This is a genomic window from Gaetbulibacter sp. S0825, assembly GCF_011777505.1.
In the GTDB taxonomy this organism is placed as follows: domain Bacteria; phylum Bacteroidota; class Bacteroidia; order Flavobacteriales; family Flavobacteriaceae; genus Pontimicrobium.
On record NZ_JAATJT010000001.1, the window covers coordinates 1,326,446 to 1,441,788 of the forward strand.

General features: G+C 32.7%; 113 protein-coding genes, 2 tRNA genes and 1 other RNA gene (2 of these 116 running past the window's edge). 50 read left to right on the forward strand and 66 right to left on the reverse strand.

All coding sequences use genetic code 11. The features are described 5' to 3' along the window. The 4 genes from gyrB to HB672_RS06065 all read left to right on the forward strand — a co-directional run. Positions 1 to 850, forward strand: the 3' portion of a protein-coding gene (gene gyrB / locus HB672_RS06050) for a DNA topoisomerase (ATP-hydrolyzing) subunit B (protein WP_167609306.1). Its footprint begins 1,100 nt before the window's first position; only the last 850 of its 1,950 coding nucleotides appear in the window; its start codon lies beyond the left edge, outside the window; the stop codon is at positions 848 to 850. A 153-nt stretch (positions 851 to 1,003) separates the two neighbouring features. Then, the gene (locus tag HB672_RS06055; protein WP_167609309.1) at positions 1,004 to 2,050 is read left to right on the forward strand and encodes a DUF6588 family protein; all 1,047 of its coding nucleotides are present in this window, start codon (positions 1,004 to 1,006) and stop codon (positions 2,048 to 2,050) included. A gap of 130 nt (positions 2,051 to 2,180) precedes the next feature. Next, positions 2,181 to 3,107 (forward strand): malate dehydrogenase, encoded by a 927-nt coding sequence (gene mdh, locus HB672_RS06060; RefSeq protein ID WP_167609312.1) that lies wholly within the window; start codon positions 2,181 to 2,183, stop codon positions 3,105 to 3,107. Positions 3,108 to 3,124: 17 nt separating this feature from the next. Then, positions 3,125 to 3,793, forward strand: a complete 669-nt coding sequence (locus tag HB672_RS06065; RefSeq protein WP_167609315.1) for a hypothetical protein — start codon at positions 3,125 to 3,127, stop codon at positions 3,791 to 3,793. 72 nt (positions 3,794 to 3,865) lie between these two features. Here the strand turns inward: HB672_RS06065 and HB672_RS06070 are convergent, their stop codons facing one another. Beyond that, complete coding sequence (locus HB672_RS06070; protein WP_167609318.1) at positions 3,866 to 5,542, reverse strand: formate--tetrahydrofolate ligase; 1,677 nt, start codon at positions 5,540 to 5,542, stop codon at positions 3,866 to 3,868. 285 nt (positions 5,543 to 5,827) lie between these two features. Between HB672_RS06070 and secDF the strand changes: the two genes are divergently transcribed. Continuing rightward, on the forward strand, positions 5,828 to 8,848 hold the full coding sequence (gene secDF / locus HB672_RS06075) for a protein translocase subunit SecDF (protein ID WP_167609321.1): 3,021 nt from the start codon (positions 5,828 to 5,830) through the stop codon (positions 8,846 to 8,848). Positions 8,849 to 8,939: 91 nt separating this feature from the next. Here the strand turns inward: secDF and HB672_RS06080 are convergent, their stop codons facing one another. The 5 genes from HB672_RS06080 to folE form a co-directional block, all read right to left on the reverse strand. Beyond that, entirely contained in the window at positions 8,940 to 9,446 is a 507-nt protein-coding gene (locus HB672_RS06080; protein WP_167609324.1) for a DUF192 domain-containing protein, read from the reverse strand. Positions 9,447 to 9,448: 2 nt separating this feature from the next. Further along, positions 9,449 to 10,279 carry a prolipoprotein diacylglyceryl transferase gene (lgt, locus tag HB672_RS06085; protein ID WP_167609327.1) on the reverse strand — a complete coding sequence of 277 codons (831 nt, stop codon included), beginning with the start codon at positions 10,277 to 10,279 and terminating at the stop codon, positions 9,449 to 9,451. Positions 10,280 to 10,473: 194 nt separating this feature from the next. Continuing rightward, positions 10,474 to 10,713: a membrane protein insertion efficiency factor YidD gene (yidD, locus tag HB672_RS06090; protein WP_167609331.1), complete on the reverse strand. Its 240-nt coding sequence runs from the start codon at positions 10,711 to 10,713 to the stop codon at positions 10,474 to 10,476. 2 nt (positions 10,714 to 10,715) lie between these two features. Next, a complete protein-coding gene (cysS, locus tag HB672_RS06095; RefSeq protein ID WP_167609334.1) occupies positions 10,716 to 12,203 on the reverse strand; it encodes a cysteine--tRNA ligase in 1,488 nt (495 codons plus the stop codon). Positions 12,204 to 12,238: 35 nt separating this feature from the next. Beyond that, the gene (gene folE / locus HB672_RS06100) at positions 12,239 to 12,916 is read right to left on the reverse strand and encodes a GTP cyclohydrolase I FolE (protein ID WP_167609337.1); all 678 of its coding nucleotides are present in this window, start codon (positions 12,914 to 12,916) and stop codon (positions 12,239 to 12,241) included. Between the two features lie 176 nt (positions 12,917 to 13,092). On the opposite strand from folE, the gene HB672_RS06105 reads away from it, so the two are divergent. The 3 genes from HB672_RS06105 to HB672_RS06115 all read left to right on the forward strand — a co-directional run bounded on the left by HB672_RS06105 (position 13,093) and on the right by HB672_RS06115 (position 21,139). Beyond that, a complete protein-coding gene (locus HB672_RS06105) occupies positions 13,093 to 13,557 on the forward strand; it encodes a hypothetical protein (RefSeq protein ID WP_167609340.1) in 465 nt (154 codons plus the stop codon). A gap of 69 nt (positions 13,558 to 13,626) precedes the next feature. Then, positions 13,627 to 17,043 carry a T9SS type B sorting domain-containing protein gene (locus tag HB672_RS06110; protein ID WP_167609343.1) on the forward strand — a complete coding sequence of 1,139 codons (3,417 nt, stop codon included), beginning with the start codon at positions 13,627 to 13,629 and terminating at the stop codon, positions 17,041 to 17,043. 61 nt (positions 17,044 to 17,104) lie between these two features. Continuing rightward, positions 17,105 to 21,139: a T9SS type B sorting domain-containing protein gene (locus HB672_RS06115; protein ID WP_167609346.1), complete on the forward strand. Its 4,035-nt coding sequence runs from the start codon at positions 17,105 to 17,107 to the stop codon at positions 21,137 to 21,139. A 55-nt stretch (positions 21,140 to 21,194) separates the two neighbouring features. Here HB672_RS06115 and HB672_RS06120 read toward each other — a convergent pair whose 3' ends face one another. Next, on the reverse strand, positions 21,195 to 22,706 hold the full coding sequence (locus HB672_RS06120; RefSeq protein WP_167609349.1) for a transporter: 1,512 nt from the start codon (positions 22,704 to 22,706) through the stop codon (positions 21,195 to 21,197). A gap of 29 nt (positions 22,707 to 22,735) precedes the next feature. Further along, positions 22,736 to 23,755 carry a hypothetical protein gene (locus HB672_RS06125; RefSeq protein WP_167609352.1) on the reverse strand — a complete coding sequence of 340 codons (1,020 nt, stop codon included), beginning with the start codon at positions 23,753 to 23,755 and terminating at the stop codon, positions 22,736 to 22,738. A gap of 101 nt (positions 23,756 to 23,856) precedes the next feature. Here HB672_RS06125 and proS point away from each other — a divergent pair, with 101 nt between their 5' ends. The 3 genes from proS (at position 23,857) to rpsT (ending at position 25,829) form a co-directional block, all read left to right on the forward strand. Beyond that, positions 23,857 to 25,335 carry a proline--tRNA ligase gene (gene proS, locus HB672_RS06130; protein WP_167609355.1) on the forward strand — a complete coding sequence of 493 codons (1,479 nt, stop codon included), beginning with the start codon at positions 23,857 to 23,859 and terminating at the stop codon, positions 25,333 to 25,335. Positions 25,336 to 25,484: 149 nt separating this feature from the next. Next, a tRNA-Glu gene (locus HB672_RS06135) sits at positions 25,485 to 25,556 on the forward strand. 21 nt (positions 25,557 to 25,577) lie between these two features. Beyond that, positions 25,578 to 25,829 (forward strand): 30S ribosomal protein S20, encoded by a 252-nt coding sequence (gene rpsT, locus HB672_RS06140; RefSeq protein ID WP_167609358.1) that lies wholly within the window; start codon positions 25,578 to 25,580, stop codon positions 25,827 to 25,829. 129 nt (positions 25,830 to 25,958) lie between these two features. Here the strand turns inward: rpsT and rho are convergent, their stop codons facing one another. Further along, complete coding sequence (gene rho, locus HB672_RS06145; protein ID WP_167609361.1) at positions 25,959 to 27,590, reverse strand: transcription termination factor Rho; 1,632 nt, start codon at positions 27,588 to 27,590, stop codon at positions 25,959 to 25,961. A 218-nt stretch (positions 27,591 to 27,808) separates the two neighbouring features. On the opposite strand from rho, the gene HB672_RS06150 reads away from it, so the two are divergent. After that, complete coding sequence (locus HB672_RS06150; protein ID WP_167609364.1) at positions 27,809 to 28,219, forward strand: DUF4293 domain-containing protein; 411 nt, start codon at positions 27,809 to 27,811, stop codon at positions 28,217 to 28,219. Positions 28,220 to 28,283: 64 nt separating this feature from the next. Here HB672_RS06150 and HB672_RS06155 read toward each other — a convergent pair whose 3' ends face one another. After that, on the reverse strand, positions 28,284 to 28,775 hold the full coding sequence (locus HB672_RS06155; RefSeq protein ID WP_167609367.1) for a metallophosphoesterase family protein: 492 nt from the start codon (positions 28,773 to 28,775) through the stop codon (positions 28,284 to 28,286). A gap of 108 nt (positions 28,776 to 28,883) precedes the next feature. On the opposite strand from HB672_RS06155, the gene truA reads away from it, so the two are divergent. Then, positions 28,884 to 29,636, forward strand: a complete 753-nt coding sequence (truA, locus tag HB672_RS06160; RefSeq protein ID WP_167609370.1) for a tRNA pseudouridine(38-40) synthase TruA — start codon at positions 28,884 to 28,886, stop codon at positions 29,634 to 29,636. Next, positions 29,629 to 31,395, forward strand: a complete 1,767-nt coding sequence (locus HB672_RS06165) for an ABC transporter ATP-binding protein (protein ID WP_167609373.1) — start codon at positions 29,629 to 29,631, stop codon at positions 31,393 to 31,395. Before truA ends, HB672_RS06165 begins: the two co-directional genes overlap by 8 nt. Here HB672_RS06165 and HB672_RS06170 read toward each other — a convergent pair. Genes HB672_RS06170 through folP form a run of 4 tightly spaced genes read right to left on the reverse strand, consistent with a single transcriptional unit; the run spans position 31,392 to position 34,522 of the window. Next, entirely contained in the window at positions 31,392 to 32,183 is a 792-nt protein-coding gene (locus HB672_RS06170; protein WP_167609376.1) for a DUF3667 domain-containing protein, read from the reverse strand. The two genes, HB672_RS06165 and HB672_RS06170, sit on opposite strands and share 4 nt — an antisense overlap. Continuing rightward, on the reverse strand, positions 32,183 to 32,968 hold the full coding sequence (locus HB672_RS06175; protein WP_167609379.1) for a diadenylate cyclase: 786 nt from the start codon (positions 32,966 to 32,968) through the stop codon (positions 32,183 to 32,185). Before HB672_RS06175 ends, HB672_RS06170 begins: the two co-directional genes overlap by 1 nt. Positions 32,969 to 33,002: 34 nt before the next feature. Continuing rightward, positions 33,003 to 33,701, reverse strand: a complete 699-nt coding sequence (locus HB672_RS06180; RefSeq protein ID WP_167609382.1) for a hypothetical protein — start codon at positions 33,699 to 33,701, stop codon at positions 33,003 to 33,005. Next, on the reverse strand, positions 33,701 to 34,522 hold the full coding sequence (gene folP, locus HB672_RS06185) for a dihydropteroate synthase (RefSeq protein WP_167609386.1): 822 nt from the start codon (positions 34,520 to 34,522) through the stop codon (positions 33,701 to 33,703). Before folP ends, HB672_RS06180 begins: the two co-directional genes overlap by 1 nt. 95 nt (positions 34,523 to 34,617) lie before the next feature. Between folP and HB672_RS06190 the strand changes: the two genes are divergently transcribed. From HB672_RS06190 to HB672_RS06215, 6 genes are read left to right on the forward strand one after another with little or no spacing between them, the layout of a single operon-like run. Next, entirely contained in the window at positions 34,618 to 35,160 is a 543-nt protein-coding gene (locus HB672_RS06190; RefSeq protein WP_167609389.1) for a DUF1599 domain-containing protein, read from the forward strand. A 26-nt stretch (positions 35,161 to 35,186) separates the two neighbouring features. Continuing rightward, positions 35,187 to 36,281, forward strand: a complete 1,095-nt coding sequence (locus tag HB672_RS06195) for a BT_3928 family protein (protein WP_167609392.1) — start codon at positions 35,187 to 35,189, stop codon at positions 36,279 to 36,281. 3 nt (positions 36,282 to 36,284) lie between these two features. Continuing rightward, the gene (locus HB672_RS06200; protein WP_167609396.1) at positions 36,285 to 37,361 is read left to right on the forward strand and encodes an ABC transporter permease; all 1,077 of its coding nucleotides are present in this window, start codon (positions 36,285 to 36,287) and stop codon (positions 37,359 to 37,361) included. Between the two features lie 15 nt (positions 37,362 to 37,376). Beyond that, complete coding sequence (gene tpiA / locus HB672_RS06205) at positions 37,377 to 38,126, forward strand: triose-phosphate isomerase (protein ID WP_167609399.1); 750 nt, start codon at positions 37,377 to 37,379, stop codon at positions 38,124 to 38,126. Positions 38,127 to 38,130: 4 nt separating this feature from the next. Further along, positions 38,131 to 38,967, forward strand: a complete 837-nt coding sequence (prmA, locus tag HB672_RS06210; RefSeq protein ID WP_167609403.1) for a 50S ribosomal protein L11 methyltransferase — start codon at positions 38,131 to 38,133, stop codon at positions 38,965 to 38,967. A gap of 14 nt (positions 38,968 to 38,981) precedes the next feature. Then, positions 38,982 to 39,257 (forward strand): ATP-dependent Clp protease adaptor ClpS, encoded by a 276-nt coding sequence (locus HB672_RS06215; RefSeq protein WP_167609407.1) that lies wholly within the window; start codon positions 38,982 to 38,984, stop codon positions 39,255 to 39,257. Here HB672_RS06215 and HB672_RS06220 read toward each other — a convergent pair. Next, positions 39,254 to 39,523, reverse strand: a complete 270-nt coding sequence (locus HB672_RS06220) for a heavy metal-associated domain-containing protein (RefSeq protein WP_167609410.1) — start codon at positions 39,521 to 39,523, stop codon at positions 39,254 to 39,256. The genes HB672_RS06215 and HB672_RS06220 overlap by 4 nt on opposite strands. After that, on the reverse strand, positions 39,523 to 39,726 hold the full coding sequence (locus HB672_RS06225) for a DUF2892 domain-containing protein (protein WP_167609413.1): 204 nt from the start codon (positions 39,724 to 39,726) through the stop codon (positions 39,523 to 39,525). The genes HB672_RS06220 and HB672_RS06225 overlap by 1 nt, the downstream gene beginning before the upstream one ends. A 97-nt stretch (positions 39,727 to 39,823) precedes the next feature. Here HB672_RS06225 and HB672_RS06230 point away from each other — a divergent pair, with 97 nt between their 5' ends. Both HB672_RS06230 and HB672_RS06235 read left to right on the forward strand, forming a co-directional pair. After that, the gene (locus tag HB672_RS06230) at positions 39,824 to 40,357 is read left to right on the forward strand and encodes a Crp/Fnr family transcriptional regulator (protein ID WP_167609416.1); all 534 of its coding nucleotides are present in this window, start codon (positions 39,824 to 39,826) and stop codon (positions 40,355 to 40,357) included. A 68-nt stretch (positions 40,358 to 40,425) separates the two neighbouring features. Beyond that, positions 40,426 to 41,079, forward strand: a complete 654-nt coding sequence (locus tag HB672_RS06235) for a head GIN domain-containing protein (RefSeq protein WP_167609419.1) — start codon at positions 40,426 to 40,428, stop codon at positions 41,077 to 41,079. Between the two features lie 96 nt (positions 41,080 to 41,175). On the opposite strand, the gene HB672_RS06240 is transcribed toward HB672_RS06235, so the two are convergent. Continuing rightward, positions 41,176 to 42,288, reverse strand: coding sequence for a formylglycine-generating enzyme family protein (locus HB672_RS06240; RefSeq protein WP_167609422.1), 1,113 nt, complete (start codon positions 42,286 to 42,288; stop codon positions 41,176 to 41,178). Between the two features lie 150 nt (positions 42,289 to 42,438). On the opposite strand from HB672_RS06240, the gene HB672_RS06245 reads away from it, so the two are divergent. After that, on the forward strand, positions 42,439 to 44,097 hold the full coding sequence (locus HB672_RS06245) for a solute:sodium symporter family transporter (protein ID WP_167609425.1): 1,659 nt from the start codon (positions 42,439 to 42,441) through the stop codon (positions 44,095 to 44,097). A 26-nt stretch (positions 44,098 to 44,123) separates the two neighbouring features. On the opposite strand, the gene HB672_RS06250 is transcribed toward HB672_RS06245, so the two are convergent. Continuing rightward, complete coding sequence (locus HB672_RS06250) at positions 44,124 to 44,579, reverse strand: RidA family protein (protein WP_167609428.1); 456 nt, start codon at positions 44,577 to 44,579, stop codon at positions 44,124 to 44,126. Between the two features lie 313 nt (positions 44,580 to 44,892). Then, positions 44,893 to 44,966: transfer RNA gene (locus tag HB672_RS06255), tRNA-Arg, on the reverse strand. Between the two features lie 74 nt (positions 44,967 to 45,040). Here HB672_RS06255 and HB672_RS06260 point away from each other — a divergent pair. After that, complete coding sequence (locus tag HB672_RS06260; protein WP_167609431.1) at positions 45,041 to 45,556, forward strand: adenine phosphoribosyltransferase; 516 nt, start codon at positions 45,041 to 45,043, stop codon at positions 45,554 to 45,556. Here the strand turns inward: HB672_RS06260 and HB672_RS06265 are convergent. The 4 genes from HB672_RS06265 to HB672_RS06280 form a co-directional block, all read right to left on the reverse strand. Next, on the reverse strand, positions 45,553 to 45,705 hold the full coding sequence (locus HB672_RS06265) for an SsrA-binding protein (RefSeq protein ID WP_167609434.1): 153 nt from the start codon (positions 45,703 to 45,705) through the stop codon (positions 45,553 to 45,555). The two genes, HB672_RS06260 and HB672_RS06265, sit on opposite strands and share 4 nt — an antisense overlap. 504 nt (positions 45,706 to 46,209) lie before the next feature. Then, entirely contained in the window at positions 46,210 to 48,495 is a 2,286-nt protein-coding gene (locus tag HB672_RS06270; protein WP_167609437.1) for a M56 family metallopeptidase, read from the reverse strand. 2 nt (positions 48,496 to 48,497) lie between these two features. Further along, positions 48,498 to 48,857 (reverse strand): BlaI/MecI/CopY family transcriptional regulator, encoded by a 360-nt coding sequence (locus HB672_RS06275; protein WP_167609440.1) that lies wholly within the window; start codon positions 48,855 to 48,857, stop codon positions 48,498 to 48,500. Positions 48,858 to 48,859: 2 nt separating this feature from the next. Beyond that, positions 48,860 to 50,287, reverse strand: a complete 1,428-nt coding sequence (locus HB672_RS06280) for a serine hydrolase (RefSeq protein WP_167609443.1) — start codon at positions 50,285 to 50,287, stop codon at positions 48,860 to 48,862. Positions 50,288 to 50,460: 173 nt separating this feature from the next. On the opposite strand from HB672_RS06280, the gene HB672_RS06285 reads away from it, so the two are divergent. From HB672_RS06285 to HB672_RS06315, 7 genes are all read left to right on the forward strand, one after another. Further along, positions 50,461 to 51,402: a calcium/sodium antiporter gene (locus HB672_RS06285; protein ID WP_167609447.1), complete on the forward strand. Its 942-nt coding sequence runs from the start codon at positions 50,461 to 50,463 to the stop codon at positions 51,400 to 51,402. Between the two features lie 128 nt (positions 51,403 to 51,530). Continuing rightward, positions 51,531 to 53,717, forward strand: coding sequence for a glutamine synthetase III (locus HB672_RS06290; RefSeq protein WP_167609450.1), 2,187 nt, complete (start codon positions 51,531 to 51,533; stop codon positions 53,715 to 53,717). A gap of 251 nt (positions 53,718 to 53,968) precedes the next feature. Then, positions 53,969 to 54,109 (forward strand): hypothetical protein, encoded by a 141-nt coding sequence (locus HB672_RS06295; protein ID WP_167609453.1) that lies wholly within the window; start codon positions 53,969 to 53,971, stop codon positions 54,107 to 54,109. Positions 54,110 to 54,332: 223 nt separating this feature from the next. Next, positions 54,333 to 54,965: a Curli production assembly/transport component CsgG gene (locus tag HB672_RS06300; RefSeq protein WP_208864183.1), complete on the forward strand. Its 633-nt coding sequence runs from the start codon at positions 54,333 to 54,335 to the stop codon at positions 54,963 to 54,965. A gap of 43 nt (positions 54,966 to 55,008) precedes the next feature. Further along, positions 55,009 to 56,190, forward strand: a complete 1,182-nt coding sequence (locus tag HB672_RS06305; RefSeq protein WP_167609456.1) for an AIR synthase related protein — start codon at positions 55,009 to 55,011, stop codon at positions 56,188 to 56,190. 15 nt (positions 56,191 to 56,205) lie between these two features. Continuing rightward, a complete protein-coding gene (locus tag HB672_RS06310) occupies positions 56,206 to 57,180 on the forward strand; it encodes a DUF3078 domain-containing protein (protein WP_167609459.1) in 975 nt (324 codons plus the stop codon). 184 nt (positions 57,181 to 57,364) lie between these two features. Further along, entirely contained in the window at positions 57,365 to 59,920 is a 2,556-nt protein-coding gene (locus tag HB672_RS06315) for an adenosylcobalamin-dependent ribonucleoside-diphosphate reductase (protein ID WP_167609463.1), read from the forward strand. Here HB672_RS06315 and HB672_RS06320 read toward each other — a convergent pair. Continuing rightward, positions 59,917 to 61,404 (reverse strand): DASS family sodium-coupled anion symporter, encoded by a 1,488-nt coding sequence (locus tag HB672_RS06320; protein WP_167609466.1) that lies wholly within the window; start codon positions 61,402 to 61,404, stop codon positions 59,917 to 59,919. The two genes, HB672_RS06315 and HB672_RS06320, sit on opposite strands and share 4 nt — an antisense overlap. 44 nt (positions 61,405 to 61,448) lie before the next feature. After that, complete coding sequence (locus HB672_RS06325) at positions 61,449 to 62,108, reverse strand: ATP-binding cassette domain-containing protein (RefSeq protein WP_167609468.1); 660 nt, start codon at positions 62,106 to 62,108, stop codon at positions 61,449 to 61,451. Between the two features lie 396 nt (positions 62,109 to 62,504). Here HB672_RS06325 and prfA point away from each other — a divergent pair, with 396 nt between their 5' ends. The 3 genes from prfA to pyrF are packed head-to-tail and all read left to right on the forward strand — an operon-like array spanning position 62,505 to position 65,110. Further along, the gene (gene prfA / locus HB672_RS06330; protein WP_167609471.1) at positions 62,505 to 63,581 is read left to right on the forward strand and encodes a peptide chain release factor 1; all 1,077 of its coding nucleotides are present in this window, start codon (positions 62,505 to 62,507) and stop codon (positions 63,579 to 63,581) included. A 30-nt stretch (positions 63,582 to 63,611) separates the two neighbouring features. Next, on the forward strand, positions 63,612 to 64,289 hold the full coding sequence (gene lepB / locus HB672_RS06335; RefSeq protein ID WP_167609474.1) for a signal peptidase I: 678 nt from the start codon (positions 63,612 to 63,614) through the stop codon (positions 64,287 to 64,289). After that, positions 64,289 to 65,110: an orotidine-5'-phosphate decarboxylase gene (gene pyrF, locus HB672_RS06340; protein ID WP_167609477.1), complete on the forward strand. Its 822-nt coding sequence runs from the start codon at positions 64,289 to 64,291 to the stop codon at positions 65,108 to 65,110. The genes lepB and pyrF overlap by 1 nt, the downstream gene beginning before the upstream one ends. A 12-nt stretch (positions 65,111 to 65,122) precedes the next feature. Here pyrF and HB672_RS06345 read toward each other — a convergent pair whose 3' ends face one another. Together HB672_RS06345 and HB672_RS06350 are read right to left on the reverse strand one after the other, a co-directional pair. After that, complete coding sequence (locus HB672_RS06345) at positions 65,123 to 65,269, reverse strand: hypothetical protein (RefSeq protein ID WP_167609480.1); 147 nt, start codon at positions 65,267 to 65,269, stop codon at positions 65,123 to 65,125. 71 nt (positions 65,270 to 65,340) lie between these two features. After that, positions 65,341 to 65,538: a Lacal_2735 family protein gene (locus tag HB672_RS06350; protein WP_167609483.1), complete on the reverse strand. Its 198-nt coding sequence runs from the start codon at positions 65,536 to 65,538 to the stop codon at positions 65,341 to 65,343. A gap of 254 nt (positions 65,539 to 65,792) precedes the next feature. Between HB672_RS06350 and HB672_RS06355 the strand changes: the two genes are divergently transcribed. Next, entirely contained in the window at positions 65,793 to 66,269 is a 477-nt protein-coding gene (locus tag HB672_RS06355; RefSeq protein WP_244306578.1) for a hypothetical protein, read from the forward strand. Positions 66,270 to 66,321: 52 nt separating this feature from the next. Here HB672_RS06355 and HB672_RS06360 read toward each other — a convergent pair whose 3' ends face one another. Together HB672_RS06360 and HB672_RS06365 are read right to left on the reverse strand one after the other, a co-directional pair. Continuing rightward, positions 66,322 to 66,921: a hypothetical protein gene (locus HB672_RS06360; protein ID WP_167609489.1), complete on the reverse strand. Its 600-nt coding sequence runs from the start codon at positions 66,919 to 66,921 to the stop codon at positions 66,322 to 66,324. A 63-nt stretch (positions 66,922 to 66,984) separates the two neighbouring features. Continuing rightward, on the reverse strand, positions 66,985 to 67,686 hold the full coding sequence (locus HB672_RS06365) for a DUF4197 domain-containing protein (RefSeq protein ID WP_167609492.1): 702 nt from the start codon (positions 67,684 to 67,686) through the stop codon (positions 66,985 to 66,987). 41 nt (positions 67,687 to 67,727) lie between these two features. Between HB672_RS06365 and HB672_RS06370 the strand changes: the two genes are divergently transcribed. The 3 genes from HB672_RS06370 to HB672_RS06380 all read left to right on the forward strand — a co-directional run bounded on the left by HB672_RS06370 (position 67,728) and on the right by HB672_RS06380 (position 73,157). Beyond that, complete coding sequence (locus HB672_RS06370) at positions 67,728 to 68,696, forward strand: MBL fold metallo-hydrolase (protein WP_167609495.1); 969 nt, start codon at positions 67,728 to 67,730, stop codon at positions 68,694 to 68,696. A gap of 82 nt (positions 68,697 to 68,778) precedes the next feature. Continuing rightward, on the forward strand, positions 68,779 to 72,195 hold the full coding sequence (locus HB672_RS06375; protein ID WP_167609498.1) for a methylmalonyl-CoA mutase family protein: 3,417 nt from the start codon (positions 68,779 to 68,781) through the stop codon (positions 72,193 to 72,195). A 422-nt stretch (positions 72,196 to 72,617) separates the two neighbouring features. Then, a complete protein-coding gene (locus tag HB672_RS06380; protein ID WP_167609501.1) occupies positions 72,618 to 73,157 on the forward strand; it encodes a sigma-70 family RNA polymerase sigma factor in 540 nt (179 codons plus the stop codon). On the opposite strand, the gene HB672_RS06385 is transcribed toward HB672_RS06380, so the two are convergent. Next, positions 73,158 to 73,550, reverse strand: coding sequence for a hypothetical protein (locus tag HB672_RS06385; protein ID WP_167609504.1), 393 nt, complete (start codon positions 73,548 to 73,550; stop codon positions 73,158 to 73,160). A gap of 118 nt (positions 73,551 to 73,668) precedes the next feature. On the opposite strand from HB672_RS06385, the gene HB672_RS06390 reads away from it, so the two are divergent. Then, positions 73,669 to 74,112, forward strand: a complete 444-nt coding sequence (locus tag HB672_RS06390; RefSeq protein WP_167609507.1) for an Lrp/AsnC family transcriptional regulator — start codon at positions 73,669 to 73,671, stop codon at positions 74,110 to 74,112. On the opposite strand, the gene HB672_RS06395 is transcribed toward HB672_RS06390, so the two are convergent. The 5 genes from HB672_RS06395 to HB672_RS06415 all read right to left on the reverse strand — a co-directional run bounded on the left by HB672_RS06395 (position 74,109) and on the right by HB672_RS06415 (position 80,682). Continuing rightward, positions 74,109 to 75,662 (reverse strand): amidohydrolase family protein, encoded by a 1,554-nt coding sequence (locus tag HB672_RS06395; RefSeq protein ID WP_167609512.1) that lies wholly within the window; start codon positions 75,660 to 75,662, stop codon positions 74,109 to 74,111. The genes HB672_RS06390 and HB672_RS06395 overlap by 4 nt on opposite strands. Before the next feature lie 14 nt (positions 75,663 to 75,676). Continuing rightward, entirely contained in the window at positions 75,677 to 78,226 is a 2,550-nt protein-coding gene (locus tag HB672_RS06400; RefSeq protein WP_167609515.1) for a M14 family zinc carboxypeptidase, read from the reverse strand. An 85-nt stretch (positions 78,227 to 78,311) separates the two neighbouring features. Further along, positions 78,312 to 79,055, reverse strand: a complete 744-nt coding sequence (locus tag HB672_RS06405) for a DJ-1/PfpI family protein (RefSeq protein ID WP_167609520.1) — start codon at positions 79,053 to 79,055, stop codon at positions 78,312 to 78,314. A 44-nt stretch (positions 79,056 to 79,099) separates the two neighbouring features. Continuing rightward, positions 79,100 to 79,477: a VOC family protein gene (locus HB672_RS06410; protein WP_167609524.1), complete on the reverse strand. Its 378-nt coding sequence runs from the start codon at positions 79,475 to 79,477 to the stop codon at positions 79,100 to 79,102. Beyond that, positions 79,474 to 80,682, reverse strand: a complete 1,209-nt coding sequence (locus HB672_RS06415; protein ID WP_167609527.1) for an MFS transporter — start codon at positions 80,680 to 80,682, stop codon at positions 79,474 to 79,476. The genes HB672_RS06410 and HB672_RS06415 overlap by 4 nt, the downstream gene beginning before the upstream one ends. 228 nt (positions 80,683 to 80,910) lie before the next feature. Here HB672_RS06415 and HB672_RS06420 point away from each other — a divergent pair, with 228 nt between their 5' ends. Continuing rightward, positions 80,911 to 81,513, forward strand: coding sequence for a DUF1684 domain-containing protein (locus tag HB672_RS06420; protein WP_167609530.1), 603 nt, complete (start codon positions 80,911 to 80,913; stop codon positions 81,511 to 81,513). On the opposite strand, the gene crcB is transcribed toward HB672_RS06420, so the two are convergent. After that, positions 81,510 to 81,881 carry a fluoride efflux transporter CrcB gene (crcB, locus tag HB672_RS06425; protein WP_167609533.1) on the reverse strand — a complete coding sequence of 124 codons (372 nt, stop codon included), beginning with the start codon at positions 81,879 to 81,881 and terminating at the stop codon, positions 81,510 to 81,512. The genes HB672_RS06420 and crcB overlap by 4 nt on opposite strands. Beyond that, positions 81,882 to 82,901 carry an SRPBCC family protein gene (locus HB672_RS06430; protein ID WP_167609536.1) on the reverse strand — a complete coding sequence of 340 codons (1,020 nt, stop codon included), beginning with the start codon at positions 82,899 to 82,901 and terminating at the stop codon, positions 81,882 to 81,884. Between the two features lie 299 nt (positions 82,902 to 83,200). Here HB672_RS06430 and HB672_RS06435 point away from each other — a divergent pair, with 299 nt between their 5' ends. Continuing rightward, complete coding sequence (locus HB672_RS06435) at positions 83,201 to 83,587, forward strand: nucleoside triphosphate pyrophosphohydrolase family protein (RefSeq protein ID WP_167609539.1); 387 nt, start codon at positions 83,201 to 83,203, stop codon at positions 83,585 to 83,587. A gap of 32 nt (positions 83,588 to 83,619) precedes the next feature. On the opposite strand, the gene HB672_RS06440 is transcribed toward HB672_RS06435, so the two are convergent. Beyond that, on the reverse strand, positions 83,620 to 84,687 hold the full coding sequence (locus HB672_RS06440) for a branched-chain amino acid aminotransferase (protein ID WP_167609542.1): 1,068 nt from the start codon (positions 84,685 to 84,687) through the stop codon (positions 83,620 to 83,622). Between the two features lie 116 nt (positions 84,688 to 84,803). Between HB672_RS06440 and HB672_RS06445 the strand changes: the two genes are divergently transcribed. From HB672_RS06445 to HB672_RS06460, 4 genes are all read left to right on the forward strand, one after another. Further along, the gene (locus HB672_RS06445; protein ID WP_167609546.1) at positions 84,804 to 85,301 is read left to right on the forward strand and encodes a DUF4920 domain-containing protein; all 498 of its coding nucleotides are present in this window, start codon (positions 84,804 to 84,806) and stop codon (positions 85,299 to 85,301) included. A 2-nt stretch (positions 85,302 to 85,303) separates the two neighbouring features. Further along, the gene (locus tag HB672_RS06450; RefSeq protein WP_167609549.1) at positions 85,304 to 85,729 is read left to right on the forward strand and encodes a hypothetical protein; all 426 of its coding nucleotides are present in this window, start codon (positions 85,304 to 85,306) and stop codon (positions 85,727 to 85,729) included. A 1-nt stretch (position 85,730) separates the two neighbouring features. Beyond that, the gene (gene mnmD / locus HB672_RS06455) at positions 85,731 to 86,441 is read left to right on the forward strand and encodes a tRNA (5-methylaminomethyl-2-thiouridine)(34)-methyltransferase MnmD (protein ID WP_167609553.1); all 711 of its coding nucleotides are present in this window, start codon (positions 85,731 to 85,733) and stop codon (positions 86,439 to 86,441) included. An 80-nt stretch (positions 86,442 to 86,521) separates the two neighbouring features. Further along, positions 86,522 to 87,427 carry a TIGR01777 family oxidoreductase gene (locus tag HB672_RS06460; RefSeq protein ID WP_167609557.1) on the forward strand — a complete coding sequence of 302 codons (906 nt, stop codon included), beginning with the start codon at positions 86,522 to 86,524 and terminating at the stop codon, positions 87,425 to 87,427. 118 nt (positions 87,428 to 87,545) lie between these two features. Here the strand turns inward: HB672_RS06460 and HB672_RS06465 are convergent, their stop codons facing one another. From HB672_RS06465 to HB672_RS06530, 14 genes are all read right to left on the reverse strand, one after another. Beyond that, complete coding sequence (locus HB672_RS06465) at positions 87,546 to 88,004, reverse strand: tRNA (cytidine(34)-2'-O)-methyltransferase (protein WP_167609560.1); 459 nt, start codon at positions 88,002 to 88,004, stop codon at positions 87,546 to 87,548. Continuing rightward, positions 88,004 to 88,219, reverse strand: a complete 216-nt coding sequence (locus HB672_RS06470; protein WP_167609563.1) for a hypothetical protein — start codon at positions 88,217 to 88,219, stop codon at positions 88,004 to 88,006. The genes HB672_RS06465 and HB672_RS06470 overlap by 1 nt, the downstream gene beginning before the upstream one ends. Beyond that, positions 88,216 to 89,514, reverse strand: a complete 1,299-nt coding sequence (locus tag HB672_RS06475) for an aminotransferase class V-fold PLP-dependent enzyme (protein WP_167609566.1) — start codon at positions 89,512 to 89,514, stop codon at positions 88,216 to 88,218. The genes HB672_RS06470 and HB672_RS06475 overlap by 4 nt, the downstream gene beginning before the upstream one ends. Before the next feature lie 55 nt (positions 89,515 to 89,569). Further along, positions 89,570 to 90,226, reverse strand: coding sequence for a type II CAAX endopeptidase family protein (locus HB672_RS06480; RefSeq protein ID WP_167609569.1), 657 nt, complete (start codon positions 90,224 to 90,226; stop codon positions 89,570 to 89,572). A gap of 22 nt (positions 90,227 to 90,248) precedes the next feature. Beyond that, positions 90,249 to 91,013 (reverse strand): tryptophan synthase subunit alpha, encoded by a 765-nt coding sequence (trpA, locus tag HB672_RS06485; protein ID WP_167609572.1) that lies wholly within the window; start codon positions 91,011 to 91,013, stop codon positions 90,249 to 90,251. Further along, the gene (locus HB672_RS06490) at positions 91,006 to 92,094 is read right to left on the reverse strand and encodes a family 10 glycosylhydrolase (protein ID WP_167609575.1); all 1,089 of its coding nucleotides are present in this window, start codon (positions 92,092 to 92,094) and stop codon (positions 91,006 to 91,008) included. Before HB672_RS06490 ends, trpA begins: the two co-directional genes overlap by 8 nt. Continuing rightward, the gene (locus HB672_RS06495; protein WP_167609578.1) at positions 92,091 to 93,179 is read right to left on the reverse strand and encodes a carbohydrate-binding family 9-like protein; all 1,089 of its coding nucleotides are present in this window, start codon (positions 93,177 to 93,179) and stop codon (positions 92,091 to 92,093) included. The genes HB672_RS06490 and HB672_RS06495 overlap by 4 nt, the downstream gene beginning before the upstream one ends. Continuing rightward, complete coding sequence (gene trpB / locus HB672_RS06500; protein ID WP_167609581.1) at positions 93,180 to 94,361, reverse strand: tryptophan synthase subunit beta; 1,182 nt, start codon at positions 94,359 to 94,361, stop codon at positions 93,180 to 93,182. 92 nt (positions 94,362 to 94,453) lie between these two features. After that, the gene (locus HB672_RS06505) at positions 94,454 to 95,023 is read right to left on the reverse strand and encodes a hypothetical protein (protein ID WP_167609584.1); all 570 of its coding nucleotides are present in this window, start codon (positions 95,021 to 95,023) and stop codon (positions 94,454 to 94,456) included. Then, positions 95,020 to 95,634: a phosphoribosylanthranilate isomerase gene (locus HB672_RS06510; RefSeq protein ID WP_167609587.1), complete on the reverse strand. Its 615-nt coding sequence runs from the start codon at positions 95,632 to 95,634 to the stop codon at positions 95,020 to 95,022. The genes HB672_RS06505 and HB672_RS06510 overlap by 4 nt, the downstream gene beginning before the upstream one ends. Next, positions 95,631 to 96,416: an indole-3-glycerol phosphate synthase TrpC gene (trpC, locus tag HB672_RS06515; RefSeq protein ID WP_167609590.1), complete on the reverse strand. Its 786-nt coding sequence runs from the start codon at positions 96,414 to 96,416 to the stop codon at positions 95,631 to 95,633. The genes HB672_RS06510 and trpC overlap by 4 nt, the downstream gene beginning before the upstream one ends. Before the next feature lies 1 nt (position 96,417). Next, positions 96,418 to 97,410: an anthranilate phosphoribosyltransferase gene (gene trpD, locus HB672_RS06520; RefSeq protein WP_167609593.1), complete on the reverse strand. Its 993-nt coding sequence runs from the start codon at positions 97,408 to 97,410 to the stop codon at positions 96,418 to 96,420. Between the two features lie 3 nt (positions 97,411 to 97,413). Next, a complete protein-coding gene (locus HB672_RS06525) occupies positions 97,414 to 97,977 on the reverse strand; it encodes an aminodeoxychorismate/anthranilate synthase component II (RefSeq protein WP_167609596.1) in 564 nt (187 codons plus the stop codon). Next, positions 97,974 to 99,374, reverse strand: coding sequence for an anthranilate synthase component I family protein (locus HB672_RS06530; RefSeq protein WP_167609599.1), 1,401 nt, complete (start codon positions 99,372 to 99,374; stop codon positions 97,974 to 97,976). The genes HB672_RS06525 and HB672_RS06530 overlap by 4 nt, the downstream gene beginning before the upstream one ends. A gap of 285 nt (positions 99,375 to 99,659) precedes the next feature. On the opposite strand from HB672_RS06530, the gene HB672_RS06535 reads away from it, so the two are divergent. The 4 genes from HB672_RS06535 to HB672_RS06550 all read left to right on the forward strand — a co-directional run bounded on the left by HB672_RS06535 (position 99,660) and on the right by HB672_RS06550 (position 101,629). Beyond that, positions 99,660 to 100,193 (forward strand): TlpA disulfide reductase family protein, encoded by a 534-nt coding sequence (locus HB672_RS06535; protein ID WP_167609602.1) that lies wholly within the window; start codon positions 99,660 to 99,662, stop codon positions 100,191 to 100,193. A gap of 5 nt (positions 100,194 to 100,198) precedes the next feature. Beyond that, complete coding sequence (locus HB672_RS06540; RefSeq protein WP_167609605.1) at positions 100,199 to 100,825, forward strand: thioredoxin family protein; 627 nt, start codon at positions 100,199 to 100,201, stop codon at positions 100,823 to 100,825. A gap of 75 nt (positions 100,826 to 100,900) precedes the next feature. Continuing rightward, a complete protein-coding gene (locus HB672_RS06545; RefSeq protein WP_167609608.1) occupies positions 100,901 to 101,215 on the forward strand; it encodes a rhodanese-like domain-containing protein in 315 nt (104 codons plus the stop codon). Between the two features lie 12 nt (positions 101,216 to 101,227). Beyond that, positions 101,228 to 101,629, forward strand: coding sequence for a rhodanese-like domain-containing protein (locus HB672_RS06550; RefSeq protein ID WP_167609611.1), 402 nt, complete (start codon positions 101,228 to 101,230; stop codon positions 101,627 to 101,629). 55 nt (positions 101,630 to 101,684) lie between these two features. On the opposite strand, the gene HB672_RS06555 is transcribed toward HB672_RS06550, so the two are convergent. The 5 genes from HB672_RS06555 to ssrA all read right to left on the reverse strand — a co-directional run bounded on the left by HB672_RS06555 (position 101,685) and on the right by ssrA (position 105,148). Next, positions 101,685 to 102,731, reverse strand: a complete 1,047-nt coding sequence (locus HB672_RS06555) for an aminoglycoside phosphotransferase family protein (protein WP_167609614.1) — start codon at positions 102,729 to 102,731, stop codon at positions 101,685 to 101,687. 6 nt (positions 102,732 to 102,737) lie between these two features. Next, positions 102,738 to 103,625: a sugar phosphate nucleotidyltransferase gene (locus HB672_RS06560; RefSeq protein WP_244306580.1), complete on the reverse strand. Its 888-nt coding sequence runs from the start codon at positions 103,623 to 103,625 to the stop codon at positions 102,738 to 102,740. A gap of 91 nt (positions 103,626 to 103,716) precedes the next feature. Next, a complete protein-coding gene (locus HB672_RS06565; RefSeq protein ID WP_167609617.1) occupies positions 103,717 to 104,445 on the reverse strand; it encodes a nitroreductase family protein in 729 nt (242 codons plus the stop codon). 23 nt (positions 104,446 to 104,468) lie between these two features. Further along, complete coding sequence (locus tag HB672_RS06570; protein WP_167609620.1) at positions 104,469 to 104,708, reverse strand: hypothetical protein; 240 nt, start codon at positions 104,706 to 104,708, stop codon at positions 104,469 to 104,471. A gap of 46 nt (positions 104,709 to 104,754) precedes the next feature. Further along, positions 104,755 to 105,148: a transfer-messenger RNA gene (gene ssrA / locus HB672_RS06575) on the reverse strand. Between the two features lie 108 nt (positions 105,149 to 105,256). Here ssrA and HB672_RS06580 point away from each other — a divergent pair. Then, complete coding sequence (locus HB672_RS06580; protein WP_167609623.1) at positions 105,257 to 106,462, forward strand: NAD(P)-dependent oxidoreductase; 1,206 nt, start codon at positions 105,257 to 105,259, stop codon at positions 106,460 to 106,462. On the opposite strand, the gene HB672_RS06585 is transcribed toward HB672_RS06580, so the two are convergent. From HB672_RS06585 to HB672_RS06625, 9 genes are all read right to left on the reverse strand, one after another. Further along, entirely contained in the window at positions 106,463 to 106,828 is a 366-nt protein-coding gene (locus tag HB672_RS06585) for a VOC family protein (protein WP_167609626.1), read from the reverse strand. A gap of 83 nt (positions 106,829 to 106,911) precedes the next feature. Next, positions 106,912 to 107,103, reverse strand: coding sequence for a cold shock domain-containing protein (locus HB672_RS06590; RefSeq protein WP_167609629.1), 192 nt, complete (start codon positions 107,101 to 107,103; stop codon positions 106,912 to 106,914). A 119-nt stretch (positions 107,104 to 107,222) separates the two neighbouring features. Continuing rightward, entirely contained in the window at positions 107,223 to 107,918 is a 696-nt protein-coding gene (locus HB672_RS06595; protein ID WP_167605657.1) for a hypothetical protein, read from the reverse strand. 25 nt (positions 107,919 to 107,943) lie between these two features. Further along, positions 107,944 to 108,099, reverse strand: coding sequence for a hypothetical protein (locus HB672_RS06600; protein WP_167609632.1), 156 nt, complete (start codon positions 108,097 to 108,099; stop codon positions 107,944 to 107,946). A gap of 60 nt (positions 108,100 to 108,159) precedes the next feature. After that, positions 108,160 to 108,837, reverse strand: a complete 678-nt coding sequence (locus tag HB672_RS06605) for a DUF6090 family protein (protein WP_167609635.1) — start codon at positions 108,835 to 108,837, stop codon at positions 108,160 to 108,162. Positions 108,838 to 108,875: 38 nt separating this feature from the next. After that, positions 108,876 to 110,291, reverse strand: a complete 1,416-nt coding sequence (locus HB672_RS06610; RefSeq protein ID WP_167609638.1) for an MBOAT family protein — start codon at positions 110,289 to 110,291, stop codon at positions 108,876 to 108,878. Between the two features lie 2 nt (positions 110,292 to 110,293). Further along, positions 110,294 to 111,337 (reverse strand): hypothetical protein, encoded by a 1,044-nt coding sequence (locus HB672_RS06615; RefSeq protein WP_167609641.1) that lies wholly within the window; start codon positions 111,335 to 111,337, stop codon positions 110,294 to 110,296. A gap of 65 nt (positions 111,338 to 111,402) precedes the next feature. Continuing rightward, positions 111,403 to 114,102 carry a prolyl oligopeptidase family serine peptidase gene (locus HB672_RS06620; protein WP_167609644.1) on the reverse strand — a complete coding sequence of 900 codons (2,700 nt, stop codon included), beginning with the start codon at positions 114,100 to 114,102 and terminating at the stop codon, positions 111,403 to 111,405. Between the two features lie 18 nt (positions 114,103 to 114,120). Then, positions 114,121 to 115,343 carry the end of a S41 family peptidase gene (locus tag HB672_RS06625; protein ID WP_167609647.1) on the reverse strand. 2,011 nt of this gene lie beyond the right edge of the window, so the window shows 1,223 of its 3,234 coding nt (coding positions 2,012-3,234); its start codon lies beyond the right edge, outside the window — the gene reads right to left on this strand; it ends in the stop codon at positions 114,121 to 114,123.

Here is a 115,343-nt window from a genome sequence, read left to right on the forward strand (position 1 = left end):
TGAAATGCTGACAGATTATTTAGAAGAACATCCAGATGATGCTAAAATAATAGTCCAAAAGGTTATTCTCGCAGCACAAGCACGTCATGCAGCACAAAAAGCTAGAGAAATGGTTCAGCGTAAAACTGTAATGAGTATTGGTGGTTTGCCAGGAAAATTAAGTGATTGCTCTGAGCAAGACCCAGCAAAATGCGAAGTGTTCCTAGTTGAGGGAGATTCGGCAGGAGGAACTGCAAAAGCTGGACGTGATAGAAACTTTCAGGCTATTTTACCATTAAGAGGTAAAATATTGAATGTCGAAAAAGCGATGACGCATAAAGTTTTTGAAAATGAAGAAATAAAAAACATATTTACTGCTCTCGGTGTAACCATTGGTACAGAGGAAGATAGTAAGGCGCTAAACTTATCAAAATTAAGATACCATAAAGTAGTGATTATGTGTGATGCCGATATTGATGGTAGTCACATTGCCACCTTAATCTTAACGTTCTTTTTTAGGTATATGAAAGAACTTATTGAAAACGGTCATATATATATTGCAACACCTCCTTTATACTTAGTGAAAAGAGGTGCGAAAAGCAGATATGCATGGAGTGATAAAGAACGTGATGAAATTGTTGCAGAGTTTGGTGATGGCGCAAAGATACAACGATATAAGGGTCTTGGTGAGATGAATGCAATTCAACTTTGGGATACTACTATGAACCCTGAGAATAGAACCATGCGCTTAGTTCAAATAGACAATGGAATTGAAGCAGATCGCATTTTTTCTATGCTAATGGGAGACGATGTGCCACCACGTAGAGAGTTTATTGAGAAAAATGCTATCTATGCTAATATTGATGCATAGTTAAGATACGTGTTAAAAAAAAAAGCATCCAATTTGGATGCTTTTTTTATGTCTAAACTTCTTAGATTAATCGATAAAGTGTTAATTATTAACGATAAATGGTTATTCTTTGAAATCTTTTTTTTATGTTTGCTTAACCAAATTTATTGTAACATGAAAAAGTTAACCTTATTGTTTACGCTATTTATAGCGATGCATACATCACATTCCCAAGAATTAGAAAGTTTATTGTTGGCATCAGAAGATGCTAGTAAATTAACCGAAGGCTATATTAATCCAGTTATGAAAGGATTAATGTATAGTATGAATGGTGGTTGGGCAACAACCGGAAAAGTACATAAAACCTTAGGTTTTGATTTAACCATAAGTGCAAACGCTTCGTATGTACCTGATGCAGATAAATTATTTGCATTCATACCAAGTGATTATAACTATTTAACACTACCAAACGGTGAAACGACTATACCGACTGTAATGAGTGATAATGATTATGAAACGACAGTAGATGTGGAAATTGATAATGGAGATGGAACATATAATGTAGCTAGTTTTGAAATGCCAGGAGGAATTACCAAAGATTTGCCAATAAATGCTGTTCCTGCACCTATGGTACAACTTGGTGTTGGACTGCCTTTTAAAACAGATATTAAACTACGCTATGTGCCAAAGCTTAACTTTGATGATTCAGTTGAAGCTAATCTAATAGGTTTAGGATTGCAACATGACTTAACACAGTATCTTGGTCCAATAGATAAACTTCCTTTAAGTGTTTCTATTCTCGGAGCTTTTACTAATATGGATGTAACTTATAACATTGAAGACGATGATCCATCAGACGAGGTTACAGTCACTAATGGTGAGGCTGCTTTCGAGATGAAAACATGGACAGTCCAAGCTATTGGTTCACTAGATTTTAAAATTATTACGCTTTATGGAAGTGTTGGATATAATGGCGGAAAATCATCAATAAAAATTAATGGAACTTACGATTTAGAATACGATATAGAAGATGGTGGTGGAATAGTTATTGGTACTGCAAGTGACTCAGTAACCGATCCTATTGATTTAAATTTTGAATCTACAGGAGTTAGAGGAACATTAGGAGCAAGATTAAACTTGGCTTTTTTTAAGATTTTTGCAGATTATACCCTACAAGAATATAATACTTTATCAGCAGGTATCGCATTTAGTTTTAGATAATTAAATTAGTTAGTTAAAATGAGAAAGCATCAGATATTTATCTGATGCTTTTTTTATTTACGCCATATTTATTCGTAATTTTGCAGTCTTAAAAAACAACACAATACAAACCTTAAATTAGAAAAAACAAATGAAAGTAACAGTAGTAGGAGCAGGAGCTGTAGGAGCAAGTTGTGCAGAGTATATTGCATTTAAAAATTTTGCTTCAGAAGTCGTTTTATTAGATATTAAAGAAGGGTATGCCGAAGGAAAAGCAATGGATTTAATGCAATGTGCTTCGTTAAATGGATTCGACACAAAAATAACTGGTACAACTGGAGATTACTCAAAAACAGCAAATAGTGATATTTGTGTTATTACTTCTGGTATTCCACGTAAACCAGGAATGACAAGAGAAGAATTAATTGGTATTAACGCTGGTATAGTTAAAGCAGTAGCTTCTAGCTTGATTGAGCATTCTCCAAACACTATTCTTATTGTTGTTAGCAATCCTATGGATACCATGACGTATCTAGCTCATAAAGCAACTGGGTTACCAAAAAATAGAATTATTGGAATGGGAGGCGCATTAGACTCTGCTCGTTTCAAGTATAGACTAGCTGAAGCTTTAGGTGCGCCTATTAGTGATGTAGATGGCATGGTAATTGGAGGTCATAGTGATAAAGGAATGGTTCCGTTAACAAGTCATGCAACAAGAAACAGTATAAAAGTTACTGAATTTTTAACAGCTGAACGTTTAGATCAGGTAAAAGAAGATACTAAGGTTGGAGGAGCAACATTGACTAAGTTATTAGGAACTTCAGCTTGGTATGCACCAGGAGCGGCAGTTTCTGGTTTAGTGCAAGCAATAGCATGTGATCAACAAAAAATGTTTCCATGTTCAACATTGTTAGAAGGTGAATATGGTTTAAACGATTTATGTATTGGTGTTCCAGTAATCTTAGGAAAAAATGGCATCGAAAAAATCGTTGAAATAAAATTAAGCGATGCAGAAAAAGCGCACATGCAAGAAAGTGCTGAAGGCGTTAAAAAAACTAACGGTTTGTTAGAATTATAAATTTATAAACAAAAAACATGAAAAAATTATTAGTATTAGTTGTTGCTTTAACATTGAGTTTTGTAGGGTACTCTCAAAATAAAATAAATGAAGGTAAATTAATAGTTACTCAAAAAATGTCAAGCGATAATGAGCAAGCAAATGCTCAAATTGCATCTATGGGTAACACAGTTACTACAACTTATTTTAAGGGTAAAAAATCTAGAACTGAAGCTTCTAGCCCAATGACAGGTGATATGATTGTAATAGCTGATGGAGCAACCAATCAAATGATTACTTATATGAATAACCCAATGCTTGGAAAAAAATATGTAAAAGGCTCTATGGACGATTCTCAAGTAGATTCTAGTAAGGTTACAGTAAAGAAGGGAGATAAGACCAAAACCATCTTGGGTTATGAATGTCAACAATATTTTTTAACGGCTGAAGTACAAGGACAAACTATGGAAATGGAATTGTATACTACTGAAGCAATTAATGCTTACTCACAACAAACAACTGCATTAGGTGCTGATATTGGAGGCTTTCCATTATATTCAACAATCAATGTGTCACAAATGGGAATGAATATAACAATTACAAGTGAAGTAACAGAAATTAATGAAGAATCTGTTTCTGACGACAAGTTTAGCATGACCATACTTGAAGGTTATGAAGAAATGGCACAGCCAGAAATTAAAAACTAAAAGAGATTTAGAACTCTATAAATAAAAAAAACCAGCCAATCGGCTGGTTTTTTTATTTGATTATTTAAGTCTTTAAGATAATCCTGAAATCACACCATCCTTATCAATAGACATGCCTTCCGACGCTGGAACAGCAGGAAGTCCAGGCATTCGCATCATTTTTCCTAAAATAGGAATAATAAATTGAGCGCCAGCTGCAATTTCAATTTCACGAACGGTTACTTTAAAACCAGTTGGTCTCCCAATAAGTTTATCGTCATCCGAGAATGATTTTTGTGTTTTTGCCATACATATAGCAAAATCATTAAAACCAAGGCTGTTAATTCGCCTTAGATTTAATTCTGCTTTTTTATCATAAATCACACCATCGGCACCATAAATTTCTCTAGCAATAGTTTCAATTTTTTCTTTAACTGGGCTTTTCCAATCATAAAGTGGCTTGTATTGAGTTGCCTTGTTTTCAACTACATTAACAACTGCATTTGCTAGGTCTTTTGTGCCTTCGCCTCCTTTTGCCCAACCTTCCGATAAAACAGCTTGAACACCTAAGTTTTCACAAGCAGTTTTTATAAAATTAATTTCTTCTTCAGAATCAGAAACAAACGCATTGATAGCTACAACAGGCTCAATATTGTATTTTCTAATGTTTTCAATATGCTTTTCTAGGTTTTTAAATCCATCTTTTACAGCATCTAAATTAGGTGTATTGTAATCTTCTTTTTGAACAGCTCCATGATGACGTAATGCTCTAACAGTAGCAACTAATACCACACATTTTGGATTCAATCCAGCATAAGCCGATTTAATATTCAAGAATTTTTCAGCACCTAAATCTGCACCAAAACCAGCTTCGGTAACTACATAGTTTGATAAAGATAATCCCATTTTTGTAGCGATAATGGTGTTTGTTCCTTGAGCAATATTTGCAAAAGGACCACCATGTATAATAGCAGGATTTTCTTCTAAGGTTTGTACTAAGTTAGGTTTAACAGCATCTTTTAATAAAATAGCCATTGCATCTTCAGCCTTCAAATCTCTTGCGAAAATGGGTTTCCTATCAAAAGTGAAACCTATAAATATGTCACCAAGACGTTTCTTCAAATCTTCAAAATCTGTCGCCATACATAAAATTGCCATTACTTCGGAAGCTGGAGTAATATTAAAACCATCTTCACGAGGAACACCGTTAGCTGTACCACCAAGGCCAATGGTTATTTGGCGTAATGCACGATCGTTCATATCGATAACGCGTTTCCATAAAATAGTACGAGGGTCGATATTTAAGTTTCGCGTTTTACTTTGTATGTTATTATCAATTAATGCCGATAATAAATTATTCGCTTTTTCAACAGCATTAAAGTCTCCAGTAAAGTGTAGGTTAATATCTTCCATTGGCACTACTTGTGAGTAGCCACCACCAGCAGCTCCACCTTTAATTCCAAAAACGGGACCAAGTGAAGGTTCACGCAAAACTACTGTCGCTTGCTTTCCTACTTTATTAAGTCCTTCGGTTAGTCCAATAGAAACTGTTGTTTTTCCTTCTCCAGCAGGAGTTGGTGTAATTGCTGTTACAAGTACTAAATTATTATCCTTTATCTTGTTTTCGTCAATAAGATTTAAGGGTAGTTTAGCTTTGTATTTACCATATAATTCTAAATCATCTTCAGAAATATGTAATTTTTTCGCAATGTTTTTAATGTGGGTAATGTCGTTTGCTTGAGCGATTTCAATATCTGTTAAATGCGCCATAGGTTGTTGGTTTAATTTTTAAGAGGTTCAATGTAATTAATTTATAGCTAATAATCATTAGTAAGCTCAGATTTTACTGGGTAAAAACTAAGTGACCATAAAAATAGTTAAAATGATAAATAATTTCGGTTAGATTAATAGAATTTTAATTTCGTCGAACATATATTTCTTTCCGTCGGTAACATTCTATTTTTTTGTATAAATATGTCAATTCTATTGCCAAATCTTTAGGTAAATCATATATTTGCTCGTTTTTAAAATAAGAATAGATTAAATTAATATATAATGCAGAATAAAGGATTAGTAAAGTTGTTTGCACTGTTATTTGGATTGGTAAGTATTTACCAGTTGTCTTTTACATTTAAAGCAAATCAAATTGAAAGCAATGCAAAGGAAGCAGCAATAGCTAAAATTGCTGAGACAGAGATAGATTATGTTGATAAGCGAAGTGCAGAAGAAGCTCGTTATTTAGATTCTCTTTTGACATATAAAGTTGCAACAGACAAAGTTGATGCTAATGGTCAAATTTTAAGCGAGAATATTAAAGTATTTAATATTGGTATTGCAGATTATGACTATACCGAGGTTAAAGAGAAATCTATGAATCTTGGTCTTGACCTTAAAGGAGGTATTAGTGTTATTCTTCAAATTCAAGTTGATGATATCTTAAAAGGATTAGCAAATAATAGTAATGACCCTGTTTTCAATAAGGCTTTAGCTGATGCTGAAGAGTTACAAAAAGATAGCCAGAACACATATTTAGAAGATTTCTTCGTAGCATTTGATGCTATTAAAGGTGATACAAAATTAGCATCTCCTGATATTTTTGCTAATCGTGATTTAAGTGACGAAATCACTTTTAACATGACTGATGATGAGGTGAAGCCAATTTTAAGAACTAAGGTTGATGAATCAATCGTTTCTGCATTTGAAGTATTACGTAAGCGTATTGACCAATTTGGAGTTACTCAACCAAACATTCAGCGTTTAGGAAATTCTGGTCGTATATTGGTAGAATTACCTGGTGTTAAAGATAAAGAACGTGCTACAGAGTTAATAACTACAACAGCGCAATTAGAATTTTGGGATGTTTATAAAGCCGAAGAATTAGGAGCTTTTTTAAATCAGGCTAATGAAGTTTTAAAAGGATTGGTTGATACAAAACCTGAAGTTGATGAAACTGAACCACAAGATGAACAAGATAGCACAATTGACGATTTACTAGGTGACACTTCAACTGACTCTACTGATGTGGCTACTTTAGGGCCACTATTTGATTTGATTAGAGTACCTGGGCAAACAGGACAACCTATGTTGGCTATGTTTGAATCAAAAGACAAAGAAACAGTCTTGGGTTATTTAAACAGACCTGAGATAAGAAGTTTATTGCCAGCAGAACAACGTTATGCTGAATTTGTTTGGGGAAAACAAACAAAAGATAATCCACTTGTTGAGCTTTACGCGTTAAAAGGAAATAGAGAAAACACACCAGAATTAAGTGGAGGAGTTGTAGTTGATGCACGTAATCAATTTGGACCTACTGGAGAATCAGAAGTATCTATGCAGATGAATGCTAGAGGAGCTAAAATTTGGGAGGAAATGACAGGAAGAGCCTATGCACAACAAAGTCAAATAGCCATTGTTTTAGATGATATTGTATATTCTGCACCAGGAGTTACAACTGGGCCTATAGCTGGAGGAAATTCATCTATCTCTGGTAACTTCACACTAAACGAAGCAATAGATTTAGCAAACGTATTAAGAGCAGGTAAATTACCAGCTTCTGCTGAGATTGTACAAGCAGAAGTAGTTGGGCCATCATTAGGTCAAGAAGCTATTGATAGTGGAATGAAGTCTTTTATGATTGCACTATCATTAGTATTAGTATGGATGATTTTTTACTATGGTAAATCAGGTATATTCTCAGATATTGCCTTATTATTAAATATTGTATTAATCTTTGGTATTTTAGCAGGTTTAGGAGCTGTATTAACACTTCCAGGAATCGCAGGTATTGTATTAACAATTGGTATCGCGGTAGATGCAAACGTACTTATTTATGAACGTGTCCGTGAAGAGATAGCTAAAGGTAAAGGTCAAAAAGAGGCAATTAAAGATGGATTTAGCAATGCATTGTCTTCTATTTTAGATGCCAACATTACTACAGGCTTAACAGCCTTAATCTTATTTATATTTGGTACAGGCCCAATTAAAGGGTTTGCAACTACGTTATTAATAGGTATTGTAACGTCGTTATTTACTGCTATATTTATTACAAGATTGCTTATAGATTGGTATGTAAATAGAGGAGGGAAACTAGATTTCTCTACGTCACTCACTAAAGGGTTATTCAGAAATATTAATGTTGGATGGTTAAAAAAGCGCAAGATTGCTTATGCTTTTTCAGCAGTTATCATACTTGGAGGTTTAGCCTCATTATTTACTACAGGATTAGATGAAGGTATTGATTTTGTTGGTGGAAGAACATATACCGTTCGTTTTGCACAAGATGTAAATGTTGAAGAAGTGAAGGGAGCTGTAGTAGCTACTTTTGGTAGTGCTGAGGTTAAAACTATTGGTAGTGCTAATCAATTAAAGATATCTACTAAATACAAAATTAATGAAAACTCAACAGAGGTAGATGAAGAAGTTCAAAGTAAGCTTTACCAATCGTTAGGAACATTCTTACCTAGCGGATTAAGTTATGACGAATTTAATGATAGTGATAATACTGTTGGTGTCATGTATTCTGGCAAAGTAAGCCCAACAATTGCCGATGATATTAAAAAATCATCTATTTGGGCAATTTTAGGATCGTTAATAGTAGTATTCTTGTATATCTTATTACGATTCAAAAAATGGCAATTCTCATTAGGTGCTGTTGCTGCGGTTTTCCATGATGTATTAATTGTATTGGGTGTATTCTCTATTACATGGAGGTTTATGCCATTTAGCATGGAAATTGACCAAGCATTTATAGCAGCAATCTTAACAGTAATTGGTTACTCACTTAATGATACGGTGGTAGTGTTTGATAGAATTAGAGAATTCTTAAATGAACATACAAGTTGGGAATTTGATAAAACAGTGAATACTGCTTTAAACAGTACATTAAGTAGAACATTAAATACCTCTTTAACAACCTTGGTGGTGTTATTGGCGATGTTTATTTTTGGAGCTGATTCACTTAGAGGATTATTATTCGCCTTAATTGTTGGTGTAATTGTAGGTACTTATTCATCGGTGTTTATTGCAACGCCAGTAATGAGAGATACAATAAATAAATTGGATAAAAAGAAGAAGTAGGTTCTTCAAGTTATATAATAAAAAAAGCCTTTCTTTTTAGAAAGGCTTTTTTTATTATTAGTTGCATCCTTTTTTAAAATATGCAATGAGTTTAATTAGACTTTGTAAAGCTCATTTTATCACCAACCTCAATCTTTAATTGCTGAGATAAACCTCCATTTATTTCAAGTACGTATTGCGCAGGAGAACCAGACGGTAAAGAAGCTTCGTCTAATGGTTTTGCGTTTTCTTGAATGCTTACAATGGAATTGTTATTGTCTAAATAGATAATATCTAATGGTATAAGCGTGTTTTTCATGTAAAAAGATCGAAGTTGCATATCGGGAAAAATAAAAAGCATCGCATTAGTATCTTTCATTGATTTACGATCCATTAAACCAGTTTGCGTCTCGTACTCATTATCGGCAATTTCGATATCAAATTTTGCAATAAGTGAATCGGTTTCTGCTTTAAATAAACTTAATTCACCTTCTTTTTTAAAAGTAATTTCTGTAAGTTTTATAACCTTTTTCTCTTCTTTGCAAGATGAACTCAGCAAAACTAACAATGAGCTTATAGCTAATAGAATTAATGATTTTGTAAAGTTATTAAGTTTCATTGCTAAACTGATTTAGGCTTGTAGAAGAACATAAAGTATATTCCAATAAGCACAAATGGAATACTTAGTACTTGTCCAGTATTTAAGGTAAATAGCCAATCTTCTCTTCCATCAACTTGTGCAATTTTAAAGTTTTCTACAATTAATCGAACTACCATAAGTAGCACTAAAAACAATCCAAATAAAAATCCCGATTGCTCACTTTTCTTGGATTTCCAGTATAAAAACCAAAGAATCAAAAACACAAACACATACCCAAATGCTTCATAGAGTTGTCCTGGATGTCTCGGGATATTGTCAAAATCCTTAAAAATAATTGCCCAAGGAAGCGATTCATCTGCTGGTTTACCAATCATCTCAGAATTAAAAAAGTTTCCTATTCTAACAAAAATTGCGCCTAGTGCTACGGGAACTACCACACGGTCTAAAATCCAAATAACAGACTTTTTAAGTACTTTTTTATTGTATAAATACATGGATATAATCATACCAATAGCAGCACCATGACTTGCTAGCCCACGGAATCCTGTAAACTCAAATCCACCTGTAAACTTAAATGGTAAAAAGATACTCAAAGGATCTTCGAGTATAAGTTCTGATTGATAAAATACGACATGACCAACTCGAGCACCAATCATAATCCCTAATACAGAATAAATAAATAGAGAATCTAATTTATCTTCGGTTTGATTTTCATGTTTGTATATTTTTTTCATGATGTACCAACCTATAATAAAGGCTGCCATCCACATCATGCTGTAATAATGAATGGTAAACCCAAAAATCTCTAACCCTTCTGAGGTTGGATCCCAGACAATTTGTAAAGCGTGCATATTTAATCAAAGTTTGATACGTAAATATATATAAATCAATCGGATTATTTAACGCTTAATAAATGGAGATATTATTTTTTATCAACTTTCTCAGGAACATGGTCATAACCACTTCCTCCCAAAGACGACGGAGCGAAAAAGAAAATGTACGGTGTACATTTTGGCGAACGTGTGAGTTGGCATGAGGGCAATTTTTAGTTGTCATCCTTTTCTGGAACAGGGTCGTAACCGCTGCCTCCCCAAGGATGACAACTAAAAATACGTTTCAAAGCCAATTTACCTCCATATATCAATCCATGTTTTTTTAAGGCCTCAACGGTGTAATGTGAGCATGTAGGTTGATATCTACAAGTAGCAGGAGTTAATGGAGATATTACTGTTTGATATATCCTTACTAAAAAAACGAAAGGTGCAATGAGTATTTTTTTAAGCATGATTAGTTAGTCGAAAACGTCGTTCCGTCTTTACCGTCTTTAAGTTGAATTCCAATCTCTGCTAATTCATCCCTAATCTTGTCTGATAAAGCAAAATCTTTATTGATTCTAGCTTCAGCTCTCATTTTAATAAGTAATTCAACGGTTTCAGATAATTTGTTTGATCCATTAGCATTGTTTTCTGAAACGTTTTGTAATCCAAGAATATCAAGCACAAAAACATCTAAAGTAGTTTTTAAGGTGTTAAAATCTTCCTTAGATATTGTTGCTTTTCCATCTTTAATTTGATTGATAAACTTGACAGCACTAAACAATTCAGCAATTAAAATGGGTGTGTTAAAATCATCATTCATCGCATCATAACAACTTTGTTTCCATGTTGTCAAGTCAAAGTTTGAAGTGTTATTTGAAACTTCAAGTTTTGGAAGCGAGTTCATGGCTTCAATAAGCTTTTTAAAAGCTTTTTCGGCAGCCAAAAGCCCATCATCGGTTAAATCAAGAATACTCCTGTAAGAGGATTGCATCATAAAAAAACGAATCACACTTGGACTGTATGCTTTACTTAAAATATCGTTATTTCCAGAAAGTAATTCATCTGGATTAATAGAGTTTCCTGTACTTTTAGACATTTTTTGTCCGTTCATTTTTAGCATATTAGCATGCATCCAAACGTTTACGGGACTTTGGTTATTACAAGCTTCAGCTTGAGCAATTTCACATTCGTGATGTGGAAATTTCAAATCCATACCACCTCCATGAATATCAAATTGTTCGCCTAAATATTTAGTGCTCATGGCAGTACATTCAAGATGCCAACCAGGGAAACCATCGCTCCAAGGTGAAGGCCAACGCATAATGTGTTGTGGTTCTGCTTTTTTCCAAAGTGCAAAATCTTGAGGGTTCTTCTTATCAGATTGTCCATCTAATGCTCTACTATTGTGTACTAAATCTTCAAGGTTACGACCGCTTAATTTTCCGTAGTTATGGTTCTCATTAAATTTATGTACATCGAAATATACAGAACCATTGATTTGGTAAGCAAAACCTTTGTCAAGAATTTCTTTTATAATTTCAATTTGCTCAATAATATGTCCTGTAGCGGTTGGTTCAATACTAGGAGGTAGGAAATTAAACTTATTAAGTATGTTGTGGAAATCAACAGTGTACAGTTGTACTACTTCCATTGGTTCAATTTGCTCTAAACGTGCTTTTTTTGCAATTTTATCTTCTCCATCATCAGCATCATCAGTAAGGTGACCTGCATCTGTAATATTTCGCACATAGCGAACTTTAAATCCTAAATGCTTTAAATAACGGAATATCATATCAAACGACATGAATGTACGAACATTACCTAAATGTACATTGCTGTATACGGTAGGTCCGCAAACATACATTCCTACATATCCTTCGTTTATAGGTTTAAAAACTTCTTTTTGACTCGTAAGCGAATTATATATTTTTAATTCTTGTTCTTTATAAAGTTGCATGCCGATTAAATAGATTTTGGTTGATTTTGAGCACTTTAAAACTGCGTATCTAATTTAATATAATCTAAGAATTCTCTTCTAGTTTTTTTGCTTTTAAATTTCCCGCCAAATTCACTGGTTACTGTACTACTTTCAGTATCTCTAATGCCTCTAGAATTTACGCATAAGTGTTTAGCGTCTATAACACAAGCGACATCTTTGGTATTTAAGACTTTTTGTAGTTCTTCCACTATTTGTATGGTTAAACGTTCTTGTACCTGAGGTCTTTTTGAAAAATAATCTACAATTCGATTCATTTTAGATAGGCCTACAACGGTACCATTAGAAATGTAGGCAACATGTGCTTTTCCTACAATTGGTAGTAAATGATGCTCGCAAGTTGAGTAAACAGTAATGTTCTTTTCAACAAGCATTTCACCGTATTTATATTTATTTTCAAAAGTGGATGCGCTAGGTTTATTCTCAGGGTCTAAGCCACCAAAAATTTCTTTAACAAACATTTTTGCAACACGATTTGGCGTTCCTTGTAAGCTATCGTCTGTAAGATCTAGACCAAGGGTTTCCATAATGTGTCTAACATCATCTTTAATGATATCAATTTTTTCTTCTTTTGTCAATTTAAAAGCATCAGCTCTTAATGGTGTTTCTGAAGAGGTTCCAACATGATTTTCTCCTAAAGAATCAAAATCTTCAATTTCTCTTTCTATTTTCATATATACTGTTATCTATAACTAATTAAACAGGGCACAAAGGTAAGCATTTCCTAAATTTTAACTATTGAATTAACAAAGTATTAATTTTGAACGATATATGTAATAATTTCAACGGTTATAACGTTTTATTTATCAAATATTGCTTACTTTTTACCGCTATTACAATTGACGAAAAAATGCGTAAAACATTACTTTTTATTAGTATTATATTTTTATCATGCAATGTAGGAACAGCTAATGCACAATCTGTTTCTAACGGTTATGGTTCAAAAACGATAGTTTTTAACCCTAATGTAAAAGCCCCATTAAATGGAGCAGAGAAAGGAATGCTAACAGAAGTTTATGGAGAAACGCTCCAAAAAAATGTATTAGACAATCCAGAACGCTTAAGGAGTATAAAGAATATTCTTAGAAATAGAGTAGAAATACTTAAAATGTCACACTACCCTAAAGATTATAAATTACTATCTCAAATACCTTTGTTTAATAAATACAATTCATCATTAAAGAGAGAAGTATTTAGTAAGTCAACATTTAATTCATTAAAATATAATTTCGACTTTTATGCGAAACAAACACAAGTGTTTAGAGTAGATAATACGAACTATTATATAGTAATTAAGTCCCAACACCAAAATTAAGCCTCACTCATGATGAAAAAGTTGCTTTTTCTACTTTCTTTTTTTTGTTCGTTATCAATGTTTGCACAAATGATATACATGACAGATGGAACTAGAAGTAATACCTGTTCAGGAACATTTTATGATTCGGGAGGTGTTGGTAATTATAGAAATAACGAAACAATCACACATACTTTATGTCCAAATATTCTAGGAAGTCAAATTCAATTAGATTTTACTTCTTTTGACTTAGAGGCGAACGCTGATTTTATTACTATTTATAATGGACCAGACACAACCTATGATGTTATAGGCACTTTTAGCGCAACTAGTCCAGGATTGGTTACCGCTGCTTTAGCATCGGCACAACCTAACCCACTTGGATGCCTCACAATTGCTCAAAGTACTGATAGTGTTAATACATTTTCAGGCTGGGAAGCGACCATATCTTGTTTTCAACCTTGCCAAAATATTGTAGCAAGTTTAGACTCTACGCTACCAGCTGCTGATCCAGATGGCATTGTAAGAATATGCCAAGGAGACCAAATTACATTCAATGGTAGTGGTGCTTTTTCGGTAAGTGGAGTTGGTGCTTCTTACGAATTATTTATGGGAGATGGGACATCGCTCACAGGAGCTTTAATAAATGACACGTTTTCTGCTGATTATACTTTTAACAATGAAGGTATTTATGAAGTGAGCCTTGAGATAACTGATGCAAATTCACAAAAATGTACAAGCACAAACAAAGAATCTATTTTTATATATGTGTCCTCTACACCAGATTTTACTGGAACAGAAGCTGATGATGGTTCTTTATGTTTAGGCGAATCTACAACTATAGAAGGCGTAGTGACTCCAGTTACTCAAATTGCAAACTGTGCTAATGGAGGTGAAGAAACTGCTCTTGGAGATGTTCAGGGAGTGACTTTTACTTCAACGTTAGATTTAGACTGTTTTCAGTCGCAAAACTTAACCAATATTGCTCAATTGGAGAGTATATGTATAGTTATGGAGCATACTTATATTGGTGATTTAGAGATTACAGCCATAAGTCCAAATGGACAAAGAGTAACTCTACATAATAGAACAGGAACTTCGTTACAACTTGGAAACCCCATTGTAACAGACGGTACAGGGTCAGGGCAAGGTTGGGAATATTGTTTCTCAATGTCAGCTACTAACTTATTGCCAGATGGCAACTTAGTTCAATCTGGAACACCAACAACAAGTCTTACGGTCGAGGCTGGAACATATTTGCCTGTAGGAAATTTTAATAATTTTGTTGGAACGCCAATAGATGGTCAATGGACTTTAGAAATTATTGATTATTTAGCACAAGATGATGGTACTATTTTTAGCTGGTCATTAAATTTTGATGAGTCGTTATTTGCTTCTAATTACACATTTACACCAACTTACCCTACCCAAGGTTGGGATGCCGATTTATCAATTACAAATACTGTTGGAAATACTATAACGGTACAACCTACAACATCTGGAACACATTGTTATACTTATAGAGTGATTGATGATTTTGGTTGCGAATATACAGAACAAGTATGTGTTGAAGTATTACCTGAAGTAATCCCATTATTGCCAACTCCAATTGATTTATGTGATGACACCACTAATGACGGATTTACAGTTTTTGACCTCACTGTAAAAGATGCAGAAATTATAGGAGGAAACCCCAATTGGTCTGTACAGTATTTTGAAACAAATGTTGATGCCACAAGTAATTTAAATCCAATAAACTTAGTAACAACTTATACAAACACATTAGCTAATTCACAAACAATTTATGTACGTGTTACTGATAGTGTTACAGGCTGTTTTGGTTTTACAACTCTAGATTTAAATGTGCTGCCAAATCCAGTATCATTGGACAATGCGCCAGATATCGAACTGTGTGACTATAATAATACAGGAGATAATCAAGAAATATTTGACTTAACTCTTAACGAGGCTTATATTCTAAACGGAGAAGTTGGAGTCACTGCGACCTATTACGAAACTAATACAGACGCTCTAAATGCAGTTAATGCCATTGGAACGCCTACAACGTATGTAAATACATCATCACAGCAAACTATTTATGTGAGAGTCACCAACGATGTCACGTCATGCTTTGTCGTCGTTGATTTTGATATTCTTGTTAATGAGTTACCAAATGCTACCACTGTGACCGATTATTTTATATGTGAAGTTAATGCAGATGGCGTTGCTCAGTTTAATTTAGAATCTAAAACAACGGAAATTTTAAATGGACAAAATCCAACAGATTTTGCAGTAACATATCATATTTCACCAGCTGATGCTAATACAGGAGCAAACCCGTTGGTAAGTCCTTATACTAATATTTCTAACCCTCAAACCATTTATGTAAACATTAGAAATATTAATACAAATTGTGATGATACCTCAATGAGTTTTAATATTGAAGAACTTAATACACCTTCGGCAAATGCAGATTTAGTTCCTATTGAATATACATTATGTGATAATTTTAATGCCAATGATGGGGTAGCTCAATTTGATTTAACTACCCAAGATGCTTTTGTGTTGGATGGACAAGATCCAATGGTTAATATAGTTAGCTATTATGTATCGCAAGCAGATGCTGATGTTGGAATTAATGCATTAACATCGCCTTATGAAAACACGTCTAATCCACAAATTATCTATGCACGAGTTGATGATATTTCTGCGATAAATACGGCGTGTTATGCTACTACCGAGTTGGCTTTAAATGTAAACTTATTACCGGTTTTTGCCCTAGATGATAACTATGTAATTTGTGTAAATACTAATGGTACTGAAATTATTGGACCTCCATTAATAGATACTGGGTTGTCTGTCTTAGATTATACATTTGAATGGCGTCTAGATAATACAGTAATCACAGGAGCAACAAATTCAAGTTATTTAGCTACACAATCTGGCGACTATAGTGTAACAGTAACGAATAACATAACTAATTGCCAGCGAGTAGAGAATACTACAGTTAGTGAAAGTGCTCCTCCTGTGATAACTGCAACTGTAACATCTTCAGTCTTTGCTAATAATCATATTATTGAAGTTGAAGCTTTAGGAGGCGGAGATTACGAATTTAGCTTGAACAATGGTCCTTGGCAAGATAGCAACATATTCGAAAATGTGTCTTTAGGTGAGCATATAGTAATAGTTAGAGATAAAAAAGGCTGTGGTTTAGCTAGTACATCGGTTACTGTTATTGATTATCCAAAGTTTTTTACGCCTAATGGCGATGGCTATAACGATACATGGAATATTGCAGGTATAAATGCGCAGCCAAATGCACAAATATTTATTTTTGATAGATATGGCAAGTTATTAAAGCAATTAAGTCCAACAGGAGATGGTTGGAATGGTACATTTAATGGGTACAATCTCCCTTCATCAGATTATTGGTTTACAGTAAAATATATTGAGCCAAATACTGGCGATAAGAAAGAATATAGTGCGCATTTTGCTTTAAAACGATAAAAAGAACTATTCCTTAAAAATTTTCTTATTTTCGAGACTTCAATTTTTTTATTGAGTGTTTATGAATAAGATAAAACATCTTATACTCCTTATTTTTTTAATAAGTGTTTCCGAAGTTTTCGCACAAGAACCTAACGATTGTGGGAATGCAACTGTAATCTGTGGCAGCATTAATTTTACCTACACACCAACTGGTCCAGGAAATGATGATTTTGCAACAAACCCCAATCCTCCTTGTTTACCAACTGGGAATGTTGAGAGCCAAAGTGTGTGGTTGGAAATAACTATAGATAATCCAGGACTTTTAGAATTTGTAATAAAACCTAACAATGGTTTTGATGATTACGATTGGGCTATTTATGGGCCAAATGCAAATTGTAACACCTTAATTAATCCAGTACGTTGTTCTTCAACTCAGTTTTTAGGAGATGGCTCAACTGGTTTAGGAAATGGAACAACCGATACGTCTGAGGGTCCAGGCACAGGTGATGGATTTTTAGCACCATTACCAGTTAATAATGGCGAGCGTTATTTACTTTTTATTAATAATTGGTCTAGTACGTCTTCTGGTTTTGATTTGGAGTTTAGTGGTACAGCAACATTTAACGAACCACCAACAATCGATGTGCCAACAGGTACAGCTTTAGATATCGAACAATGTGATACCGATGGCGTAGATGATGGAATTTCGGAGTTTGATTTAACGGTTAATACACCAATTATCATTGGCACCCAAACAGGAGTGGATGTGAAATATTATATCACAGATAGTGACGCTCAAATAGATATTAATGCTATCCCAAATCCTGCCAATTATAATAATATTACAAGTCCGCAAACTATTTATGCTAGAATCACAGACACAGCTTCAGGTTGTTTTGAAACCACTGAGTTTGATCTTGTAGTACTTGGCGCTTTAAATATTGGTACACCAAATAACCTTTTTATTTGTGATGTTAATAATGATGGCTTTGCTCAATTTGATTTAACACAGAATGATATAGATATTCAAAATGGCGAGTTAAATACTGTAGTGACTTATCATCCAACTGAGAATGATGCTAATTTAGCCACTAATAACCTACCTGGTCTTTATACAAATACTACTGCTTATACTCAAGAAACGATATGGGCAAGATTAGAAAACACAGTTACGGGTTGCTTCAATGTGATGTCATTTACTATTGACGTTTTCGATACACCAATTGTAAACCCAATTCCAGACCAATTAATTTGTGATGATAACAATGATGGTTTTTGGAGTTTCGATTTTTTAGCTTTAAACGCAACAGTTTTAGGAAGTCAATTGCCTACAGGTTTTTCGATGACTTATCATGTGTCTCAAGCCGATGCCGACGCTAACTCTAATTCAATTACAAGTCCTTATACTAATCAAATTGCTTATCAAGACGAAACTATTTTTGTTAGAATAGAAAACAATTTAAATACTAATTGCTATGAGACTGAGAGTTTTATTATTGATGTATTCAATAGCCCAACAGCAGCAGCTACTAATTTTGAGTTGTGTGATAATCTTGATGATGGTAATGATACTAATGACATTGTAACGTTTGATTTGTCATTGAAAGAAGCTGGGATTTACGGAACTCAATCTGTTACAGAATTTGAAATAAAATTTTATTATAGTCAAGTAGCAGCGGATGCAGCTATTGCTGGAACAGAAATCACTGCTCCAATTCAAAACACGAGCAATCCGCAAACAATTTTTGCAAGAATAGAAAATAGAGGCAACACAAATTGTTATGAAACCACAAGTTTCGATTTAATAGTGAATCCGTTGCCAGTAGTTTCTCCAATAGTTATTTTAACGCAGTGTGATGATGATGCTGATGGATTTACACCATTCAATTTAACAGAAGCTAACGTTTTAATATCTAATGATTCAGCTAACGAAGTATTTACGTATTATCTAACACAAGCTGAAGCTGATAATGGTTTGCCTGCTGATCAGATTCCTAATTTCATTAATTACACCAATCCAACAGCCTTAAATAGTTCGGTGTATGCAAGAGTTGTAACAGTTAATGGTTGTTATAGAACAGCTAGAATAGATTTGGTAGTTGGCGCCACACAAATTCCGCCAGCATTTAATCTCACTTATTTTGTGTGTGATGATAAACTAGTAGATAGCGATAATACGAACGGTATTGCATCTTTTGATTTTAGTGATGCCACAGCACAAATAGAAGCATTATTTCCAGTTGGTCAAAACTTAACAATCACCTATTACACTAACGAAGTTGACGCTTTAGCCGAAACGAATCCAATTTTAGATATTAGTAACCATAGAAATGAAACATCAGCATTCACTCAACAAATTTATGTTCGTGTCGATAACGATAATATCAATGCTTGTTTGGGATTAGGGCAGCATATTACTTTAAATGTAGACCCAGTACCTGACAATAATGTTATTGCTAATTATGAATTGTGTAGCGATAACGACCAAGCAGTTTTTGATTTAACAACCAAAGATTCTGAAGTAATTGGAACACAAACAACACCCATTTTAGTCAGTTATCACTTAAGCGAACAGGATGCTATTAATAATATTCCAATTACGAATACCAATAATTATACTAATATCACAAATCCTCAAACTATTTATGTAAGAGCCCAATTTGATGATAATGCAAATGGTGTTGGTGATGCAGGAGAATGTTACAGCACAACAGACATGAGTTTTCAGTTAGTTGTAAATCATAATCCGGATATATTTTTACCTGACAATATTAGAATTTGTAGTGACCAAGTAATAACTGATTATGATTTAACCGTTAGAGAAAACCAAATTACGGGTGGTGATAATTCTATTACCTTAACATATTACGAAACACAATTAGATTTAGATAATAACAACCCTATTACAAATCCTAATGCCTATACCAATTCTCTGTTAAATAGAAATATTTTGGTGTTGGCTACAGGTACAAATTTGTGTACATCTACTACAACTTTATCGTTACAAACAATTCTTTATGATAATATTAATCAGAACCCAACTCCTATAGAAGAATGCGAAACAGATAATAATGGGTTTGACTATTTTGATATTACAAGAAGAGAAGTAGAAATTTTAAATGGTCTAAATACAATAGATTTTAGTTTTACTTATTATGAGTTGGAAGCAGATGCAATTGCTGGAAATAACAATAATATTACTAATCTTGTAAACTTTGAAAACACAGTAGCGGTAACACAAATAATTTACGTGAGAGTGCAACCAATAGCCAATGAATGTTTTATAGTTGTGCCTTTAACACTTATTGTAAACCCTGTTCCTGAAATTGGTATATATGATAAATATGTAATTTGTTTAGATAATACTGATGCAGTTATAAATCCAACACTAACCACATTTTTTCCAAACCCACCAATAGATACGCAATTGAATCCGCTTGAATATACGTTTCAATGGTATAATGGTACTGAAGCGGAGGTGAATAGTAATCCAAATAGTGTTATTATAAATGGAGAAACTGGGCCAATGTATATCCCAACCACAATTGGTTTTTATACAGTAGTAGCAACTAATATAGTTACTGGATGTAGAATTCCTGCAACGACTGAAGTTGTAGGTTCATACCCTCCAGAACAAATAACCGTGAATTTAGTATCTGAAACTTTTTCTGAAAACAATATTATAGAAGTTGAAGTTGTCGGAAATGGAGAATATCATTTTAGATTAGATTTTGGACCATGGCAAAGTGAGCCAAGATTTGAAAACATTGCAGGAGGGGAGCATACAATTTATGTAAGGGATTTATATAATTGTAACGAAATATCTCAAATACAAATCGTAATAGACTATCCACGATATTTTACACCTAATGATGACGGTTATCATGATACATGGAATATAAAAGGCATTTCTTCTCAAGAAAATTCAACCGTTCATATATTTGACCGTTATGGTAAATTATTAAAGCAACTCAATCCTCTAGGTCATGGTTGGGATGGTACTTTTAATGGTGAAAAATTACCATCGAGTGATTATTGGTTTGTTGTGGAGTTTCAAGAACCCAATGATGGGATGGTAAAGCAATTTAGAGCACATTTTACGCTAAAGAGGTAATAAAAAAAGCGCAATGAAATATTTCATTGCGCTTTTATATGTTAAAATAATTGTACTATAGATTCATGCTTAATGACAATGTAAAGTTTGAATTTTCTCTACTAATTCTAGCTGCATTTGTCAATCCTACATTGTATAATTGGTAATTAATATCTCTTTTAGAATTTTCGTAAGCTAAGTCTAATCTTGTTCCTCCAAAATTATAACCTATTCCTAATGAATATCCTTTTAAATCCCCATAAAAAGAAGTGTCATTATAAGGACTTTGTTCTAGTCTGTAACCGCCTCTAAAACTAAAATTGTCTTGTCTTAATTCGCCTCCAATTCTATAAGTATTTGCCACTTTCAAATTGTTTGAAATATCAGTATTCTGCGAAGCAAAATACGAATCAGATTCAGGTTTAAATTTGGTGCTGCCATAATCTTTTCTAGAATAATCAAAGCTAATAAGTCCTTGTTGGTTAAATACTAAGGCAATACTTCCTGTAATTTTAGCAGGTGTTTGTAATTTATAATCTGGATATATGTTTATAACTTGTGGATCTACAATAGCTGTAGTTGGTCCGCCATCATCCCTAACAGATGCTACGTATTGACTGGTTTCTTCAGTTATAGTGTACCAAGTTGGAGAGTCATAAGTAAGCCCAACTCTTACATCATTTGAAAGTTTAGCAATACCTCCTAATTGGAAAGAAAATCCATTACCAATAGTTGAAAGATTGTTTTCAAAATCCACTTCGGTAACTAACGAACCAGCATTTGAGTTTTCTTCAAACAAAAATGTAGAACGGTCGTAATTAATGAAATGCGAATTTAGGTTTAAACCTAAGTATAGATTATCTTCATATTGTGCGGCAAGATTAATTCCAAATTTTCCATTGTAACCAGTTGCAGCATAAGAGTATTGTTGGTTAAAAGTCCCTGGAGCTATGTTAGAAAAGTATAACGTATTGTCATCATCATCGGTGTCAGGCTCTAAAATATAAGCTTCATAACCTAAAAACGCTTGCTGATTTCTATAACCAAATGTAGCTCCTAAATCACTATAAGCATCGTCAATAGATTCTCCTGGAAGCGCAATTATTTCATCTAGTCTTAAACCTTGAGCATTAGCCAAGAAATAACTATCTATAGATGTTGTGCTTGTTCCTGATGCAAAAAAGTCATCATCAAAATTTTGAGTCTGGTCGTAGGCAAAACCTAAAACAAACTTTCTCCAAGGTGAATTATTTCGACTGTTAAATACAAAAGCAGCTCCAGCTTGATTAAAAGCAAAATCGGAATTTGAGTTTGTATTTATACCATTAAAATAGTTTGTCTCATTATCAGAATTATAACTTGAAATCGATAAAGATGTGTGGCTATAATTAAAAATAGCCGAGCCTGCAGGGTTAATACTCATTGCAGAAATATCCCCTCCTAGAGCACCAAACGCACCACTCATAGCTTTAAACCTTGCTGTTCCTTCAACATTATCTGATGAGTATCGTACAGCATCTGTAATGTCTTGAGCATATATAGTAGGCATAGATAGCATGCCTATGAATAGTAATAATAACTTTTTCATACTTTTAATTTTTCTTTTTCAACCTTAATTTAATTGTTTCTTCTAGATGAATTACTTCTGCTACTACTTCTAGTTGAATTATTATTGGATGACGACCTAGTGCTAGAGCTAACATTATTAGATCTAGTTGATGATGATCTAGATGTAGAAGATCTAGTTGAAGACGACCTAGAAGTTGCAGATCTACTTGATCTGGTTGTTGCAGATCTAGACCTAGTGTTAGATGTATTGCCAACACGAGAACTTCTAGTTGGTCTAGATTGATAATTTACTCTAGAGTTGCTAGATCTAGTGGCGTTTACTCTAGAGTTACTACTTCTTGTAGCATTGTTTCTTAAGTTTGAGGTTCTGCCGTTTATTGAACTACGTCTATTAGAACTAGTTATTCCGCTACGTCTACTAGTAATGCCACTAGTGCCATTGTTCGCATATACCGAGCCTCTCCTGCTTGCACTATATGCTAAGTTTCTTCTATATACATTACCATAATAGTAATTGTTATAACCATAGAATGGATAACCATAGCCATAACCGTAGCGCCAAGGTCTGTTCCACCCTACATAAAAAGGAGAATACCAATAGTCGGAAAAACCATAATAGCCATATCCATAACCAAAGTTCCAATTATTGTACCATCCATAACTAGGATACCAAAACGAATCATAAATAGGGGTTCTATTATAGATGTTTACAGTTATATTGTCACTGTAACCCCAACCAGCATAATTTTCTTGACTTAAAGAATCGTTTTCAACGTAATACGAACCTTGATACGAATCAATGTCAGTAAAAATCATATCACCTTCTATATTGTCTAATTCAGTAACCTTTTCTTTAAAGTAATTTTTATAGTAGGTTGAATTTTCAGATTCGTTAGGAGTTTCTTGATATTCAACAGTTTTTACTTCGTAACTTTTATCGGGTTCGCCATAAATACCATCATTATCATAACTGGCATATTGGTAAGATCCACAGGAAGTTAGTCCTAATACAAGGATTAACGCTCCAATTATGGATATTTTCGAATTTAAGTAGTTATATAATTTCATATCTCTTCAAATTAAATTGTTGAACATAACAAAAATAGTTAGTTTTGTCGAACTATTTTTTTATTTAACATAGTCACAATTTTTGTGCCAAATTAAGATATATGAGTAAAAATCTCACTAGTAGGAGCGAAGACTATTCAAAATGGTATAACGAACTGGTTGTAAAGGCTGATATGGCTGAAAACTCGGCAGTTAGAGGCTGTATGGTAATTAAACCTTATGGTTACGCTATTTGGGAAAAAATGCAAGCAGAATTAGATAGAATGTTTAAAGAAACGGGACATCAAAATGCGTATTTTCCATTATTTGTACCTAAAAGTTTGTTTGAGGCTGAAGAGAAAAATGCCGAAGGATTTGCAAAAGAGTGTGCTATTGTAACTCATTATAGATTACAAAATGACCCTGATAATGAAGGAAAATTAAGGGTTGATCCAGAAGCGAAACTTGAAGAAGAGCTGATTGTAAGACCAACAAGTGAAGCTATTATTTGGAATACTTACAAAGGTTGGATTCAATCATACAGAGACTTACCATTGTTAATAAACCAATGGGCAAATGTAGTGCGTTGGGAAATGCGTACACGATTATTTTTACGTACAGCAGAGTTTTTATGGCAAGAAGGACACACAGCTCATGCGACTAAAGAGGAAGCATGGGAAGAAACAAAGTTAATCAATAACATATATGCCAATTTTGCTGAAAACTTTATGGCGATTCCAGTTATACAAGGATTAAAAACTGAGAGCGAACGTTTTGCAGGAGCCGAGGAAACCATGTGTATAGAAGCGCTAATGCAGGATGGAAAAGCGTTACAAGCTGGAACATCACATTTTTTAGGTCAAAATTTTGCTAAAGCTTTTGATGTAAAATTCACAAATAAAGAAGGGAAACAAGACTATGTTTGGGCAACTTCTTGGGGAGTTTCAACACGATTAATGGGAGCTTTAATTATGACTCATAGTGATGATAAAGGCTTGGTTTTGCCTCCAAATTTAGCACCAAACCAAGTAGTAATTGTACCTATTTACAGAAACGATGAGCAATTGGATGAGGTTTCTAAAGTAGCCAATAAAATAACAGCAGACTTAAGAGCAAAAGGTATTTCGGTGAAATTTGATAACAGAACTACTTTTAGACCAGGAGCAAAATTTGCACAACACGAATTGCAAGGTGTGCCGTTACGTATTGCTATTGGACCAAAAGATTTAGAAAATGGAACAGTAGAGTTGGCAAGAAGAGATACATTAACTAAAGAAGTAGTTTCTTTGGATATACTTACTGAAACTGTTGAGAGTTTAATGAAAGAAATTCAAGATGCATTATTTAATAAAGCACTTAATTTTAGAAACACTCATATTACCGAAGTAGATACGTTTGATGAGTTTAAAGAAGTTTTAGAGAATAAAACAGGGTTTGTTTCTGCGCATTGGGATGGTACATCAGAAACTGAAAATAAAATTAAAGAACTAACAAAAGCGACTATTAGATGCATTCCAATCGATAATGAAGTTGAAGAAGGTAAATGTGTGTACTCAGGAAATGCTTCTAAACAGCGAGTTTTATTTGCTAAAGCTTATTAAAAATAAATTTTGCGAAAAAATTCATTAAGAAGTTGCAACATTTAAAAATAGTTGTATTTTTGCATCCGCAATGGAAACATTGTAAGTTATTTGAAAACAATTGGGAGTTTAAAAATTAGCAATTAAAATTTATAAACTCAAAATAAAATGGCCCGTTCGTCTATCGGCTAGGACGCCAGGTTTTCATCCTGGTAAGAGGGGTTCGATTCCCCTACGGGCTACAACGATTTAAAAAAAACAAAATGGCAAATCATAAGTCAGCGTTAAAAAGAATTAGAAGTAACGAAGCTAAACGCTTAAGAAATAAGTATCAGCATAAAACTACTCGTAATGCAATTAAGAAATTGCGTGATATGGAGAAGAAGAAGGATGCTGAAAAGTTATTTCCTACCGTTGTATCTATGATTGATAGATTAGCAAAGAACAATATTATCCATGATAATAAAGCTGCTAATTTAAAATCAGGATTGGCGAAGCACGTAGCTTCTTTATAAAAAGAATACAACAACTTTTATAAGAGTTTAAAAGCTTCTCTTTAATGAGAGGCTTTTTTTATTGACCAAAAATAAGCCTTAGTTAAAAACTAAGGCTTTGTAATTTATAATTGTTTGAGTTTTTTGAACTTAACTATTCATTGAAATTAAAAACTCTTCATTGTTTTTTGTTTGTTTAAAGCGATCATTAATAAATTCCATAGCTTCTACAGGATTCATATCTGCAAGGTATTTACGCATTACCCACATTCTTTGTATTGTAGCTTCGTCTAATAGAATATCATCTCTACGAGTGCTTGAAGAGGTCAAATCAATAGCTGGGAAAATCCTACGATTAGATATTTTTCTATCTAATTGTAATTCCATGTTACCAGTTCCTTTAAATTCTTCAAAAATCACTTCATCCATTTTAGAACCTGTTTCAGTTAATGCTGTGGCAATAATTGTTAAGGATCCTCCATTTTCTATATTACGAGCAGCTCCAAAGAAACGTTTTGGCTTATGTAAAGCGTTAGCATCAACACCACCACTTAATATTTTACCAGAGGCAGGTTGTACAGTATTATATGCTCTTGCTAAACGTGTTATAGAATCTAAAAGAATTACAACATCATAACCACATTCTACGAGCCTTTTAGCTTTTTCCAGTACAATGTTTGCAATTTTCACGTGCTCGTTTGCTTCTTTGTCGAAAGTTGAAGCAATTACTTCACCTCTAACATTACGTTGCATATCTGTTACCTCTTCTGGTCGTTCGTCAATTAATAAAATCATTTGATAAACTTCAGGATGATTTGCAGCAATAGCATTTGCAACATCTTTTAGTAACATTGTTTTACCAGTTTTTGGTTGCGATACAATCATACCACGTTGTCCTTTTCCGATAGGAGAAAACAAATCCATGATTCTAGTAGAAATGGTACTTTGTTTTTCAGCTATATTGAATTTTTCTTGAGGAAAAAGAGGTGTAAGGTGTTCAAAAGACACACGATCTCTCACTACTTGTGGGTCAAGACCATTAATTTTGGTTACTTTAATTAATGGAAAATATTTTTCACCTTCTTTTGGTGGTCTTACATTTCCTAAAACGGTATCTCCCTTTTTTAAACCAAATAATCTTATTTGAGATTGCGATACATAAATATCATCGGGAGATGATAAGTAATTGTAATCTGATGAACGTAAGAAACCATAACCATCTTGCATAACGTCTAGAACGCCTTCGCTTTCTATGATAGCGTCAAATTCAAAATCTGGTTCACGATAACGGTTACGATTGTCCTTGTTTCCGTTATTACCTTGGTTACCTTTGTTTTGTTGGTTGCCTTTATTTTGATTTCTATTCTGAGGTCTATTTTGATCCTTATGGTCTCTGTGAGGGCGCTTTTGAGGCTCTCTTTTTTCAGGATCTTTATTTATAGGTTCAGGTTTTTGAGGAGTATCTGGTTTTTTTTGATGTTCCTTAGGATTATCTGGTTTGTTGTCAGTTTTTTCCTTGAAATCAATAGTTTTTTGAGAAGGAGTATCATCCTTTTTTTGTACACGTTCTCTCTTTTTTCTTTGAGGTCTTTGAGGTTTTGGATGCTCTTTATCAGCTTTTTGTGCAGCAGGAGCAGGAGTTGGGTTTGCAGCTTGATGGTCTAAAATTTGATAAACCAAATCAAGCTTTTTTAAAGAACGATATTTAGATACGTTCAAATTTTTAGCTATTTCCTGTAATTCAGGAAGCTTTTTTTCTTTTAATTGTGAAATTTCAAACATTGTTGAATTAAATAAATTATTTTTTTTGAAATTAAATCGTTCCAAGGCTTTCTAAAAGAAAATCGAGAGAATAATTTGTGTGATTTTTTTTGAAGATTTAATGTTGTGCGGTACAGCATGTTGCACAATACTAATGCAATTATACAACTTTATTTTTAAATAAATAGTATATGTTTTAAAAAGAAACCATTATTTTTGTCCTTCAATTTTTAGAAATAATGCTTCAAAGAATTCAAACTATATATCTTTTGATTACTGCTGGAATTTCAGCAGGATTAATTTTTGTGTTTGATTTGTGGATAACCAACGAAGGCGTTTCTTTTTTTGCTAAAGATGAGATACTATATTTGGGCTTATTTTGTGGTTCAGCATTGTTATCTTTAATTACAATATTTATGTTTAAAAACAGGAAGTCTCAGTTTGTAATGGGACGACTTAACATCATATTAAACTTTATTTTACTAGGATTATTTGTGTATCGATCACTAAATTTATCTGGAGAAACTACGGTTTCTGAGAAAGGTATTGGGATTCTTCTACCTATTTTTTCTATCGTATTTTTGGTTTTAGCCAATAAAGCCATAAAAAAGGATGAAGAGCTTGTAAAATCTGTAGACCGATTAAGATAAACCTATCATCTTAGTAGTATTAGTGCGTGAACCCTGACGAAACAAAGTTTGTCAGGGTTCTTTTTTATCTTTTAAATTCGATAACTTCTAAATTCTGAATTTTTTTATTGTCAATCTCAAATCGTAACATCGTTCTTACATTATGAAAACCATGTTTACCAATGGCGCCAGGATTCATATTTAAAAGATTCAGTTTTTTATCAGGCATCACTTTTAGAATATGTGAGTGACCACATACAAATACATTTGGCGGATTAGTAGCTATCTCATCTTTAATGCTAGGGCTGTATCTTTTAGGATAACCACCAATGTGCGTTATCCAAACATCTAAACCTTCACAATTAAACCTGTTGTGTTCTGGGAATTCTGCTCTAACTTCATAACTATCAATATTGCCATAAACTGCACGTAAGGGCTTTAGTTTTTTTATAGCATCAGTTACTTTTAAATCGCCTATGTCTCCTGCATGCCAAACCTCATCTGCTTTTTTTACATGCTTGAGTATGTCGTCCCCAATATAACTGTGTGTGTCTGATAGTAAAAGTATTTTCTTCATGTATAAGTATTGACTATTGGCTTATTTCATTATAAAATGTTAATCATAAAACTAAAGTCACAAATCTAGTTATCTTTGCTTCTTGTTAACAAAAGTATCAAAAATAGATTGAGGTATTTTATAGAACTTTCATATAACGGAAAATCATATCATGGTTGGCAAAATCAGCCAAATGCTGTGTCAGTTCAAGAGGTTTTAGAAAAAGCTTTGTCAACTTTATTAAGAGAAACTATTGCCATTGTTGGAGCTGGACGTACTGATGCAGGTGTACACGCAAAACAAATGTTTGCGCATTTTGATACCAATGTAGATTTTTCGCAAGAAGATTTAACTTATAAGCTGAATTCTTTTTTACCTAAAGATATTGCTATACATACTATTTTTGAGGTTTCAAAAGATGCTCATGCACGTTTTGATGCTTTAAGTAGAAGTTATATTTATAGAATCTCATTAACTAAAAATGTGTTTGATTATAACTATTCTTATAACTTTAACCTTCCATTAGATGTAGATGCAATGAATAAAGCATGTAAGGTGTTGTTTGAATATAAAAATTTTAAATGCTTTTCAAGAAGTAATACGGATGTTAAAACATACAATTGCGACATTGTAAAGGCTGGGTGGATAAAAGAAAATCAAATGGTTGTTTTTTCGATTACGGCGAATCGTTTTTTACGAAATATGGTAAGAGCTATTGTGGGAACAATGATAGAAGTTGGCTTAGGAAAAATTAGTATAGAACAGTTTCATTATATAATTAAATCTAAAGATAGAGCAAATGCAGGAACATCAGTTCCAGGACATGGCTTATATTTAGTGAATATTGATTACCCAAATCACATTTTAAAAGTAGATGAATAAGAAGAAGGAAAACGTTTTTGATACTAAACTCTTTAGGAGGTTGTTGTTCTACATAAAACCTTACCGTTGGGTATTTGTGCTGTCTTTGATAACTGTTGTTGGGTTGGCTATTTTTGGCGCTTTACGGCCAAAAGTATTGCAATTAGCCATAGATGAAAACATTACTAATCAAGAACTTGAAGGTTTTTTGCCTTATATAATTGCTATGCTAGTGCTTCTTGTTTTAGAAGTTTCTAGTAATTTACTCTTTATATATTATGCAGGTTGGCTTGGTCAATCGGTTGTAAGAGATGTTCGTATTAAACTTTTTAGACACATCTTAAATTTTAAGATGAAGTACTACGACAACTCCTCAGTAGGTGTTTTAATTACTAGAGCAGTTACTGATATGGAGCGTATCGCCGATATTTTTGGACAAGGTCTCTTTATGATTTTTAGTGACATATTAAAAATGCTATTTGTAGGTATCATGATGGCAATGATGAATTGGCGACTAAGTATTATTGTATTTTGTACGTTACCATTTGTATTAATTGCTACTAAGATTTTTCAGAAGTATATGAAAAAAGCTTTTGAAGAAGTACGTAATGAGGTTTCTAATTTAAACTCGTTTGTGCAAGAACGTGTTACAGGAATGAAGATTTTGCAACTTTTTGCTCGTGAGGATATCGAGTATAAAAACTTTAAGGCAATTAACGAACGTCATAAAAAAGGTTGGCTAAAAACGGTTTGGTATAACTCTATTTTCTTTCCAATAGCTGAATTATTATCATCACTTACCCTAGGGTTGGTTGTTTGGTTTGGTGGATTAAATGTTGTGTTACATCAAACAACGACGTTAGGAGATTTAACAGCCTTCATAATGATGATTCCTATGATGTTTCGTCCTCTAAATCAGATAGCTAATAAGTTTAATACATTACAAATGGGAATGGTGGCTGCCGATAGGGTATTTAAAGTGTTGGATACAACGTCTAATATTGACGATTCAGGTGAGGTTATTGCATCGCATTTTAAGGGAGATATAAAATTTAAGAATGTACATTTTTCTTATGTCGAAGACGAAGAAGTGCTAAAAGGAATTTCGTTTGATGTGAAAGCAGGAGATATGGTAGCCATTGTTGGAGCCACAGGAGCTGGAAAGTCGACCATTATTAATTTGTTGAACCGCTTTTATAAAATTGATTCAGGAGAAATTTTAATAGATGACACCAATATCAAAGAGGTGACGTTAAACTCGCTTAGAAGACAGGTAGCTGTAGTATTGCAAGACGTGTTTTTGTTTGCAGATACCATATTAAACAATATTACGCTAAATGACCCAGACATTACAGAAGAAGATGTTATAGAAGCCGCTAAGCAAATAGGTATTCACGATTTTATTATGAGCTTACCAAACGGCTATCATTATAATGTAAAAGAACGCGGAGTTATGTTGTCGTCTGGACAGCGTCAATTAATTTCTTTTCTACGAGCTTATGTAACTAATCCAAGTATTTTGATTTTGGATGAAGCAACCTCGTCTGTCGATTCATATTCCGAACAATTAATGCAAGAAGCTACCGATAAAGTTACCGAAGGTAGAACTTCAATTGTTATAGCACATAGATTAGCAACCGTTAAAAAAGCAAATAATATTATAGTGTTAGATGCTGGTGAAATTGTGGAACAAGGTACGCATGATGAACTCTTAAAAAAGCAAGATGGTTACTATCGAAACTTATACGAAGTACAGTTTTTGCAAGAGGAACCGGTTTAGGTAGCTTGACTTTGCGTAGCAAATTCTTTTAGACCTTCAACTCCTTCAATTAAGTAAATGGTTATTAGAAATAGGATTGTAAATAATACTATAATAATTAGCAATGTAACCAAAAATAGAAGTGTTTTTAGAATGAGTGATTTAAAACTCAATTTAAAAATACGTTTATAGCAGTAAGCGAAGAAAATAATTTGAAGAGGTAAAGATAATAGCCCCATCAACCCAAAATTTATCCCTAAAAAAGAGGTTATTAATACTAAAACAGATGTAATAATTGAAACATGAGCAGCTAAATACATATTTATCACTAGATGCTCTGTGAAATTATACTGCTTATAATTAAAAAACACAATTTTAGACATTAAAGCATATACAGGGACAATTAGCATATAAATAACAGATTGATATTCTTGTCCAAAATTCATGTTCTGTTGGTTTATATCTTCCATTCCATCTTGTGAAAGGAAATCTACATTTACCAACTCAGGAAAAAATTTATTTACAATAAACATCTGAAACCCCGAAAGTGTAAGTGCTATGGCAAAATAACTTATCACATTTACATATCTTTTTCTAGTGCCGTGGATGTAACAATCTGTAACGGTTTCTGGTTTTGTAGTTAGTTGTCTAAAAGTTTTTAAGAATTTATTGTCATAATTCAAAAATTGTTCACTAAAATGAGCAAATAAAGATTTAATTGTTAATCGATTACGTATAACTTTTGCGCCACAAGATGGGCAATAGTTGTGGTGGGTTTGAATTGAAAGTTCACAATTTTTACATTCCATTAAGTCAAGTCTTCCTTAATTTTTTCAACGAGTTCTTCAGAGTTTTTATACATAATAAACTCTCCATTTTTTATATAAGAAATTTGTCCAGTTTCTTCCGAAACAACAACAGCAAGAGCGTCCGTTTTTTCAGTAATACCAATAGCTGCGCGATGCCTTAAGCCAAAACGTTCTGGAATGTTTTTTTCATTATTTACAGGAAGAATTACTCTAGTGGCTTTAATAACATTATTAGCAATGATAATGGCGCCATCATGTAAAGGACTATTTTTAAAAAAGATACTTTCTAAAATGGGTTGTGTGACCTTGATATTCATTTCGTCTCCAGTTGATAGTAAAAAGTCAAGGTTATTATTGCGTTCTAATACAATTAAAGCACCTGTTTTTGAACTTCCCATTTTAACACATGCAGCCACAACTGTTTCAGCTTCGGTTTCATGAATAGCCTGTGTTCGTAAAAAATTAAGGCGCTTGGTTAAACCACTTTTTGACCCAATGTTTGTAGAGCCAATCATTAACAAAAACTTCCTTATTTCTGGTTGAAATACGACGATTAAGGCAATTAATCCTACACTCATAAAGCCACCAAGAATTTTGGTAAGCATTTTCATTTGTAGTGCATCAACCAATAAAAAGATGAGGTAAATAATAACGATACCTACAAAAATATTGATGGCGACAGTCCCTTTAATAAGCTTGTATACATAGTAGAGTAGTAGTGCTACTAAAATAATATCGATAACGTCTAGAACGGTAAATTTTAATAAGTCGTCAAATATTTCCAAGCTTAAGTTGTATTTTAAATTTTAATAAATATAACTAATTATAGATGAATTCATGATTGGATATTAATATGCTATCATTATCTATTTCATTTAATAATGTTTTTAACTTAATATAATCTTGAAACTTGGTATTTTGATATATCCTTAAAATTAATGGGGCACTAATATCTGAGCTATTAATTTTAAAATAATTATTCAATTGACTTAAGCTGATTTCTTCTTCTAATGAACAATCCCCAATAATTGAGTTAGATGAAACAATTAATTCCATGGACGGTTTTAAATCAATTATTTTGTAGATAAAAAAAGTTGAATCTCTTTTTTTTAATTGATTCAGATATCTTTTAAATCCATCTTGCTCTGATTCTTCTTCATAAACCACATCAGTAAACTCAATAAAAGACAGGTTCTTCAAATCTGTATTATTACAGGTAAAGTAGTTGTGAAAACTATGCTTCTCATTACCTTGTCGTTTTTCTTGTAAGTACTGTAAGTGAGGTAAAATTTGTTTTAATGTTAAGCGTTTATCGATATTTACAAGCCAATTGGTAGAGCTAATCATGTTTCTTCGGTTAAACTCTACACTATCTGTTTCTTCATCATAAAACATATATACAGGAGATATGTCTACAACTTCAGTGATGCCTTTATTGGTGGTTTCTGGTAGTTGCACAACACGCTTATTGCAAGACGTTAGCAAGCAAAATGTGAATAAAAATAATAGTTGCTTCATTAATTAAGTTGATTTGTAAGTTTTATACATTCCATGGCTTCGTTTACATCATGAACACGTAATATTTTTGCACCTTTTAACAAAGCAATAGTGTTTAACGATGTGGTGCCATTTAAGGCTTCGTTTGGATTAGTGTCTAATAATTGATAAATCATAGATTTTCTACTCACACCAACAAGCATTGGTTGTTCTAACATGTTTAGTAATTCCAGATGATTTAAAAGAGAATAATTCTGTTCAAGTGTTTTAGAAAACCCAAAGCCAGGGTCTATAATAATATCGTTTATTTTGTGAGATCTAGCTTCGGCCACTCTTTCAGAAAAGTAATAAATAATGTCTTTAATCAAGTCATTATAATCTGTGTGTTGTTGCATAGTCTGAGGTGTTCCTTTCATGTGCATCATCACATAAGGGACTCCCCGTTTACCGACGGTCTCTAGCATTTTTTTATCTAACTTTCCACCAGAAATATCATTTATAATAGCAGCACCTAAATTTATACACTCATTTGCAATATTACTTCTAAAGGTGTCAATAGATAAATTAATACTTGGAAATTGTTTAATAAGTAATTCAACAATTGGTATGATTCGTTTCAATTCTTCAGCTTCACTAACATGATTAGCTCCAGGACGTGAACTATAAGCACCAACATCAATAAACGTAGCACCTTCGCTTAGCATATTTTCAACTTGATTTAAAATGGAAGCATCATTTTTGTAGCGTCCTCCATCGTAAAAAGAATCAGGAGTTATATTTAAAATTCCCATGACCTTTGGTGTAGATAAATCAATAAGTGTTCCTTTACAATTAATGGTCATTCGTCGAGTATTCTGGTTTGTGAATTTGCTGTTTTAAAATAAACTTTGAATAGTTCTAAATTTAAGCGAAATTTACGCAAAATTCAATTGACTTTATGCAAAATACTTCAAAACAATATGACGAGGTGATATCTACTTGTAGAGAGCTGTTTGTGAACAAAATGAGTGATTACGGAAGTGCTTGGAGAATTTTAAGACTCCCTTCATTAACAGATCAAATTTTTATAAAAGCCCAACGCATTAGAGGGTTGCAGCAAAATGAGGTTCAAAAAGTAGATGAGGGCGAAGTAAGTGAGTTTATTGGTATTATTAACTATTGTATTATGGCTTTAATACAATTAGAAAAAGGTGTGGTGGAGCAACCAGACTTATCGGTAGATGAAGCCACCAAGCTTTATGATAAACAGGTAGCAATAACAAAACAACTCATGCAAGATAAAAACCACGATTATGGTGAAGCATGGAGAGATATGCGTGTGAGTTCGCTAACCGATTTAATTTTACAAAAACTATTACGAGTTAAGCAAATAGAAGATAATTCAGGAAAAACCATTGTAAGTGAAGGTATTGACGCCAATTATCAAGACATGATAAATTACGCGGTATTTGCTTTAATTCATATTAAAGAACAAGATTAACTTATAGACCAAAAACCAAATAACCTATGAAAATTTTAGTTGCAATTTCAAGAATACTAGTTGGTGTTTTATTCATCATTTCAGGATTAATAAAATTAAACGATCCATTAGGTTTTTCATATAAATTACAAGAATACTTTGGTTCAGATGTTTTAAACATTGAGTTTTTGATACCTTATGCTTTAGGGATTTCGGTAATTGTAGTGGTATTTGAAGTAGTCTTAGGTGTATTTCTGCTCATTGGTTATAAGCCAAAATTTACAGTTTGGAGTTTGTTAGGGATGATTGTGTTCTTTACGTTCCTTACATTTTATTCAGCATATTTTGACAAAGTAAAAGATTGTGGTTGTTTTGGAGATGCTTTAAAATTGACACCTTGGGAAAGTTTTACTAAAGATGTTATTTTACTAGTTTTTATCCTAGTACTGTTCTATGGCATGAAACATATAAAGCCCATTTTTGCAAAATTACCAACAACCATTATTGCATTAGTGAGTTTTATTTGGTGTTTATGGTTTGGATATCACGTATTAATGCATTTACCTACAGTAGATTTTAGAGCATACAAAATTGGTGATAATCTTATAGAAAATATGAGCACACCAGAAGATGCTCCAAAGGCCATTCAAGAATTTACATGGACGTTTAAAGTAGATGGAGAAGAAAAAGAATTTGTGACCAACGGTTCATATCCAACAGTTGATGGCGAATATGTAGGTGTAGAAACTAAGGTTATAAAAGAAGGTTACCAACCATCAATTTTAGATTTTTCTATTGAAACTGATGAAGGCGATATGACCCAAGAAATTTTAGCAGAAGAGAAGTTGGTAATAATAGTATCATATAGTTTGGATAGCGCTGAAAAAGATGGACTAGCAGCTTTTATGGCTAAAGCTAAAGAAGCAACAGATAAAGGTTATAAGGTTATAGGTTTAACAGCTTCTGGAGCTGAAGCTAAAGAACGTATAAAGGCAGACTATAATTTCGATTTCAAATTTTACTCATGCGATGAAAAAGCTTTAAAAACAGTAGTTCGAGCTAATCCAGGTATTTTGGAATTAAGCAAAGGAACTGTAAAGCAAAAAGTACATTGGAACGATATTAATGACCTTAAACTTTAATATTTGATTAACTACTTTCTAAATAAAGCATTTTACGCATTACTTACATTATTTGGAGTTGTTACAGTTATTTTCTTTTTATTTAATGTGCTTCCTGGAGACCCTGCTCAAATGATGTTGGGTCAAAATGAAGATAGTGAGCAACTAACCATTGTTAAAGCAAAATATGGTTTCGATAAACCAGTTGGAACACAATATTTATATTATTTAAATGATTTGTCGCCAATATCATTTCATTCAAGTTCTGAAGACGATTACACATATTTAAGAGACAACAAATACTCATCTAGTAAATTATTTACTATTGGAAATACCACTACGGTTTTGAAATTTCCGTATTTAAGGGAATCTTTTACAAAGCAAGGAAAAAAAGTAAGTCAAGTATTGGGTGAAACACTACCGAACACATTTGTTTTGGCAGTTTCGGCCATTATAATTGCGATGATATTAGGATTAGTTTTAGGTGTTGTATCTGCACGTTTTAAAGATACTTGGTTAGATAAATTGATACAAATTGTAAGTACGTTAGGTATGAGTGTACCTTCATTTTTTAGTGCGATATTATTTGCATGGTTTTTTGGTTTCTTATTACATGAATATACCAATTTAGAAATGACAGGAAGTTTATATGAACTAGATGATTTTGGAGAAAAAAACACCATACAATGGAAAAATTTAATTCTTCCTGCAATAGTTTTGGGGATTCGTCCCTTGGCAGTGGTTATTCAATTAATGAGAAACTCTTTGCTTGAAGTATTAAATCAAGATTATATTCGTACAGCAAGATCAAAAGGATTGAGCGAATTACAAGTTATTAAAAACCATGCAATAAAAAATGCATTAAATCCTGTTGTGACCGCTATTTCAGGATGGTTTGCATCAATGCTTGCAGGTGCAGTATTTGTGGAGTATATTTTTGGTTGGAATGGTTTAGGGAAAGAAATAGTAAACTCTTTAAATACTTTAGATTTACCAGTAATAATGGGATCGGTGTTAATCATTGCTCTCATGTTTATTATCATAAATATTTTTGTGGATATTATATACACATGGTTAGATCCAAAAGTTAAATTACAATAATAGAAAAACAAGAAAATGAGAAAGCAAATTGTAGCAGGAAACTGGAAAATGAATAATGACTTATCAGAAACGGAATTGCTCATTACTAACTTAAAAAAACAAAATAAAACATCTAAAGCTGAGGTCATGATTGCACCATCTTTTGTAAATCTATATCATGCTTTTGAAGCTTTAAGAACTCATGATATTGAGGTAGTTGCTCAAAACATGCATTTTGCCGAAAGTGGTGCCTTTACAGGTGAAGTAAGTGCAAGCATGCTTAAAAGTGTTGGTGTAAAAACAGTCATTTTAGGTCATAGTGAGCGTCGTGCATATTTTAACGAAACAGATGATGATTTAGCTAAAAAAGTAGATGCTGCTTTAAGTAATAATATGAATGTGATTTTTTGTTTTGGAGAAGAATTAACCGATAGAAAATCAGGTAATCACGAAGCTGTTGTTGGAAATCAAATTAAAAATGCTTTGTTTCATTTGTCAAATGATGCTTGGAGCAATATAGTTTTAGCGTACGAGCCTATTTGGGCCATTGGCACAGGTGAAACTGCTAGCCCAGAACAAGCACAAGATATGCACGCATTTATTAGAAAAACAATATCTGATAAATATGGTGTTACTATCGCGAATGATGTTTCTATTCTTTACGGAGGAAGTGTAAAGCCTAACAATGCCAAAGAGATTTTTTCTAAGCAGGATGTTGATGGAGGTTTAATTGGTGGCGCATCACTTAATGCCGAAGATTTCTTCAACATTGTAAACGCTTTTTAGTAGCATGTCAAATACAATTTATATTGGTTATTATTTTACTGTAGAGCCTTTAGTTCCTGCGGTAGAAATTCTTATTGCAGAACTTGGATATGGAGGATTTGAAAGTTTCGTAGAAACAGAAAATGGCGTCACAGCCTATATTCAAAAAGAAGAATGGAATAGTGATATTTTGGAAGATGTGCAAATTCTAAAATCCGACGAATTTAAAATCAGTTACATATTTAATGAGATAGAGCAAACCAATTGGAATGAAGAGTGGGAAAAGAATTTTCAACTAATAGTTGTTGATGATGTTTGTACAGTGAGAGCGCCTTTTCATGATGTGCCTAAGACGAAATACGACATTATAATCGAGCCAAAAATGAGTTTTGGCACTGGTCATCATGAAACTACACACATGATGATTCAACATATTTTAAATAATGATTTCTTAAACAAATCGGTATTAGATATGGGTTGTGGTACAGGAGTTTTAGCAATTTTAGCCGAAATGAAAGGTGCAGCAAAAATTGATGCAATAGATATTGATAATTGGTGTTATTTAAATAGTTTGGAGAATGTCCAGCGAAATAATTGCAAACATATTTCGGTCTATGAAGGTGATGCAAGTCTTTTAAAGGAAAAAGCGTATGATGTTATTATAGCTAATATTAATAGAAATATTTTGTTAGCTGATATTTCAAAATATGTTACTTGTCTTAAAAAAGAAGGACTGTTATTTTTAAGCGGATTTTATAATAATGACATTCCAATAATTGAAGAAGAATGTTCAAAATATAGATTGAAACTCAAAGAAAGTTTAGAGAAAAATAATTGGGTGTCATTAAAATTTATAAATTAGTAAAAAATTACCCCATGAGTATCAAGGAAAAAATATCAGAAAAAGTTTCTATTAAAGAAGAAGTTGTTAAGCAGCACGAAATTGTGTTGTTTAATGATGATGTTAATACTTTCGATCATGTTATAGATACATTGGTCGATGTTTGTGAACACACTTCAGAACAAGCCGAACAATGTGCGATTTTAGTTCATTACAAAGGTAAATGCACAGTAAAAACAGGTGAATACGACGATTTAGAGCCACGTTGCTCAATGTTGCTTAATGCAGGTTTAAGTGCCGAAATTGTCTAATTGTTCATTCTGCCAACAGCGCAACTTACAAACGATTTTGCTTTTTTTGTTAGCGGATTACTCTCACCAACAATTGGATAACCAAGTTTAGATAATAGGTTTATAGCTTCGCTTAAATTATCATCTTCCTTGTAATTAAAGGTAACCATGTCATTATCATTGTTTACCAATACATTCTCAATATTTTCAAGGGCGCTCAATCTAGTTATAATAGTATTTGCACAACCACCACATTTTAAGTTTTGAATTTCTAAAGTTGTTTTCATTATTTAATCTTACATGTGTTAATCCCAAACACTTTGTATAATGGGCAAAAATTAATTAGGCTAGTTAGTAAAAATATTACAGCCACAGCCATCAAAACATAAGCTAAAGTGCCTTCGATAACATTAAAATAGTAAAGCAAAGCAATAGCAATTGCAGCTATTATTCTTATGCCTTTGTCGGCATTTCCCATGTTTCTTTTCATGATTGATTTTTTTTAAATTTTAACTAAGATACAATATGAAGATCATTTTTAATAATAAAGTATTAAAATTGTAAGTTTAAAGTCAATAATTTAAATCATGAGCTTTGAAATAGAAGATTTATTGCAGTTAGGAAGCAAGATTAGTTATAAGAAGAAGGATTATATTTTAAGACAAGGTCAATTTTCTAATAAGGTATATTTTGTGCTTAATGGATTTGTTAGACATTTTGTTATTGATAAAGACGGTAATGAAAAAACAATAAGACTAACCACAGAAAATGGCTTTTTTTATTCGTCAAACGTTAGTTTTTACCTAGAAGAACCTTCATATATTAATTGCCAGGTTTTGGAAAATACAGAACTTATCTATTGGACTTCGATACAATTGAACGAGCTTAGAAATTCAAATTCAGATTTTTTAGAATTTGAAAATAAACAGCTTATCAACTTTATTATTGAAAAACACAAAAAAGAAATTTCAAGATTAACAAAAACAGCAAAAGATAGATTTGTTGAATTTAACAAAGAAAGAGAAAGTTATTTTAATAGAATTCCTCACCATATAATAGCTTCCTACCTTGATGTGACTCCAGAAACTCTTTCTAGACTAAGAGCAAACATAAAATCTTGATATAGATCAATGTAATATAGTTTCTTTCATTTTAATTTTGCTTCATCAATCAATTAAAAAATTTAAAAATGAAAAAATTATTTTTTATACCAATTATTTTGGTAACAGTATTAATGTCATGTTCAGATGACACAATTTTTGGATCAGGAAATCTAACTTCAGAAATCAGAGAAGTAGATTATTTTACGAAAGTAAGGAGTGAAGGTGTATTTGAAATTAATATAACACAAGGAGCAACACAATCAGTTGAAATAACAGGTGATAACAATATTATGAACGAAATTGAAACAAAAGTTGTCAATAACGAACTAAGATTGTATTTAGATGACGATTACAATTATCGAGATATTACTCTTAGAGTTGATATTGTTGTTAATAGGCTTAATGGAATTAAAAATTCTGGAGTTGGAGATATTTATGCTTATAATATTGACGAAAGTGGAAATTTTAACGTGTTTAATTCAGGGGCTGCTAACATTTTTATAGAAGGAGAGGCGCAAAGCTTGGATATTAAAAACGAAGGTTCAGGGGATTTTATGGGATTCAACTTTGAGGTAAACGATGGAGACTTAGAAAATATTGGGTCAGGTGATATTGAGGTAAATTGTACCGAAGAGTTAGATGTAAAAATTAAAGGAAGCGGAAATGTTTATTATAAAGGAAACCCTACTTTGGATGTGTCTATTTCTGGTTCAGGAAATGTTATTCAAAGTAATAATTAATTACATGTTCTACTTGTTTAAAAAAGGCTTAACTCGTAACTTATGAGTTGAGCTTTTAATTTGTTTAGGGTAATTATCACTTTTATAGGTGCCATGCTATTTAAGCATCTTAGGAGTAGCCACCGTTCTAAACCCTGTGTGATCGGAACCAGAATCTCTACTTAATCCCATTCTAGAAGAAATCCTAAAACTAGCACAATATGAAGCGTGACATAAAAACGAACCACCTTTAATAACATGTTCTTGTTGATATGGATTATCTGGGCTGAAAGCCTTTTTAGCACCTTTTGGGTTTATCAAGACCTTAGACGTATCTAATTCTCGATAATAATTTACATTAAAAAGGTCGCTTGTTAGCTCCCAAACATTACCTAACATATCGTATACACCAATACTGTTAGGCTCGTAAGATTTTACAGGAGCTATAAACTCAAACCCATCGATGCTTTCGTTTTTTACTGGAAATTTACCTTGCCACGTGTTTGCCATGTCATTTAAAGCTGTACTATTATTTCCCCAAGTAAATATATTATCGGTTGATTTGCCTTGAGCAGCTGATTCCCATTCTGCTTCGGTAGGTAGTCTTCTATTTGCCCATTTGCAATAAGCCTGAGCGTCTTCTAATGCAATATGTACAACAGGGAAATCATCTTTGCCATCTATCGTGCTATTTGAACCATCGGGATGTTTCCAATTGGCACCAATTTTCCATGTCCACCATTGGCTATAGTTTGACATGTTAACTACTGCATTTACATTTTTGTTAAATATTAGGCTTCCAGGTTGGAGAATGGAATCATGAGGCTTTGGTGTGCCTTGAGGAAGTTCTTTTTTCATAACTTCCCAATCTATTGGTCGTTCAGCAATAGTAATATAATTTGTAACTTCGACAAAGGCCTTGAATTGCTTGTTGGTCACTTCAGTAATATCTATAAAAAACCCATCAACAGTAACTTGATGAGCTGGTTTTTCTCTCATCATCGCAAATTTATCGCTAACTTTGGCGCCTTGTAAAAACGTCTTACCTTCTACCCAAACCATTCCATCAGGTGTTTTAATATCAGCGGGCTGTTCTTTTAAAACTTTATAAGATTCTGTTTCGGTTATAATTGGTTTAATATTTTTTTCTTTGTTTTCAGTTTTACAATTAAAAAAAACTAAAACAATAATGTATAAAGAGAAACTTTTAAGATTAAGCCTAAATCTCATTTGGTAAAAGAGTTATTCTATGAATTATATTTTAATTACATTTATTGTCAAAACTAAGCAAATTATAAATAGTTAAACTTATACAAGTTGGTAATCAATATTAACTTCGTTCTTAATAATTTCAGATTGACTTTATAACTTCACACCATAATGATTGGACTTATCTCTTTTGTTGGCTTTACAGCTCTAGTAGCTTTTATTTCTTATTACGCAACCCGAAAAACAGATGAGGCTTCTTCCGATGGTTATTTTCTTGGTGGTAGAAGTTTAACAGCAGGTGTTATTGCTGGATCACTATTATTAACCAACCTTTCTACAGAGCAACTTGTTGGTCTTAACGGTTCTGCATATTCCGAAGGTATTTTAGTAATGGCTTGGGAAACTTTGGCAGCCATTGCGATGGTCGCGACTGCTTTGTATTTATTACCTAGATATTTAAAGGGAGGATTGACGACTATCCCTCAATTTTTATCAGAACGTTTTGATGTCACTACAAAAACATTAACCTCAGCACTGTTTTTAACAGGTTATGTCGTGGTATTATTGCCCACAATTTTATATTCTGGATCTCTTGCTATTAGTGCCATGTTTGATGTTCCTGAACTTTTAGGTGTCTCAGAAAAAGTTGCCTTATGGGTATGTATATGGGGAATTGGAGTTGTTGGTTCTATTTATGCTGTTTTTGGAGGTTTAAAAGCGGTTGCAGTATCTGATTCTATTAATGCTATTGGATTACTTGTTGGAGGTATTTTGATACCCATTTTTGGGCTAATGATTGTGGGAGATGGTAATGTGTTTGATGGTATAACTACACTACAGACTGATATTCCGGAAAAATTTAATTCTATTGGAACTAAAACAGCATCTGTACCATTTGTGACGATTTTTACAGGTATGATGCTAGTTCAGTTGTTTTATTGGGGTACTAACCAACAAATTATTCAGCGTGCGTTAGGTGCAAAAAATCTTCAAGAAGGGCAAAAAGGATTACTTCTAGCTTCTTTTATTAAAATACTTGGACCCTTAATTGTAGTACTTCCAGGTATTATTGCATACTATATGGCTCAACAAGGAATATTAGATGTTTCTCAACCAGATCAAGCTTATGGTGAATTGGTAAAGAAAGTGCTTCCTCCAGAATTTATTGGTTTCTTTGCTGCTGTTTTATTTGGCGCTATATTAAGTTCATTTAATAGTGTGCTCAATAGTTCAGTAACTTTATTTGGTATAGATATTTACAAAGAACATATTAATAAAGAGGCTGATGAAAAAACAACCGTAAAGTATGGTAAAATCTTTGGTATCATCTTAGCAATTGGTGCGATGCTAATTGCTCCATTTTTATCAGATTTAGACAGTATATTTAGTTATTTACAACAAGTAAATGGTATTTACAGTATACCAATACTAACAATAATATTTGTTGGGTTTGTTACAAAAAAAGTTCCAGCAATTGCAGCAAAAATAGGGCTGCTATCTGGTTCAATTCTATACATTATTAGTGAATTTGTAATTAGACCTAATAAGGTTTCCAATGCATTGACAACAGCCGAAGCTAACGGAATAACATCTGCAGAAGCTTTAAAAGTAATTGAAGCCGATGCATATCCTCATTTTCTACACGTTATGGCAATTCTATTTTTGCTTAATGTGGCTATCATGCTAATTATAGGTTACTTTAAACCAAGAACAATAGCATACAAGCAGAAATTTACAAATGAGGTGGATATCACACCTTGGAAACATGCAAAATTTGTTGGACTAATAATTGTGATAATTGTTGTTTTAGTTTATTTATATTATTCTTAAAAAAAAATATAGAACATACAAAAACCTTAATCCTTTACTTCAAAAATTGCTTCAACCTCAACAGCCCAGTCAGACGGTAACTGCATCCCAACGGCGGATCTAGCATGCTCACCCTTTTCTTCAAATACTTTATTAAAGAATTCGCTTGCTCCATTAATAATAGAAGAGGTATTATTAAACGTTTCGCTGCAGTTTACCATTCCAAACACCTTTACAACTCTAGAGATAGATTCTATATCGCAAACAGACCCAACAGCTCTTATACAGTTAAATGCACAAATTTCAGCAGCTTTTTTAGCTTCATCGGTATCAATATCGGCACCTACCTTACCTTGTATTTTATGGTCTTCCCAAAAAGGGACTTGTCCAGAAGTAAATACCAAATTTCCAACTCTAACAGCAGAATTAAAAGGAAAGCCTTGTGGTTTTAATGGAGCTGGAGAGTAAGAATATCCTAGCTCTTTTAATTTTTTAATAATCATTTTGTTCTATTTTAAGTTATATACTACTCTGCAAGAAAGCTTTTTTATAATAAAGATAATAGTTGTTTAAGCGAAAATTAATTATTTTTTAAATACTTGTGTTTTTTGATTAATTCATACAAAACTATCCAGAGATTAAATTAACAGTTAGTCAGACTATCAAGTAATGAATTAAACCTAGTCTATTCAGCACTAAAAATTAAGGTTTGCAAAAAGAATATATTTATCTTAAAAATTGATGATTATAAATTGGTCAAATAAGAAAACAAAAAATCCTAAAAAATTGAAAAACAATTAATTAGGATTCTTTTTGTGACCTCGGCAGGATTCAAACCTGCAACCTCTTGAGCCGTAATCAAGTGCACTATTCAGTTATGCTACGAGGCCATTTTTGTGGGTGCAAATATATTTTATTTTGTTACAATGACAAAATTAAGTATAAAATTAATTACATTTCACTTATGAATACAATTGAAGATTATATTAGGGATATTCCTAATTTCCCAAAAGAAGGAATTTTGTTTAAAGACATAGCGCCATTACTACAAAACCCAAAAGGGGTGAGTCTATGTTTGGATGAGTTATTAAAACTAATAGGAAATAAAAAAATTGATAAAGTAATAGGTATTGAATCTCGTGGTTTTTTCTTTGCAACTTTATTAGCTCAAAAACTTAATGCTGGTTTTATTCCTGTTAGAAAACCTGGAAAGTTGCCTTATAAAACACTATCACAATCGTATGCATTAGAATATGGTGAAGATGCTGTTGAAATTCATGTAGATGCTATTGAAAAGGGTGAAAAAGTACTTATTCACGACGATGTATTAGCAACTGGAGGAACAGCTGAGGCTGTCTGTAAACTAGTTGAAAAACTGGGTGGAGACATTGTACAGTGTAATTTTATTATGCAGCTTAACTTCTTAAATGGAAAAGAAAAGTTAAAAGGGTATAACGTAAAATCTGTTTTAGAGTATTAATCTAATGCTCTTAAAGTAACATATGCTCTCCAGCCTATAATTGCGAGTTGCAATTTACTTGCTTTTGCTATGTCTAATTGTTTTTTTGTAAAGCTAGGCAATACTACTTTGTTTACTTTCGCTAATATTTTAAAAAGCTGTTTATTCATTAATAAGTACTATTTAGCAAAAATAGTGAAACTTATTCTATCACTAATCTTTTAGAAGCTGTTAGATTAGTCAGTGGACAATTGCAATGATAATTGCTACTATAAATTTTACTAGTATAATCATATTATTTTTTGTTTAAGTGATTGATGAATTGATTTCTATTCTGTAATTTTTTTGAATATATAAGTTTAGAAATCTTATCGCCAAATGAATTGTACTAAAATGATATAATTAGCTTTATATTAGTAAGTGAAAAAATTGTATAGATTATAATTTTTAAATCCTTTTCTTAAAATATGTTTTAATATATAATCAATAAGCCTAAAAATGTTATTAAATGAAATAATTCAAGAGCCTTTTTCGACATTTTTTGAATTTTCAAGGCGAAAAAAAGCATGAATAACTCTTTTTTTGCTGTTTTCATCTTTTATTGGTTTATAAATAAAAAAAGACTCCTAAATTGATAGAAGTCTTTTTTAACCAACCAAACCTTAATAAAAAGGTCAGTCCTTTTTCTTTTTCAGCGTGATTTCTATAACACCGTCTTTTCCTTTTATACCATATTTTTTTGTTGCCGATTCGCCTTTTAAAACACTAATGGATTCTATGGAGTTAGGGTCAATATCATCGAGTTTTTTGTTTTTCACCTCTTTGCCATCTATTATTATTAAAGGTTTTTGGTTGCTGTCATTTGATAAATGAATAATTGAGGTTGCATCAGTATTATCTTTTGTAATAATTTCTACTACACCATCTTTACCTTTTTCGCCATATTTTTTTGTTGCCGAGGCGCCTTTAACCACACTAATAGATTTTATATTTTCGGTATCAATGTCTTTTACTTTTTTGTTTTTAACCTCTTTGCCATCTACGATGTATACAACGTCTTTGTTGGCTTCACCTTTTACAATGATTTTATTTTCGCCTTTGCTTAATATGTTTACTGTTGATTTGTTATTATCATCTTTATCTATCCAAATATTGCTATTTTTTCCAGTTGATCTAATTTTAAATATCTTACCGTCTTTAGATTTGAACGACAAATTGTTTTTCTGATTGTTAATTTTCTCTTTAAAGATGTTACCATCTTTGTCTTTACGTATAAGTATTGAATTACCGTCTTCATCTTTCTTTATCTCGATATTTTCATCTTCAGAAGTAACAAATAAACCGTTGTTTTCCCCTTTTACAATTACATTTCCTTTTAGTTTGAAAATCTTACCATCCGAATGTATTGAGTCAGCGTGGATAATATCATAAGTTTTACCTTCATCACTGGAAAAAGTAAATACATTGTTGTTTTTGTGCGCCTTTTTTATCTCATGGACTTTATCTCCCTTTTTAATGATGATTTTATCGTCACCTTCTATTATTTCGTGGTCGCCATCATGTTCATCACTACTAAATACAAACACATTACCACTTTTACCAGATTTCTTTCCAATGGTTATTGCTCCATCCTTATGGGTAAACATATAGTCTTTATCGTGAAGTAAACCATTGGTGTTTCCAATAGATATAGCGTTGCTTTTTGCGTTGTACGTTATTTTTATGGTTTTGATTGCTGAATCGTTGCTAATAGAAAAATTAGCATTAGAATTATCAGTTTTCGCATCAATTTTAATAGCTGTTATTTCATTATCGCTATTGCGTTTCACTCCTTTAATCTTTAGCGTAATTCCGTGAGCTTTTAGTTTTGTTGTTACTTCATCCAATTTTGCATCTGTAAAAGAGCTTTCAATAAAATAAGCGACAATATCTTGTTTTAAAACAGTATTTGATTTTGCAATGGTATTGTTTGCAATCGCTTTTTTAGGAGTGATTATAGGTTGGCTTTCTACCTTCGATTTTTTTGTTTCAATACTTGCTGCTACTATTGTTTTAGATTCTTCAGTAATAGCAGATGTTTCTGCTTGACTCGATGTAGCTTCAATGTAAACCTCTTTAATGTTGAAACTCATTAAAAATAAAACCAATACTGGCAGTACTAATAAAAATTTTAATTGATTCCTGTTGCGTGATTTGTTTTTGTGTAACATAACAATTCGTTTTTTAATTGATGAATTATAAAAATTATTTGTAAGTGCCATTTGGTAATTTGGCACACTTGTTTTGAGTAATAAATGCTGATAGCTTTTTTTGCAATTGGTAGTTGCTTGTGCATTTTTATCTGCGATAAACTCCAAATTTTGCCTCAAGTCTCTTTTGTAATACCATACCAACGGATTAAACCAAAGCAGAATACATATTAATTCTGCCAATAAGATATCTATAGAATGTAACTGTTTGGCATGTACTTTCTCGTGAGTAATTATTTGTTCTAACTCGGTATCATTAAACTGGCTTGGGTTAAAAACAATCCAATTAAAAAATGAAAAAGGTGATATTATGTTTTTGGTTATTACATATATAAATGATGAAACACGTTGTTTTGTGCTATTAATAAGAAGCGTAACTAACGAGCCAAATTGCAAAAGAAATCTTCCAATAAAAAATAGAATACCTGCAATATATATATATGTTATAATCGTGGTGAATTCCAAAGGATTTTCCTGAACAATGGTTTGTGATTGTAACAGTGATTCTTCTAGTGTGAAGGTGTTTTTCATAATGTTAGGCTCTACCATTATATGTTTTGATATAGTTATTAATGGTAATATAAAAGCAGTAATTAAGCCTAATAACAAGAATGACCTATTAGATTCAAAGAAAGTTTCACGATTAAGTAGGAATTTGTAGCATAAATAAAATAACACTAAAATGGCGCTAACTTTAATAAGATATTCCATGATTATTTATTGTTTTCAATAAGGTTAATAATCTCTTTTAATTCTTCTACGCTTATTTTTTCTTCTTTTGCAAAGAAAGACACAACGTTCTTATATGAGCTATTGAAATAGTTGTCAATAGCTGTATTGAAAAATCGTTTTCTATAATCTTCTTTTTTAATTATTGGGAAGTATTGATGTGTTTTTCCATATGCTGTATGACTTACGTAACCTTTGTCTTCTAGGTTTCTAACTATAGTTGATAAGGTATTATAATGAGGCTTATCCTCAATAATTTCTGCAAGAATGTCTTTTACAAAGGCTTTTTCTAGCTTCCATAAAATATGCATGATTTCTTCTTCTTTGTTTGTTAGTTTTTGCATGTTTATTTTTTAAGTTTTTTTAATGCGCTTTTTGCTGATTCTAAATTAGGTCTTATTGCTAGTGCTTTTTCATAAGCTTTAATGGCTTCTTTTTTATTGCCTGACTTTACTAGTGCTTCGCCATAACTGTCCCAGCAATTAGCTATTTCAGGAAATATTTCGGTGTTAAGTTTAAATAGTTTAATGGCTTTATCAATATTATCTGCTTCATATAAATAAGCATAACCTAAGTCATTTAAAATAATATCTTTTGGATCTTCAGGGTGGAAGTTTACCGTTAAACTTTCAAAATTAGTTTTTACAAAATCAGCTCCCTTTTTATTAAAAGCTTTTCTAATATTTTGAACCGCTGGTAATTGAGCCTTTTTAGGTGTTTTATCTCTAGATAAAGTTAAAATATCTAAAGCAATATACTCAGCAACTGGTTCGTCCATATTGGCAAAAACAATGATGGACAGGTCGCTGCTTACAACTTGATAAATTGCTGTGTTAAAACCTTCAAAACCACCAGCTGATCCTGTTGCTTTTCCTTCGGGAAGTTCTTTTAAATAATTGAAATACGAATCGTTTGATTTTGCTTCTTTACTCAAAAGTAAATCATCATAAAAATAAGATCTGTAAAATTTCATAATATCTTCAGTGGTAGATAGAAATCCACCATCAGGATTTGGAATATCTTGTGTAGGAGTAGATTCTTCCAATTCACCAAGTGGAGTGTAATAATAACCATGAGCAATTTTGTTTTCTAAACCACCAAAGTCATTTAAGTATGTGTTTTTTAGATTTAAAGGTTTAACGATGCGCTCGTTTACATTGTCAAAGTAAGATTTTCCAGAAACTTCTTCAATAACAGCACCTAGAATCACATAGCCTAAATTTGAGTAATCTTGTTTTGTTCCTGGTTCAAAATTTAATTTATATAATTTTGCTCTCTCAACTATGGCATTAAGTTTTCTATCGTTTAGTGGTAAATTAAAATAATCACGAGTATGATAATCTGCAAAGCCAGATTCGTGATTTAATAAATGATTTATCGTTATCTTATTAGCATTCGGGTCTTTAAACCCAGAAACATATTGTGTTAGTTTGCCATCTAAATTTAGCTTGCCTTCTGCTACTAATTGTTTTACCACAATAGAGGTAAAGGTTTTGTTCATGGATCCAATATCAAATAATGTATTGATGGTATTTGCTGTGTTGGTCTCTCTATTTGCTAAGCCATAAGCTTTGTGAAATAGGATATTTCCTTTTTCAGCAACTAAAATAATACCTGAAAAAATTCCAAGATCTATATAGTCTTTAGCAATAGCTTCAATTTTTTCTGATAATTCTGCTGAGTCTTTATTGTTTGCTAATTCCTGTTTACTTTCTTTGTTTTTGCAACCTGTTAACGTTAATGATAAAAGAAGTATAACTATATTTAATTTCATTATAAAGTATGGTTTCTCTTTGATGATTCAAACATATAACTATTTTTGTAGTTATACAACTGTAAATATAGTTATTTAACGAAAAATTTAGTTTTTATTGTGAATTTTTAAGAAAAAGGGTTGAATATCTTACTAAGAAAGAAATCTTAGTATCTTCGCAAAAAATATTTTTAATGAGCTTTGTTTGGGTAATTCTTGGATTTGTTCTGCTGGTCATAGGAGGTGAGTTTTTGGTTAGGGCATCAGTAGCACTTTCTTTTAAATTAAGTATTTCAAAATTCGTTATTGGTATGACAGTGGTATCCTTTGCAACCTCTGCGCCAGAATTATTGGTAAGTCTTAACGCAGCATTGTCTGGATCTCCAGCTATTGCTATTAATAATGTGGTTGGGTCGAATATTGCGAATATTGGTTTGGTGTTAGGTATTACAGCCGTGGTTGGTAGTATTGCTGTAGACAAAACTTTCTATAAATTAAATTGGCCAGTAATGATGTTGTTTTCAATAGCACTATATTACTTTTTATATAATGATAGCCAATTAATATTTTTAGAAGGTTTGGTATTATTTGGTGGTCTAATAGTGTTTCTATACATATTAATACGACGCGCTAAAAAAGATATTGAAATAGAAGAAGTTGATGAAACTCTAGCTATAGTTTCTTATTTTAAAATTATGTTATGGCTCCTTATTGGAGGTTTAGCTCTATATTTTGGATCAGAGTGGTTGGTTAAAGGAGCAATCGATTTAGCTGCAATTTTAGGAGTAAGTGAAGCTGTAATTTCGGTGTCTGTAATTGCAATAGGAACAAGTGTGCCAGAACTAGCTGCTTCGGTTATTGCAGCAGCAAAGCAAGAAAAGGCTATTTCTTTGGGTAACTTAATTGGCTCTAATATTTTTAATATTGGTTCTGTGTTAGGACTTACCTCAATGATTAAAACCATTCCAGTTACCGAACCACAAATTTTAACTAGAGATATTTTTTGGATGATTGCTTTTTCTGCAATACTAATTCCACTAATCTTAATTCCTAAACAACATCAAATAAGTAGACCAAACGGGTTTGCTCTTATTTTAGGCTATGGAATCTTCATATTTTTAGTCTTCACCCAGTAGATTTGTAGGTTATTAACTGTATTTTATCGAATTGTTTATAATTAACCCTATTTTTTTAAGGGTTAAAAGTTGGTTATTGAGCTTTTTTTATAAATTTGCCCTATAATTTAAATGCTAAAATAATTAAAATGTCAAAGCTAAGATTTCACGCAGTAAAAGAAACCCTTACTCGAAAACCATTAAAAATAGAAGAAAAAGAACGTCGTTCTTCAATTTTTGGTAATAATGTATTTAACGAAGCTACTATGCGACAGTTTTTAACCAAAGAAGCTTATAAAAGCGTCATGGATGCTGTGCAAAACGGTTCAAAAATTGACAGAGGAGTCGCCGATCATATTTCAACGGGAATGAAAGAATGGGCTATCTCTAAGGGAGTTACTCATTATACTCACTGGTTTCAGCCATTAACTGGTGCAACTGCAGAAAAGCATGATGCCTTTTTTGAAACTATTGGAGGAGGTTTAGCTATTGAAAAATTTGGAGGAGGACAACTAGTACAACAAGAACCAGATGCTTCTTCGTTTCCTAACGGAGGGATTAGAAACACCTTTGAAGCTCGCGGATATACTGCTTGGGATCCAACATCTCCAGCCTTTATTTATGAAACGACCTTGTGTATTCCAACGGTTTTTGTTTCTTATACAGGTGAGGCACTTGACTATAAAACACCATTATTAAGAGCACTACAAGCTGTTGATCATGCTGCAGTAGCAGTTGCTAGATATTTTGATAAAAATGTAAAAAAGGTAAATGCTTCTTTAGGTTGGGAACAAGAATACTTTTTAATTGATAGCGCTTTAGTAGCATCAAGACCAGATATTACTTTAACAGGTAGAACCTTGCTTGGACATTCTCCAGCAAAAGGACAACAGTTGGATGACCATTATTTTGGAACTATCCCAAATCGTGCTATGTCTTTTATGCGCGATTTAGAAACAGAGTGTATGTTATTAGGTATTCCTGTTAAAACAAGACATAACGAGGTTGCGCCAAATCAATTTGAACTAGCGCCAATCTATGACGAAGCGAATTTAGCAGTAGACCATAATTCATTGTTAATGGATGTGATGGATAAGATTGCGGGAAGACATAATTTTAAGGTGTTATTTCATGAAAAGCCATTTGCAGGAGTCAATGGTTCTGGAAAACATAATAACTGGAGTTTGAGTACAGATACAGGAATTAACTTATTGGGTCCTGGAAAAACACCAATGAGTAATTTACAATTCTTAACGTTTTTTATAAACTCAATTAAAGCCGTTCATGAATACGAAGAATTACTCAGAGCTTCTATTGCAAGTGCAAGTAACGATCATCGTTTAGGAGCAAACGAAGCACCACCTGCAATTATTTCTGTATTTATTGGCGAGCAATTAACTAATGTACTTCATGAATTGGAAGGAGTTACAAAAGGAAAGTTGTCTCCAGAAGAAAAAACAGATTTAAAGCTTAATGTGGTTGGTAAAATTCCAGAAATTCTATTAGATAATACAGATAGAAATAGAACATCTCCTTTCGCATTTACTGGGAATAAGTTTGAGTTTAGGGCAGTTGGTTCAACAGCTAACTGTGCAAATCCTATGACCGTTTTAAACTCAATTATGGCAAAACAGCTTATAGATTTTAAAGCTGAAGTTGATGCTTTGATTGAAAATAAAGACATGAAAAAGGATGATGCTATTTTTAATGTATTACGTGAATATATTAAAACATCTAAAAACATACTTTTTGAAGGAAACGGTTATGGAGATGAGTGGCAAAAAGAAGCAAAAAAGCGTGGATTGAGTAATAATAAAACAACTCCTGAAGCTTTAAAGGCTAGAATGGCCAAGAAAAACATTAGTTTGTTTGAGGATTTGGGAGTGATGAACCGAGTTGAAATTGAAGCACGTTATGAAATTGAGGTTGAAGAGTATGCTCTAAGGGTTCAAATTGAAGGAAGGGTTTTAGGTGATATTGCAAGAAATCACGTGGTTCCAACAGCTGTGAGGTATCAAAATATTTTAATTGAAAATGTGAGAGGTCTTAAAGATATCTATGGAGATGACTTCAAAAAATACGCTAAAGAGCAAATGGTACTAATTCAAGTTATTTCTGGTCACATCGAAGCTATTAATTCTGGTGTTACTAAAATGACAAAAGAACGTAAAATAGCAAATAACATTCAGGATTCTGAAAAAAGAGCAGAAGCATATTGCAATAAAGTAAAGCCGTTTTTCGATGATATTCGTTATAGCTGCGATAAGCTCGAATTGTTAATAGATGACGAGCTTTGGCCATTGACAAAATACAGAGAAATGTTATTTACTAAGTAGATATGTAATTTAAATAAAAGCCTCATTTTTATGAGGCTTTTTTATTACAATTTACTTAAAATAGAAAGAAAATTATCTACGTACACCTACGTATTTATTTTAAAAATATTGTGTAAAAAAGGGTATTTCAGCTAATTATTTTACAATTTATCGATTTTAACAGAATATTCTTACTTTTTAGCCTTCTAGCTTGAAAATTAGTGACTTATTTTCACTAAATTTGTTTTGCTATTAATCCATTATTATTCAAAATGAAGAAGTTACTACTAAGTGTTGCGGCACTTATGGTCGCAACCCTCTTGTTCTCTCAAGATGATACTGTTGATGCAAAAGAGAAAGTTTCTCAAGATAATTCAGTAGTATTAATTGATGACGGAAACCTGTCATCATAAGTCTTGTTTTTAATTTAAGAGTGTTTAAAAGTTTTAACTAGTGCTAAAAAAGCACTAGTTAAAACTTTTTTGTTTCTAATTGTTTCAATTATTTGATATTTGTAAGCTTTTACTATATTGCAAAACCTTTAAATCTGTCAATGGATGAATCTATTTTATTAATAGGTAGTATCTAGTGATTAATAGAACTAATTTTTATAGCATTTTTTGTGTTATTTTTTCTTTGTTTTTTGTACAAAAAACTTATTCACAAGAAGAAATAAATAGAAGCACCATTGAAACTTTTAACGAAGTTTATGGCTTAGAAGTGCGTGGAAAAAATGCGTTTTCGATAGCGGCTGGTGCTACAATCCCTAATGGAGATTATGCTGATGCGCTTTACGAAGTGTATATGCATATTGGATACAAACGTTTTTTAGGCCCTCATATAAATATCAATGTAGGTTATAATAAATATAATATAGCCTTTAAGGACATTTCTAATCAAGGGTTCATGTCTTTTGACGCTAATTTAGAGGTTGTTCCATTTTCAAAAAGTATTTTTTCACCATTCGTTTATGTAGGAGGAGGGTTAAACGCTTCTAATTATTTTTTGAGAACTGACTCTAAAATTCAGGGAGGCGCAGGTTTTGAGATATTGATTTCGCCTTTGGTTGGTGTAAAGCTATTTGGGGAGTATAACATGTTGTTTACTGATGAATTAGATGGAAGAGTGTATGGAGCATCAGATGATGCCTTTTGGAGAGCAGCTATAGGTTTAAATTTTTACTTTGGAAAAAGAGGTAGAAAAAGAAGTGTTAAAAAAAATGAACCTACAGTAATTAATTCTAATCCAATAATTCACGCAAAAAACTAAATACTTTATTACTTTTGCAGCATCTAAAAAACACCTTTCCATAATGAGTAACGAGGTTAGTAAAAGATATGCACAAAGAGGCGTTTCTGCTTCAAAACAAGACGTGCATAACGCTATTAAAAATATTGATAAAGGACTATTTCCTAAAGCTTTCTGCAAAATTGTACCAGATTATCTAACCAATGATGATAGTTATTGTTTAATCATGCATGCAGATGGAGCGGGAACAAAAAGTTCTTTAGCCTATATGTATTGGAAGGAAACTGGAGATGTTTCGGTTTGGAAAGGCATTGCTCAAGACGCTTTAATAATGAATATAGACGACCTTTTGTGTGTTGGGGCAACCAATAATATCATGTTGTCTTCTACCATAGGAAGAAATAAGAATCTTATTCCAGGCGAAGTTATATCAGCAATAATTAATGGTACAGAAGAGTTGATTGCTGAGTTAAAGGAATTTGGCGTAACTATTCATTCAACTGGAGGGGAGACTGCTGATGTTGGCGATTTGGTAAGAACAATTATTGTTGATTCTACGGTTACAGCTAGAATGAAACGCGAAGATGTTATTGATAATGCAAATATTGAGGTAGGTAATGTTATTGTGGGGTTGGAAAGTTTTGGTCAAGCTACTTATGAGAAATCATATAATGGAGGTATGGGAAGTAATGGGTTAACTTCAGCTAGGCATGATGTGTTTCATAAGTATTTAGCTGAAAAATATCCTGAAAGTTTTGATGCTTCAGTCCCAGATGATTTGGTTTATTCGGGACAAACTAAATTAACAGATAAGGTAAAAGGAGCGCCTATTGATGCTGGGAAATTAGTGTTGTCTCCAACTAGAACTTATGCGCCAATTATTAAATCAATTCTTTCTAAGTTTAATAGTGATAAGGTGCATGGAATGATTCATTGTAGTGGAGGAGCGCAGACAAAAATTCTTCATTTTGTGGATAATCTTCATATTGTAAAAGATAATATGTTTTCTATCCCGCCTTTGTTTAAATTAATTCAAGAACAATCTAAAACCGATTGGAAAGAAATGTATCAAGTATTTAATTGTGGACATCGTATGGAACTATATGTGTCTCCTGAAATTGCCAATGATATTATAGCGATTTCAAAATCTTTTAATGTTGATGCTCAGGTGATTGGAAGAGTGGAGGCAAGCGATTCTAAAAAACTTACAATAAAAAGCGAATTTGGCGTTTTTAAGTATAGCTAATAAACCCTTTATATCATGACTAAAAATTTTAAGTATCAATTATCTTTTGTTACTGCATTTCTAAGCATATTTTTTTTAAAAGCTCAAAACGTGGATTTAACTTTATATCCAGAAGATTTTGTGACTACACATTGGAAAGAAATCAATAGAGCTAGCTTGGATATAAGTGAAGTGGCTTTTGTTAACTGGAATTCTGGAGGATCGAATTCTATTTCGGGATTATTAGGGTTAGAAGTTCAAAGAAATTATAAAAAAGACCATTTGCTTTGGGAGAACAGGGCAGTAATACGTTACGGAGTTAATAAACAGCAAAGCCAGAGTTTAAGAAAGACAGATGATATTTTTGAACTAAAGTCACGTTTTGGTTTTAGAAAGGATAAAAAATCAAATTGGTATTATTCGGCAAATTTTAGTTTTGCAACGCAATTTACTAATGGTTATAATTACTCTAATAGCGACAAAAAGCCAATATCACAATTTATGGCGCCAGCTTATATGTTTTTGGGTGTCGGAACAGTATATGGTGAGCATATTGAAGAGTTTTCGGCATATATGTCACCATTAACTTTAAAATCTACGTTTGTGCTAGATCAAGATTTAGCAGACGCTGGTTCTTTTGGAGTCACACCAGCGACCTATGATGTTCTAGGGAATAAATTAACTGATGGTGAAAATGCTAGACAAGAAGTTGGGGTTTTGCTTACTAGTGCTTACGAAAATGTACTTATGGAAAATATTTCGGTTAGAACATTAGTGAGTTTGTATACGGATTATTTAAATGACTTTGGAAATGTTGATGTAGATTGGGAGTTAAACTTTAAATTTAAAGTTAATGACCATATCCGCGCTTCAATGGGATCACATATTAAATATGATAATGATGTAAAAACGGCAGTTGAAGATGAAGATATGCCAGATGAAACTGTTGAAAAAGGCGCTAAAGTTCAATGGAAACAGCTTCTAGGAATTGGAGTATCAGTTGATTTCTAAAGCAAATACTTATTATTTATTTTTGTTAACTTTTTTTTGTTGATAAATTTTAATTTATTGATTTATAATTGGTTACGAATATTTCTTGTAAACTTTATGATTTAAGACATGTTCCAAGTTTAAATTTTTTACGTTCTTTACAACTTCAAAATAGAATGTAAAATTTTTAAATTAATCCAACAACATGCAAATACAAACCCAACCTATTGTAAAACCTAAAACTTACTCTCAAGAAGACGCTTTTGAAGCCTCTGTTAAATATTTTAATGGCGACGATTTAGCTGCTCGTGTATGGATAAATAAATACGCCTTAAAAGATTCTGAAGGTAATTTATACGAGTTGACTCCAAACGATATGCACCAACGAATTGCCAAAGAAATTGCAAGAGTTGAATCGCGATATCCAAATCCTTTATCTGAAGAAGCAATATTCGATTTAATTAAAGATTTTAAATACATCGTGCCTCAAGGAAGTCCAATGGCAGGAATTGGTAACCCATACCAAATTGCGTCACTTTCTAACTGTTTTGTTATTGGTAACGAAGGTAATTCCGATTCGTATGGAGGTATTATGAAAATCGACCAAGAACAAGTACAACTTATGAAACGTCGTGGTGGTGTTGGTCACGATTTGTCGCACATTCGTCCTAAAGGGTCTCCTGTAAAAAATTCAGCGTTAACGTCAACAGGTATTGTGCCTTTTATGGAGCGTTATTCTAATTCAACAAGAGAAGTTGCACAAGATGGTCGTCGTGGAGCGCTCATGTTATCGGTTTCTATCAATCATCCAGATTCCGAAGATTTTATAGATGCTAAACTAGAGCAAGGAAAAGTAACAGGCGCTAATGTTTCGGTTAGAATTGACGATGAATTTATGAAGGCTGTAAAAACCAGCTCAACATATACACAGAAATATCCAATTTTTAGTAGCAACCCTAAGTTTTCAAAAACCATTGAAGCTAATAAACTTTGGAAAAAAATTGTTCACAACGCATGGAAATCAGCCGAACCAGGTATTTTATTTTGGGATACCATCATCAACGAATCGGTTCCCGATTGTTATGCAGATTTAGGTTATAAAACGGTTTCAACCAACCCTTGTGGCGAAATACCATTATGTCCTTATGATTCTTGCCGTTTATTGGCGATGAATTTATTTTCTTATGTTGAAAATCCTTTTACTGATAAAGCTGAATTTAATTTCGAATTATTTAAAAAACACATACATGTAGCACAACGCATCATGGATGATATTATCGATCTAGAATTAGAAAAAATAGATGCTATTATTGCTAAAATAGATGCTGACCCAGAATTAGACGAAGTAAAAGCAACCGAAAGGAATTTATGGTTAAACATTAAGACCAAAGCATACGAGGGTCGTAGAACAGGAATAGGCATTACTGCCGAAGGTGATATGTTGGCTGCTTTAGGGATTAAATATGGAAGCAAGAAAGGAAATGCGTTTTCAGTTGAAGTACATAAAACTCTAGGAATTGAAGCGTATAGAGCTTCGGTTTATACAGCAAAAGATAGAGGAGTATTTGAAATTTTTGATGCTGAGCGTGAAAAAAACAATCCATTTATTAAGCGTTTAAAAGAAGCGGACGAGAAGTTGTACTACGAAATGTTGGAACATGGACGTAGAAACATTGCTTTATTGACTATTGCTCCAACAGGAACAACAAGTTTAATGACACAAACTTCTTCTGGAATTGAGCCAGTATTTATGCCAGTTTATAAACGTAGAAGAAAAGTAAATCCTAACGATAAAAATGTTCGTGTGGATTTTGTAGATGAAGTAGGAGACTCTTGGGAAGAGTATGTGGTGTTTCATCACAGATTTAAGCAATGGATGGAAGTAAACGGAATTGATTCTGATAAAAATTATTCTCAAGAAGAACTAGATAAAATAGTTGAAAAGTCACCTTATTACAAAGCAACTTCCAATGATGTGGATTGGATGAGTAAAGTTAGTATGCAAGGTGCTGTACAAAAATGGGTGGACCATTCCATAAGTGTTACTATTAATTTACCCAACGATGCTACTGAAGAATTGGTAGGTAAATTGTATTTAGAAGCTTGGGAAGCAGGTTGTAAAGGTGTAACTGTTTATAGAGACGGCTCACGTTCTGGTGTGTTAATTTCGAATGAAGAAAAGAAAGAGGAGGAACAAGAAACCTTAACAGCGTTTCCAACAAAACGACCTCAAGTGTTAGAGGCAGATGTGGTTCGCTTTCAAAATAACAAAGAAAAATGGATTGCCTTTATTGGTTTAATAGATGGAAAACCTTACGAAGTATTTACAGGTTTGGCTGATGATGAAGATGGTATTTTAATACCACGTTGGGCAAATAATGGGCTTATTATAAAAAATAGAAACGAGGATGGAACGTCTCGATACGATTTTCAGTATCAAAACAAAAGAGGCTATAAAACCACTATTGAAGGATTATCTCACAAATTTAACCCTGAATATTGGAACTATGCTAAGTTAATTTCTAGCACACTTCGCCACGGTATGCCAATTGATAAAATTGTTGATTTAATTAATAGTTTGCAATTGGATAGTGAATCAATAAACACATGGAAAAATGGGGTGGTTAGAGCGATTAAGCGTTATGTGGAAGATGGTACGCAAGCAAAAGGACAAACTTGTGCCAATTGTAGTTCAACCAGTTTAATCTACCAAGAAGGCTGTTTAACTTGTAAGGATTGTGGATCTTCTAAGTGTGGTTAATTATTAGTTTGTTTTAAAGCTTCGGGAAATACATTTGGGTCGAAATCCCAAAGAAGAGGTAATAAATAATACGTAATAAGCGTGATTAATATGACGCTTATTACGTTCATTAATATGCCTGTTCGCATCATATCTGGAATTTTCAAGTATCCTGAGCCAAAAACAATGGCGTTTGGTGGTGTGGCAACAGGTAGCATAAAAGCACAAGACGCAGCTACCGTAATCCCAACCATTAATGTAAATGGATGGACATCTAAAATTAAAGCTATTGGTGCAATAACAGGCAAGAGCATCGCTGTTGTGGCTAGGTTAGATGTGATTTCGGTTAGAAAATTAACCGCTAGTATTAAAACAAACAGTAAGGCAAACAATGGTAGATTCTCAAACTGAGTTACCTGTGATCCAATCCATTCAGCTAATCCACTAGTTTTAAAACCTTCTGCTAACGCTAAACCACCTCCAAAAAGCAATAAAATACCCCAAGGTAATTTTACGGCACTTTCCCAATTAATAATCTTTTTCTCTTTCCTTTTTTTGGTTGGGAGAATAAATAAAATGGTTGCACTTGCCATGGCTATTATTGTGTCATCTATGGCAGGAATTAGCTTTGAAATTAGAAAAGAACGTGTCATCCATAAAAAAGCAGTAATACAAAAAACAATTAACACGGTTTTTTCTTCATAACTAATTTTCCCTAAGTTTTTTAATAGTCTTTTTATTTCAGCTTTTCCACCAGGAAAATCTTTTTGTGTGAAACTAAAAGCAACGGTCGTCATATACTTCCAGCAAATAAACAATAGTATTATAGAAATTGGTAAGCCATAGATTATCCATTTGGAGAAGGTCATTTCAACATTGTATTGCTCTTCTAAAATACCAGCAAAAATTAAATTTGGAGGCGTTCCAATAAGTGTAGCAACACCTCCAATAGATGCACTATAAGCAATGGAAAGCATTAGTGCTTTTCCAAAAATTTCGTTTTCGTCCTCTTTGGTTTTAGGGTTATCTTTAAGTTGTAGTATAATTGCCATTCCAATGGGTAGCATCATTACTGTTGTGGCTGTATTGGAAATCCACATACTTAAAAACGCTGTGGCAATCATAAAGCCTAATATAATTTTACTAACGCTAGTGCCAATTATATTAATTACAGTAAGTGCAATGCGCTTATGCAAATTCCATTTTTCTATAGCAATAGCAAGAATAAATCCGCCTATATAAAGAAACACATATTTATGCCCAAAAGCTGCTGTAGTAGTACTCAATTCCATCGCTCCAGTAATAGGGAATAAGATAATTGGGAGCATTGCTGTTACTGCAATTGGCACTACTTCTAAAATCCACCAAATAGCTACCCAAAGTGTGGTTGCTAACACAGCAACACCTTCTGGAGATAATCCCTCAGGTTTAAAAAAAAGAAGGGTGAAAGTAAATAATAAAGGCCCAAGAACTAGCCCAAACTGTTTTAAGATTTTGCTTCGCATATTTTATAAATGGTAATGCAAAATACAATTTTCTTAATTAAGAATTAAGTTAAGCTACCTTTGCTTAAATATTTATAATCTTCAAGTTCGTTTAGCTTATCAATTTTTTTTGAGCAACCGTTTTTTAATAGATAAATTTCATCAGAGGTTTCAATAATATGCGAGTATAAGTGATCGGTTATAATAATAATTTTTTCTAGTTTCTCAATGCTAATAAGTTGCTTTATTTTCTCAATTTGTAAAGGTGCGATATGGGAAAATGGTTCATCTAATAATACAATTTCACTATTACTTTTTAGAATCAAATAGATTTCGACAATGCGTTGTTCTCCTCCAGATAACCTGCTTATTTTAGTCTTTTTGTATTTTGAAAAAGCTGGAAAATGCAAAATAAAATCCTCCCAGTCCACATGAAATAATTTAAATACTGAAGGAAGTTTTAAATTAGGCAAGAATGTATGCTGAGGTAAATATTTAACCAGCTTTGTTAAATATAATGGTTTCAAAACAGGCTTTTTGTCTATGCGTATCAATTTATATTTTGGTTGAATATTTCCAAAAATTATATTAAGTAGTGACGTTTTTCCACAACCATTACTACCAAGGATGCCAACCACTCTTCCAGTTTCAGCTTTGAGGTAAATACCGCTTAAAATACGTTTGGAGTTAAAGTTTAATTCTACATTATCAATTTCAAGAATCATATAAATTCCTTAATGAGGAGTAGAAAGGTAATAGTTATTAAAATATCGACAAAAAATAAAACCGAAAATAGCTTAAATGTTGATATGCCTAGATTTTTATAAAAAACGAGTTTTCTTTTTGCTGAAGTTTCGTTAACTAAATACCATAAAAATATGGTTAACAGTAGTTTAGTAGCTATTGCGGCAAAAATATTTGGATTAACTATCACAATGAAGATATTAATAAAAAAAGACCATAAAACATACGATCTATAAAAAGCCATTATGGACATTAATTGCTGCATATACACAAATAAACGGTTAATGTATGTAAATATTTTGTATTGCTTGCTAAGATTTTACTTCATTGAAAATTCATAAATTATCGTATTTTTGCGACACAATTCACATAAGCAGATGCTAGAAAAAATTCAAATAGTAAAACAACGTTTTGATGAGGTAAGTGATTTAATTATTCAGCCAGACATAATTACAGACCAAAAGCGTTATATACAATTAAATAAAGAATATAAAGACCTAAAAAAAATTGTTGATAAAGGCGAAATCTATAAATCTTTAACAGATAATATAGCCGAAGCCGAAGAAATCATTGCAGATGGTAGTGATGCCGAAATGGTTGAAATGGCAAAAATGCAATTAGAAGAAGCTAAGGCTGAATTACCGGACTTAGAAGAAGAAATCAGGTTTTTGTTAATACCTAAAGACCCAGATGATGCGAAGAATGTGGTTGTAGAAGTACGCGCAGGAACAGGAGGCGATGAGGCAAGTATTTTTGCAGGAGATTTATATAGAATGTACTCAAAATATTGTAGCGATAAAGGATGGAAGGTAGATGTTGTTAGTTTGAGTGAAGGAACCTCTGGAGGTTATAAAGAAATAATTTTTGAAGTCTCAGGTGAAGATGTTTATGGAACCATGAAGTTTGAAGCTGGTGTACACCGTGTACAACGTGTGCCTCAAACAGAGACTCAAGGTAGGGTTCATACATCTGCAGCGACAGTAATGGTGCTTCCTGAGGCCGAAGAATTTGATGTAGAATTAGATATGAGCGAGGTACGAATTGAGCGTACCACTTCAACTGGTCCTGGAGGACAATCGGTTAATACAACGTATTCGGCAATTAAATTACATCACGAACCAACAGGAATGATTGTAAGTTGCCAAGACCAGAAATCATCACACAAAAACCTTGAGAAAGCTTTAAAAGTTTTACGTTCACGTTTATATGAAATGGAATTGGCAAAGAAACAAGCGGCAGATTCCGAGAAGAGAAAGAGTATGGTGTCATCAGGTGATAGAAGTGCAAAAATTAGAACCTATAATTATCCACAAGGACGAGTTACAGATCATAGAATAGGTTTAACGTTGTATGATTTGTCTAATATCATTAATGGTGACATTCAAAAAATAATAGACGAATTAATGTTAGCTGAAAACACTGAGATGTTGAAGGCTAGTGATGACGTGATATAAAATCCAAGTCTCTTTTTGAGGCTTTTTTTTATGAAGAAAAAAACCTTTAGAATTATATTAATTGGAATATTGGTCCTATTCGGGGTTTTAAGATTTTTTGGAGCTTTAAGATTTTTTAATGTACCAAGTACTTCAAATGAGCCTAATTTAAGTTTAAATTCTCGTTTCATTGGTTCAAATCTTGTAAAGCCTAAAGCACTAGACTTTACATATTTTAAGTTTTCTGATAGTTTGCATGGTAGTGCATACATAAAAAGATTGATAGCATTACCTGGAGATAAACTTGAGTGTAGAAATGGAAGCTTTTTTGTAAATGATCAAAATATAGATGATAGTTTGAATCTTAGATATAGTTATAAAATCAGTAAAGAATTCTATGACGACTATATTAAGGAGTCTTTTGAAAAAGATGAGTCATTTTTGGCTTACCCTATTTCGAATGATTCAATTTTAACTTTTTTAGATGATAGTTTTGTTAGTGAGCTTCCGGTGAAAATTGAGCGATTCAATGAGGTTGAGAGTGAGGGAGTTTCAACAGATATTTCATCAAAAACTTCAAACTGGAACATTAATAATTTTGGACCAATAGTAATGCCAAAAAATAAATACTTCTTCTTAGGTGATAATCGAGATAATTCCTTGGATTCAAGATATAGAGGATTTGTAGAAGAAGAAAATATTTTAGGAACTCTTATATTTAAGTTTTAATGACAACACAACAACTAGTAAGTCAAATCAAAAAAAAGAAATCCTTTCTATGCATAGGGTTAGATGTCGATTTAAATAAAATCCCTCAGCATTTATTAAAAGAAGACGACCCAATTTTCGCATTTAATAAAGCGATTATTGATGCTACTCATCACTTATGTGTGGCTTATAAACCTAATACAGCGTTTTATGAAGCTTATAGTATAAAAGGATGGCAGGCACTAGAAAAAACTATAAACTATCTTAACAAGAAACATCCTGAGATTTTCACTATTGCTGATGCTAAACGCGGTGATATTGGTAACACAAGCACTATGTATGCCAAAGCGTTTTTTGAGGATTTAGGGTTTGATAGTGTAACTGTAGCGCCTTATATGGGAAAGGATTCAGTAGAACCATTTTTAGCATTTGAGGATAAGCATACTATTTTGTTAGCATTAACATCTAATCAAGGTGCTTTCGATTTTCAGACAAAAACTGTAGATGGAATAGAATTATACAAACAAGTTTTAGAAACTTCTAAGTCTTGGCAAAATTCTGAGAGTTTAATGTACGTAGTTGGTGCTACAAAAGCTGAGTTCTTAGCTGATATTAGAAACATTATTCCAGATAGTTTTTTATTAGTCCCTGGAGTTGGAGCTCAAGGAGGAAACCTACAAGAGGTTTGTAAATATGGAATGAACAATAATATTGGATTATTAATTAATTCATCCAGAGGAATTATTTATGCTTCAAATCAAGAAGATTTTGCGCAAGCTGCAGCTGCAAAAGCAAAAGTGCTTCAGTTAGAAATGGAGTCAGAATTGAACTCGTTAAACTAATTAGGTTTTAGTTTATAAACTGGCATTCCAATCTTTTGTTTTGTCTAGTTTGCTCACATCTTCAACAAAATTTGCAATTCTACTTTCAAGTTCCTTCAAACTTAAAATTTTGTTGAGGTTAGGTTTAATTTTTCCAACTTTACAGAAATGTGTACTCATAGTTTTTTATTTAAATTACGAGAATCTCTATTATTTGGATGTTTCTAAAAAGTTAAAGAATTGATAAATAATCAAATAGAAGCTTGTTGTTGTTCTCTTGATAAAAATTTAAGCTTATTAAGCTCGTCCAAAAGTTTTATAGCTCGAAACTCCGAAATGTCACTTAAGGCATGATCCGTTTGTCTTAGATTATAGGCTTCCTCAATAAGCTGTTTGTACTTATTGTTTAATCTAATTTGGTCTTCAATAAAGGTTGAAACCTTGGTCATGATTAATTCATATAACAAAGTATTAATATATTTAAAATATTGCATAACAGCAACTTAAATCTTAAATTGTTAATAAAAAATATACTCGTTGAATTTATTGTGTTAATTATTTCATTGAAGAGATTCTATTAGAGGTACTATTTAATGTTATGTTAATATTAGATTTAGATTAATTATGATTTAATATCTTTAAAAGGCAATCAAAAAAACCTAATCAAATGAAACCCTTGTTCACATTATTAGTTATCTGTTTCATGACAATAACTGTAAACTCTCAAACTAATAATAATACTTGTAATTGCTGTACAGAAAAACATGCCGAATTTGACTTTTGGGTTGGTAGTTGGACAGTAACAAATCCAAATGGAAGTGCAGCTGGAACTAATGTTATTGAAAAAGTTCAAGACAATTGTGTGTTACGTGAAAATTGGACTAGCGCAACTCCAGGTTTTACTGGGACAAGTAATAATTTTTACAATGCTGCAAAAAAGCAATGGGAGCAAATTTGGATTGATAACCAAGGCGGAAGTTTACACCTAAAAGGAAACAGAGTAGGTAACCAAATGATTTTACAAACGGATGTTGCCAAAAACCAAAAGGGAGAACCCTTTTACCATCGTGTAACTTGGACTAAAAATGACGATGGCACTGTACGACAGTACTGGGAAACTATTACCAATGACAAAGATATTACTGTGGCTTTTGATGGTTTGTATAAAAGAGTTAAATGATAAATCTATGTCAAGAAATTGCAATTAATTATTTTCAAATAAGTTTTTATTTTCAGCCAATCCAGATTTGTAATTGTTGATTGGGAATATGCCTTTCAAACAGTCTTGCAATTCTTAAATTTGAAGGTCTAACCTTTAAGCTCTCTTGATTTTTAAATTCAATAAAATAATTTCCATGTTCTGTAATGTCCAAAACCATTATTTTTTTAGCTCTTTTCCCAAATTCAAAAGATTGAACTCGCCAATTTGTTATTTTTGGATTAACTATTTTTTGGTTTTCTTTGTTTGTCAAAACGAATGTAAAATTACCAATCGAAACATCCCAACCACCGAGAACTTTTACACTATAAATTCCAATGGGTAATTCTATAACTTTACCAGAATCGTAAATACTAATTGGAAATCTAATTTCTAAATATCTTAAATCAGTTTTTATTATTTCAATATTCTTTGGTACTTTATTTCTTTGTAAAAACCCTGAAATTTTATTGTCAGGTGTCAACTGATTATAGCTGCTTTTAATATATGGTCTTGCTCCATCTGTTGGCTCGAATTCAGTTCGTAAATATTCAATTTCTTCATTGTCTAATTCACGCACTGTTCCATCATTCTCAACATAAACATATTCAAATTCTTCTTTTTCTGTTTTCAATTGAATAGGATTAATCTAACTAGGTTTTCTTAAACGTTGTTAAACCAAGATAAAGATTCGTTTTTAATCCTGCAACGCAAACACACGTCTCAACAAATCAGTAGTTCTTGAAGAAACCTTGTTTCTGATTTCTTTTTCTTCAACTGAAATCATGGTGTAAACGCCTTTTAAGGCTTCACCAGTAACATAATCAGTTAAATCAGGATTCACGTTATTAGTAAACGGAATGGAGTTGTATTTGTTAATTAAATTCTCCCAAATTTGGTCAGCACCAACTTTACTAAACGAGTTTTTAATCACAGGATTAAATTTATCGTATAAAGCGGTTTCTGTTTTGTTTGTTAAGTATAGTGTAGCTGCATTATCTGCACCAAGTAATATGTTTTTAGCATCTGCAAACGTAATCTCTTTAACAGCGTTTACAAAAATAGGCGTTGCTTCCTTTACAGCATCTTCTGCAGCTCTATTGAGTATTTTCAGACCTTCGTCTGCTAGGTTGCTTAAACCAATATCACGCAATGCTTTATCAACTTTTTGTAATTCTTCTGGAAGTAAAATCTTTACTAATTCATTTTTAAAAAAGCCATCTTCAGCAGTTAGTTTACTTACTTGTTTGTCAATTCCAAAGTCAAGAGCTTGACGCAAACCAGAAGCAATTTCGGCATTCCCCAAACCTCCTTGAGGCATTTGGTTGACGACTTGTTGTAACTCAGCACAAGCAGTTACATTTAAAATTAAGATTAGGGCAATTATTCGTTTCAACATAGTTTAAGGTTTTCTATCTTTAACAAAGATAAATTTTACAGATGAGAACTATTCAAATTTTATGCCTAATATGTTTTTTGGGATTATTCAATTGTAATTCTAAGAATGAAACTAAAGTGATTACTGAGACAGCCATTGAAACTAAAAAACCTAAGCAGTATATTACTGTACTTGGTATAGCACAAGATGCAGGCTATCCTCATATTAATTGTGACAACGATTGTTGCAAATCCTTTTACGATGGAGAAGAACCTAAAAAGCTAGTATCGTGTTTAGGATTGGTCGATTTAGTTGATAAAAAGAAATACATCTTTGATGCAACACCTGATTTTACGCAGCAAACACAAATTCTTAAAACTGACCACATAGATAATGGAAATATCATAGATGGCGTCTTTTTAACACATGCACATATAGGTCACTACACAGGGTTAATGTATTTAGGTTTTGAAGCCTTAGGAGCAAATAAAGTGCCAGTATATGCTATGCCAAGAATGAAACAATATTTAGAGACTAGTGGTCCTTGGAGTCAGTTACTAGCTTTTAAAAATATTGATATAAAACCTATTCAGCATGATTCAGTGGTATCATTAAATAATAATTTAAAAGTAACACCATTTTTAGTGCCACATCGTGATGAATATTCTGAAACGGTTGGCTATATCATTGAAGGACAACACAAAAAAGCATTGTTTATTCCAGACATTGACAAATGGGAAAAATGGGAACGTAACATTATCGAAGAAGTCAAAAAAGTAGATTACGCTTTTGTAGATGCGTCTTTTTTTAGAGATGGAGAGTTAGACAGGGATATGAGTAAAATTCCGCATCCTTTTACCACTCAAACGACAACCTTGTTCGAAAATGAAGATTTAGAAACGAAAAACAAAATCCATTTCATTCACTTTAATCATTCAAATCCAACAATAAAAGACTCACATCGATTAAAAGATAGTATTATAAATCTTGGATTCAAATTTGCGAAACGAGGTGATATCTATGATTTATAGAAACTTATATTATTCATAATAAAGGCGATAAATTTTTCAATATTCCGTAAATTTGCAACGTTAAAAACTCACATCATTACGAATGCAACAAGTAACACCATACAAACCAAAACATAAAGTACGAATAGTAACTGCAGCATCACTATTTGATGGTCATGATGCGTCCATAAATATCATGCGAAGAATCATTCAAGCGACAGGAGTTGAAGTGATTCATTTAGGACATGATAGAAGTGTGGAGGAAGTGGTTAACACAGCTATTCAAGAAGATGCAAATGCCATTGCATTGACTTCCTATCAAGGAGGACACAATGAGTATTTCAAGTATATGTATGATTTGCTAAAGGAAAAAGGAGCAGAGCACATCAAGATTTTTGGTGGAGGTGGAGGCGTGATACTACCTTCAGAAATTAAGGACTTGATGGATTATGGTATTACACGTATTTATTCTCCAGATGATGGTAGAGAACTTGGACTTCAAGGCATGATTAACGATTTGGTTCAGCAATCTGATTTTGCTATTGGAGATGTTTTGAATGGAGAAGTAGATATTCTTGAAGAGAAAAACCCAAAAGCTATTGCAAGAGTTATTTCTTCGGCTGAAAATTTCCCTGAAGTTGCGAAAGATTCCTTAGATAAAATTCACAATAAGAATAAAAATTCTAAAACTCCAGTATTAGGGATAACAGGAACTGGAGGTGCTGGAAAATCATCGTTAGTTGATGAATTAGTACGTCGTTTTTTAATTGATTTTCCTGAGAAAACAGTAGGATTAATTTCAGTTGACCCTTCCAAACGTAAAACAGGAGGCGCACTTTTAGGAGATAGAATTCGTATGAATTCTATTAATTCTCCTAGAGTATATATGCGAAGTTTAGCTACACGTCAATCTAATTTAGCATTATCAAAACACGTTAATGAAGCAGTTGAAGTTTTAAAAGCTGCTGAATACGATTTGATTATTTTGGAGACTTCAGGAATCGGACAATCGGATACCGAAATTATTGAACATTCTGACGTGTCGTTGTATGTTATGACACCTGAATTTGGTGCAGCAACACAGCTTGAGAAAATCGATATGCTTGATTTCGCAGATTTAGTAGCAATTAACAAGTTTGATAAACGAGGCTCTTTAGATGCTTTACGTGATGTGAAAAAACAATATATGCGTAACAATAATCTTTGGGATGTGCACCAAGATGATTTACCAGTTTTTGGCACTATTGCTTCACAGTTCAACGATCCAGGAATGAATACGCTTTACAAAGCGGTTATGGATAAATTGGTTGAAAAAACTGATGCTGATTTGAAATCGACGTTTGAGATTTCTGATGAAATGAGCGAAAAGATTTTTGTCATTCCACCAAATAGAACACGTTATTTATCAGAAATAGCAGAGAATAATCGTGCTTATGATAGCAAAGCTACGGAGCAAGTTGAAGTGGCTCAAAAACTCTATGGAATTTATAAAACTATTGAATCCGTAACTGGTGTCAAACTAGAATTAGATAAATCAGGAATAGATAGTAAATCTGTCAGTTCGAGCGCAGTCGAGAACAAAGATTTTGTTAGAATGCTTATTGGAGAATTCGACCGAGTAAAACTAAATTTAGACCCTTATAATTGGGAAGTGATAACTGGTTGGGACGATAAAGTAAATAAATACAAAAACCCTATTTACTCATTTAAAGTAAGAGATAAAGAAATAAAAATTGAAACTCATACAGAGTCTTTATCACATACTCAAATTCCTAAAGTGGCATTACCAAAGTATCAAGCTTGGGGAGATATTTTAAAATGGTGTTTACAAGAAAATGTACCAGGAGAATTTCCTTATGCATCAGGATTGTACCCTTTTAAAAGAACTGGTGAAGACCCAGCTCGTATGTTTGCTGGTGAAGGTGGTCCAGAGCGTACCAACAGACGTTTCCATTACGTGAGCGCAGGTTTACCAGCAAAGCGTTTATCTACTGCTTTTGATAGTGTAACACTTTATGGAAACGACCCAGATTTACGTCCTGATATTTATGGGAAAATTGGAAATGCGGGAGTATCTATCTGCTGTTTGGACGATGCAAAGAAATTGTATTCTGGTTTCGATTTAGCTAATGTGATGACATCCGTGAGTATGACCATTAATGGCCCAGCGCCAATGTTGTTAGGCTTTTTTATGAATGCTGCTATTGACCAACAATGCGAAATCTACATTAAAGATAATGGACTTGAAAAAGAGGTTGAAGCCAAAATAGCTAAGATTTATAAAGGGAAAGAACGTCCGAAATACAATGGCGATTTACCAGAAGGAAACAACGGATTAGGTTTGATGTTGTTAGGCGTCACTGGTGACCAAGTGTTACCAGAAGAGGTGTATCAAGATATTAAAGTAAAAACGATTGCTCAAGTTCGTGGAACCGTTCAAGCAGATATTTTAAAAGAAGACCAAGCACAAAATACTTGTATTTTCTCTACGGAGTTTGCATTGCGATTAATGGGAGACGTACAAGAATATTTTATCGAGAATAATGTGCGTAACTTTTATTCAGTATCTATTTCAGGCTATCATATTGCTGAAGCAGGAGCGAACCCAATTACGCAATTGGCTCTAACATTATCTAACGGATTTACTTATGTTGAGTATTATCTGTCAAGAGGAATGGATATCAATAAATTTGGTCCAAACCTGTCATTCTTCTTTTCAAATGGTATTGACCCTGAATATGCGGTTATTGGTCGTGTAGCGCGAAAAATTTGGGCTAAAGCGATGAAGCATAAATATGGAGCAAATGCGAGAGCGCAAATGCTTAAGTATCATATTCAAACGTCTGGACGTAGCTTGCATGCTCAGGAAATTGACTTTAACGATATTCGTACAACGCTTCAAGCTTTGTATGCTATTTATGATAATTGTAACTCATTACACACCAATGCTTACGATGAAGCTATTACCACACCGACTGAAGAAAGTGTTCGTCGTGCCATGGCAATTCAATTAATCATTAATAAAGAATTGGGATTAGCCAAAAATGAAAACCCAATTCAAGGGTCATTTATTATTGAAGAATTAACCGATTTAGTGGAGGAGGCAGTATTAATGGAGTTTGATAGAATAACTGAAAGAGGAGGTGTTCTTGGAGCTATGGAGACTATGTATCAACGTAGTAAAATACAAGAAGAAAGTTTGTACTATGAGACTTTAAAACATAATGGAGAGTTCTCAATTATTGGAGTAAATACGTTTTTAAGCTCTAAAGGTTCTCCAACGGTTTTACCAGCAGAAGTTATAAGAGCTACAGAAAAAGAGAAGCAGTTCCAAATTAAAACGCTTGAAAATTTACATAAAGCAAACGACACAACTTCATTGTTGAAAGAATTACAACATAAGGCCATTAATAACGAAAATATTTTTGAGTCTTTAATGGAGGTTTGTAAAGTGTGTTCTCTGGGGCAAATTACTAATGCTTTGTTTGAAGTAGGAGGACAGTATCGTAGAAATATGTAAGCAGAGAATCACTTTTTGTCTTTTCGAAAAGTGTATGAATCACTTATGCTGAGTGAAGTCGAAGCATCTCAGTGAATCTCTTATTCCGAATTTGCTTTGGAATCTCATTAAAAAAGTAACTATAAAATGCATCTTTTTTATTAAAACGTCGTCTTATAGGTGTAATATAAAAACGATAGTCATGAAATGAGCCAAACTATCTTCTAGTGATAACTGAAATGTTTATTGGCGAATTACATATGACCGATTGAAAACAATAAATTTAACTTATGAAAAATAACGAATGTACTTGTACTTGCGATAGCTGCACTAACGGACAATGTAAAAACTGCACGTGCGAATCTTGTAACTGTAGTGGATGTAATTGTTAAATCTTAATTTTATAAGAGCGTTGGTAGTTTTATCAGCGCTCATTTTAACTTATGAATACGAATCAAGTTTGGGAAACATATCATCAAGATATTAAACTATTTCTTTTATCAAAGATAAAAAATGAAGAAGTAGTTAATGATGTTTTGCAGGATACTTTTATTAAAATCCATACAAAACTAGATTCTATCAAAGATGATAAAAAACTTAAATCATGGGTTTTTACTATCGCTAGAAATACCATGTTGGACTACTTTAGAACTAATAAATTAAGCACTGAACTGAAAGAATATAATATTCAAATAGAGGAAGGGCTTCAAAAGCATGATGAAACAGATTGTTTGTATGGCATCATAAAACGACTTCCTAAAAAGTATCGTGACCCTTTATTTCTAGCAGATATTAAAGGCAAGAAGCAAGCTGAGGTAGCCAGTCAATTAAAATTACCAATACCTACGGCTAAATCTAGAATTCAACGCGCTAGAAAATTAGTAGCGCAAGGATATATGGAATGCTGCGATTTTAAAATGAATAAAAAAGGACATTTAGTTGGTGAAGTAAAAGATAAAGAAGATTGCAAAGTCTGCAGTTAATTAAAGCGTCAACATCCAATTGCGTTGAAGCTTCCTGAACATTTTCAATTCTCTTCTTAGTATAGGTAGAAAATCTTTTCCGTTACTATTACACTTTTCTAAGCGCTTACAGTTTTTATAGAGCATTTTGGTTAAACGCTCAACGCTTTCGGCGTGTTTTTGTTTTCTATCTCTGTAATGTTCAATTTCAGCTTTAATTATTTCAGGACCTAATAATTCTGATTGCTGAACGATATCACCAGAAAAATACACATTTTCGTCTTCTGTGCCATCAGTTTTTAAATTAGATAAGTCATAATTTAAATAATGGGATATTTTTCGTGTTAACGAAAAGATTTCCAATGCCTTAGTGTAAATAGGCGAATTGTATAGGTGCGATGGTGTAGTATACATTATTTTCTAGCAATTACTCAAAATTACTTCGAAAACTAAATATGTTGTATTTAAAAATTAAGTTAAAATATCGATTTTAATTTAAATATTAATATATTTATTTTTTAAACTTTAAAATATGAAGCTAGATTCACTTAATTGGAACATATTAAAGTGTTTACAGGAAAATTCACGACAATCTAATACTGCTATTGCTAAAAAAGTAGGTATATCGTCACCTGCAGTTGCTGAGCGTATTAGAAAAATGGAAGATGGAGGCGTAATTAATGGTTATTATGCCAAACTATCATATAAAGAAACTGGACACCAACTAAAGGCAATCATCACTTTAAGAGCGTTTATGGGACGCTTAAAACCATTTTTAGAAAAAGTAAAATCCTTTGAAGAAGTGGTGAATTGTTTTCGTATAACTGGTAATGAAAACATTGTTCTAGAAGTTGTGTTGAGAAACCAACAACATCTAGAACAATTTATAGACCAACTTATAACCTATGGTGAAACTAAAACACAAATTGTTTTATCTGATGTGATTGAAAATAATCCTATAAAACGACCAATTTAATTTTTAATCCCAGGTTGTTTTAATGTCCAATTCGTTTTTGCTTTTTCAGCATCTACTATAGCTTTTACATCTGCTAATAGTCTTTTTGCATCGTAAATAATACCGTCTTTAATGGTGTATTTTACGCCGCCAACTCTAACAACTTCATTATCTTCGGTAAGTTTTATTGCTCCAGTACCGTAAAGGACTTTTAAGTTTACTAACGGATTTTCTTCTACAATTACAAAATCGGCAAGCTTACCAATTTGAACAGAGCCAATCTTATCATCCCAACCTAAAGCTTCAGCACCATTTAATGTTGCTGCTCTAATAACTTCTAAAGGATGAAAACCTGCTTCGCGCAATAGTTCTAATTCACGAGGATATGCGAAACCATACAACTGATAGATAAAGCCAGAGTCTGTACCAACAGTGACACGTCCACCTCTGTTTTTATATTCATTTATAAACGTCATCCATAATTGGTAGTTCTTTTTCCATGCAACTTCTTGCTCTGTTCCCCAATAATGCCAATAGCTTCCGTGACTTATTTTGCTAGGTTCGTAAAATTTCCAAAGAGAAGGTAAAGTGTAAGTTTCATGCCATTCTGCACGACGAGCACGTTGTAAATCTCTACTTGCTTCATAAATATTAAATGTTGGGTCGAGTGTAAAGTCCAACTCTAACAATTCGTTCATGACATTATTCCAGTGTTCAGAATAAGGTTCAGCCGCTTGTTGCCACAATTTACCAGCTTCTTCAAAACGGTGTTGTTCGTTTTGGTAATTATAATCTAAAGGATAGTTTTGAACTGTTCTGTCATTAAACAACGCTTCAGGTAAACCATACCAATGTTCCATAGAGGTCATTCCTGCTCTAGCTGAATGAAGTACATTCCATCTTGCTACACTTAACTGTGCATGATGCGCAGTTGAACGAAGACCTAATTTTTTATTCTCATCTAAAGCTGCAGTCATAATATCTGGTTCGGCTCCAAAAAACTTGATACCATCAGCACCATTTTTTGCATTTTGACGCACCCATTCTCTAGCCATTTCAGGTGTACTTATAGGTTTTTTACTACCTGAGCCGAAGCCTGTATATTCAAAAATCCTAGGTGCTACAATTTCGTTGGCAGCACTTTGACGTTTCAATTCAATAGCATTTCGTCCGCTAGGTTGTCTTACGGTCGTAATACCATGAGCCATCCAAAGTTTAAAAACGTATTCAGGATTAGCTCCTTGAGCACCACCACCAATATGACCATGCATATCAACAAACCCAGGCAACAAATACATGCCATTAGCATCTAGTTCTTTACCGCCAGCTTTTAACTTAGGTCGTCTTGTCTCATCTATTGGAACACCGTCGTAACCAACAATTTGCATGTTGACAATTTTATTATTCTCCACTATAATATCCATTGGACCTCTAGGAGGTGAACCATCGCCATTAATGAGCGTTACACCACGAATTATTAGTTGCGAATGTGGTCCGTCACCAAGATATTTATCTTGAGCGAATCCGTTTAAAACAAATAGTAGCGAGAATAAGATGGTTAGTTTTTTCATTATATAAGTTTATTTTAATTTCTCTCCGTTGGAACAGATATCTTATTACCAAGGAATAATGCGTTTAAAAATAATTTGTTGGTTCCATACCAAGCACCTCTAAAATTAGGGTTATCGGCAAACATTACTACACGTCCACGCCCTAATGGACTAACAATTAATGATGCAGAAGGTTTTAAGTAAGTGTTTAAGTTAGTATCTGAAATATACCCATCAATATGTGGATTTTTTGTGTATTTGGCGACGGTGCTATATTGGCTTTTACTAGGTGCAATAAAGACATTATTGTTTTTATAAACAGGTAGAGTTTTTGAGCGATATCCAAACCCTAAAGGATGTGTTAAGTCTAGGTCTACTTCAAAAATTGAACCTCCTAAACGTTCTCTACCCATATTTTCGCCTGCGTCGACATAAGGTTTTCTTTCAACTGCTTTTGGTTTTTCGTCTTTTTTTGGTTTTGGCTTTTTGGTAAGTTCTTCTTTTACCAGTTTTCTATCAATTGCCCATTTTGAACCACCAGCAATGGTAATAAGTGTATTGCCTTTAGAAGTCCAATCTTTTAGTTTTTGTCTTTGTATAGAATCTAATGCGCTATAACTTCCAGATACCATAACTAAGGTATTGTACTTACCTAGATTTGCACCTCTAAAACTTCTCATTTGAATTTTAGTTATTGGCATATGCACACGTGTGTCTAGCAAATGCCAAACTTCTCCAGCTTCAGTAGAACTTACACCGTCACCAATAAGCATCGCAGCTTTAGGTTTTTTTAAAGCTCTAAAATTGTTGCTCCCTAAATCTATTCCTGTTAAGCTATAACCACTATCTGTTGTGTACATTGGTACATTATATTTTGATTGTGCGTCAGAAACAATTTTATACACTTCCTGACTGGATTTTTTTTGTTTACTTACAGGCACTAGAAGTGTACCATAATTGAAACTTTTATTACCACTTGAGGTTTTTATTGAAAATGGTTTAAATGCAGAAGCAACAGTTAGCCCTTTAGATTGCATATAATATAATGCAGCTGGCGCATTGTAATCGTCATAATCAATAATGTAAGCGTAGTCAGCTGGTTGTACTTTTGCAACAGTTACTATGTTGTTTTCTGGAGTAACTTTTGTCCCTAAATTAGCACTTTTCAACCCACGATAGTCCATGTTGTAGAAATTGGCAACACTCCAAGCCGAAGCATCATAAAATACACTATCTCTATACTTGTTATAAGTTTCAAACATAGTTTGAACCATTCTATGTTGTGGTTGCTTTAACGGTACTGTGTATTTACCGCCGTTTTTGTAAACTTTTATTTTATGTTTCAGTAAATAATCAACAAATGCTTTGTTTCTATTCATATCATAAGCATCACCAAACTCATAAGCTGAGAATCCTGTTGGTGCTTTTTTTGTCATTGCAGATTTAAAGAATTTTTGCTGATATTCTCTCAAATATGCTTTGTTTTCAACTGCTGCTTTTATAGTCGCAATTCCAGAAACATATTGGTTTCTAATTGTAAAAGCGAAAGTCATTTTTCCGTAATCTGTATCTTGAATATGACCTCTAGAGCTTGCTTGTTCAAATAATAATGCTAAACCACCTTGTAAATCTGGATACGAACTTCCATAGCCTGGATATGTGCCATCAAAAGATTCTTTAGTGTAGTAAAATGACCCTATTTCATCTAAGGCACTAGCAAAATAAGGCGCGAACATATTGTTTAGGTCTTCATAATTTTCTTTTGGCATGATTGGGTCTTGAGAACCAATAGGTTTCATAGGTTCAAAAAAGTGATTGCTATTTGTTCCCATTTCGTGGAAATCGGTCACTACATTTGGATACCATTGATGATACCATTTTAGTTTTCCTTGACTTTCTGGATGCACAGCTAATAACCAATCTCTGTTTAAATCGAACCAATAATGATTTGTTCTGCCTCTTGGCCATGCTTCATTATGTTCGGCATCAGAACCATCTGATACCAATGATTTTGCTTGAAACTGATTTGCCCATTGTGTATGTCTATCTCTTCCATCAGGATTAATTGTTGGGTCAATAAAAATGACAGAATTGTTCAAGTAATTGGTTACTTCAGGATTATTTGAAGCCACTAAAGTGTAGGCTGTGAGTAAAGCAGCTTCAGAACTTGAAGGCTCATTACCATGAACATTATAACCTAACTGAATAAATACAGGAACATCATTATAATTTGTTGGTGACTGATTAGGGTCTACAAATTTTAAGTGTTCAGATTTTATTGATTCTAAATTGTTAAGGTTTTCAGGAGTAGAAACATGTAACATAACTAGCTTACGTCTTTCATGAGTGTATCCATAAACTTCTATTTTAGCACGATTAGATACTTCAGCTAGTTTGTAGAAATAAGCCACAATTTGATCATGTCGTGTATGTTGTTTTCCAATGGGATAACCTAAGAATTCTTCAGGTGTTGGAATATTAGAATCAAAAGGAGCTTTGTCTTTAAAAAAGTAATCTTGAGCTAATGCAGGACTTACCATAAGTGTAGCAAACATTATGGCAAAAACGAATTTTGTTAATTTCATTTGTGGTTGGTTTGAAAATGAAATCTAAAAATAAGGAATTATGGGTTTCTTTTACAATTACATGAAATTTTTAACACATTTAAGGTTAATCAATAACTAAATGCGGAACATTATCTACATTCCAATCGATTACTAATCCTCCAGCTAGTTGTTGTGCTACCTCTTTACCATATAAAAATTCGCATAAGTACAAAGCAGCTTCAAAACTTTTGGCACCACCTGCTGATGTAATATACTTATCATCGTGCACAAAAAGAACGTCTTTACGAATGTCTAGATTTGGAAACATCTCACGCATTTTATCTATATCACTCGGAAAAGTGGTTGAGACAACATTGTCAAGCAATTTAGCTTTTGCCAATACAAAAGCACCATCGCAATGTGAGGTTATAAATTTAGCGTCTTTATCTACTTGTTTTACAAAATTTATCATGGCTTCGTCTTCAAGGTCTTTGCCTAAATGGTTTTCAGCACTTGGTACTACTAGTATGTCTATTTGTGGTAATTCATCTTCTAAGTAATTGAAATCTGGGAGAATACGCATACCTTCAAAAGTTGTTATAGCGTCATCGGTGTTAGCTACTGTAAATACATTCATAGGTTTAATGCCTTCTCTAAAAATAGTATGCTGAAAAATATCGAAAGGAGCGGTAAGCTCTGTGTTATACGTGCCATCCATTATTAAGAAGGCAACGTTATATCTGTTGGGTTCTAGTTTAGGGAACTGTTTTTCAGTTTTAGTTTCTACTTCTTCTTTGGTTGTTTTTGAGTTATTTTTGCAGCTTATAATTGAAGCTGTTAGAAAAATAATAAAAAGTATTTTTTTCATGTGTTTATATTTATTGCTTTTTTATTGTCACATGCGACATCCATTTAATTAATTCTCCAAGGTGGATTTTTTCTGTTTTTGCCAGCATGATATAAAATGATATGGTTGCCATCAGGGTCGTTTAAATGTGCTTCACGCCATAGCCAAGTTGTATCTTCTGGATTGCTTATAAAGGTAATTCCTTTTTGCTTTAAATCAGAAACAAGTTTATCTAAATTTTCATCTTCAAAGTATAAGGTGATTCCATTTTCCTCTGGTAATTTGTCTACTTTATGAATTGAAAAGGTAGAGTCGCCTTCTGGACATTCAAAACGCACATAACGTGGTAAGGCATTGACAATGAGATTTAAACCTAAGGTTTTATAAAACGATGACGATTTTTCAACATCTAAAGATGGAATGGTTATTTGATTCAAATTCATTTTACTTTACTTGTCTTTAAAGATTGTTTTAATATAAAAAATAGAAATACACAGAGTCCTGCTATAAGTGAAATTATATACCAAGTATTGTCAAACCCTACATTGTCTACCATTCGCATTCCTAAATTATGACCGAATATATGTGCTGTGGAAAAAGCGATACTATAAAGTGCCATATACTCGCCTTGATTTCCTTTTTTGGCACGTTTCATTGCAAAGGTATTCGAAAAAGGAAAGGCAATCATTTCTCCAACAGTCATTAGTATCATTCCAATTACTAAAATACCAACCCATGAAGTCATGTTTAAAACAACAAAACTTAAACCAGTTAATATAGCACCAAAAAGCATTAATCCGCTTACAGAAAATCGACTATTCTCAAGCCATTTTATTAAAGGCATTTCAAAAACAAAAATTAAAAAGCCATTCATTCCTAATAATAATCCAATATCAATCTTAGTTAATTCATGTACGTCTTTATAATATAAAGGCATAGTAGAGAAATATTGTATAAATATTAGTGCAAAAAGCATCATACCTGCTAAAAATATAATGAATGGAATATCTCTGTAAGCTGAGTCTGGATTTTCGACCTTAATTTCGTCAAGAGTTTTAGATTTCTTTGGATTTAAAACATTTAGTAATACAATGGTTGCTAGCAAACAAGTAATTCCGTCCACCCAAAATAATCCAGTATAGCTTACAGTAGAAATAATAATACCACCAATGGCTGGACCTGCAGAAAAACCAAGATTTATTGCTAATCTAATTAGCGTTACACTTCGTGTTTTGTTTTCTGGTTTGCTATAAGCACTTAAAGCAACATACATTGCTGGTCGAAACATATCTGCCACAACCATCACTACAAAAATACCAATACAAAAGGAAGCAAATGTTGTTAAAAATTGTAAGCATATAAACATAATTCCTGTAAGCAATAAACTAGAAACCATGACTTTGTAATACCCAATTTTATCCGTTAATTTTCCTCCTAACCAAGCACCAGCAACTGCACCTAACCCAAATGCTGTCATAACCCAACCTACATCTTTAAGTGTGAAGTTTAAGTCTTCTGTTAGGTATAAAGAGAGAAATGGAATTACCATGGTTCCTGCTCTATTAATTAGTGTAATAAGCGAGAGCCACCAAACTTCTTTAGAGAGTCCTCTAAAAGTATTTAAGTAATTGTTGAACAGTGTTTTCATAATTTTGATTGGTATATAAAAGTAAAAAGTCCGACTTAACAGTCGGACCTTTATATATTGTAATATTTTATATTTATATCATCGTAATATATGAAGTGTCCAACCACTAAGTCTATAAGTGGTTTTTTGAAGACAAATATTTACAATGACTCTCATTTTTTGTTTTTTAGTTATTCAAAACTATGCAAAATATTCTTAAGTTGTATTTTTGTAATAGAAAATTTAAGTATGAAAAAAATTAGTTGGTTATTTCTATTAGTAGTAACAATTGGTTGCTCACAACAAAAAAAACCTATACTTGGTGAGACTGAGTTTCAAAAAGAACAAAATGCAATGTTTAAAGATGCTTCAAAATCTCCTTTAAAAGATAAGGATAGAGAAAATTTTGAGAGCTTAGATTTTTTTGAATATGATTCTACTTTTTTAGTGAAAGCAGAATTAAAGCGAACACCTGACACAGAGTTTTTTAATATGAAAACTACCACAGATAGAGTATCTAAAGAACGTATTTATGGAATACTTACTTTTGAGATAAATGATAAAATATATAATCTAAATGTGTATCAAGGTGAAGAAAATATGCAAACAGAAGGTTTTGAAGATTATTTATTCTTGCCTTTTTTAGACGCAACCAATGGAGAAAGCACTTATGGAGGAGGGCGTTATATTGACTTAAGAATTCCTGAAGGTGATAGCATGGAAATCGATTTTAACTCAGCATATAACCCTTATTGTGTTTATAATGAAAAGTATTCTTGTCCAATAGTACCGCGCGTTAATTATTTACCAATTAAGATAGAAGCTGGAGTGAAAAACTATAAGAAAGACTAAAAACTTTTTACTAGAAATAGTCCTAAAAACACAGCTAGAAAACCAACAACGAAACTCCCAATAGTATAAAGTGCAAAACTAGTGAAATCACCAGCTTTTAAAAGTACATGGTTCTCGTAAGCAAAGGTTGAAAATGTGGTGAATCCACCACAAAAACCAGTGGCGAGAAGCAATGTTTGATTTGAAGATAATGCATCATTTTTAGCAGCAAACCCAAGAATAATACCAATAAGTAAACTCCCTAAAATGTTTGCTGTGAAAGTTCCCCAAGGAATTCCTGTTTCGGTAGAATTCATATATTTTCCAATAACGTAGCGTAAAGTACTACCAAATCCACCTCCAATAAAAACTAGTAAGAGCTGCTTCATCTATTCTTTAATTGGAATGTAAATTTCAGTTACCCAATCGGCAGGATTTGGAAAATTACCAGGGTCATTAGTGTATATTTCAAAAGGTTTAATATCGCTTTGTTCTAATTTAATTTCAGCAAGATACTTCATGCTTTCTGTCCAAGCTTTAGATAAATTAGTATAGTTCCCTTTCAAGGTTGTTTTTAAAACTTTGGTTTTTGGAATATATCCACAAAGCACACCACTATCGTCTGTAATGGTTATTTTTTCGCTTACAGGAATGCCATTACTCATTATCACGGTTCCATCGGCCATATTCATATCTTGGTAAACAGTTAGTGGCATACCATTCATGGGGATGTTATTTTTTGCCATAAACATACCAATACTGCCATATTGTTGTGCCATGGTTGCGCTAATGTTTTCATTGTTAGCATTTGAGGTTTTGTATAAATAAAAGCCACCACCATATTCTTTAATCCCATTAATAGTGACTTCAAATTTACTCATGCTTTGCATTGTTAAACTGTCTAGTTTTTCTAAACCACGTTCGTAATCTGGACCAACCATATTGTCCATGCCACCATTTATTAGAGCAAAGAATTTTAAAAGAAAAGGCACTTCATCTGATTTCATTCCCCAAGTTACTTGAGTGCCTTCATCTACTTTTTCAAATTTCCAATAGACATTTGATGGAGGGAAACTGCCAAACTGCATTTCTTGAGAAATCGAGTCAAATTCACTCACTGCTGTAGTTTTCATAGTTCCTGGGCCATCGTCACTAGTCCACGAATACGAACTACCAACACCACTGGTTTGTTCTGGGTAAGTAATTTTAATTGATGGGTCTTTTTCAATCCAAGGCGACCAACTTTCCCAGTTTTTATAATCCTTTATTTGATTAAATAATAGTTTAGCAGGAGCTTTTATAACTTTTGACCTAGTAATATCATACGAGTTAGGTTGAACAGCAACATACCCACAAGAACCTATTATGAATATCAATAGAATAATAATGACAACTTTTGCTGTTTTCATGATTTCTACTTTAGTGGTTTACGTAAAGATACTGATTTTTAAAAATGTAATTATGTTGGGAACAAAAAACGTAAATCAATCAGTAAAAATAAATTTAATGGCCACAATAAATAGTAAGAAAGCTATAAAAGAGATTAAAACCCACAAACTGCCTTTAAAATAACGTCTATGTATTTTAATATCTTTTCGGTAGGCGTAAACAAGTACGATAATAAATGTGATGGCGAATAATATTCCGAAAATGATCTGTCCTTTGCTGAACATATTTTTATATTTTTATGCGAATTTAATTGAATAATATGAAGAACAAAATCGAAGCAGTAAAAGATTTTCATAAAGCCTTTAAAATTGGCTATTTAGAAACACCAAAAGCAAATCTTGGACAAGAAAAAAATATGCTGCGTTATAAATTGATGCGCGAAGAAAATGAAGAATATTTAGATGCAGCAAACGATAATGACTTAGTTGAGGTGGCTGATGCGCTTGGTGATATGCTATACATTCTTTGTGGAACTATTATAGAGCATGGTATGCAACATAAAATCGAGGAGGTTTTTAACGAAATACAGCGCAGTAACATGAGTAAATTGGGTGAAGATGGAGAGCCTATTTATAGAGAAGATGGTAAGGTGCTAAAAGGACCAAACTATTTTAAACCAAATATTAAAGAGATTTTAGAGAAATAAAAAAAGAGAAGCATCTGTTTCTCTTTTTTTATTTAAACTTTAACTCTCCAGCCAAAAGTGTCTTCAGCTTTATTGGTTTGTATATCTGTAATGCGTTTTTTTAATTTACTAGCATAGGAGTTTTCAAGATCAGGTAATTCATAATCTTTGTTTTTAAAACCAAACCCTGAAATTGGGGATATCACAGCAGCAGTTCCTGCTCCAAACATTTCTTTTAAACTTCCATTTTTCGCAGCTTCAACTACTTCGGTCACACTTATTTTTCTTACTTCTACTTGAATACCTTCATCTTTAGCTATAGCAATAATACTTTTACGAGTAATGCCATCTAAAATTCTATCACTTGTTGGACTAGTAATTAAAGTGTCATTTATTCTAATAAAAATGTTCATGGCACCAGCTTCTTCAATATACTCATGTGTGTTGTCATCTGTCCAGATTACTTGATTATAACCTTTTTCAACAGCTAATTGTGTTGGATAAAATTGTCCAGCATAATTCCCAGCAGCTTTAGCATATCCTACACCACCATTTGCAGATCTAGAATAATGCTCTTCAATTAAAACAGTAACGTTTCCTGAAAAATAAGGGCCTGAAGGTGCCGTAGCAATAATAAAAGTGTATTCATCTGATGGTGACGCATGAAAGCCTTGTCCAGATGCAAAAATAAATGGTCTTATATATAATGAACTACCCTCTTGTGTTGGAATCCAGTCTTTATCAACATGTAATAACGCCTTTAAACCTTCTATAAAATAGCCTTCTGGCAATTCAGGAATGGCCATACGTTTTGCAGAAATATTTAAACGCTTGCTATTATCTTCAGGTCTAAATAAAAACACATCATTATTAGCATCCTTATAAGCTTTTAGCCCTTCAAAAATAGCTTGACCGTAATGAAAAATTTTAGTTGATGGGTCTAAAGTAAGCGGTTGATAAGGTACAATTTTTGGTGTGTTCCATACACCATTCTTATAAGTACAAAGTAGCATGTGATCCGAAAAAATTTGTCCAAAACTTAAATTTTCAAAATCTACATCATTAATTCTTGATGTTGATACTTTTGTTACTTCAATATTACTGTTGGTTAATTTAGACATTGGTATTAGCGTATTAGGCTGCAAAATTACGCAAATTCAGCCTTATAAAAAACACATAATTCACTTAAATATAGTATATTTGCAATTCGTAAAAAACAATACTAAACCCTACAATCATGAAAAAATATTTTGCTCTTTTATTGTTGATTTCCTTAGTTTTCTCTTGTAAGAATGAGAAATCATCAGAAACTACGACTACTGAAACTGAAAACATTGCTTATGCTTCTTTTGGTGACGAAATAAAAGCGGATAATGCTTTAACTATTCAGCAAATGGCTGAAAAGTATAAGACACTAAAAGTTGGTGACACAATTCAAGCCAAAGTATCTGCATCTATTAACGAAGTGTGTTCTAAAAAAGGGTGTTGGATGAAGTTAGACCTTGGAAATGACCAAGAAATTAGAGTAACTTTTAAAGACTATGGTTTCTTTATGCCTTTAAACGCTGAAGGCGATGTTATTATTAACGGTAAAGCTTTTATAACTGAAACCTCTGTTGATGATTTGCGTCATTATGCTGAAGACGCAGGAAAAAGTAAAGAAGAAATAGACGCTATTACTGAGACAGAAAGAACTTTTGCTTTTGAAGCAGATGGTGTTTTATTGAAGCAATAAATATGCGTTTAAAAAATCTATTTTTACTCTTGCTTTTGGTTGCTTTTGGGTGTAAAAACTCACAAGAAGAACCTAAAGAAAAGAAAGAGTTGGTCATGGCGAAAACTTCTGAAATGGCTCAACTAATGAACGAGATGTACGCTTACAACGAAAGTATCAAACAGCAGATTATTGATGGTAAGTTTGATAACAGTTTTCCTGAGAAGTTTAAAAACATTCATTCAGCTGTGTTGACAAGTCCTAGTGATAGAGATGCAAATTTCGAGTCGTTTTCTAAACTCTTTCTAGAAGCACAAAAAGCTGTTTTTGAGTCGCCAAGTGAAGATTTAACTGCCAATTATAATAAAGCCATTAATGCTTGTATTTCTTGCCACGAAGTGAAGTGTGTTGGACCTATACCAAGGATTAAGAAGTTACTAATTAAATAAATTGAAACGTAAGATAATCACAACTGAAGATGGTTCTAAAACCATCCAGATTGAAGATTGGAACGAACAATACCATTCTAAACATGGTGCTATAAATGAAGCAAATCACGTATTTATAAAAAGTGGTTTGCTTCATTTTTTAAACAAAATCTATCCTGATAACAAATGTCACCTTGAGCGCAGTCGAAATGTCTCTAATAAAAAAATATCCATCCTTGAAATAGGTTTAGGTACAGGGCTCAATGCATTTCTTACAGCAATAGAAGCAGAGCGTTTAAAACAACCTATTAATTATGTTGGAGTAGAAGCATATCCTGTGGCTGATACTGAGGTTTCACAGTTAAATTATGTTGAAGAAATTGATGAAAATAGAAGTGATTTGTTCAAGAAATTGCATGAGAACAAATGGGAGACAACAAATGCATTAACTAGCTATTTTAAACTAACAAAGCGTCAACAATTTTTTTCGGATATTAAAGATATTTCCCAATTCGACCTTATATATTTTGATGCATTTGGAGCTAGAGTACAACCAGAACTTTGGACAAAAGATATATTTAAAATCATGTATAACGCCTTAAAACCAAAAGGCGTATTGGTGACTTATGCTGCAATAGGAGAAGTGAAACGAGCTATGAAGGCACTTGGTTTTACAGTTGAACGCTTAGAAGGACCTCCTGGAAAACGTCACATGTTAAGAGCAACCAAATAAATTGCTAAATGTTTCTTAGATACTGTTAAACCTAACTTAATTAGAATCTTGATGCGTCTTTTAATGCTTAAATTTGTACTATGAAGCGGATTCTAATTACAGGAGCAACAGGGTTAGTTGGACAAGAAATTGTCAAGCAATGTCATGCGAAAAATATTGCAGTTAGCTATTTGTCAACAAGTAAAGATAAGCTTAAAAACGAATCTAATTATAAAGGGTTTTATTGGAACCCTGAAACCAAAGAAATTGATGGAGCTTGTTTTGATGATGTAGAGGCTATTATAAATTTAGCTGGAGCATCTATTGCAAAACGTTGGACAGCAGCTTACAAAAAAGAGATTTTAGATAGTCGTATACAATCGCTAAACCTAATGTATAATACTATTCAAGAGCATAATATTCCTATCAAGCAATTGGCGTCTACAAGTGCTATTGGTATTTATCCAGATTCCGACACCAATTACTACGAAGAAACTTTTAATGAATTTGGAACAGGTTTTTTAGCAGAGGTCTCAACAAAATGGGAAACAGCTGCACTTCAATTTAAACAACTCAACATTAATGTTTCTTTAATTAGAATTGGAATCGTTTTGTCTAATAATGGAGGTGCATTGCCAAAATTGGTAGCACCAATTAAAAACTTTGTTGGAGCGGCTTTAGGAAAAGGTAGCCAATGGCAATCCTGGATACATATTGAAGACCTCTCGAAACTATTTTTATATATAATTGATAACAAATTAGAAGGCGTATTTAATGGTGTAGCACCAAACCCTGTAAAACAACGTGAATTAGTAAAAGCTATTGGAAAGACTGTTAATAGACCTATTGTATTGCCTAAAGTACCAAGTGTTGTATTGAAGTTGATATTAGGAGAAATGAGTGCTGTGGTATTAGAAAGCCAACGTGTAAGTTCACAAAAAGTTGAAAACCTGGGTTTTCAATTTACCTATCACCATTTACAACCTGCTTTAGAGGATTTACTGTGATTTTTTGAAGTACATTTAACTTTATTAATCTTGCCATGTTTAATGATTCTTATCAAATTTTATTGTCGAAAGTTCAACAAGGATAAAAGTTAGTTGTTTTTAAAATTAAAACATATCTCTACATATGTTTTAATTGCTTTACACCTTCATAGATCACAATACTCACTGCATTAGCAATATTTAAACTGCGTAAATGCTTACTATATATAGGTATTTTAAAAAGGGCTTCTGGATAGTCTTTTAAAATATGTTTTGGTAAACCAATCGATTCTTTTCCAAATACTAAAAATAGATTGTCTTCAAAAGGAATATCAAAATAGTCTTGTGTGCCATGGCTGGACAAAAATGCCATTTTTGCATGCTTATTAATAGCAAAAAAGTGTTCAATACTATCGTAATAGGTCACATTAAGGTGTTGCCAATAATCTAAACCAGCGCGTTTTAAACGCGTATCATCAATTTCAAAACCAAAGGGCTTTACCAAGTGTAAGTTTGACCCTGAGGCTAGCGCCAAACGACCAATGTTTCCTGTGTTGTTAGGGATTTCAGGTTCAATAAGTACAATGTTTAGTGGCATTATTTTTTAGTCAATTTTATTAGAAGTAAGCGTATTAAAAGTATAAATGGAAAACCATGTAGCACTACATCAAACCAGTCCATTGGTTTCATACCAACTGCACCACCAGCTATCCATTTTATTTTACCAACAATGTGTGGTTCTGGAAAAAAAGGTGCTAAGCCTAAAGTCAAACAGGCTATAATGATGAGTTTCCAATCGTTTAATAGTTTCATTTCTTTACAACCTCTTTTAAACTGTTTACTAATAAATCTACTTCCTCAAAACTATTAAAAATAGCAAAAGAGATACGAATACCATTAATGTTATTTTCATAAATACCTCTCATGCGTAACCTCTTTTCTTTGTTAAGTACTGGATTTAATTTAAGGTTGTCTTTGCCTTTGATTCTTATGGTTACCATTGAAGCTGAATAGCGTTCGCTCTCAGGCGTTAAAATGTCAATCTCAGGCGTATTGGCAATTCCTTTCCTAAAACGAGTAACGAGTTCTCGACTTCGTTTTGCAACATTATCAATACCAATAGCATTAATAAAATCGAAAGCTGCACCTAAACCTAAAGTGATAGGTGTATTGCGTGTGCCATATTCTTCGCGTTGTGCGCTATTCCTGTATTCCATGGTTAAAGAATTCAAATCGAATTTACTATCGGTATAAGCGCCTGCAAATACAGGCGAAATGGTATCTATGATATTTTTATTAATGAACAAAACGCCTGTTCCTTTTGGTCCAAACAGCCATTTATGTCCACTACTTGCATAAAAATCTGGATTGATATCTCTTAAGTCTATGGGGAACATTCCAAGCGATTGTGCACCATCGATACACGAGTAAATGTTTTTACTTCGGCAAAATTCTACAATGGCTTTAGCTGGAAGCTTCATCCCTGTTGTACACGTAATATGTGAAAAAGCAACCACTTTGGTTTTGTTAGTAATGTTGTCTTTAATAATTTGAAGGTTCTTCTCTCCGCTAAAGTCTAAATTCACCAATTTCACGACTGCTCCAAAATCTTTAGCAAGTGCCATCCAAGGCGATGCACCTCCAACATGTTCATGCGTTGAAATAATAATTTCATCTCCTTTTTTTAATCGTAAACTTCTAGCTGCAATATTTAAGCCTTCGGTTGCATTACGTGTAAAAGCAATTTCATCTGCTGTCACATTTAAAAACTTTGCAGCTTTTTCATGAGTTTCATCAATTTGATGTCGACCATGACTCACTGATGTTTCTAATTTTTCCATGGCTTCACAGACTGTGTCAAGCACAATTTTTGGAGAAGGACCAAGGCTTCCAGTGTTTAGGTAATGATAATCTTTTGCAAATAGAAATTGCTCACGAATGTTGTTCCAATCTATACGGTTATAATCACTTGTATACGACTTTAAAGCTGGAACATAGCGTTCAGATTTCAGTGCATTATTAGCTTGTAATAATGGAACAGCTGAGCTTAGAAATAAACCGCTAAGAATATTTTTTTTTATAAAACTTCGTCTTGTTGATTTTGACATGCGGAAACTTTTGACGAAAGTTAGCTGTTTTTATATCAATATCAAATTAGAACATTTAAACAATGTAACTAGTTAAATTCCAAAAGGCATGAAAAATTATTGATGGACCAATAGATTTTGATTTATAGTACAAAACTCCTGATATAAATCCTCCAAAAAATGCAACAAAAGATCTTAGCAAACTGAAATCTAATAAATCAAAAAATAAAGTAGCAAAGGGAATATGAATAAATGCAAAAAGACATGAAGCAAAAAGTATAGCCTTGAAAGGCTTGTGGTATTTTGATAATCCGCCTTGAATATAATTTCTAAAAAAAAGCTCTTCTGTAAGTGGCACAAGCATTATTGAAGCCAAAATGTTATAAGAAGCTAATCTACTTAAAGTAAATTCATAATTAAAAAAATCTGAGGAAACTTCTTGAAAATAAATAATTCTAAGAATAGACTGAAAAAACACAAAGCCAATTCCCAACAAAATTGCAAAAAGATAAAATTTTGATTTTGCTTTATTCAAGCTGAATAAATCATCTCGTTTAATTAATCTAAAAAAGAACACCACCAAAAGCAATGTTACAATCGAATTAATTAAATGAGAAATATTATAAATTGGAAGACTTTCTGTAGTAAATGGAATTAATAAAACCCAAAAACTTACTATTTCAAGAAAAAAATAATACAGTAATGTTAAAAGGAATGCTTTTAAATACTTCATTTATTTAGATACTTAATTTCAATTAAGTAAGAATTCTATTTACAAAATCATCAATCGTATTTGTGCCTTCATTGGTTACATGTTTTACGAATGCACTACCAATTATAGCACCTTTAGCATATTTGGTCGCTTGCTTAAAAGTCTCGTTGTTGGAAATACCGAAACCAACTATTTGAGGGTTCTTTAAATTCATATTGGCGATACGTTCAAAGTAATTGGTTTGCTCATTACCAAAACCAGCTTTTGCTCCTGTGGTACTTGCCGAACTTACCATATAAATAAAACCGTTTGAAATTGAGTCGATATATCTAATGCGTTCGTCACTAGTTTGTGGAGTAATTAAGAACACGTTAATTAAACCATACTTCTCAAACGTGGCTTTGTAGTCTTCATGATACACATCGACAGGCAAATCAGGAATAATCAACCCGTCAATTCCAATCTCTTGACATTTTGCACAAAAAGCTTCCACGCCATATTGTAGCATTGGGTTGAAATAACCCATAATAATCAAAGGAATATTTACTGATTTTCTAATGTCTTTTAATTGATTGAAAAGTACCTCAGTAGTCATTCCATTTTTCAACGCTTGTGTTGAACTCGCTTGAATGGTTGGACCATCAGCTAAAGGGTCACTAAACGGTAAGCCAATTTCAATCATATCAACGCCATTGTTCTCCAGGTTTTGAATGATGTTTACTGTATCATCGATATTAGGATAACCTGCTGTGAAATATATAGACAAGAGCTTCTTGTCTTCTTGTAGTTTTTGGTTGATTCTATTCATAATTAAATTCTTCTTTCAATTTTATAAATATGGCTTTTTGTTCAGCGCTTAAATTATCTGCTGTAAAAATGGAAAATCCTTTGGCTCCTTTTTCTTTTACAAGTCTAATAGCCTTTTCTAAATCTTTAGCATCCGTTAGGGCTGGACTATATAAGCCAGCATAAATTGGAAATTCCACTTTGTTAATTCCTTGTTCTATGGCAAACCCAATCCAGTTAACATTTTCACGATAAAAATTATTATACACCATTGGATAAGCTGCATCCAAGTTAAAATCGTCCCATGGTTGTCTTACCATTTGACGTGACATTTCTGGAAAAGGAAACACGGCTGCAGTCATTTTATGACCATTATCGTGTGAGATTTCCACAAGCTCATTTACTAATGATGAGACTGCATTTAAACGATATTGACGCCATTCGGTATTTAATTCTGGATGCTCAAAATCTTGAGGGTCTTTTCCAAAGATTTCTTTAAATCCTTCACGTGCAATAGGATGATAACCGTAATCGTATTCAGGCATTTCTGTGGTTTGTACTAAATTGTATTTTGGTTGCAAATCGGCTCCTAAAATTACATCAACATAACGTACATAATCTAAATGAATGGAAGCTAATCCTTTTACTTTTGTTAGTTTTCTAACATTGTTTTTCACATGCTCTCTAGCCTCTGGATGAAATGGACTTAACCACTGATAATAATCTACGTATGCTCTATATTCTAAAGAATTATTTCCTGCTCTATTAACTGCATACCATTCAGGATGTTTATTGGCAATCGTATCTCCAGGACGATTCAATGTCCACATCCAAGCGTGAACCTTAATATTTTTCTCTGAAGCTAATGGAATTAATTGATTGTAGAATTCAGGATTACCACCAACAAGAATTTCCGAAATTCCAAGAGAATCATAGGCTGCGAGTTTTGCTTCCCATTTATCTTTATCAAATTCACCTCCTGGATTTGTCCAAGTGGCAAAAGTGAAGCTTTCATCTTCTGTTTTAGGAGTTTCTTTAATGGTTTGCTTTTCTTGACAAGACAAGAAAACAAATGTTATAAGAATTAGAGCTATATGTTTCATAGTTTTCTTAATGTTCCTTCTTGGTTGATAATATAGGTAGAATGCTCATTTTCTAATTTATATTCAAAGCCAAAATTTGTTTTGTAAAAAATGGCATTCACTGTTTTTTCTTCTGAATAAGTGACTTCCAAGTTTTGGGAAAAACCTAAATCATTTTCTAGCAGTGTTTTTAAATCGCCATATCTGGTTTTTCTAAAAAGCGCAAACGCAGTTTGTTTAATTTCTAAATCTTCATCTTCAATGAATTTAATACCATCAGAAGTTGTCTGCTCAGTAAATTGAAGAAAACCCCATTTTTCAGGTTCGTGCATGTTAATCACTTTTTGATTACTCCAAACCCAATTGTATTCTCTTAAGTATTTACCATCTTCTTTTTTACGATAATATTTACCGTTAATTACATCATGATTCCATTGTACACGCGAAAAATTAATACGCCATTGTTCGCCTTCTTTTGGGATAGTTTTGGGAGCGTTTTTCAATCCGATTAAAGGCTTTAAAGGAATTGCCATTTCTACAGTCCAGAGGGAATCTATATCGTTAGGATTGTTTAATGTGCCATGAATTTGAACGGCAGATTTAAGGTCGTTTAAATTCCATTCAAAATTTGCTTTTCCACCAATACGATAAGGTTTGTTCAAGTATAAATCCCAAACGGTATTTAAAGCGTTTAATTCAATTTCTCCATAGTTGATACCATCGTTTGAAGGATCTAAAAACACCTCAAAATCGTTGTTGTAATAAATTATGGTATCTCGTTGTTTTAGATTTCCCCAAATATGAGGCTCTTCTAATTCGGCATATACATAGAGATACTTTTCATCCCAAAGCATTTTAACTTGAGTGTCAAATTTTGGAGTTTTCACACCTTCAATATCAATGAATTTGTCAGTGAATTTTGCATTTTCCCAACTGGTTTCTTCTGCATTACCATCAATGATAATATCTTCGTTTGTTTTTGAAATGATATAATGTTTAGGAATCACAATATCATCAGATACATCAATAGTTAATAGACTTGCTTCTTGTTTTTGCTGACAAGAAATAAGAGATAACCCTATTAATATGACCAATAATTGCTTCACTTATAACTTAAAATGATTGATATATGTTTCTAAATCTTTGTCACCACGACCTGACAAACTTACTACCAAAATATCATTAGGTTGAAACTGTTTTTTTTCAAATATAGCCAAGGCATGAGAGCTTTCAATAGCTGGAATAATACCTTCTAATTTGCATAACTCTAAACCTGCTGTCATGGCATCATCATCTGTAATCGAAATAAATTCTGCACGACCAGATTTGTATAAATGTGCGTGCATTGGTCCAACACCTGGATAATCTAATCCAGCAGAAATGGAATAGGGTTCCGTAATCTGTCCATCGTTGGTTTGCATCAATAAGGTTTTACTACCATGAATAATACCTTCTCGTCCTAGCACAGAGGTTGCAGCGCTTTCACCAGAATCTACACCTAAACCAGCGGCTTCTACTGCTATTAAGTTCACATCAGTATCCTCTAAAAAATGGTAGTAAGCACCTGCTGCATTGCTTCCTCCACCTACACATGCCACAACATAATCTGGTTTTGTGATACCTTCATGTTCTTGTAATTGCCATTGGATTTCTTCGGAAACAATAGCTTGAAAACGCGCTACCATATCTGGATAAGGATGAGGTCCAACCACACTACCAATAATGTAATGTGTATCTACAGGATTATTAATCCAATCACGAATCGCTTCATTTGTCGCATCTTTAAGCGTCTTGCTTCCAGAAGTTGCAGGAACAACAGTTGCTCCTAACATTTTCATTCTAGCTACATTTGGTGCTTGACGAGCTATATCAATTTCACCCATATACACAATACATTCTAATCCCATTAAAGCACAAACCGTTGCTGTCGCTACACCATGTTGTCCAGCACCAGTTTCGGCAATGATTCGGTTTTTGCCTAATCGTTTTGCCATTAAAATCTGACCAATGGTATTATTAATTTTATGGGCTCCTGTATGATTTAAATCTTCACGTTTTAGGTAGATTTTTGTATTGTATTTTTCTGATAATCGTTTGGCAAAATAGAGTGGAGAAGGACGACCAACATAATCCTTTAAGAGTTGATTAAATTCTTTCTGAAACTCAGGTTCAGCCATTACTTTTAAATAGTTTTGGCGTAACTCTTCTACATTTGGATATAGCATTTCTGGTATGAAAGCTCCTCCAAATTCTCCATAATAGCCTTTTTCGTTGACGTTATAACTCATAATTTTTTGTCATCCTGAACTTGATTCAGGATCTTTTTTTAATTTCAGTTCAATTTATAATGGATTCCGCATCAAGTGCGGAATGACAAACTCTATTCTTTCTTCCTTTTGTATTTGGAGAAAGTTTTAGAATAATTATCATTATATGTAATCTTTGTTATCCATTTAAATTTATGTTCTACAGGTTCACTGTCAATAATTCCTTGAGCATTAAAATACTCTAAATAAACTGCCTTTTTACTAATACTAACAATTGGACCAATACAAAATAACCGGTCTTTAAATTTTTCACACTCGCTAATTATTGAGATATTTTTTTTCTTTAAACTAGAAAAAATTGTCTCCCAGGATGTTAAGTCAACATTAGAATCTTGGTCGATTTCAAATTCAGAGCCTTTATGTTCAGATTTATTGATAAAATCATAATACTTATCATTATCATTAAACCTAATACCTTTGATAGTGTTTCTAGGTATTATATGATAACCAACAAATTGAAAATCACTTTCTTCTTTAACTAGGATAAAATCATTAGAAATCTTAATTATATAACCCCTTAAAATTTCTTCAAAATCATGTTTAATTCCACGTTTAATTCTAGCATAAAGCTTATTTTCATAGTGATTCTTAATTTTCTTATCTATTTTATCTTTTTTACTCATAATGAGTTTTTGAATTCTTTTAATTCTTCAATATTTTTTAATCCTGCTTCAATTTCGAATTTGCTATTTACATCAATAGCAAAACAATATTTTGAAGCTTCACTGTTTATAAACTCTTTTAATTTTTCTTTTTGCTCTAAACCAATTCCACCACTTAAAAAGAAGGGCTTAGTTGAAGGATAATCCGTTAATACATCCCAATTAAATGTATACCCATTTCCACCAGGTAGTTTTCCTTTGGTATCAAATAAGAAATAATCACAAACTTCTTCGTAAGGTGTTAGCACTGAAAAGTCAAAAGTGTCTTTTATAGAGAACACCTTAATGATTTTAGCGTTTGTTGATTTAAGTATTCTGCACATTTCAGGTGATTCATGACCATGTAACTGTATTGCTGATAGCTTATGTTTTTCTATTTGATTAGCGATAAACTCTACAGTTTTGTCAACAAAAACACCAACTTTATGGATGGATTTTGGGAACTCTGGAATGATTCCTTCAAAATGTCTAGGAGATTCCTCATGAAAAATAAATCCAAGAAAATCTGGTTGCAAACTTGCAACAGCTTCGATATTATCTTGGTATTTCATTCCGCAGACTTTTAGTTTCATGATTGTAGGGCTTTAATAAAATTTGTAGCACTTTTTCCAGGGTTATCAGTTTTCATAAAGTTTTCACCAATTAAGAATCCTTGATAACCATAAGGTATTAATTCTTTTATCGCTTCAATAGAACTAATACCGCTTTCAGAAACCTTTACAAACTCATTGGGAATCATTTTGCTAAGCGCTTTGCTTGTGTCTAAGCTTACTTCAAAAGTTTTTAAATTTCTATTGTTGACACCTAGCATGTCTAATGAAGGCATGATGGATTTATGCAATTCGGCTTCATTATGTACTTCTAGGAGTACATCAAGTTGCAAACTTTTAGCTAACTCCGAAAATTGCTTGATTTCTTTTTTAGTTAAGATGGCAGCAATCAATAAAATGACATCGGCTCCATATGCTTTTGCTTCAAGAATTTGATACTCGTCGATAATGAATTCTTTACGCAGCAAAGGTAAATTACAACTTGCTCTTGCAAGTAATAAATCGTCTAGTGAGCCACCAAAATATTTTGCATCTGTAAGTACTGACATGCCGCAAACTCCAGCATTTTCGTAACCTTTTGCAACATCTTGTACATTTAAACTATTATTGATAATTGATTTTGATGGTGAGCGACGTTTGTGTTCAGCAATAATTCCTGATTTACTATGTCGCAAATTACTTGCAAGCGAAACGGTTTTTCTATCAAACAACACAGAATTTTCCAGTTGTTTAGTTGGAATTAAGTTTTTTCGCAACTCAACTTCAAAACGTTTGTCTCTAACTATTTTATCCAGTATGTTCATGCTATTTACTTAATTCTACGAGTTTGTTTAAGGTTGATTTCGCTTTGCCACTTAATAAAGACTCTTTAGCAAGTTCAAATCCTGCTTGATGACTTAATTGTTTTGAGGTTGCAATAGCTAATCCTGCATTTGCACAAACCACATTATTTTGTGCTTCTGTACCTTTTCCGCTAATCACATTGACGAAAATCCTTGCTGCATCTTCAACAGTATTACCTCCAAAAATAGCGCTTTGCTCTATTTGTTTTACTCCTAAATCTTCTGGAGAAAACATCGTTTCAGTGTTATTAGAAATGACCTTTGTTTTTCCTGTTAACGATATTTCGTCGTAGCCATCTAATGCATGAACAATGCTATAGTTTTTATCAGTTTGCTGGTATAAATACCCATACAAGCGTTGTAATTCTAAATTAAAAACACCAACCATTTGATTTTTAGGAAACGCTGGATTTACCATTGGTCCTAGCATGTTAAAAAATGTTTTCACACCTAATTCTCTACGAATAGGCGCTACATTTTTCATGGCTGGATGAAATAAAGGTGCATGCAATACACAAATACCTGTTTTGTCAATTGATTTTTTTAAAAAGTCTTTGTCGTTTGAAAATTTAATACCTAAGTACTCCATAACATTAGAAGAACCACAAGCAGATGACACTCCATAATTACCATGCTTTGCAACATTAACACCAGCTCCAGCTGTGACGAATGATGATAGGGTTGAAATATTAAATGTGTCTTTTCCATCACCACCAGTTCCACATAAATCAATAGGATTAAAATCTTTTAAATCGACTGCAATACATAATTCTAAGAGTGCATCTCGAAACCCTTGTAATTCCTCAAGCGTGATACTTCGCATCATATACACTGTAAGGAAAGAAGCTATTTGACTTTGGTTGTATTGTCCTTCGGAAATATTCACCAAAACCTGTTTTGCTTCTTTGCTTGAGATGCTTTCGTGATTTATAAGTCTATTAAGTAACTGCTTCATGATTTAAGAATTAATCCAGTTTTCTAATATTTTTTTTCCATCTGGTGTTAATACAGATTCTGGATGATATTGCACACCTTTTACATCGTATTCTTTATGTCTCAATGACATCACTTGTCCATTTTCGTCAAACGATGTTGCCTCTAAACAATCCGGAAGGTTTGAGTTAACAACCCAGGAATGATAGCGTCCAACTTCAATGTTTTTATCTAATCCGTTAAAAAGAGATTCGTCTTCTACACAAATGGAAACTTTTGTAGCTACACCATGATATACTTCGTCTAAATTAACTAATGAGCCACCAAAAACCTCTCCAATAGCTTGCTGACCTAGACATACTCCTAAAATACTTTTTGTGGGTGCATATTCTTTGATAATAGCTTTTAGAAGACCAGCTTCATCAGGAATCCCAGGTCCTGGAGACAATACTATTTTATGAAATGGTTTAACATCTTCTAACGTCAATTTATCATTTCTAACAACAGTCACATCACAATTTAAATCTTCGAGATAGTGGACTAAATTATATGTAAAACTATCGTAATTATCTATGACTAATACTTTCATATCGATATTCTTTCTGCTATTGTAATAGCTTTTGTTAATGCTCCCAACTTATTATATACTTCTTGTAATTCATCATCTGGACTAGATTTAGATACAATTCCTGCTCCAGCTTGCCAATGCAGTTGATGGTTTTTACTTAAAAAGGTTCTTATCATGATGGCATGATTGTAATTGCCTTCAAAATCCATAAAACCAATAGCACCTCCATAATATGTTCTACTGGTTTTTTCATAATCTTCAATAAGTTGCATTGCTCTATGTTTTGGCGCACCACTTAAAGTGCCTGCTGGAAACGTATCAGCCACTACTTGCATGGTTGATACATCGTCATGTTTTTTTCCAGTGACTTTACTTACCAGGTGAATTACATGAGAAAAAAACTGAACTTCACGATATTTTTCAACGGTTACTTCGCTACCATTTCTGCTTAGGTCATTTCTCGCTAAGTCAACAAGCATCACATGTTCAGCATTTTCTTTTGCATCTTCCACCAGTTTTTCTGCTAATTCGGCATCTTTTAAGTCGTCTCCTGTACGTTTGAATGTTCCAGCAATTGGGTGAATTTCAGCTTGACCATTGTTTACTACCAATTGTGCTTCGGGTGAACTTCCAAAAATCTTGAAATTGCCATAATCAAAGTAGAATAGGTAAGGCGAAGGATTAATACTTCTTAAAGCACGATATACATTAAACTCATCACCTTTAAAATCTTGTTGAAATTTTTTAGATAATACCAATTGAAATACATCACCTCTAGCACAATGCTTTTTAGCTAATTCTACATGTTCTTTATAGTCTTCATCTGAAAGATTTGAACTAATCTCTCCTTGGGAAGTGAATTGATAAGACGCAAAATTTTTAGCTTTGATTAAATGAAGGATATCATCAACATTATTTTTTGCGTCAAAGCAATGTGCGAAAATATAAGCTTCATTTTTAAAGTGATTAATGGCTATGATGTTTTGATATACTGCGTAATAGATGTCAGGAATTTCAATAGAGTTTTCTTTCTTTGAAATTTCTACATCTTCAAAATACTTAACTGCATCATATGCTGTAAAGCCAAAAACACCATTGTTGATGAATTTGAACTGCTCATCTGTATCTACCTTAAATTGTTTTGTAAACTTATAAATCTCATTTGTAACATCAGTCGTTTTAGTTTTAGAAATCGATTGACTGTCATCAGGAAATTTCTGAGTGATGATTTCATTTTCAACTTTAATAGATGCAATTGGGTTGCAGCATATGTATGAAAAACTATTATCATTTGCATGATAATCACTACTCTCAAGTAAAATACTATTAGGATACTTATCTCGAACCTTTAAGTATATGCTTACAGGTGTAATGGTGTCTGCAAGTATTTTTTTGTAATGTGTTTTTAATTGATACATAATATTAATTAAAAAAGGCTTGTCGTGAATGACAAGCCTTTAGATATTTTAAGTTTAAATATACAGTTGGGTTAATTCACGAATGTTAGTTTCGAAAATTCCACCACCAAGTATTATTTAAAATTGAGTTCATTTGTTTTGTTTGTTCAAATATAGAAATGAAAATGTAATAATCAAATGTTATGATAAAAAATATGATAAAATTCAAAAAATATCGTTTTAAGGGTTAATAAAAAGTTTTGTTAAAGTTTACATATAATATCTACAGATAGTTATTTTTATAACATGAAGCATACATTAGCCCTTTTTGTTTTGCTATTAGTTTCTTGTAAAACAGACAAGAAAACGGATACAGCTCAAACAGATGACATAAAAACTGAAACATCAACAAACAATGATGTTAAACTTGAAATTCATGATTTTAATGGTCTTGAGCCTTATTTAACCAGAACTGATGATAAAATTTATGTTGTTAATTTTTGGGCAACTTGGTGTGCACCTTGCATAAAAGAACTGCCTCATTTTGAAGCGTTAAATGCTAATTATAAAGGTGAAAACGTAGAAGTAATACTAGTAAGTTTGGATTTTCCACATCAATTTGAAACTAAATTGAAACCTTACATCAAAGAACATGATTTAAAATCTAAAATTTTGGTTCTAGATGATGTAGATATGAATACCTGGATTCCAAAGGTTGATGAAAATTGGGATGGTGCTATTCCTGTTACCATCATTTACAATAAAGACAAACGTAAGTTTTACGACCAAACATTTACTTACGATGTATTAGAAAACGAGTTAAAACAATTTTTAAAATAAAAACTATGAAACTTATTAAAACACTATCTATACTTGCAATTGTAGTAGTTGTAAGTGCATTTTCGGTTAACTCTAAAGCTTCCACAGGATATGAAGTTGGAGATATAGCCACAGATTTTAAGCTTAAAAATATTGATGGAAAAATAGTCTCTTTAGCGGATTATAATGAGGCCAAAGGCTTTATTGTAATTTTTACTTGTAATACCTGTCCATATGCTGTGCAATATGAAGATAGAATTATTGCATTAGATAAAAAATATGCACCTAAAGGATATCCAGTAATAGCAATTCAGCCGAATGATCCTGATGTACAACCTGGAGATAGTATGGAAGCCATGAAAGCAAGAGCAGTGTCAAAAGGATTTACATTTCCTTACTTAATGGATGAGGGCCAAAAAATTTACCCTCAGTATGGTGCTAATAAAACGCCACATGTTTATATTCTTGAAAAAACTAATAAAGGCAATATTGTTAAGTATATAGGCGCTATTGACGATAATTATAAAGATGCTTCAGCTGTAAATGTAAAGTATGCTGAAAATACAGTAGACGCTTTATTAGCTGGTAACGAAGTTCAAGAAACAACAACTAGAGCTATTGGATGTTCAATTAAAGTTAAAAAAAGTAATTAACTGTAACATACTAATTTTTTTACCGTCTTTATTATAAATTACAAAGAAATGTTAATTTTGCTTAAAAATTAATGTATGGCAAATTTGACTCAAGAAGAGTGGAAGCAACAATTGGTTAATGATTCTAATGCAGTAATATTAGATGTGCGTACTGATGAAGAAGTTGCCGAAGGGATAATACCGAATGCAATTCAAATAGATATTTATAAAGGGCAAGGGTTTATATATAAACTTGAGGAATTAGATAAAACCAAAAATTACTATGTGTATTGCCGTTCAGGTGCTAGAAGTGGTCAAGCATGTGCAATCATGAATCAATTAGGTTTTAAAAACGCCTATAATCTTTCTGGAGGTATTCTTGAGTGGAATGAAGACCTTGTAACAAACTAAAGATGTTTTATTATGAAACGAATACTTTTTGTTTTAATAGCTTTTATGGTATTAAACTATAGCTGTAAAGAAAAAGAAGTTGCTACAAGCCAAATTGAAGTAATTTCTCCTGAAGAAATGCAAGAAATTTCACAAATAGAAGGTATGCAATTAGTAGATGTTAGAACTCCTGAAGAATATGATGAAGGCTATATTGAAGGATTTCAGAATATTGACTTTTTCTCAGACACTTTTTCTCAAGAAATAGAAAAGCTAGATAAATCTAAACCAGTAATTGTGTATTGTAGATCTGGCAGAAGAAGCGCAGATTGTGCTAAACAGCTTAAAGATAAGGGATTTGTTAAAATCTATGATTTAGAAGGAGGCATTGCTAAATGGGAATTTGAAGGTTTTGATGTAAAAAAGAAAAGTTGACCAATTTAGTTATAGATAAAAATGCAAGAGCGACTATTATGTCGCTTTTTTTATGCTATAATTTGTTGTCAGTAATTGTTTTAATTTCTGTTTGTTTATCTAAAGCTAATCGAGCAAATTGAAACAAGCTTTTACATCTGTCTAAGTTTTGTTCTGGATAACTTACTTTATAATAAATATTGCCATTTATATAGTCGGTTAAGGCTCTCAAACCATGCATAAAAGGCATTAAGGCACAGCTTATAGGCAAATTTTCAATTTCTTTTTTGTTCAAAAAAGGGCCATTGCTACAAATACCATCTATAAAGGCCTCAAAAAGCGCAATGTTGAATCTGATTTTTGATAGTTCTTTTTCATCTTCATTTGTTTCGCTTACAATAGTTCTAACGGCATCACCAAAATCGTAATGGAAATAGCCTTTCATAATGGTGTCTAAGTCGATTAGGCATAACCCAATATTATCCTCGCTAAATAATAAGTTGTTGAGTTTTGTGTCGTTATGACAAATTCTTTCTATTAAGTTGCTGTTGTAGAAACTTTCAAAATCATTTAAATGCTCTTTAGCAAATGTTACTTCTAAGCTAGCATTTGATTTAAGTATTGCAGACGTACTTTTTAAAGCTTCTTGAAATTCAGTTATTCTATATGGAAGATAGTTTAAATTTGGAAGAGTGACTTCATAATTGTTTATGTTTTCATTTTTTAGTAATTGGTGGAAACGACCAATAATTCTCCCAGCTTCAAAAGCAATTTTTTTGTTTGATGTAAAATTGTAAGCTTTGCTTTGAGGAATAAAAGTCATTAGTCTCCAAAAACTATTATTATATTCAAAATAGCTTTCACCAGTTTTGGTTTTAAGTAAGCTTAATTCAGTATAATCAAATGCTTTAAGTTTTTTTAAAGCATTTTCCATGTTTTTATGAAGCCCAATAACATTTTTAAAAACATTAGTGTTTATGCACTGTAAAATGTATTTGGGCTTAGTGTTTTCTTTAACTAGAAACGTATCGTTTATGTAACCTTGATTTATAATCTTAAAGGTAACGTTGAAAATATCAATGCTAAATTGGTTAATAACATGATTTAACGTATCAAGGTTCATAATGATTTATTTCCAAAGTGGTGTTGGATATATCTTCTGGTCAGTTAATCGCTGTAGCGTATTAACCGCTTCGGCTTTATCTTCATAATACGTTACTCCAAACCATTCACTATTAGTGGTAATTACATTAATATCAATTAGCCCGTTAGTCATCATTTCTTGAGCTACAAACGGAATGTATATTTCGCTTTTTTCAAGGTTTTCAGGTATTTGCAAGAAATTACTAAAATAGGTTTCTATATAATCAAAAATGGAGGTATTGCAAATCCAAAAATTCATAGAGACTATGGTGTCAGGATGTAAAGTATTACCAGATTCGGTATCAATAATTTCACCATCAACAGCTTCAATTTTTGTATGCTCTTCAATAGATACTAGATGACCATCATCAACACTACAAACACCTCTAGAAACCGACCCATGTTCAGATAGTGTATCTTTTAAATTATATCCAACTATTGCATAAGTTTTATTGGAGTTGTTATTTTTTATAAAATTGGCAGCGCCTTCAAATGCTTGTTTACCATAATAATCATCAGCATTGATGATTACAAAATCTGAATTCACTACATTTCTTGCAGACCACACTGCATGGGCTGTTCCCCAAGGTTTAGCTCTCTCGGTTGTATCAATAGTAAGACCTTTAGGTAAGTCATTTATATCTTGTACAACCACGTCAAGTTGGATAGCGTTTGGTAATTTTGGAGAGAGGTAATTTTCTAGAAATTCTTTGTTTTCAGCTCTAGTTACCAAAACAATATGAGTAAAACCGTACTTAATGGCATCGTAAATACTAAATTCTAATAAAAATTCTCCAGCTGGTCCTAAGTCATCAAACTGCTTTAGCTTTCCGTAACGGCTCCCACTTCCAGCAGCCATAAGTAATAAGGTCATAAATTAAATTTTTTGTAAAAATATAGTTTTAAAAAGAAAATGGTAAGCAAAATCATTTAAATCTTACAATGAAAATGAAATAAAAATGCTTTTATATTTGGTGATACACGTTATTAAAAGGGACTCTAAATCTTGGTCCATAAATACCTTTGTCATCTCGTTTCCCACAACCAATTATCATATTTATTTCAGCGCTCCAAGGTATTCCTAATATACGTTTTACTCTAAGTGTGTCACTTCCTTCCATTGGACATGTATCATAACCAATAGCAGCCATACTTATCATAAAATTTTGTGCAGCCAATCCAGCACTTTTATGTGCTACAATGCGCATGTCACTTAATCTGGCTTGCCTGTAAATAGGACGAAACAGACCAATAACTTGAAAGACTAAATATTTTAATAAGCCAAAAATCCCCAAAAAATCGAAATAAGTAATTGGCATTATTTTTTGGTAGTAGTTTAAAGCCATTTTTTTGCGATTTTGCAATCTTTTGTCCAAATTCGGTTTGTCAAAAGACTTGTTCAAAAAATCAATATTAGCCTTACATCGTTTACGCCACAAATCTTTTCTAGCAACAACAACAACAAGCTGTTGAGCCGTTTTAGCAGCATTTTGATTAAAACAAGCAGTAGCTAATTTATTTATTTTGTCCTTATTGGTTACATGATAAAACTCCCATAATTGTAAGTTACTACTTGTTGGAGCTAATACTGCATTTTCAATACATTGTTTTACTTTATTCGTGTCTATTGGTTCGTCTTTATAAACTCTACAAGAACGACGGTAGGCTATTGCTTCAGATACTGTTTTTTCCATAAATTAAATTTTAGTAAAGCTAATTAAAATATGATGGAATGTAGTTTAATCCCAATAACATATCCAAAACCTAATACTAAAGGATATCCAAAAAATAACCAAAAATACTCCAGAATTTCTACTTTTTTAAAGGCTGATGCACCATCATTTGTGAGTAGCTCAATAAAATCGTACCAAGACATTAAGCCAATCTTTATTATGATTGCATTTGCAATTATAGCTACAATTAAAATACAAAGCCCAATTAAATATATTTTTACCATGGTAATAAGATAATAAAAAAGCCATAACATCAGTTATGGCTTTTTTTAGTGGAGTCGCCGAGAATCGAACTCGGGTCCAAACAAGTAACCAAAGAGCTTTCTACACGTTTATTCTATTCTTGGTTTTTCGATTGTAAGCTGACAAAAGACAATCTACTTACAACTTAGCTTCTTAATCTCGAAAGTGCATCAAAGCGCTACACCATCTTAGTTAATTTTTACGATGTCTCAAAATGGAACGCCATTAACCAAGGCTTTCCGGAGACATAAAGCTTTCCTACCTAGTAGGACGAGGCTAATCTTACTATAATTCAGATTAAGCAGCTAAAGCGTAGTTATTCTCGCCGTTTAAAATTTGGTCTAGCCTTTTACGTGTTTCAATGCCATTACACGACGTGCTTACTGTTTAATTAATCTCGCTGTCAAAACCAGTCGACCCCAATATTAATTACTTTTCCAAAATAGGAAAGGGTTGCGAAGTTACAAAAAAAGTTGTGCAACAGCGTAAATCCTCTTATTTTCGTGCAAAATTTATACCAATTTAGTTTATGAAGTTTGCAATCATAAAAGAGCGTAAAAATCCACCAGATAGACGTGTTGTTTTGTCTCCAGAAAAGCTCGCTGAAGCAAGAGAACAGTTTCCACAAGCTGAGTTTATAGTTGAATCTAGTGATATACGTATATTTCCAGATGAAGCTTATAAAGCGTTAGGCTTTGAAGTGACTGAAAATGTGTCAGATTGCGATGTCATGATTGGGGTTAAAGAAGTACCGATTGATAATTTAATACCAAATAAAAAATATTTTTTCTTTTCACATACCATTAAAAAGCAGCCATATAATAGGAAACTGTTAAAGGCACTATTAGAAAAGAATATCGAAATGTTTGATCACGAAACCATTGTAAAAAAAAGTGGAGCTCGTTTAATTGGTTTTGGTCGTTATGCAGGTTTAGTTGGTGCTTATAATGGTTTTAGAGCTTTAGGTTTGCGAGACAATTTATTTGAGTTGCCAAAAGTTGAAACACTTGCAGATTTAGATGAGGTAAAAACAGAATTAGATAAAATCACCTTACCTAATATAAAAATATTGCTTACAGGAACTGGAAAAGTAGCTCTAGGAGCTAAAGAAATCTTAGACCATCTAAAAATTAAGGAGATTAGTGATGCATTATACTTAACCTCTAAGTTTTCAGAACCTGTTTATGTCATGGCAGATGTTATGGAATATGCTAAACGAAAGGATGGTAAAGTAGGCGATAAATGGGAGTTTTATAAAGACCCAACTGGATACGAAAGTAATTTTATGCCTTATGCTAAGGAAACTGACGTCTTTATCGCTGGACATTTTTATGGAAATGGTGCTCCTTTTTTATTTACAAGAGATGATGCAAAACACCCTGATTTTAGAATAAATCTTGTTGCAGATATATCATGTGATGTAGATGGTCCTATAGCTTCTACGTTAAGAGCATCTACAATCGCAAATCCTTTTTACGGTTATGATGCACAAACTGAAAGTGAAGTGGCTTTCGATGCTAAAGAAGCGATTACAGTAATGGCTGTAGATAATTTACCTTGCGAACTGCCAAAAGATGCTAGCGAAGGTTTTGGTGAGATGTTTTTGGATAACGTGATTCCTGCGTTTTTTAATGGTGATGAACGTGGTATTTTAAAACGTGCTAAAATTACTGAAGGAGGTAAACTTACTGAGCGTTTTAACTATCTTCAGGATTATGTAGATGGTGAAGATTAGCTACACATTTTGAACAAAGAATATGGCATTCTTATTTAAGTCAAAAAAACCAAACTCATGTGTTTTCCATGCAGTATTTAAACGAAGATTTTCTTTTGTAACTGTTCCACGCTTTATCATTTCATCTAGAATTGGATAAATATCATCTACAAAAATCTTTATAACCGAACCATATACAGGATCGTCCTCGTTATCATGATGCCATTGTAAATGAATCCAAATATTTTCTCTGTTTAATACAGCGTAACCTTTTTCTAGATAATTGACTTTAAAACCAATATGTGTTTCATACCATTTAATATCTCTTTCTAGATTTGAAGTAGAAAGCACTGGACAGATGGTGTGTAATTTTGACGTTTGATCCATATTTAAAGATAGTAGTAATATTTTGGAAACAAAAAAGCCTATCAAATTTTGATAGGCATTCTGTAATAAAAATTAAGAATTTATTAGATAACTTTTACGTTTACCGCGTTCATTCCTTTTTTACCTTCTTTTAGTTCAAATTCCACATTATCACCTTCGTTAATTTCATCAATTAAGCCTGTGACGTGTACAAAGTACTCTGTGCCTGAACCTTCTTCTGTAATAAAACCAAATCCTTTGGTGCTATTGAAGAATTTTACTGTTCCTGTATTCACTATAAATAATTAAATAATTTCTACAAAGGTAAAATTTATATGCCAAATTTTAACAATTTCTCACATTAATTTAATGTAAAGTTTTGTTTTTAAGAGTTTTGGAATAAAATCTGGAAGAGCTATTGATTATCTTCAAGCCTAGCTTTAATACGTTTTAATACTTCTGTAGCCTGTATTTTATAATTTTTAATCATTGCTAAATGATTGTTTGAAGCTAGCATGTTGTGCAACGCAACGCGCTTTCTATAATCTTCGCTTTCGGTAAAATATACAATCATTTCTTCGTTAAATTTCCCTAACGTTAAATCGACAAACCAAGGGTATTCCTTAAGTTCATTGAGGTTTTTCATTACTTCGGTTTCTAATCGTTCATTATTTTTTTCAATTATTGGCTTATAAAGCGTATATAATTGAACGATGTTTGTAACTAAACTATCCTTTTGATTTGTGCCTTCATTTGAAACATTTTTTAAAAGCTCAAAACCTTTGGTTTGAATATTGAAAGGTGAGTAGAATGTAGTTAATGAAGTACATTGAATGCATTCTTGATAATTATTTCTATTAAGCTCTTTATTGATAATACGATTGCTGTATTTTTGAAGCGAGTCGTAAATTCTTCCTACCTGCGATGCAACTAAAGTATCTGTTTCCATATCATAAGATATGGTTCTTAAAATTTTATTTAGGTTGTCTTTTTGTTTTCTGTTCTCATTCCAGTTATTGACTTGTAATGCCAAAAGAATACCAATCATTACTAGGAATATTTCACCAATAGCATAAAGTATATATGAGGTAACTTTTTTGTTTTTTATCATGTTATGTCTAACCTTTCGGAATATTTTAAGCATCAGACTCTTTGTTATCTTCGTTCTCTTCGTTCTCTTCGTTCTCTTCCTTTGTTTCTTTTTTCATTTTAATATAACCAGTTACCAAGCGTACACCTAATCTTGCAAACAAGATAATGGCAATAACCATTATAATATTAAATCCGTCCATTACATTTTCTTTAAGTTATAAAATTAGGGTTTTTGTTAGTGTTATGGCTTGGTTTTATCTTCAATTTAACTCTTTAGTAATAATATCTTGAATTTTATCAATGGTTTTAATGGTACCATTAATGGTGTTTTTTCCGCCATTAAAATTATCTCGATTTATCCTTAAAATATTTCTTGCCATGGATTCTTCAGAAAACAATTTATTATCCCTTAAAATCACATAAGTCTTAAATTCCATATCTAATACTTCTTCTCTCATTATTGGTATCCAGTCGGTTTTAAAAGTTTCTTCAATATCTTCAATTGACTTAATAGCATGATTGGCTTTATCATCATAATAAGTACCTAACAGAAAGCGCAATTCTTTATTTTTAACTTGATCTAATCCTTTTGATTTTAATACTTCATAGGCATTGGTCAATGGTTGAAAACGATCAAACATGATGACATCTGCTAACCAAAATTTTAGACTGTCTTTGTCTTGAGCAGACCATTGGCTCTCTAATATTTTATTAGATGATAATATGGCGTTTTGAAAACTTAAACTAATGTCTTCAAGAGATAGTTTGTCTTTAATAAGGTTTGCTTTTACTTGTGTTAATATTTCTTCTTCAAATGCACTGCTTTTTCTTGCTTCATTCCAATTGTTAATCGAAAGAGCAATTAAAATACCAATAACCACAAGTACAATTTCTCCAATGGCGTATTTAAAGTATTGGGATGTTTTGTTTTGTTTCATGAGATTGTAACGAATTTGTCTAAAAAATTTAATCATCTTTAAAACTGAAAGTATATAAATTGTTCACCACTCCCTTGTGCAATGCACAATGCAAAAACCATAATAGCCCAAACAATTCCAAGAAATACAGGTGAAGCTTTTTGAGCTACTTCTTTAACCGATGTGTTTCTCATGAACCAATGACATAAAAATAAAATTCCAACTACAGTGCATACTTTAATAATATCAAAAGTTTCTATAACATTAATTCCATCTGTTTGCATATAGAACATAGATTTTATCATGTTCCAAGCTTTCGGAAAATCTGGTGCTCTAAAAAAGGTCCAAGTGATGTTTACACATGAAAACGTGATAAACGCTAAGAAGATTCCATTCCATTTGGTTATTTTAAAGGGTAAATATTTTCGTTGTAAACGCTCGAGAATTAAATAGGTGCCGTGTAAACCACCCCAAACAACAAATGTCCAAGCTGCTCCGTGCCATAACCCACCTAAAAGCATAGTAACCATTAAAGCAACATACATTTTTGTGATTCCATGTCTATTCCCACCTAATGGGATATATAAATAATCCTTTAACCATGATGATAATGTTATGTGCCATCTTTTCCAAAGATCAGAAAAGCCCAAGGAAGCGTAAGGATATCTAAAGTTATCAGGTAATACAAAACCTAACATTAGTGCTATACCTATGGCACATGTTGAATAACCAGCAAAGTCAAAAAAGATTTGACCAGAAAAAGCAAGAGTTCCAACCCAAGCATCAATACCATGAATTAATTGTGTTGAATCAAACACAGTATCACTTGTTTCAGCCAATAGACTATCTGCCATGACTACTTTTTGGAACAAACCAAGTGTTAACAAAAAGAGTCCCCACAAAAACTGATTGCTTGTTGCTTTTTTGGGTTCGTAAAACTGGGTAATCAATTCTTTGGCTCTAACAATTGGTCCTGCCACCAATTGAGGAAAAAAAGTAACATATAAAGCGAAATCTAAAAATGTCTTTGCTCGTTTAGTTTTCTTTTTATACATATCTATAGTATAAGACATTGTTTGAAATGTATAGAACGAAATTCCCATTGGTAAAAGAATTCCCATTGGGTTAGCTTCAAATTCGAATCCAAGGGAGTTAACGATTGTAACAAAATTTTCTAGTAAGAAATCACCATATTTAAAAAACGCTAAAAAACCAAGATTAATAGACATGCTTAACAAAAGCCATAACTTGCGCTTTCTTTGATTTTCTTCTATTGCAAGCCTTTTTCCAGCAGACCAATCAACTACTGTCGAAATCCATAATAATAGAATTAAAGGAGGGTTCCACATTGCATAAAACAAATAACTTGCCAATAGAAGCATACGTTTCTTGTTTGTCCAAGTGAATAGTTTTGAATAATAAAGTGCTAAAACTATAACCAAAAACACTACGAAACTTAATGAATTAAATAACATAATTATTTGGTTTTAGAGTTAGTGATTGCTCCATCTTCTAGCATGATATTAACTAGTTCTTTTGTGAAAATATCCGCGTTTTCTGCTGAAAGATGAGACCATTCGGGACAGCAGTCAATTGACTTTAGTTGTTCATAATCCTCATAATGATATGCTCTAGCTTTTGTTACATTGGCTAAAGAATCGAAAAATGTTTCTCTTGAAAAAAATTGTTTTTCACCACCATAGAACATTCCTGAAGATGGACACCTTACTAAAATTAGATTACCACCTCTATCAGTAAATTTCTTTGCATCTTTCGCGAAATAATTTGTAGTTGAATTTTTATCTGGTGGAGGTCCTTCAGAGGTTAGGATAAATTTCCATGCATTTTTAATTTTGTTTGCAAATACAGTATCAGTTGCACATTGTTCAGACATTCTAACATTTCGATCTATAGAGACATCACCAAATTCAAAAAAAGGAGGATATGCTGGTCCAGGTGTTCTTTTTTTAAATTTAATATTACGTAGCAATCCTTTTAGGTCAATATTTTCATCACTTTTTTCTTCATGTCCAGACATCATGACTAGATTTGATTGTAAAGGCAGTGATAATTGATGGTTTAATCGCTCTGCAAACGTTCTACCATGATAATGTTCAACTTTAGATTGGGCTCGGTGCCATGGTTCAGCCTTAGGATATGTCGTTGAAAAAAATAAAGGAGGTGTAACCCCAACTATTATGGTTCCGTTGAACTCTGTATTATTCACAATATCATGAAATATTGGAAGAGGGGAGCTTCCTGGTACTGCTAGTTGTAATGGTCGTTTTCCTGTAATGTTTTCAAAAACATCGAGTTGAATATCAAATTGAACACGTGATGACCCAGTTAAGATCACATCTTCAGAAGTTAAAAATTCTACTTTTGAACGTTGTGCCGCCCATAATGCTTTATTATCATCAATGGTTGGGTAATAGCCTTGAGAACGCCAATAAATCTCCCATGTTATTAATGCTAGAAACAGTAATGTTAATGCAATTAAAAATGATTGTTTTAACTTCATTTGGTTGGTTTTTTGAAGTCAATTAAGATCTATAATAGTTCGAGGCTATTATTTAAATGTACACATTATTCTTTAATCACTCTAATACCAACATGTTTACTTTTTATCATACTGTCATCATTAGCATCGTAAAAATCGTAAGCACTATAGCCATACACACCATTATCATAATATTCAGCAATATTTCCACCTAAATCATAAATTTCAGCATTACCAACTTTGGTTGGTTTCTTTTTGCCTACTTTTTTGTACAAAATAGTGTTCAGCTCTTTTAGTTTTTCTTTGAGCATTGGTACTTCTGCTTTTGTAATATCATAACCAGCCCAATAATTTAAAGTAAGTTCTTTAGCTCCAATTTTATGTGCTTGTTTATGCAAGCTTTCAGCTTCTTTAGTATTAGGTAATCTGTAGGTTTCTCCAGTTTTGTCTGATAACCATTTTACATAATCTTTAGCATCTTGCATACTTACTTCAGCAGGATAATTGTCTATTCCTGCTTCGTAGTTAAAACTTGGTTTAAAGGCTTTAAACTGTGCATTAGTGACTTCAAAACGACCAATGGATGTAGAGTCTTTTTTGATAAGTAATGTTTCAGGGATTAAAACGCCATTTTTTACTTCTCCAAATAATCCATCAACACTTTTTGCTTTTTCGATTTTAAATAACTCAGCTAAAGGGCTACCTTCTTTAAATGCTTTGTTTTCAGTTGAAGGTTTATTAAATAAATACGTATCAATCCACTTTAATTCCTCATTCATTTTACGTAATTGATGTGTAATTTTCCCTAAGCCATGAGGTTGTCCTGGAAACCAGAGAAATCTTACTGGAGTGTCACCAGCTTGTTGTAAGCCTCTAAAATATTCCCAACCTTGATCTCTTGGAACTGCTCTATCTTCACTTCCATGAAAAATAATAGTTGGTGTTTTGATTTTTTCAATTTCGAATAATGGAGATTTTAAAATATAATTTTCATTATAAGATTTTCCATTGGTATCATCCCAAGGTGCACCACCAAAATAGCCTTCATCAAAACTTACTCCAAAACGACAAGTTCCATAATCAGACGTCCAATTTACATCACCTGCTCCTGGAGCTGCAACCTTAAACATATCAGGATAACGAACGGTTAGCATAGTAGTTAGGATAGCTCCAGCAGACCATCCCATTGTTCCTAGTTGTTCTCTATCTACCATGCCTTTATCTACCAGAACATCAATTGCATTAGTAATATCAATCATTTCTGGCTCGTAGTAATTGCCTTTAATGCTTTCTACAAATTCTAATCCATGATTAGATGAGCCATGATAATTTGGTTTTAATACAAACATGCCTTTTTGTGATAATAGATGTGGGTACGTACTCCAACGATCACTAAACAAATCTAAATCTGCTCCAGCTGGACCACCATGAATAGATAACATTAAAGGATAGCGCTTACCTTCTTGATAGTTTTCAGGATAGATTAAAATTCCTGTAACTTCTTCGTTGTTATAACCTTTCCAAATCATCACTTCCGATTTTGCTAAGGCTTTCTTAGAAAGATTTTTATTAAGTTTAACTAATTCTTGTTCATTAGAAAATTTATTGCCATTCAAATCAGCGACATGAAACGTTGGCAATCTTGATGCAGTAGAGTAGGTGTATATTACTTTTGTACCATCATCAGATATTGTGATAATAGATGTGTGGTCATTTTTTTTACCTAAATCTATATTAGATTTGCTCCAAGAATTAGCGTTTTTCTTATAGTAAGCTAATCTTATATAGGCTTTGTTAGCTAAGGTAACAATAGCATCATTACCAACGACATTATAGCCACGACCAATACCTAAATCCCATTTTAAATCTACTTTTTTATACGTATGTGTTGCTAAGGTATAATAATAGAGTTCACTAACACCTGCGCCATTCCATTCTGGATCTGAAGAGTAAGTTGAAGTAAAATAAAAACCTTCATTATCAGCTGTAAATTGAATTCGCCCCATTGGCTGACCTAGATTGTGTTTAATTTTGGTCACTTTGCCAGTTTCAAGGTTTTTTAAGTAATGAAATGGGTCTTGTTGGGCATCAGCTGCATAACTTCTACTACGTTGCATACTGTAAAACAACCATTTTCCATCTTTAGAAACTTGATAGCCACTTAAAGGCTTTTCATTATTGGTAAGTCGCTTTGTTGATTTGTTTTTGATATTAAATGTATATACATGATTTGGTCTCCAATTCAAAGAATCCTCAACTACAATCACATTGTCTTTCTTTTTTTCAAGTTCTTGCTCATATAATGTTTTTCCGTCGTGTGATTGAAACAGTAAAGTGTTTTCATTTTGCCATTGTAAATTGGAAATTCCATTTTTAAACTCCTTTACTTTTTTGGCTTCTCCACCATAAATACTTAAACGCCAAAGCTTGTTGCCTTTATCTCTTGACGACAAAAAATAAATATGTTCACCATCTTTTGAGAATATTGGGCTTGAATCACTATCGTCGCCGTTAGTAAGTTGAATAGTCCTAAAAGCATCATCTTTTTTTAAATCTAAGCGTGTCAAATAAATATCAGAGATAAACCGATCTTTATCTTTTACTGGCTTACGCTTGGTCCAAACCACCATATTGTTGTTTGGCGAAAAAGATACTGAACCCATTGATTCACGGTTAATGACATCTTCTGGTGTCCATTTACTTGGGTCGTTTTTTTTATCTATTTGTGCATTGGAGGCAAAGCATAACAAACACATTAAAAGTATAGAAGTGATATATTTTTTCATTTTTTCGAGTATTGATTTCTAATTATTGGATTTTGCTGGTTTTGGGAATGGCGGAGGTACTACTTTTTCACTACCTTGTTTGTTGAGCATATCAAGTACTTCTTTTACTGCACGTTCTAATTGAGGATCTTCACCTTTTGATAATGCCACTGCATCTTGTCTTACAGCAATATCTGGAGCTACTCCTTCATTTTCAGCAACCCATTTATTGTTTATTGGATCAAAAACTGCGTTGTCAGGTGCTGTTAGGGCACCACCATCAATTAAACTATAATGCACCGAAGATTTTACCAAGCCTCCCCATGTTGTTGATCCAATTAATGGGCCAGCATTTTGTTGTCTAAACACCCAAGGGAAAAAATCGCCACCTGAACCCGAAAGTTCATTAATAAGCAACGCTTTTGGGCCTAAAATTCCTGCTGGAAGTCGCATTGCTTTCCCATTAGGAACTTCGTTAGTCAATCCAGCTCTTAGCGTTCTAGTCATTAAATCTACCATGTAATCATCTAATAAACCACCACCATTAAATCGTTCATCTATCACAGCACCTTCTTTATCTTGTTGTGCAAAGAAATAGCGATTGAAGGATACAAACCCTGCACCACTTGTGTTTGGTACCCAAACGTAAGCAAGTCTGCCATTAGAGAGTTTATCAACGAGTCGTCGGTTATCTTCAACCCAAGTGCGTTGACGTAACGAATTTTCACTACGAATAGGTTCTACAATCTCTTTCCATGCGCCATTGAATTCTGGCTTATCATTAATATGTAGGGTAGTTTGCTTATTTAATGCTCCATCTAATAACTGAAATGGATTATCGTTTGCTGTTAAAGGTTGTCCATTAATACCAACAATGTAATGTCCTTCTTTTATGTTTAAACCTGGTTGATCTAACGGACTGCTTAATCCTGGATTCCAACTCTCGGTAGTATAAATGCGTGTGATTTGCCAACGGTTACTTTTTGTTTCTAAATCAGCTCCTAAAAGCCCAACCTTAGAATTGTCGACATCTGGATAATCACCGCCAAACACAAAACTATGACCAACAGATAGTTCCCCATTCACTTGATCTAAGATATACGTTAAATCTGCTCTGTGTTTAACGTAAGGGACTAGAGGCGCATATCGTTTATAAACGACATTCCAATCACGTCCATGCATATTTGGGTCGTAAAAATAGTCGCGTTCGTAACGCCACGCTTCTTCAAACATTTGTTTCCATTCAGCAGCTTTGTCAAGCT

What these genes read in the sequence shown, in the direction of transcription:
- HB672_RS06620 (WP_167609644.1), bottom strand. Translation starts at nt 114,102, where the DNA reads ATGAAAAAATATATCACTTCTATACTTTTAATGTGTTTGTTATGCTTT.
- HB672_RS06310 (WP_167609459.1), top strand. Translation starts at nt 56,206, where the DNA reads ATGACTAAAAATTTTAAGTATCAATTATCTTTTGTTACTGCATTTCTA.
- HB672_RS06285 (WP_167609447.1), top strand. Translation starts at nt 50,461, where the DNA reads ATGAGCTTTGTTTGGGTAATTCTTGGATTTGTTCTGCTGGTCATAGGA.
- HB672_RS06365 (WP_167609492.1), bottom strand. Translation starts at nt 67,686, where the DNA reads ATGTTGAAACGAATAATTGCCCTAATCTTAATTTTAAATGTAACTGCT.
- HB672_RS06450 (WP_167609549.1), top strand. Translation starts at nt 85,304, where the DNA reads ATGCGTTTAAAAAATCTATTTTTACTCTTGCTTTTGGTTGCTTTTGGG.
- HB672_RS06230 (WP_167609416.1), top strand. Translation starts at nt 39,824, where the DNA reads ATGAGCTTTGAAATAGAAGATTTATTGCAGTTAGGAAGCAAGATTAGT.
- HB672_RS06165 (WP_167609373.1), top strand. Translation starts at nt 29,629, where the DNA reads ATGAATAAGAAGAAGGAAAACGTTTTTGATACTAAACTCTTTAGGAGG.
- HB672_RS06265 (WP_167609434.1), bottom strand. Translation starts at nt 45,705, where the DNA reads ATGAATAAACAGCTTTTTAAAATATTAGCGAAAGTAAACAAAGTAGTA.
- HB672_RS06435 (WP_167609539.1), top strand. Translation starts at nt 83,201, where the DNA reads ATGAAGAACAAAATCGAAGCAGTAAAAGATTTTCATAAAGCCTTTAAA.
- HB672_RS06215 (WP_167609407.1), top strand. Translation starts at nt 38,982, where the DNA reads ATGAGTATCAAGGAAAAAATATCAGAAAAAGTTTCTATTAAAGAAGAA.
- HB672_RS06180 (WP_167609382.1), bottom strand. Translation starts at nt 33,701, where the DNA reads ATGAAGCAACTATTATTTTTATTCACATTTTGCTTGCTAACGTCTTGC.
- HB672_RS06615 (WP_167609641.1), bottom strand. Translation starts at nt 111,337, where the DNA reads ATGAAGTTAAAACAATCATTTTTAATTGCATTAACATTACTGTTTCTA.
- HB672_RS06420 (WP_167609530.1), top strand. Translation starts at nt 80,911, where the DNA reads ATGAAAAAAATTAGTTGGTTATTTCTATTAGTAGTAACAATTGGTTGC.
- crcB (WP_167609533.1), bottom strand. Translation starts at nt 81,881, where the DNA reads ATGAAGCAGCTCTTACTAGTTTTTATTGGAGGTGGATTTGGTAGTACT.
- trpA (WP_167609572.1), bottom strand. Translation starts at nt 91,013, where the DNA reads ATGAATAGAATCAACCAAAAACTACAAGAAGACAAGAAGCTCTTGTCT.
- HB672_RS06480 (WP_167609569.1), bottom strand. Translation starts at nt 90,226, where the DNA reads ATGAAGTATTTAAAAGCATTCCTTTTAACATTACTGTATTATTTTTTT.
- HB672_RS06430 (WP_167609536.1), bottom strand. Translation starts at nt 82,901, where the DNA reads ATGAAAACAGCAAAAGTTGTCATTATTATTCTATTGATATTCATAATA.
- HB672_RS06125 (WP_167609352.1), bottom strand. Translation starts at nt 23,755, where the DNA reads ATGAAATTATATAACTACTTAAATTCGAAAATATCCATAATTGGAGCG.
- HB672_RS06065 (WP_167609315.1), top strand. Translation starts at nt 3,125, where the DNA reads ATGAAAAAATTATTAGTATTAGTTGTTGCTTTAACATTGAGTTTTGTA.
- HB672_RS06355 (WP_244306578.1), top strand. Translation starts at nt 65,793, where the DNA reads ATGACAATAACTGTAAACTCTCAAACTAATAATAATACTTGTAATTGC.
- HB672_RS06380 (WP_167609501.1), top strand. Translation starts at nt 72,618, where the DNA reads ATGAATACGAATCAAGTTTGGGAAACATATCATCAAGATATTAAACTA.
- HB672_RS06570 (WP_167609620.1), bottom strand. Translation starts at nt 104,708, where the DNA reads ATGGTAAAAATATATTTAATTGGGCTTTGTATTTTAATTGTAGCTATA.
- HB672_RS06250 (WP_167609428.1), bottom strand. Translation starts at nt 44,579, where the DNA reads ATGATTATTAAAAAATTAAAAGAGCTAGGATATTCTTACTCTCCAGCT.
- secDF (WP_167609321.1), top strand. Translation starts at nt 5,828, where the DNA reads ATGCAGAATAAAGGATTAGTAAAGTTGTTTGCACTGTTATTTGGATTG.
- HB672_RS06530 (WP_167609599.1), bottom strand. Translation starts at nt 99,374, where the DNA reads ATGTATCAATTAAAAACACATTACAAAAAAATACTTGCAGACACCATT.
- HB672_RS06545 (WP_167609608.1), top strand. Translation starts at nt 100,901, where the DNA reads ATGGCAAATTTGACTCAAGAAGAGTGGAAGCAACAATTGGTTAATGAT.
- HB672_RS06080 (WP_167609324.1), bottom strand. Translation starts at nt 9,446, where the DNA reads ATGAAACTTAATAACTTTACAAAATCATTAATTCTATTAGCTATAAGC.
- HB672_RS06120 (WP_167609349.1), bottom strand. Translation starts at nt 22,706, where the DNA reads ATGAAAAAGTTATTATTACTATTCATAGGCATGCTATCTATGCCTACT.
- lepB (WP_167609474.1), top strand. Translation starts at nt 63,612, where the DNA reads ATGAAGAAAAAAACCTTTAGAATTATATTAATTGGAATATTGGTCCTA.
- HB672_RS06270 (WP_167609437.1), bottom strand. Translation starts at nt 48,495, where the DNA reads ATGGAATATCTTATTAAAGTTAGCGCCATTTTAGTGTTATTTTATTTA.
- HB672_RS06470 (WP_167609563.1), bottom strand. Translation starts at nt 88,219, where the DNA reads ATGAAACTATTAAACGATTGGAAACTCATCATTATAGCCTGTTTGACT.
- HB672_RS06150 (WP_167609364.1), top strand. Translation starts at nt 27,809, where the DNA reads ATGCTTCAAAGAATTCAAACTATATATCTTTTGATTACTGCTGGAATT.
- HB672_RS06055 (WP_167609309.1), top strand. Translation starts at nt 1,004, where the DNA reads ATGAAAAAGTTAACCTTATTGTTTACGCTATTTATAGCGATGCATACA.
- mdh (WP_167609312.1), top strand. Translation starts at nt 2,181, where the DNA reads ATGAAAGTAACAGTAGTAGGAGCAGGAGCTGTAGGAGCAAGTTGTGCA.
- HB672_RS06490 (WP_167609575.1), bottom strand. Translation starts at nt 92,094, where the DNA reads ATGAAACATATAGCTCTAATTCTTATAACATTTGTTTTCTTGTCTTGT.
- HB672_RS06610 (WP_167609638.1), bottom strand. Translation starts at nt 110,291, where the DNA reads ATGTTATTTAATTCATTAAGTTTCGTAGTGTTTTTGGTTATAGTTTTA.
- prfA (WP_167609471.1), top strand. Translation starts at nt 62,505, where the DNA reads ATGCTAGAAAAAATTCAAATAGTAAAACAACGTTTTGATGAGGTAAGT.
- HB672_RS06555 (WP_167609614.1), bottom strand. Translation starts at nt 102,731, where the DNA reads ATGAACCTTGATACGTTAAATCATGTTATTAACCAATTTAGCATTGAT.
- HB672_RS06505 (WP_167609584.1), bottom strand. Translation starts at nt 95,023, where the DNA reads ATGAGTAAAAAAGATAAAATAGATAAGAAAATTAAGAATCACTATGAA.
- HB672_RS06600 (WP_167609632.1), bottom strand. Translation starts at nt 108,099, where the DNA reads ATGGACGGATTTAATATTATAATGGTTATTGCCATTATCTTGTTTGCA.
- lgt (WP_167609327.1), bottom strand. Translation starts at nt 10,279, where the DNA reads ATGCACGCTTTACAAATTGTCTGGGATCCAACCTCAGAAGGGTTAGAG.
- HB672_RS06325 (WP_167609468.1), bottom strand. Translation starts at nt 62,108, where the DNA reads ATGATTCTTGAAATTGATAATGTAGAATTAAACTTTAACTCCAAACGT.
- proS (WP_167609355.1), top strand. Translation starts at nt 23,857, where the DNA reads ATGAGTAAAAATCTCACTAGTAGGAGCGAAGACTATTCAAAATGGTAT.
- HB672_RS06535 (WP_167609602.1), top strand. Translation starts at nt 99,660, where the DNA reads ATGAAGCATACATTAGCCCTTTTTGTTTTGCTATTAGTTTCTTGTAAA.
- prmA (WP_167609403.1), top strand. Translation starts at nt 38,131, where the DNA reads ATGTCAAATACAATTTATATTGGTTATTATTTTACTGTAGAGCCTTTA.
- HB672_RS06405 (WP_167609520.1), bottom strand. Translation starts at nt 79,055, where the DNA reads ATGAAAAAAATACTTTTTATTATTTTTCTAACAGCTTCAATTATAAGC.
- HB672_RS06290 (WP_167609450.1), top strand. Translation starts at nt 51,531, where the DNA reads ATGTCAAAGCTAAGATTTCACGCAGTAAAAGAAACCCTTACTCGAAAA.
- HB672_RS06195 (WP_167609392.1), top strand. Translation starts at nt 35,187, where the DNA reads ATGAAAATTTTAGTTGCAATTTCAAGAATACTAGTTGGTGTTTTATTC.
- HB672_RS06580 (WP_167609623.1), top strand. Translation starts at nt 105,257, where the DNA reads ATGAAGTTTGCAATCATAAAAGAGCGTAAAAATCCACCAGATAGACGT.
- HB672_RS06315 (WP_167609463.1), top strand. Translation starts at nt 57,365, where the DNA reads ATGCAAATACAAACCCAACCTATTGTAAAACCTAAAACTTACTCTCAA.
- HB672_RS06190 (WP_167609389.1), top strand. Translation starts at nt 34,618, where the DNA reads ATGCAAAATACTTCAAAACAATATGACGAGGTGATATCTACTTGTAGA.
- tpiA (WP_167609399.1), top strand. Translation starts at nt 37,377, where the DNA reads ATGAGAAAGCAAATTGTAGCAGGAAACTGGAAAATGAATAATGACTTA.
- HB672_RS06410 (WP_167609524.1), bottom strand. Translation starts at nt 79,477, where the DNA reads ATGAATTTGAATCAAATAACCATTCCATCTTTAGATGTTGAAAAATCG.
- HB672_RS06370 (WP_167609495.1), top strand. Translation starts at nt 67,728, where the DNA reads ATGAGAACTATTCAAATTTTATGCCTAATATGTTTTTTGGGATTATTC.
- HB672_RS06260 (WP_167609431.1), top strand. Translation starts at nt 45,041, where the DNA reads ATGAATACAATTGAAGATTATATTAGGGATATTCCTAATTTCCCAAAA.
- rho (WP_167609361.1), bottom strand. Translation starts at nt 27,590, where the DNA reads ATGTTTGAAATTTCACAATTAAAAGAAAAAAAGCTTCCTGAATTACAG.
- HB672_RS06155 (WP_167609367.1), bottom strand. Translation starts at nt 28,775, where the DNA reads ATGAAGAAAATACTTTTACTATCAGACACACACAGTTATATTGGGGAC.
- HB672_RS06350 (WP_167609483.1), bottom strand. Translation starts at nt 65,538, where the DNA reads ATGACCAAGGTTTCAACCTTTATTGAAGACCAAATTAGATTAAACAAT.
- HB672_RS06395 (WP_167609512.1), bottom strand. Translation starts at nt 75,662, where the DNA reads ATGAAAAAACTAACCATCTTATTCTCGCTACTATTTGTTTTAAACGGA.
- HB672_RS06510 (WP_167609587.1), bottom strand. Translation starts at nt 95,634, where the DNA reads ATGAAACTAAAAGTCTGCGGAATGAAATACCAAGATAATATCGAAGCT.
- HB672_RS06170 (WP_167609376.1), bottom strand. Translation starts at nt 32,183, where the DNA reads ATGGAATGTAAAAATTGTGAACTTTCAATTCAAACCCACCACAACTAT.
- HB672_RS06220 (WP_167609410.1), bottom strand. Translation starts at nt 39,523, where the DNA reads ATGAAAACAACTTTAGAAATTCAAAACTTAAAATGTGGTGGTTGTGCA.
- HB672_RS06565 (WP_167609617.1), bottom strand. Translation starts at nt 104,445, where the DNA reads ATGGAAAAAACAGTATCTGAAGCAATAGCCTACCGTCGTTCTTGTAGA.
- HB672_RS06240 (WP_167609422.1), bottom strand. Translation starts at nt 42,288, where the DNA reads ATGAGATTTAGGCTTAATCTTAAAAGTTTCTCTTTATACATTATTGTT.
- HB672_RS06110 (WP_167609343.1), top strand. Translation starts at nt 13,627, where the DNA reads ATGATATACATGACAGATGGAACTAGAAGTAATACCTGTTCAGGAACA.
- HB672_RS06440 (WP_167609542.1), bottom strand. Translation starts at nt 84,687, where the DNA reads ATGTCTAAATTAACCAACAGTAATATTGAAGTAACAAAAGTATCAACA.
- HB672_RS06385 (WP_167609504.1), bottom strand. Translation starts at nt 73,550, where the DNA reads ATGTATACTACACCATCGCACCTATACAATTCGCCTATTTACACTAAG.
- HB672_RS06605 (WP_167609635.1), bottom strand. Translation starts at nt 108,837, where the DNA reads ATGAAACAAAACAAAACATCCCAATACTTTAAATACGCCATTGGAGAA.
- HB672_RS06550 (WP_167609611.1), top strand. Translation starts at nt 101,228, where the DNA reads ATGAAACGAATACTTTTTGTTTTAATAGCTTTTATGGTATTAAACTAT.
- rpsT (WP_167609358.1), top strand. Translation starts at nt 25,578, where the DNA reads ATGGCAAATCATAAGTCAGCGTTAAAAAGAATTAGAAGTAACGAAGCT.
- HB672_RS06585 (WP_167609626.1), bottom strand. Translation starts at nt 106,828, where the DNA reads ATGGATCAAACGTCAAAATTACACACCATCTGTCCAGTGCTTTCTACT.
- HB672_RS06295 (WP_167609453.1), top strand. Translation starts at nt 53,969, where the DNA reads ATGAAGAAGTTACTACTAAGTGTTGCGGCACTTATGGTCGCAACCCTC.
- HB672_RS06225 (WP_167609413.1), bottom strand. Translation starts at nt 39,726, where the DNA reads ATGAAAAGAAACATGGGAAATGCCGACAAAGGCATAAGAATAATAGCT.
- pyrF (WP_167609477.1), top strand. Translation starts at nt 64,289, where the DNA reads ATGACAACACAACAACTAGTAAGTCAAATCAAAAAAAAGAAATCCTTT.
- HB672_RS06345 (WP_167609480.1), bottom strand. Translation starts at nt 65,269, where the DNA reads ATGAGTACACATTTCTGTAAAGTTGGAAAAATTAAACCTAACCTCAAC.
- HB672_RS06525 (WP_167609596.1), bottom strand. Translation starts at nt 97,977, where the DNA reads ATGAAAGTATTAGTCATAGATAATTACGATAGTTTTACATATAATTTA.
- HB672_RS06390 (WP_167609507.1), top strand. Translation starts at nt 73,669, where the DNA reads ATGAAGCTAGATTCACTTAATTGGAACATATTAAAGTGTTTACAGGAA.
- folP (WP_167609386.1), bottom strand. Translation starts at nt 34,522, where the DNA reads ATGACCATTAATTGTAAAGGAACACTTATTGATTTATCTACACCAAAG.
- HB672_RS06415 (WP_167609527.1), bottom strand. Translation starts at nt 80,682, where the DNA reads ATGAAAACACTGTTCAACAATTACTTAAATACTTTTAGAGGACTCTCT.
- HB672_RS06115 (WP_167609346.1), top strand. Translation starts at nt 17,105, where the DNA reads ATGAATAAGATAAAACATCTTATACTCCTTATTTTTTTAATAAGTGTT.
- HB672_RS06245 (WP_167609425.1), top strand. Translation starts at nt 42,439, where the DNA reads ATGATTGGACTTATCTCTTTTGTTGGCTTTACAGCTCTAGTAGCTTTT.
- cysS (WP_167609334.1), bottom strand. Translation starts at nt 12,203, where the DNA reads ATGCAACTTTATAAAGAACAAGAATTAAAAATATATAATTCGCTTACG.
- HB672_RS06595 (WP_167605657.1), bottom strand. Translation starts at nt 107,918, where the DNA reads ATGATAAAAAACAAAAAAGTTACCTCATATATACTTTATGCTATTGGT.
- HB672_RS06400 (WP_167609515.1), bottom strand. Translation starts at nt 78,226, where the DNA reads ATGAAATTAACAAAATTCGTTTTTGCCATAATGTTTGCTACACTTATG.
- HB672_RS06305 (WP_167609456.1), top strand. Translation starts at nt 55,009, where the DNA reads ATGAGTAACGAGGTTAGTAAAAGATATGCACAAAGAGGCGTTTCTGCT.
- trpD (WP_167609593.1), bottom strand. Translation starts at nt 97,410, where the DNA reads ATGAAGCAGTTACTTAATAGACTTATAAATCACGAAAGCATCTCAAGC.
- HB672_RS06475 (WP_167609566.1), bottom strand. Translation starts at nt 89,514, where the DNA reads ATGTCAAAATCAACAAGACGAAGTTTTATAAAAAAAAATATTCTTAGC.
- HB672_RS06460 (WP_167609557.1), top strand. Translation starts at nt 86,522, where the DNA reads ATGAAGCGGATTCTAATTACAGGAGCAACAGGGTTAGTTGGACAAGAA.
- HB672_RS06275 (WP_167609440.1), bottom strand. Translation starts at nt 48,857, where the DNA reads ATGCAAAAACTAACAAACAAAGAAGAAGAAATCATGCATATTTTATGG.
- HB672_RS06540 (WP_167609605.1), top strand. Translation starts at nt 100,199, where the DNA reads ATGAAACTTATTAAAACACTATCTATACTTGCAATTGTAGTAGTTGTA.
- HB672_RS06320 (WP_167609466.1), bottom strand. Translation starts at nt 61,404, where the DNA reads ATGCGAAGCAAAATCTTAAAACAGTTTGGGCTAGTTCTTGGGCCTTTA.
- HB672_RS06445 (WP_167609546.1), top strand. Translation starts at nt 84,804, where the DNA reads ATGAAAAAATATTTTGCTCTTTTATTGTTGATTTCCTTAGTTTTCTCT.
- HB672_RS06070 (WP_167609318.1), bottom strand. Translation starts at nt 5,542, where the DNA reads ATGGCGCATTTAACAGATATTGAAATCGCTCAAGCAAACGACATTACC.
- HB672_RS06560 (WP_244306580.1), bottom strand. Translation starts at nt 103,625, where the DNA reads ATGACCTTATTACTTATGGCTGCTGGAAGTGGGAGCCGTTACGGAAAG.
- HB672_RS06375 (WP_167609498.1), top strand. Translation starts at nt 68,779, where the DNA reads ATGCAACAAGTAACACCATACAAACCAAAACATAAAGTACGAATAGTA.
- HB672_RS06465 (WP_167609560.1), bottom strand. Translation starts at nt 88,004, where the DNA reads ATGCCACTAAACATTGTACTTATTGAACCTGAAATCCCTAACAACACA.
- yidD (WP_167609331.1), bottom strand. Translation starts at nt 10,713, where the DNA reads ATGCTTAAAAAAATACTCATTGCACCTTTCGTTTTTTTAGTAAGGATA.
- trpC (WP_167609590.1), bottom strand. Translation starts at nt 96,416, where the DNA reads ATGAACATACTGGATAAAATAGTTAGAGACAAACGTTTTGAAGTTGAG.
- HB672_RS06280 (WP_167609443.1), bottom strand. Translation starts at nt 50,287, where the DNA reads ATGAAATTAAATATAGTTATACTTCTTTTATCATTAACGTTAACAGGT.
- HB672_RS06105 (WP_167609340.1), top strand. Translation starts at nt 13,093, where the DNA reads ATGCGTAAAACATTACTTTTTATTAGTATTATATTTTTATCATGCAAT.
- trpB (WP_167609581.1), bottom strand. Translation starts at nt 94,361, where the DNA reads ATGAGTTATAACGTCAACGAAAAAGGCTATTATGGAGAATTTGGAGGA.
- HB672_RS06235 (WP_167609419.1), top strand. Translation starts at nt 40,426, where the DNA reads ATGAAAAAATTATTTTTTATACCAATTATTTTGGTAACAGTATTAATG.
- folE (WP_167609337.1), bottom strand. Translation starts at nt 12,916, where the DNA reads ATGAAAATAGAAAGAGAAATTGAAGATTTTGATTCTTTAGGAGAAAAT.